Genomic DNA, 113603 nt, shown 5'->3' with positions numbered 1-113603 from the left:
GTCCAGCTGTCGAACCCGCCGACGCTGAAGAAGCAGGAGAAGCACACCATCGAGGTGGTCGTGGACCGCCTCACCGTCAAGGACAGCGCCAAGCGCCGTCTCACGGACTCCGTGGAGACCGCCCTCGGGCTGTCCGGCGGCATGGTCGTGCTCGACTTCGTCGACCTCCCCGAGGACGACCCCGAGCGCGAGCGGATGTACTCCGAGCACCTCTACTGCCCGTACGACGACCTGTCGTTCGAGGAGCTGGAGCCCCGCTCGTTCTCCTTCAACTCGCCCTTCGGCGCCTGCCCCGAGTGCACCGGCATCGGCACGCGCATGGAGGTCGACCCCGAGCTGATCGTCCCCGACCCGGACAAGAGCCTGGACGAGGGCGCCATCCACCCGTGGTCGCACGGCCACACCAAGGACTACTTCGACCGCCTGATCGGAGCCCTCGCCGACGCGCTGGGCTTCCGCACGGACATCCCGTGGGCCGGTCTGCCGCAGCGCGCCAAGAAGGCCCTGCTCCACGGTCACAAGACCCAGGTCGAGGTCCGCTACCGCAACCGCTACGGACGCGAGCGGCGCTACACCACCGCCTTCGAGGGCGCGGTGCCGTTCGTCAAGCGCCGGCACAGCGAGGCCGAGAGCGACGCCAGCCGCGAGCGCTTCGAGGGCTACATGCGCGAGGTGCCCTGCCCCGGCTGTCAGGGCACGCGCCTCAAGCCGATCGTTCTCGCGGTCACGGTCATGGGCAGGTCCATCGCCGAGGTTTCCGCGATGTCCATCAGCGACTGCGCGGACTTCCTGGGCGAACTGAAGCTCACCGCCCGCGACAAGAAGATCGCCGAGCGGGTGCTCAAGGAGGTCAACGAGCGGCTGCGGTTCCTGGTCGACGTCGGCCTCGACTACCTCTCGCTGAACCGCGCGGCCGGCACCCTCTCCGGCGGCGAGGCCCAGCGCATCCGCCTGGCCACCCAGATCGGCAGCGGACTCGTCGGTGTGCTCTACGTGCTCGACGAGCCGTCCATCGGTCTGCACCAGCGCGACAACCACCGGCTCATCGAGACGCTGGTCCGGCTGCGCGACATGGGCAACACGCTCATCGTCGTGGAGCACGACGAGGACACGATCAAGGTCGCCGACTGGATCGTCGACATCGGCCCCGGCGCCGGCGAGCACGGCGGCAAGGTCGTGCACAGCGGCTCCCTCAAGGAACTGCTCGCCAACGAGGAGTCGCAGACCGGCCAGTACCTGTCCGGCAGGAAGGCGATCCCGCTGCCCGACGTCCGGCGCCCGCAGGACCCGTCGCGCCGCATCACGGTGCGCGGCGCCCGGGAGAACAACCTGCAGGACATCGACGTGTCCTTCCCGCTGGGCGTGTTCACCGCGGTCACCGGTGTGTCCGGTTCCGGCAAGTCCACGCTGGTCAACGACATCCTTTACACACACCTGGCCCGCGAGCTGAACGGCGCGCGCAGCGTGCCCGGCCGGCACACGCGCGTGGACGGCGACGACCTCGTCGACAAGGTCGTCCACGTCGACCAGTCGCCCATCGGCCGCACTCCGCGGTCCAACCCTGCGACGTACACGGGCGTCTTCGACCACGTCCGCAAGCTGTTCGCGGAGACGACCGAGGCGAAGGTCCGCGGCTACATGCCGGGCCGGTTCTCCTTCAACGTCAAGGGCGGCCGCTGCGAGAACTGCGCGGGCGACGGCACGATCAAGATCGAGATGAACTTCCTGCCGGACGTCTACGTCCCGTGCGAGGTCTGCCACGGCGCCCGGTACAACCGGGAGACCTTGGAGGTCCACTACAAGGGCAAGTCCATCGCCGACGTGCTGAACATGCCGATCGAAGAGGCCATGCACTTCTTCGAGGCGGTCCCGGCGATCTCCCGCCACCTGAAGACGCTCAACGACGTCGGCCTCGGCTACGTCCGGCTCGGCCAGTCGGCGACCACCCTGTCCGGCGGCGAGGCGCAGCGCGTGAAGCTGGCCAGCGAACTGCAGAAGCGCTCCACCGGCCGTACGGTCTACGTCCTCGACGAGCCCACCACCGGTCTGCACTTCGAGGACATCAGCAAGCTGCTGACGGTCCTGTCCGGCCTGGTCGACAAGGGCAACACCGTGATCGTCATCGAGCACAACCTCGATGTGATCAAGACGGCCGACTGGGTCGTCGACATGGGCCCCGAAGGCGGCTCCGGCGGCGGCCTCGTCGTCGCGGAGGGCACGCCCGAGCAGGTCGCCGGCGAGCCGGCCAGCCACACCGGCAAGTTCCTGCGCGAGATCCTGGGCGCTGAGCGGATCAGCGACGCCCCGCAGGTCCGGGCCCCGCGCAAGTCGGCGGCGAAGAAGACGGTCGCCGCCAGGTCGGCCGCCAAGAAGACGGCGACCAAGTCGGTCACGGCCGGCACGGCCAAGAAGACCGCCACCAAGGCCGCCGCGAAGAAGACGACGCGCGGCGCCAAGGCCTGACCGGCCCGCTCCACCGGACGTGTGTGCCGTGCCGCAGGGGACGTCCCCCGCGGCACGGCACACGTGCGTCAGAGGGCCTGCGGCTCCAGCTCGTGGGCGTACGGCGGTTCCGCACCGGCGCGGGAACAGGTGATCGCCGCCGCGGCTGCCGCGAAGCCCAGCAGGCTCTCCCAGCCCTCGGCGCCGAGTGCGGCCACGCCCTCGTCGCTGAGCGCGTCACGCTCGGCCAGGCCGTGGAGCAGGGCCGCGTTCACCGTGTCGCCCGCGCCGATGGTGTCCACCACCGTCACCCGCTCACCCGGCACCGCGTACTCGGCCCCCTCGCGGGTGAACACCGTCAGTCCGTCCCCGCCCCGGGTGACCACGACCGCCGTGGGACCGGCCGCCAGCCACTCCCGCGGGGACCCGCCGAGCCACTCGGCGTCCTCCGCCGACAGCTTCAGCAACGACACCGACGGCAGCCAGTCGCGGAACCGCGCCCGGTAGGCGTCGGCGTCCGGGATCAGCCCCGCCCGGATGTTGGGGTCCAGCGCCGTGAACACACCCCGTGCGGACGCCTCCCGCATCATCGCCTCGTACGCGCTCGCCCCCGGCTCCAGCACCAGCGAACAGGTCCCGAAGGACACCGCGCGGGTACCGGCGGGGAGCGCCTCGGGCTCGGTGAACAGCCGGTCCGCCGTGCCCTCCACGTAGAAGGAGTAGGCCGCCGAGCCGTCGGCGCCGACCGTGGCCACGGCGAGCGTCGTCGGCTCGTCACCGCGCTGCACCGACGACACGTCCACCCCGGTCGCCCGCAGCCGCTCCAGCAGCGCCTCCCCGAAGGCGTCCCGCGACACCCTCGAGCAGAACGCGGTGGGGGAGCCGAGACGGCCCAGGGCCACCGCCGTGTTGAAGGGGCCGCCGCCGAGCGCGGGCGTCAGCGCGGCGAGCGCGCCCGCCCCCTGCGGTACCAGGTCGATCAGTGCCTCACCGGCTACGACGATCACGACGGGTTCCTTTCCTGGTGGGGCTTGGGGGCGGCTGGGTGCGCGGCAGGGCCGGCGGAGGCGGAGCCGGCCGGGTCGCCAAAGTGTTCCTGACCGTCCGGACAGCCGCAGGAGGTGCGGTGCACGAAGGTGCACGGGAGACGTTCGGTGCGGGTCGGCCGGTCCGGGTTCGCGAGGCGGTCCAGCAGCATCCGTACGGCCCGGGCGCCGATGTCCCGGCTCGGCTGGGCCACGGCCGTGAGGCGGGGGGAGAAGAGGTCCGCCCAGGCGAAGTCGTCGAAACAGCACAGGGCGATGTCCTCGGGCACGGACAGGCCGTGGGCGCGCAGGGCGCGCAGCGCGCCGATCGTCATGGCGTTGTTGGCGGTGACCAGCGCGGTGGGGCGCGAGCCGAGGTCCAGCAGTGCGGCCGTGGCGCGTTCGGCCCCGGCGGCCTCCGAGTGGCCGTGCACCAGGATCCGCTCGTCGAACGGCAGCCCCGCAGCCGCGAGTCCGTGCCGGTAGCCGGTGATCCGCTCGGTGGTCGTACTGAGCCCGGGCAGACCGGCCACCAGACCGATACGGCGGTGTCCGAGACCGGCGAGATGGGTGACCAGGCGGGCCGTCGGCTCCGTGCTCTCGGCGCCGACCTGGTCGTAGAGGGGCGGTGCGCCGTCACCGGGTGGGTCGACCAGCCGGTCCAGGAAGACGGTCGGTACACGGTGCCGGCCCAGGTACGCGAGGAGCTCGCGGGGTTCGGGGGAGGGCGCGACGATCATGCCGTCCACCCGGCGCTCGTGCAGTAGCTGGACGACCTTGCGCTCGTGCACCGGGTCGTCGTGCGGATCGGCGATGAGGAGGCTGTACCCCTGCTCCAGGGCCGCCGCCTCGACGCCCTGCAGGATCTCCGTGAAGTAGGGGTTGCTGATCGCCGAGACCGCCAGACCGATCGACCGGGTCCGGGCCGTGACCAGGGAGCGGGCCAGGGTGTTGGGGGTGTAGCCGAGTTCCTCCACGGCGTCCAGGACGGCCTGGCGGGTGTGGGGGAGCACCGGGCGGGTGCCGTTCAGCACGTGCGAGACGGTCGCGATGGAGACTCCGGCGCTGCGCGCCACATCCGCCATGGTTGCCATCAGCCGCTCTCCTTCGTGCCGACGGGGTCCGCTTCGGGTCGGCGGGGTCCGCTGCCCGTGCGGGTCCTGGGTGGGGACCGTATCGCATGGGAGAGGGTGTCGTAAACGATTGCGTAAGCGTTTACGCGAGCGCTTACGCAAGCTCTTACGTGAACGTTTGTGCAAACGCTTACGCCCCGCGCCCCACCGCCCCGTCCACCCAGCCCCACCCACCCGCAAGCCGCCCCCCGAGCCCCCGGTATCGTCCCGGTGAACACTCGTCCACCGCGTACCACCCGTGGGAGCCCGCATGTCCGCCCGACCCGCCGCGACCCGCCGGACCGTCCTGCGAGGCGCGGCCCTCACCCCCGTCGTCGGACTGGGCCTCACCGCGTGCGGGGGCGGTGACGACAGGTCCGCCCCGCTGGCCGGGCCCGTGGAGCTGGGGCCCGAGAGCGAGGTCGCCGCGGGCGACGCCAAGCTGTACCGGGACCACAACGTGGTCGTCAGCCGGGGCGAGGACGGGGCCTTCAAGGCGTACAACACCGTGTGCACGCACGCGGGTTGTCCCATCAACAAGCTGGACGGGACCAGGCTGGTCTGCCCGTGTCACGGCAGCGAGTTCGACGTCACCACCGGGAAGGTGCTGCGTGAGCCGGCTGTGGCGCCCCTGAAGCCGCTGGCCGTCGAGGTCAAGAACGGCACGCTCGTCGCCAAGCCGCAGGCCTGACCCGGCCCATCCTCACCCGCGACACCCGGGCCCGGCCCGATCCCCGGGCCCGGCCCGCGATCCCCGGGCCCGGCCCGTCCCCGCTCGACCGGGTATCACTCCCAGTCCCAGGCGATCCCCACGTAGCCGGTGCGCAGGCGGGGTTCCACCAGGTGCACCGAGCGGTGCCGCGCGCTGAGCGCCAGTTCCTGGCGTCCTCCGCGCGGGGCCGCAGCGGAGTGCTGGGTGAAGCGGTGGCACCGCACCGGGAGCGCCGCGGAGTCGAAGCAGACCTGGAGGGCGTACTGGCCGCCGGGGGAGTCCGCGCCGCGTACGTACTCGCGCGCCACCCCGGCCGTGCCGTCCTCCACGGCGTACCGGAAGAGGAACGTGTCGCCCGCCCGCAGCCGGATGTCGAAGAGCAGCTCCGCCGCGAGCACACCGGTGTCGTGGTGCCGACGGACGCGTCCGATACGGCAGTTCTCCAGGGCGCGTACGGTCATCCGCTCCGGTACGGAGCCCGGGTCGCCGTGGTGGACGGCCACGAAGCGGTCGACGCCGTCGCGGTAGGCGCGCACGATGTGGTGCGACTCGCGCTCGGCCAGTTCCCGGCGCGTCCCGACGCGCACCCGCTCGTGGTGGCCGAGGGTGTGCAGGCCGCCGTCACGTGGGGTGCCGAACTCGGCGAGCAGGCGGTCCAGGACGCCCGAGGCTTCCACGAGCGAGCGGTAGGAGCGGGCGGAGGAACGGCGGTCCCCGGTGTGTTCGTCCGACTCGGCGAGCAGGCGGATCAGTGACTCCTCCGGCAGTTGAAGGATCTCCTCCAGCGCCCGTACGGCGCGCAGCGACTCCGGGCGCTGCGGGCGGCGGGCGCCCTGCTGCCAGTAGCTCAGGCTGGTGACGCCCACCTTCACGCCGTGGCGCGACAGGTGGTGCTGCACCCGCTGCAGCGGCAGTCCCCGCGCGGCTATCGCGGCGCGCAGGGCGACGTGGAACGGACCGCCGCGCAGGGCGGAGTCCAGTTCTGCGGTGACGACGTCCGCGTGCTGTGTGGCGTGCGGCATGCAGGGGCCTTTCTGTGAATGTCACAACGGCTGGTCAGACCGTTCGCACGGGGCACCTCGGGGGCCCGCCCCCATCGGCACGGCGCGGTCTTCACATGCGTACGCCGTCGTTCAGCGCCCCGAGTTCCCCCGCATTGAAGCGTGTTGACCAAGTCCCGACAACCGCCGGAGGCCAAGAGCGGCACACGCGCGGGGGCCGTACCGGCCGCCTGGCCGGTACGGCCCCCGTGGGGTGCGTACGTGATGTGGTGTTGTCGGTGTCCGGAGCCGCCGGGGGCCACGCCAAGGCCGGCCACTGTCTCCGGGGAGGTTCAGGAACCGTCGGCCGGGCTCTCCTCCCGGAGCCGCGTCCCCGCGGCGCGCAGGCGCTTGGCGCGCACGATGTCGGGATCGCGCGGGTCGAGGGACTCGGGGAAGACGGCCGTCTCGTCCGCGTACCGGCGGTGCCGGGCCGGCCGTCGTGATTTCTCGATCCGCATCTGCCGCATACGACCTCCCGACTCGCGGCCACTTCTGTGACCGCCGTCACGACCGCCTCGGACCACCGGCCGGACAGCCGGCTCGGACCGCCGCCCGGACCATCGCCGTGGTCCGGCCGCCGGCCCCGTTGATCGTCCGAGGCACGGACCCCCCACATTCCCGCTTACCGCCCCCCGTAACCCATCCGGACCGCACCGGTCACCGCCGACAGCCCTCGGAATTCCTCAGAAGACCCCTTAACCCGCAGTAAGCCCACTCCACCGAGCTCCGCGCTCCCCACCCCCGAGCCACCTACTCGCCCCCCGGGCGAATCCGCCCGCCCGCCTCCCGCCTCCCGCTCCCCGCCCCCCGCCCCACGGCCCCGCCGTCCTGTCGGTCCCCGCCAGTAGGGTGTGAGACATGGCCGACCCCTCCAGCTACCGCCCCAGACCGGGTGAGATCCCCGACTCGCCGGGGGTCTACCGGTTCCGCGACGAGCACCGCCGGGTGATCTATGTCGGGAAGGCGAAGAGCCTGCGCCAGCGCCTGGCGAACTACTTCCAGGACCTGGCCGGGCTGCACCCGCGCACCCGCTCGATGGTCACCACGGCCGCGTCCGTGGAGTGGACGGTGGTCTCGACGGAGGTCGAGGCGCTCCAGCTGGAGTACTCCTGGATCAAGGAGTTCGACCCCCGGTTCAACGTCAAGTACCGCGACGACAAGAGCTACCCGTACCTCGCGGTCACGATGAACGAGGACTTCCCGCGCGTGCAGGTGATGCGCGGTCACAAGAAGAAGGGCGTGCGCTACTTCGGTCCGTACGCGCACGCGTGGGCGATCCGCGACACCGTGGACCTCATGCTGCGCGTGTTCCCGGTGCGCACCTGCTCCGCCGGGGTGTTCAAGAACGCCGCCCGCACCGGCCGCCCCTGCCTGCTCGGCTACATCGGCAAGTGCTCGGCGCCCTGCGTGGAGCGGATCACCGCCGAGGACCACCGGGAACTGGCCGAGGAGTTCTGCGACTTCATGGCCGGGCGCACCGGCACCTACCTGCGCCGTCTGGAGAGGCAGATGGCGGAGGCGGCCGAGGACATGGAGTACGAGCGGGCCGCGCGCCTGCGCGACGACATCGGCGCCCTGAAGAAGGCCATGGAGAAGAACGCGGTGGTGCTGGCGGACGCCACCGACGCCGACCTGATCGCGGTCGCGGAGGACGAGCTGGAGGCGGCCGTCCAGATCTTCCACGTGCGCGGCGGGCGGGTGCGCGGCCAGCGCGGCTGGGTCACGGACAAGGTCGAGGACGTCACCACCGGCGCCCTGGTGGAGCACGCCCTGCAGCAGCTGTACGGCGAGGAGACCGGTGACGGGGTCCCGCGCGAGGTGCTGGTCCCCGCCCTCCCGGACCCGGTGGAGCCGGTGCAGGAGTGGCTGACCGGGCGGCGCGGGTCGAACGTCTCCCTGCGCGTCCCGCAGCGCGGGGACAAGAAGGCCCTGATGGAGACCGTCGAGCGCAACGCCCAGCAGGCGCTCGTGCTGCACAAGACCAAACGCGCCTCCGACCTCACCACGCGTTCGCGCGCCCTGGAGGAGATCAGCGACGCCCTGGAGCTGGACAGCGCACCGCTGCGGATCGAGTGCTACGACATCTCGCATCTCCAGGGCGACGACGTGGTGGCCTCCATGGTCGTCTTCGAGGACGGACTGGCCCGCAAGAGCGAGTACCGCCGCTTCCAGATCAAGGGCTTCGCCGGCCAGGACGACGTGCGGTCCATGCACGAGGTGATCACCCGCCGCTTCCGCCGCTACCTGGCGGAGAAGGAGCGGACGGGGGAGTGGGCCGACGGCGACGAACCGGGCGTCGAGCCCGGGGCACAGGCGGACCCGGGGTCGGCCTCCGCGGGCCTCGCCGAGCCGCCCGCCAGCACCCTCACCGAGGACGACGGGCGTCCCAAGCGGTTCGCGTACCCGCCGCAGCTCGTCGTGGTCGACGGCGGCGCGCCGCAGGTCGCGGCGGCCCAGCGGGCGCTGGACGAGCTGGGCATCGACGACATCGCCGTGTGCGGCCTCGCCAAGCGGCTGGAGGAGGTGTGGCTGCCCGGCGACGACGACCCGGTGGTGCTGCCCCGCACCAGCGAGGGCCTCTACCTGCTGCAGCGCATCCGTGACGAGGCGCACCGCTTCGCCATCACCTACCAGCGTGCCAAGCGCGCCAAGCGCTTCCGCTCCAGCCCTCTGGACGACGTCCCCGGCCTCGGCGACACCCGCAAGCAGGCGTTGATCAAGCACTTCGGTTCGTTGAAGAGGCTGCGGTCGGCGACAATCGAGCAGATCTGTGACGTTCCGGGCATAGGCCGCAAGACGGCCGAGACGATCGTCGCGGCTCTCGCCCAGGCGGTGCCCGGCGGACCCGCCGTGAACACGGCGACGGGCGAGATCATGGATGACACGGAAGAACCCGGACAGCAGACGGGTTCTCCGGGGGAGCCCGTGTCCACGGGTGCCCCGGACGAACGACGGGGGCAGGAGCGATGACCGAGCACGAGACAGGGCCCGCCGGGCGGCGGGACGGTGCGGCACAGCAGGCCGGCGGGGCCACGGCCCGCGCCGGCGCCCCGCAGGACAACGGAGCACAGGTGAAGACGGGCAAGGAAAACGGCGGGGTGCCCGAGGTGGGCATCCCCGAGCTGGTGATCATCTCCGGCATGTCCGGAGCCGGGCGGTCGACGGCCGCCAAGTGTCTGGAGGACCTCGGCTGGTTCGTCGTCGACAACCTGCCGCCCGCGCTGATCCCCACCATGGTGGAGCTCGGCGCGCGCTCCCAGGGCAACGTGGCCCGGATCGCGGTCGTCGTCGACGTCCGTGGCCGGCGCTTCTTCGACAACCTGCGCGAGTCCCTCGCCGACCTCGACGCGCGCGGTGTCACCCGGCGCACCGTCTTCCTGGAGTCCTCCGACGACGCCCTGGTGCGCCGCTTCGAATCGGTGCGCCGCCCCCACCCGCTCCAGGGCGACGGCCGGATCGTCGACGGCATCGCCGCGGAGCGGGAGCTGCTGCGCGAGCTGCGCGGCGACGCCGACCTGGTGATCGACACCTCCGGCCTCAACGTGCACGAGCTGCGCGCCAAGATGCACGCGCAGTTCGCCGGTGAGGAGGAGCCCGAGCTGCGGGCCACCGTCATGTCCTTCGGCTTCAAGTACGGCCTCCCGGTCGACGCCGACCTGGTGGTGGACATGCGGTTCCTGCCCAACCCGCACTGGATCCCCGAGCTGCGCCCCTACACCGGCCTCAACGAGGAGGTGGCGTCGTACGTCTTCAACCAGCCCGGCGCCAAGGAGTTCCTCGACCGGTACGCGGAGCTGCTGCGCATGGTCGCCGCGGGCTACCGTCGTGAGGGCAAGCGCTACGTGACCATCGCGGTCGGCTGCACGGGCGGCAAGCACCGCTCGGTCGCCATGTCGGAGAAGCTCGCCGCCCGGCTCGCCGCCGAGGGCGTGGAGACGGTGGTCGTCCACCGGGACATGGGACGGGAATGACACGACGGACTCCGCGGCTGAGCCGGCTGCGCAGAGCGGTCCCCGAGGGCCGCGCCGCCCGGCCGGCCGAGACGCGCGGCGGACGCCCGCGCCGCAGGGGGACCCAGCCCAAGGTCGTCGCCCTCGGCGGCGGCATGGGCCTGTCCGCCTCGCTCGCCGCCCTGCGCCGGATCACCGGCGACCTCACGGCCGTGGTCACCGTCGCCGACGACGGCGGCTCCAGCGGCCGGCTGCGGGACGAGCTGGGCGTGCTGCCCCCGGGTGACCTGCGCAAAGCGCTGGCCGCGCTGTGCGGGGACGACGACTGGGGGCAGACCTGGGCCCGTGTCATCCAGCACCGTTTCCAGTCCAAGGGCGACCTGCACGAGCACGCGGTCGGCAATCTGCTGATCGTCGCCCTGTGGGAGCAGCTCGGCGACCACGTCCAGGCACTGGACCTGGTGGGCCGGCTGCTCGGCGCGCACGGACGGGTGCTGCCCATGTCCGCCGTGCCGCTGGAGCTGCAGGCCCTGGTCAAGGGGCACGACCCCGAGCGCCCCGACGACACCGACACGGTCCGCGGCCAGGCCACCGTGGCCCTCACCCCCGGTGAGGTGCAGTCCGTGCACCTCGTGCCGAACGACCCGCCCGCCGTGCCCGAGGCGGTCGCCGCGGTGCTGGACGCCGACTGGGTGGTGCTCGGACCCGGCTCCTGGTTCTCCTCGGTGATTCCGCATCTGCTGGTCCCCGAGCTGCTGGACGCCCTCGTCGAGACGAAGGCGCGCCGGGTACTCTCGCTGAACCTCGCCCCGCAGCCCGGAGAAACCGAGGGCTTCTCCCCGCAGCGTCATTTGGAGGTTTTGGGGCGACACGCCCCTAAACTCGCCCTGGACGTGGTGCTGGCCGACGAGGCCGCCGTGCCCGACCGCGACTTGCTGACCGATGCCGCCAAGCGGTTCGGTGCCGCGGTCGAGCTGGCCCCCGTGGCCCGGACCGACGGAAGCCCCCGGCACGACCCGGAGCTGTTGGCCGCCGCGTACGACCGTATTTTTCGGATGCATGGAAGGATCGGCCCATGGCGATGACGGCAGCGGTGAAGGACGAGATCAGCCGGCTACCCGTCACCCGTACCTGCTGCAGGAAGGCGGAGGTCTCCGCCATTCTGCGGTTCGCCGGCGGCCTCCACCTGGTCAGCGGGCGCATCGTGATCGAGGCGGAGCTGGACACCGCGATGGCCGCCCGGCGGCTCAAGCGGGACATCCTGGAGATCTTCGGCCACAGCTCCGAACTGATCGTGATGGCGCCGGGCGGACTGCGCCGCGGCTCTCGCTACGTGGTGCGCGTGGTCGCGGGCGGTGACCAGCTGGCCCGTCAGACCGGCCTGGTGGACGGGCGGGGCCGCCCGATCCGCGGCCTGCCCCCGCAGGTGGTCTCGGGGGCCACCTGTGACGCCGAGGCGGCCTGGCGGGGTGCCTTCCTGGCACACGGCTCCCTCACCGAGCCGGGCCGCTCCTCCTCCCTGGAGGTGACCTGCCCCGGTCCCGAGGCCGCGCTCGCCCTGGTGGGCGCCGCCCGCAGGCTGCACATCGCGGCCAAGGCGCGCGAGGTGCGCGGCGTCGACCGGGTGGTCGTCCGGGACGGCGACGCGATCGGCGCGCTGCTCACCCGGCTGGGCGCGCACGAGTCGGTGCTGGCCTGGGAGGAGCGCCGGATGCGCCGCGAGGTGCGGGCGACGGCGAACCGGCTCGCCAACTTCGACGACGCCAACCTGCGCCGCTCCGCCCGTGCGGCGGTCGCGGCGGGTGCCCGGGTCCAGCGGGCCCTGGAGATCCTCGCGGACGACGTCCCCGAGCACCTCGCCGCCGCCGGCCGGCTGCGGATGGAGCACAAGCAGGCCTCCCTGGAGGAGCTGGGCGCGCTCGCCGACCCGCCGCTCACCAAGGACGCGGTCGCGGGCCGTATCCGCCGACTGCTGGCGATGGCCGACAAGCGCGCCTCGGACCTCGGCATTCCCGGCACGGAGGCCAACCTCAGCGAGGAGCTGGACGACAAGATCGGCGTCTGACGCCCGGTCACCAGTCCCGGCGTTTCAGCTGACGCCTGATCAGAGCACCGGCGCCGTCACCCACTTGGGTGACCGGCGCCGGTTCGCGTGTGTCGTGACGGCGCCCTTGACTCGATCATGTTGTGTCATGAGCCTGGCATTCGTTCGCTGCTGTGGCGGACCACTCTCTGGGGGGCTCATGAGACACAGAGCGAGATCGATCCTCGCTGTCGGCACGCTCCTGATCTGCGGAGCGAGCTTCGCACCCATCGCCCAGGCGCAACCCGCACGGCCCGCGGCCGGTGACCCCGACGAGGTCAAGGTCTATCGCGCCGACGTCACCCAGAGGCAGGTACCCCTGCTGCTGGCGGCGGGGCAGGACGGCCACGAACTCGGCGAGCGGGTGCCCGACCGGGGCACGGCCGCCGTCGAGGTGTACCTCACCGAGGGACAGGCCGAGAAGCTCGAGGAACAGGGCGTCGACCTCACCGAGCACACGCTCTCCGCCGGGGCGGAGAAGCGCGTGGCGGCCGCGGCCGAAGGCGTCTTCCGCCCGTGGAGCGGCAAGGGCGGCCTCAAGGAGGAGATGCTGCGCACCGCACAGCGCCACTCCGACCTCACCAAGGTCGTCTCCATCGGCAAGACGGTGCGGGGGCAGGACATCCTCGCCCTGAAGCTCACCAGGCACGCCCGCAAGAGCAAGGACGGCTCGAAGCCGGCCGTCCTCTACATGTCCAACCAGCACGCCCGCGAGTGGATCACGCCGGAGATGACCCGCCGGCTGATGCACCACTACCTGGACGGGTACCGGACGGACAAGCGGATCAAGAAGATCGTCGACTCCACCGAACTGTGGTTCGTCCTGTCCGCCAACCCCGACGGCTACGACCACACCTTCGCCGACGACGCCAACCGGCTGTGGCGCAAGAACCTGCGGGACGTCAACGGCGACGGCGTGATCAGCACCGGCGACGGCGTCGACCTCAACCGGAACTTCCCCTACAAGTGGGGCTACGACGACGAGGGCTCCTCGCCCAACCCCACCAGCCAGACCTACCGGGGCGCCTCCCCGGGGTCCGAGCCCGAGACCAAGGCGATCGACGCCTTCCAGAAGCGCATCGGCTTCACCTACGGCATCAACTACCACTCCGCCGCCGAGCTCCTCCTCTACGGGGTCGGCTGGCAGGTGGCCACGCCGACACCCGACGACGTGCTGTACGAGGCCCTGGCTGGCACGCCGGACAACTCGGCGATCCCCGGGTACCACCCGCAGCTCTCCTCCGAGCTCTACACCACCAACGGCGAGGCCGACGGGCACGCGGCCAACGTCAACGGCATGGCGATGTTCACCCCTGAGATGTCGACCTGCCAGACCGCGTCCGAGGTCGACCCCGACGACGAGTGGAACCCGCGTGACTGCCGCTCCGGCTTCACCTTCCCCGACGACGAGAAGCTGATCCAGCAGGAGTTCGCCAAGAACGTGCCCTTCGCGCTCTCCGTCGCCGAGACCGCCGCCCACCCCGACCGGCCGTCCTCCGCGGTCGGCCTGGAGGCTCCGGACTTCACCCCGGCGGCCTTCACGACCTCGTACGCGCGCGGCGGTGACCAGGAGGTCTCCGTGGTGGCGCGCAAGTCCGTGCGGGACAAGCAGCTCCGGTACCGCGTCAACGGCGGGCGTACCCACACCGTGGACCTCAGGCCCTGGCGGGGCGGCGAGCGGTACGGCGGCGAGGACAACCTCTACTTCGACGAGTACCGCGCGAAGGTGCGGCACGGCGAGCCCGGCGACCGGGTCGAGGTGTGGTTCACCGGCAAGGCCCGCGGCGGCAAGAAGGCCGCCGCCACGTCCTTCACGTACACCGTGGCGCAGCGGCCCCGGGCGGACGTCCTCGTCGTCTCCGAGGAGGGCGCGAAGGCCACGCAGGCGCAGGCGTACGTCGACGCGCTCCGCGCGAACCGGCGGACCGCCGCGGTCTGGGACGTCGCCGAACGGGGCGCCCCGGACGCCCTCGGCGTGCTGAGCCACTTCCGCACGGTGTTGCACCACACCGGCGCGGGCGCTCCGGGCGTCGCCACCCAGCTCCAGCTGCGTGCCTTCCTCAACGAGGGCGGCCGGCTGATCGAGGCGGGCGAGCAGGCCGGCGGCAGCGTCGACCTGGGCGACGGCGTCCTGTCCGACGACTTCAGCCAGTACTACCTGGGCGCCTACACCCGCACCGCCACCGCGGGGGCCACCGCGTTCACCGGCGCCGGACCCCTCGCGGGCACCGGCGGGCCGCTCGGCGACACGCCCGGCAACCCGCTGGACCGGGCCGGCAATTACGGCCTCACCTCCGACGAGCTGTCCCCCGGGACGTACCCGCAGTTCGCGAGCACCGGGGCCGGCTCCTTCCCCGGCACGGTCAACCCGTACGGGCCCTACGCCGGATCCTCCATGGCGGCCGCGGTGCACACCGACGACGGCTACAAGCGCCTCACCCGTACCGTCGACCTCACCGGTGTCACCGCCGCCGAGCGGCCCACGCTGCGCACCCGCCTGCTGTGGGACACCGAGCCGGGTTACGACAACGTGATCGTCGAGGCGCGCACGGCGGGCGGCGACGACTGGACGACCCTGCCCGAGACCGGCGGCGCGACCCGCACCACCGTGCCGTCCGAGTGCGCGGCCGGGTTCTACGTCGACGGGCACCCCTGGCTGGAGCACTATCTCACGCTGAGTGACGACGGCTGCGCCGCGACCGGCTCCTCCGGGGCCTGGAACAGCCTCACCGGTTCCTCCGGAGGCTGGCAGCAGGTCGAGTTCGACCTGAGCGCCTACGCCGGGCGGACCGCCGAGGTGTCACTCGCCTACGTCACCGACCCGGGCAGCGGTGGCCGGGGCGTCCTCGCCGACGAGGCCTCCCTGGTCGTCGGCGGCACCGCCACCGAGACCGAGGGCTTCGAGACGTCCCTGGGCGCCTGGCGGGCCTCCGGGCCGCCCCCGGGCAGCCCGGCCGTCCTGAAGGACTGGACCCGCACCGGGGAGCTCTTCCGGACGTACGCGGCGGTCACCACGGACGACACCGTGCTGCTGGGATTCGGCCTGGAGCACCTCACGTCCGCGGCCGACCGGGCGGCCCTGGTCAAGAAGGCACTGGCCGCTCTGCGCGGGTGACACCCGGGCTCGCGAAACCGGGCACAGGCGGGGAAAAAGGGTGACTGAAGTCCGTCGCCCTGGGGCGGTCCGTACCCTACTGGCGGGTACGGACCGCCCTGCCGGGTATGGGACAGCTCGATGTCACGGCCGGGGCCCCGGAGAGGTAGGGTCGGCAGTGGTCGGGGACATCCCAAATACAGCTCGCCGGCGTCAGAGCCGGCGTACCAACGAGGAGATCGGTTCGTGACGATCCGCGTAGGCATCAACGGGTTTGGCCGCATCGGTCGGAACTACTTCCGCGCACTGCTGGAGCAGGGCGCCGACATCGAGATCGTGGCCGTCAACGACCTGGGCGACACGGCGACCACCGCGCACCTGCTGAAGTACGACACCATCCTGGGCCGTCTCAAGCAGGAGGTCTCGCACACCGAGGACACCATCACCGTCGGTGACAAGACGATCAAGGTGCTCTCCGAGCGCAACCCCGCCGACATCCCCTGGGGCGAGCTGGGTGTCGACATCGTCATCGAGTCGACCGGCATCTTCACCAAGAAGGAAGACGCCGGGAAGCACATCATCGGCGGCGCCAAGAAGGTCATCATCTCCGCCCCGGCGAAGGGCGAGGACATCACCCTCGTCATGGGCGTGAACCACGAGCAGTACGACGCGGCGAACCACCACGTCATCTCCAACGCCTCCTGCACCACCAACTGTGTGGCGCCGATGGCGAAGGTCCTCGACGAGAACTTCGGCATCGTCAAGGGCCTGATGACGACGGTGCACGCGTACACGAACGACCAGCGCATCCTGGACTTCCCGCACAAGGACCTGCGCCGCGCCCGTGCCGCCGCCGAGAACATCATCCCGACCACCACCGGTGCCGCGAAGGCCACCGCACTGGTGCTGCCGCAGCTCAAGGGCAAGCTGGACGGCATCGCGATGCGCGTGCCGGTGCCCACCGGCTCCGTCACCGATCTGGTGGTCGAGCTCTCCCGCGAGGTCACCAAGGAAGAGGTCAACGCCGCCTTCCAGAAGGCCGCGGAGGGCGAGCTGAAGGGCTACCTGGAGTACACGGAGGACGCGATCGTCTCCTCCGACATCGTCAACGCCCCGGCGTCCTGCACCTTCGACTCGTCCCTGACCATGGTCCAGGACGGCAAGAGCGTGAAGGTCATCGGCTGGTACGACAACGAGTGGGGCTACAGCAACCGCCTCGTCGACCTCACGGTCTTCGTGGGCAACCAGCTCTGATCGCGGAGCGGGCGGCCTGATATGAGTGCAGGGCTCGGAAGGCGCGGCGACGCGCCGTCCGGGCCCTGACGCACGTATCGGAACGGTCGCCCTCTTTCGATCACGAGCGATCACGAGCGAACAGGTCGCTGAACACGTTGCTCTACCAGGGAGCCCCCATGAAGACGATCGACGAACTTCTCTCCGAAGGGGTCGCGGGCAGGCGGGTCTTCGTCCGCGCCGACCTCAACGTGCCGCTGGACGGCACCACGATCACCGACGACGGCCGCATCCGCGCCGTGGTGCCCACCGTCAAGGCCCTCGCCGACGCGGGCGCCCGCGTGGTCGTGGCCTCGCACCTGGGCCGCCCCAAGGGCGCCCCGGACCCCGCCTTCTCGCTCGCCCCGGCCGCCGCGCGCCTCGGTGAACTCCTCGGCGCCGACGTCGCGTTCGCCACCGACACGGTCGGCGACTCGGCCACGTCCACCGTCTCCGGGCTCGCCGACGGACAGGTCGCCGTCGTCGAGAACCTCCGGTTCAACGCGGGGGAGACGAGCAAGGACGACGCCGAGCGCGGTGCCTTCGCCGACCGGCTCGCCGCCCTCGCCGACGTCTACGTCGGCGACGGCTTCGGCGCGGTGCACCGCAAGCACGCCTCGGTGTTCGACCTCCCGGCCCGGCTGCCGCACTACGCGGGGTACCTCATCGCCACCGAGGTCGGCGTGCTGAGGAAGCTCACCGACGACGTCAAGCGGCCCTACGTCGTCGCCCTCGGCGGCGCCAAGGTCTCCGACAAGCTGGCCGTCATCGACCAGCTGCTCGGCAAGGCCGACCGCATCCTCATCGGCGGCGGCATGGCGTACACCTTCCTCAAGGCCCAGGGCCACGAGGTCGGCTCGTCGCTGCTTCAGGAGGACCAGATCCCGGCCGTCCAGGAGTACCTGGAGCGGGCCGAGAAGAACGGCGTGGAACTGGTGGTGCCGGTCGACACGCTGGTCGCGCCGGAGTTCCCCGACATGAAGGCCAAGACGCCGGGCAACCCCGCCACCGTCGCCGTGGACGCCATCCCGGCCGGCACCCTGGGCCTGGACATCGGTCCGGAGACCCGCAAGCTCTACGCCTCGAAGCTCGCCGACGCCGCCACCGTCTTCTGGAACGGCCCCATGGGCGTCTTCGAGCACCCCGACTACGCCGAGGGCACCAAGGCGGTCGCCCAGGCCCTCGTCGAGTCCCCGGGCTTCACCGTGGTCGGCGGCGGCGACTCCGCCGCGGCCGTCCGTACCCTGGGCTTCGACGAGCAGGCATTCGGCCACATCTCGACCGGCGGCGGCGCCTCCCTCGAATACCTCGAGGGCAAGACGCTCCCCGGCCTCGCAGCACTGGAGGACTGACCCTCAATGACCACCCGTACGCCGCTGATGGCGGGCAACTGGAAGATGAACCTCAACCACCTCGAGGCCATCGCCCACGTCCAGAAGCTCGCCTTCGCCCTGGCCGACAAGGACTACGACGCCGTCGAGGTCGCCGTCCTGCCGCCGTTCACCGACCTGCGCTCCGTGCAGACCCTGGTCGACGGCGACAAGCTGAAGATCAAGTACGGCGCCCAGGACATCTCGGCGCACGACGGCGGTGCCTACACCGGCGAGATCTCCGGCCCGATGCTGGCCAAGCTGAAGTGCACCTACGTGGCCGTCGGCCACTCCGAGCGCCGCCAGTACCACGCCGAGACCGACGAGATCGTGAACGCCAAGGTGAAGGCCGCCTACAAGCACGGCATCACCCCCATCCTGTGCGTCGGCGAGGAACTGGAGGTCCGCGAGGCGGGCAACCACGTCAGCCACACCCTGGCCCAGGTCGAAGGCGGTCTGAAGGACCTCCCGGCCGAGCAGGCCGAGTCCGTCGTGATCGCCTACGAGCCGGTGTGGGCCATCGGCACCGGCAAGGTCTGCGGTGCCGAGGACGCCCAGGAGGTCTGCGCGGCGATCCGCGGCAAGCTCGCCGAGCTGTACTCCCAGGAGCTGGCCGACAAGGTCCGCATCCAGTACGGCGGCTCCGTGAAGTCCGGCAACGTCGCCGAGATCATGGCGCAGGCCGACATCGACGGCGCCCTGATCGGCGGTGCCTCGCTGGACGCGGACGAATTCGTCAAGATCATCCGGTTCCGCGACCAGTGAGCCGCCGGGTGCGCCCGTCCGCGGGCGCACCCGCGGGACGGGAGTAGGCCGCGGGGCCGATCCGTCGTACTCTTGCGGGGTCCAGTCCTGTGCTGGGCCCCGTGTCGTCCATCCGTTTCCGAGGAAGTTGGTCCAGCCGTGGTTCTGGGGTTCTCCATCGCCCTGATCGTCTTCAGCCTGCTGCTGATGCTGCTGGTGCTGATGCACAAGGGGAAGGGCGGCGGCCTCTCCGACATGTTCGGTGGTGGCATGCAGTCCTCCGTCGGCGGCTCCTCGGTCGCCGAGCGCAACCTCGACCGGATCACCGTCGTGATCGGTCTGCTGTGGTTCACCTGCATCGTGGTGCTCGGCATCACGATGAAGCTCAACAACTGATCCCGGAAGCGCGATCCGCCCGCATTCCCCACGTAACGCCCCATGTTGGGTACGCGCAGCTGAGCGCGGCCTATCATGGGGCTTGCGTCTGGATGGGGAGACAGGTAACTCCTATGACTGGACGCGCGTTGGGCCTTACGTAGACTGAGGCGCTCGCAGCGAAGCGGTACGCCGACTCGCTTCGCGGCACCATTACGCAGGGAGTTACGACCGTGGCAAGTGGCAACGCGATCCGGGGAAGCCGGGTCGGGGCGGGGCCGATGGGCGAGGCCGAGCGGGGCGAGTCCGCGCCCCGGCTGCGCATCTCCTTCTGGTGCTCCAACGGACACGAGACACAGCCCAGCTTCGCCAGCGACGCGCAGGTGCCCGACACCTGGGACTGCCCGCGCTGCGGATTCCCGGCGGGGCAGGACCGCGACAACCCGCCGGACCCGCCGCGCACCGAGCCCTACAAGACGCACCTCGCCTACGTGCGGGAGCGGCGCAGTGACGCGGACGGCGAGGCGATCCTCGCCGAGGCGCTCGCCAAGCTGCGGGGCGAGATCTGACACCTGACGGACGGGCGCGCGCACGCCCGCCGTCCGGCCGGTTCGCACTCCGGACTCCTTCCGTCCTCCTCACGGCTGATCAATTAGGTTGGGACCAGCCGGCACAGCGGGGATACACAAAGGAAGAAGGCTCACGTCCGAGATGAACGCAGACGGCCGTACCAGGCTCAACCAGACGCCCGAGTGGACCGCACTGGCCAAGCACCGCGAGGAGCTCGGCGAGGTGCGGCTGCGCGAGCTGTTCGCCGCCGATCCGGGCCGCGCCACCGGATACACCCTCCGCGTCGGTGACCTGTACGTCGACTACTCCAAGCATCTTGTGACCGACGAGACGCTGCGGCTGCTGCGTGAACTGGCGGTGGCCGCCGATGTGTCCGGGCTGCGGGACGCGATGTTCCGCGGGGAGCGGATCAACACCACCGAGGACCGGGCGGTGCTGCACACGGCGCTGCGGGCGCCGCGGGACGCGGTGATCGAGGTCGACGGGGAGAACGTGGTCCCGGCCGTGCACGCGGTGCTGGACCGGATGGCCGGCTTCGCGGACCGGGTCCGTTCGGGCGAGTGGACCGGCCACACCGGCCGGCGTATCCGCAACGTCGTCAACATCGGCATCGGCGGCTCGGACCTCGGTCCCGCGATGGCGTACGAGGCGCTGCGCGCGTTCACCGCGCGGGAGCTGACGTTCCGGTTCGTCTCCAACGTGGACGGCGCGGACCTGCACGAGGCGGTCCGCGACCTGGACCCGGCGGAGACGCTGTTCGTCGTGGCGTCGAAGACGTTCACCACGATCGAGACGGTCACCAACGCCACCTCCGCCCGTGGCTGGCTGCTGGACGGTCTGGGCGGGGACGAGAAGGCGGTGGCGCGGCACTTCGTCGCCCTGTCGACGAACGCGGAGAAGGTCGCCGGGTTCGGGATCGACACGGCGAACATGTTCGAGTTCTGGGACTGGGTCGGCGGGCGGTACTCCTTCGACTCGGCGATCGGCCTGTCGTTGATGATCGCGATCGGTCCTGACCGGTTCCGGGAGATGCTGGACGGGTTCCGGATCGTCGACGAACACTTCCGCACCGCCCCGCGGAGGCCAACGCACCTTTGATCCTCGGCCTGTTGGGGATCTGGTACAACAACTTCCACGACGCGCAGTCGCACGCGGTGCTGCCGTACTCGCACTACCTGTCGAAGTTCACCGCCTACCTCCAGCAGCTCGACATGGAGTCCAACGGCAAGTACGTCGGCCGGGACGGACACGAGATCGACTGGCAGACCGGCCCCGTGGTCTGGGGTACGCCCGGCACCAACGGGCAGCACGCCTACTACCAGTTGATCCACCAGGGCACCAAGCTGGTCCCCGCCGACTTCATCGGCTTCGCCGAGCCCGTGGACGAGCTGAGCGAAGGGCTCGCCGCCCAGCACGACCTGCTGATGGCCAACTTCTTCGCCCAGACGCAGGCGCTGGCCTTCGGCAAGACCCCGGACGAGGTACGCGGCGAGGGCGTGCCCGAGGAACTGGTCCCGCACAAGACCTTCCGCGGCAACCACCCCACCACCACGATCCTGGCGACCGAGCTGACCCCCTCGGTGCTGGGCCAGCTGATCGCGCTGTACGAGCACAAGGTGTTCGTGCAGGGCGCCGTGTGGAACATCGACTCCTTCGACCAGTGGGGCGTCGAACTCGGCAAGGTGCTCGCCAAGCGCGTCGAGCCCGCCCTCAGCGAGGGCGCCGACGTCCCCGGCCTCGACCCGTCCACCACGGCGCTGGTCGCCGCCTACCGGGAACTGCGCGGCCGGAACTGAGCACCCGGGAGGCGGACGGCGGCGCGCCGTCCGCCTCCCGCGGTCGTCCGGCCCCCTGGCTCAGGCAGCCGCGCTCAGCGTGTCCGCGAGGCGGCGGCGGGCCGCGCGGGCGGCCGGGAGTGCGGCGAGGGCGGCGGCGCCCAGGACGGCGGCCGTACCGAGCAGCACCAGCAGCGCGGGGGAGGGCAGCTGGACGATCCCCGCGCCGATGCCGCTCGACCGGCCCTGGGCGTCGATCAGCCAGTGCGCCAGCGGCAGCCCCAGCGCGGTGGCGAGGACCACCGCCGCCAGGGCCGTACCGGCGGTGGCGGTGACCGTGACGGCGGTGATCTGCCGGGGGGACAGGCCGACCGCCTTCAGCGCCAGCAGGTCGCGCTCTCCCTCGCGGACGGTGCCGCCGATCGCCGTCAGCAGTTCGACCAGTCCGATCAGGGCCAGCACCACGACCAGCCCGAGGACCACCGCGCGCAGCGGGGACAGCCCGTCGGCCGGGTTGGCCACGGTGTGCACGTCCAGATGACCGCGGCCCTCCGACGCGAGCCGCGCCGCCACCTCCGCCGGGTCCGAGCCCGGCTCAAGACGCAGCTGGTAGAGGCTCGGCCGCATGTCCGGGTCGTTGGCGCGCAGGGTGTCGAGCGAGGTGGAGATGACCCGGCCGGCGTTCTCCGGCTCGATGCTCCGGCCCACGATGTGCAGGATCTGCGGCCGGTCCCCGACGGTCATCCGCACCCAGTCGCCCACCCGGACGTGCAGCAGGTCGAGCAGCCCCTGCCCGGCCACCGCCTCGTCCGGGCCGCGCGCCGCCCGGCCCTCGGCCACCGAGAACGGATACGGCTCCTCGTGGGTGCCGAACCCGCGCAGGGCGATCGTGGCGGTCTGGCCGGGCACCAGCGCGGCCACCTCCACACCGGGGTGGGCGGCGGTGACCCCCGGATCGCTCTCCAGCAGGGCCCGCACCTCCCCGTCGTCCAGCGAGGCGTCGGCGCGGACGCTCAGCGCGGCGGGAAGCCCCACCCGCTCGGGGGCGCTGTGGAAGCGGTCGATCGTCGTCCACGCGCTCAGCGCCACCACGATCAGCAGCAGCGGCAGCGCCAGCCTGCCCACCGCGCCCAGCGACCGCGGCCGCCGGGTGAACGCCTTGTGCCAGCCCAGCACCAGCGCCGGAGGCACCCGCGCCCCCAGCGCCCGGCGCGCCACACCGGTCAGCCGGCCGGCCGGCGCCGCCGCCGGGCGCGGCACCGGGACCGGCGGGACCCGGCCCGCCCGCCAGGCGGCCAGCCCGGTGGTCGCGCCGATGAACAGCACCGCCCCCACCGGTACGACGAACAGCGCGACGGTGTGCCCGGGCAGCCCCTGCCACACGTCCACCGCGTCCCCGAGCCGCCCCGGCACCGCGCCGCCGAGGGCCTCGGTGAGCGCGGCGGCGGCCACCGCACCGAGCAGGGCGTAACCCAGGTGCTGGATGAGGAAAACGCGCACCACCTGGCCGGGCGTGAAGCCGATCGCCTTGAGGACGGAGATGTCCCGAAGATGCCCCCGGATGCGCGTGCTGATCGCCCCGTGCACGGCGAGCCCGGCGGCGACCAGCGCGCCCAGCCCGAACAGGCCCAGCACCTGCCCGAGCAGCCGGTTGTCGCCCTGCGCCTCGGCGCGCGCCTGCTGCCAGGTCGCCACCTCGCCGATCGCCCCGGCGCCCAGCGCGGTCACCGCCCGCTGCACGGCGTACCCTGTGTCGCCCGGATCGGCCAGCCGCAGCCCGATCACCTGCCCGTCCGGCTCGGGCACCGTGGACGGCAGCGCCCACACCAGCCCCGCCCGCTCACCCGGCCTGAAACGCGGTTCGGCGCTGTCCGCCACACCCACCACGGTCAGCCGGCGCGCGGTGCCCGGCACGGTGAGGGTGTCGCCGGGGGCGGTCAGCAGTGCGCGGGCGAGGCCGCTCTCCAGCACCACCCCGTCGGGCGTCGCCGGGTCCAGCCAGCGCCCGGAGACGACGAGGGGCCGGCCCACCTCGGGCCGGTCCGCGGTGCCGCGCATCTCGACGGAGGCCCGGCCGCCCTGCGAGGCCAGGGTGAGCGAGGCCGTGGGGTAGGGGCCCGCGACGGACCGCACCCCGTCCAGGCCGGCCAGCCTGGACGCGTCGGCTGAGTCGGTGGTGTGCAGGGTGACGTGGGCGCCGTGCGCCTGGGTGAAGACTCGCTGCCAGGGGTTGACGGCGTACCCGAACAGGGCCGTGGCCAGCAGCAGGGAGACCACGACGCCGGCGGTGGCGAGCACCAGGAACAGGGCCTCGCCGCGGTGCGTGCGCAGATCGGAGTGCGCCCAGCGCAGAGTCGCTCGCACCGGTCTCAGCCCCTCGCGGGTCGGTCGTGGACGCGCGGGGCAGTGCCTCGCGGTCCGGTGGTGACGCGCGGAGCAGATCCTCGCGGGCCGGTCGTGACGCCCATGTCAGTCCCTGAGCTCCAGCACGCCCGACGTACCGGCCCGGCGCGGCGGGGGACCGGCGTCGAGTTCGGCGTCGTCGGCTATCCGGCCGTCGAAGAAGGAGATCACCCGGTCCGCGGCGCTCGCCAGCCGGGCGTCGTGCGTGACCAGCAGGATCGTCTGCCCGCGCTGGTGGAAGCGGGACAGCAGCCGCATCACCTCGCGGGTTCCCTTGCTGTCCAGGCTGCCCGCGGGCTCGTCGGCCAGCAGCAGCGGCGGGTGGTTGACCAGCGCCCGGGCCAGGGCGACCCGCTGCTGCTCACCCCCGGACAGCTCGCCCGGCATGCTCCGCTCCTTGCCCGTGAGGCCCAGCTCGGCGAGCAGCTCCGCGCGTGCGGTGCGGGCCTTCCTCGGCGGCATCCCGGCGAGCAGCGCGGGCAGTTCCACGTTGTCCGCCACGGACAGGTCGGAGACAAGGTTGAAGAACTGGAAGACGATGCCGATCCGCCGGCGCCGCTCGACCGCCCAGCGGGCCTCGCTCCAGCCGTCGGTGCACTCGCCGTCCAGCCGGATGCCGCCCGCGTCGGGCCGCTGCAGCCCGCCCAGCAGATGCAGCAGCGTCGACTTGCCCGCCCCCGAGGGACCGGTGATCGCCACGAACTCGCCCCGGGTGACCCGCAGGTCGACGCCACGCACGGCGTGCGCCGGGGCGCCCTCGCCGTGGTGCGTCTTGACCAGGCCTTCGGCGCGCAGCACGGGAGCGTCGCTCTCGCTCACTGAAGCTCCTCCAGCTCTTCCTGACACCGCTCCAGCCAGTCGAGATCGGCCTGCAGGTGCAGCATCGCGCCCTCGATCAGCAGATGGGAGATGCGGTTGTCCCGGTCCTCGGCGGCCGCCAGCTTCGACAACTGCCGCATGGTGTTCAGATACTGGCGCCGCTGCCTGTTGATGAGGGCGATCTGGTCGGCGAGACCGGTCTGCGGGGCCAGGGCCAGCTTCATGAAGAACTCGTCCCGCACCCGGGGTTCGTCCGCCGTCTCCTCGTACCAGGCGCGCAGCGCCTCGTGCCCGGCCTCGGTGAGGTGGTAGACCTTCTTGTTCGGCCGGCTCGACTGCTCGATGGCCTCGCCCTCGATCAGCCCCGTCTTCTCGAGGCGGCCGAGAGTGACGTAGATCTGGCCGACGTTCGGCTGAGGGTACGCGGAGCCCAGCAGTTGCTCAAGGTCCTGCTTGAGCTCGTAACCGTGCGCCGGGCCGCGGGCGAGCAGCGCCAGGAGGGGCAGCCGCACTCGTGCTCTCCTCCTCGCGCTCCTGGGTAATGTGCCGCAGGACCTAGTATCGCCCATACCTAACGGGTATACATGGCCTCTGACCCCGGCAAGGGTGCCCGGGTGCCGGTGTACAGGGAGGAACCTATGCGGTGGATCCATGCCGCGGGTAGGGGCCTTCTCGTCCTGATCGTCGTTCTGACCGGTTACGTCGCCTCCGGGGCGCGTGCCGACGAGGGTCCGGGCGACGGGCGCGGACCGCTCACCCTCGCAACGGCGGGGGACCTCACCGGCTATCTCGGCTCGGTCCTCGACGGCTGGAACCGCACCCATCCCGGCGAGGAGGTCACCCTCGTCGAACTGCCCGACTCCGCCGACGAGACCCGGGCGCAGATGATCACCGATCTGCGCGGCGGTGAGCGGGGCCGCTTCGACGTGCTGAACATCGACGTCAGCTGGACCTCGGAGTTCGCCGCCGCCGGCTGGATCCGCCCGCTGCCCCGCGGCCGCTTCCCGCTGGACACCTTCCTGCCCCGGGTCGTCGACACGGCCACCTACGACGACCGGCTGTACGCCGTCCCGTACGTCACCAACGCCGGGCTGCTGCTGTACCGCAAGGACGTCCTCGCCGACGCGGGCGTCCCGCCGCCGCGCAGCTGGGCCGAACTGGAGCGGGCCGCGAAGACCCTCGCCCCCGCACACGGCCTCGACGGCTACGCCGGCCAGTTCCTGCCGTACGAGGGTCTCACCGTGAACGCGGCCGAGGCCGTCTACTCGGCGGGCGGCACCATCCTCGGCGACGAGGGCGAACGCGTCACCGTGGACTCCCGTGCGGCCCGCAAGGGCATCGGCTTCCTCGCCCGGGGCGTCCGCGAGGGCTGGATCCCCCGGGAGGCGCTGGCGTACAAGGAGGAGGAGTCCAAGCAGGCCTTCCAGGACGGCCGGCTGCTCTTCCTGCGCAACTGGCCCTACGCCTACGTCGCCGCCTCCGCGCCGGGCTCGAAGGTCGCGGGGAAGGTCGGCGCCGTGCCCCTGCCGGGACCGGACGGCCCCGGGACCAGTGTGCTTGGCGGGTCCAACCTGGCCATGAGCAGCCACGCCCGGCACCCCGACTCCGCCGCCCGGCTGATCGCCTACCTCACCAGCGAGCGGGTGCAGCGCCAGGTGCTCACCCGCGGCGCGCTGCCGCCCGTGCGGGCCGCCCTGTACGACGACCAGGAAGTGGTGCGCAGGTTCCCGTACCTGCCGAGTCTGCGGGAGAGCGTGCTGGCCGCCGCCCCGCGGCCCAAGAGCCCGCACTACGACCAGGTGAGCCTGGTGGTGCAGGCGGTGGTGCACGACGCGATGACCGGGCGGCAGACGCCCGGGGCCGCGGTGCGCCGGCTGGCGGCCGAGCTCGCCGCCGTCTCCTCCCGCTGACGGCTTTCTAGTTACTTGTTAGGTAACGCCAGCATCTCAGTCGCGCCCGAGATGCCCCAGCTTGCCCCGGCCTGCACCTCGTAATCTCCCGGTAGCTTGCACGAGTTCATTGACACCCGCTGTTCACCGCTACCTAACATGCATGCATAACAAGCAGCAGCGCTCCTCACAGACAGGTCCATGGGGTGAACAGGCATCACTGGTGGCGTGACGCGGTGATCTATCAGGTGTACGTCCGCAGCTTCCTGGACAGCACCGGTGACGGCATCGGCGATCTCGCGGGGGTCAGGGCGGGACTGCCGTACCTGAGGAAGCTCGGCGTGGACGGGATCTGGCTCAGCCCGTTCTACCCCTCGCCGCAGCACGACCACGGCTACGACGTGGCCGACTACCGCGACGTCGACCCGGTCTTCGGCGACCTCGCCGAGTTCGACCGGCTGGTGGCCGCCGCCCACCGCCTCGGCATCCGGGTCCTGCTGGACATCGTCCCCAACCACTGCTCCAGCGAGCACCCGTGGTTCCGTGAGGCCCTCGCCGCCGCACCCGGCTGCCCCGAGCGCGCCCGCTTCCACTTCGCCGACGGCCGGGGCCCCGACGGCGGCGAGCCGCCCAACAACTGGCACGCCATGTTCGGCGGCCCCGCCTGGACCCGCGTCACCGAGCCCGACGGCCGCCCCGGCCAGTGGTACCTGCACATGTTCACGCCCGAACAGCCGGACTGGAACTGGCGCGAGCCCGCCGTCGCCGCCGAGTTCGACCGCACCCTGCGCTTCTGGCTCGACCGGGGCGTCGACGGCTTCCGTATCGACGTCGCCGCCGGCCTGTTCAAGCACCCGGACCTGCCCGACTCCCCGGACCCGGAGGCCGACGCCCGCACCCGCGACTCGGTCAACCCGCTCGCCTGGAACCAGCCCGAGGTGCACGGCGTGTGGCGGCACTGGCGCGCGGTCTGCGAGGAGTACACCGCCCGCGACGGCCGCGAACGCCTCCTGGTCGGCGAGGTCTCCGTGCCCTCCGCCCGCGAACACGCCAAGTACGTCCGCCCGGACGAGCTGCACCAGGCCTTCTTCTTCGACCTGCTCGGCGCGCCCTGGGACGCCGACGCCTTCCGCAAGGTCGTCTCCGAGGCCATGCAGGACATCGCCGGGACCGGCTCCACCGTCACCTGGGTCCTCAACAACCACGACCAGGTGCGCACCGTCACCCGCTACGGGGAGCCCGCCGAGGGCAGCGGACTCGGCGCCGCCCGCGCCCGTGCCGCCGCGCTGCTGATGCTGGCGCTGCCCGGCGCCGCCTACATCTACCAGGGCGAGGAGCTGGGGCTGCCGGAGGTCGTCGACCTGCCCGACGACGTGCTCACCGACCCGATCTTCCGCCGCACCGGCAGCCGCGCCCGCATACGGGACGGCTGCCGGGTGCCGCTGCCCTGGTCCGGCCAGGCCTCGCCGTTCGGCTTCACCTCCGGCACCGAGAGCGCCAAGCCGTGGCTGCCGCAGCCCGAGTACTTCGCCGAGTACGCCACCCACCGCGCCCTCGCCGACACCCGCTCCTCCTGGCACCTGTACCGCGACGGCCTGCAACTGCGCTCCGCCCTGCACCAGTTGGGCGAGGGCTCATTGCGCTGGCTGGAGACCCAGCCCGGCGTCCTCGCCTTCACCCGCGGCGACGACCTCGTCTGCGCCGTCAACTTCGGCACCGCCCCCGTACCCGCTCCGGTCCCCGGCACCCCGCTGCTCGCCAGCGGACCCTGCCCGCCCGGAGAACTGCCCGGCTCCACCGCCGCCTGGTGGATCGACGGCTCCTGAGAAGCACGCCCGGTCACCTCCCGTACCTCCGAAGGGACATCGATGATGATGCGACGACGTACCACCCTGCTCACCGGATGCACCGCCCTCGTCCTCGCGCTCGGCGCGACCGCCTGCGGAAGCGGCGACCCCGTCACCGCCGGCGGCGGCGACAAGTCGCTCGACGGCCAGACCGTCACCGTGGCCGGCGTCTGGTCCGGCAGCGAGCAGAAAAACTTCCAGAAGGTGCTGGACGCCTTCACCGAGAAGACCGGCGCCAAGACCCAGTTCGTCTCCACCGGCGACAACGTCTCCACCGTCGTCGGCAGCAAGATCGAAGGCGGCAACGCCCCCGACGTCGTGATGGTCCCGCAGGTCGGCGTGCTCAAGCAGTTCGCCGAGAAGGGCTGGCTGAAGCCGCTGGACAAGAAGGTGCAGTCCGCCGTCGGCGCCAACTTCGCCGAGGTGTGGCAGAACTACGGCACCGTCGACAGCACCCTGTACGGTCTCTACTTCAAGGCCGCCCACAAGTCGACCGTCTGGTACAGCCCCGAGGCGCTCGAACAGGCCGGCGTCGCGGAGCCCAAGACCTACGACGAGATGTTGAAGAACGGCCGGACGATCTCCGACTCCGGACTCGCCGCCTTCTCCGTCGCCGGCCAGGACGGCTGGACCCTGACCGACTGGTTCGAGAACGTCTACCTCTCCCAGGCAGGACCCGAGAAGTACGACGCCCTCGCCGCGCACGAGATCAAGTGGACCGACCCGACAGTGGTCGACGCGCTCACCACCCTCGGCACGCTGTTCAAGGACAAGCAGCTCGTCGCGGGCGGCCAGAAGGCGGCCCTCAACACCGACTTCCCCGGCTCGGTGGAGAAGGTCTTCGGCCCGAAGGCCGAGGCCGCCATGGTCTACGAGGGCGACTTCGTCGCCGGGGTCGCCAAGGACCAGTTCGGCAGGACCATCGGCACCGACGCGAACTTCTTCCCGTTCCCGCCGGTCGGCGCCGGCGAGGCCCCCGTCGTCAGCGGCGGCGACGCGGCCGTCGTCCTCAAGGACGGCAAGAACAGCGAGGCCGGCATGGCACTCGTGGAGTACCTGGCGAGCCCCGAGGCCGCCGCGGTGTGGGCCGGGACCGGCGGCTTCCTCTCCCCGAACAAGAAGCTCGACCTGTCCTCCTACGGCGACGACGTCACCCGCGCCACCGCCGAGTCCCTGATCGCCGCCGGCGACTCCGTCCGCTTCGACATGTCCGACCAGGCCCCCGCGGCCTTCGGCGGCACCAAGGGCGCCGGCGAGTGGAAGATCCTCCAGGACTTCCTGCGCGACCCCTCCGACCCGGCGAAGACCGCGGCCGAGCTGGAGAAGGCCGCCGCCAAGGCCTACGGGAACTGACGGCCATGACCGCCACACTCCTGAAAGAGGCGACCCCGCCCGCCCCCGCGCGCCCCGACGGCGCGCGCGGGCGGCGCCTGCGCCGGCGAGGGCGGATCGTCGCCCTGCTGTTCGCGCTCCCCGCGCTGCTCCTGCTGGGCGCGCTGGTGGTCTACCCGGTGCTGTTCTCCGTCGGCCGCAGTTTCTTCGACGCCTCCGGCACCGAGTTCGTGGGCGGCGAGAACTACGCCGAGATGTTCCGCGACCCGACCACCCTCAAGGCCGTCCGCAACACCGCCATCTGGGTCGTCGTGGCCCCGACCCTGCTCACCGGACTCGGCCTGATCCTGGCCGTCCTGGTCGAGAAGGTGCGCTGGGCCACCGCCTTCAAACTCCTGCTGTTCATGCCGATGGCGGTCTCCTTCCTCGCCGCCGGCATCATCTTCCGCCTCGCCTACGACGAGGACCCCGACAAGGGCGTCCTCGACGCGGCCGTCGTCTCCGTCCACGACGCCTTCAAGGGCAGCTCCTCCTACCCGACCGCCCGCGCGCGCGACGACCAGGGACTCACCAGGGAACCGGACGGTTCGTACGTCACCGCCGCGGACGTCTCACCCGGGGGCACGGCGGCGCTCGGCCTTGTCGGCGTCGCCCCCAAGGACCTGCCGGGCGGGGCGGAACCCGCGTCGCGCGCCGCGTCGGACACGGCCGGCCCCGACGAGGTGCGCGGAGTGGTCTACCTCGACTTCACGCCCGGCGGAGGAGGGCGGCAGGGAGCGGTCGACCCGGACGAGAGCGGACTGCCCGGGGTGACCGTCGAAGCGGTGCGCGACGGGAAGACGGTCGCGAGCACCACCACCGCGGCCGACGGCTCCTTCCGCTTCACCGGACTCGACGACGGCTCCTACGCGCTGAGGCTGCCCTCGGCCAACTTCGCGCCGCCCTACGACGGCATCTCCTGGCTCGGCCCGGCGCTGGTCACCCCGGCGATCATCGGGGCGTACCTGTGGATCTGGACCGGGTTCGCGATGGTGCTGATCGGGGCCGGCCTCTCCACCCTGCCCCGGGACGCGCTGGAGGCGGCGCGGATGGACGGCGCAGGCGAGTGGCAGATCTTCCGGCGGATCACCGTCCCGCTGCTCGCACCGGTGCTGACCGTCGTCTTCGTGACGCTGGTGATCAACGTGATGAAGGTCTTCGACCTCGTCTACATCATCGCGCCCGGCCCGGTGCAGGAGGACGCGACCGTACTGGCGACGCAGATGTGGCTGGTGTCCTTCGGCGGCGGCAACAACCAGGGCCTGGGCAGCGCGCTCGGCGTCCTGCTGCTGCTCCTGGTGGTCCCGGCCATGGTGTTCAACGTCCGCCGCTTCAAGAGGAGTCAGCGATGAACGCGATCCGTCGCGGCCTGAGCAGCGCGGTGGTGCAGGCCTTCCTTGTGGTGATCGGGCTGGTGTGGATCACCCCGCTGGCCGGGCTGTTCCTGTCCTCGCTGCGATCGGCGGAGGACACCGCGAAGGGAGGCTGGTGGACCGTCCTCACCAGCCCCGGGCAGCTGTCCTTCGACAACTACTCGGCGCTGCTGGAGAACTCCGGCATGACCCAGGCGTTCTGGAACACCGTGCTGATCTCGGTGCCGACCACCGTGCTCGTCGTGGTCGTCGCCGCGCTCGCCGGGTACGCCTTCGCCTGGCTGGAGTTCCCGGGCCGGGACGCGGTGTTCCTGGGCGTGGTGGCGCTGCTGGTGGTCCCCGTGCAGATCGGACTGCTGCCGGTCGCCAAACTCTTCGGCCAGCTGGGCCTGTTCGGGACCATCCCGGGTGTGGTGCTGTTCCACGTGGCGTACGGGCTGCCGTTCGCGGTGTTCCTGCTGCGGAACTACTTCGCCGAGATGCCGAAGGAGATGCTGGAGGCCGCCCGGATGGACGGCGGCAGCGAGTGGCGGATCTTCACCCGGCTGGTGCTGCCGGTGGGGCGGCCGGCCATCGCCAGCCTCGCCATCTTCCAGTTCCTGTGGGTGTGGAACGACATGCTGGTCGCGCTGCTGTTCGCGGACAGCTCGTCGCAGCCCTTGACGGTGGAACTGCAGTCGCAGATCCGGCAGTTCGGCAGCAATGTGGATGTGCTGGCGCCGGGGGCGTTCCTGTCGCTGGTGGTGCCGGTGGTCGTGTTCTTCGCGTTCCAGCGGCACTTCGTGCAGGGGGTCATGGCGGGGTCCGTGAAGTAGGGGGTGGGGCGGGGAGGGCTTTCGCCCCCTCCGCCCCCTTCCCGTCCCTGGGACCGCGCCCCCGGCCCCCTACGGCCCTTCGGGCCTCGTCCTCGAACGCCGGACGGGCCGGTCACGCCGTCGCCGGCGGGTACAGCGTCCTCGGGAGCTGGGATGCCGCCGGTGCGTCCAGGAGCCACAGGGTGCGGGCGCGGCCGTGGGCGCCTGCTGCCGGGGCCTGGATCTCGCCCGCGCCCGAGAGAGCGATGGCCGCCGCCTCCGCCTTGTCCTCGCCCGCCGCCAGGAGCCACACCTCACGGGCCGCGCGGATCGCCGGCAGGGTGAGCGTGACCCGCGTCGGCGGGGGCTTGGGGGCGCCGTGGACGCCGACCACCGTGCGCTCCGTCTCGCGGACCGCGGGCAGTTCGGGGAACAGGGACGCCACGTGCGTGTCCGGACCCACGCCCAGCATCAGCACGTCGAAGGCCGGCACCGCGCCGTGGTCCTCCGGGCCCGCCGCCGCGGCCAGCTCCCGCGCGTAGGCGTCGGCCGCCGCCTCCACGTCCGAGCCGTGCGGACCGTCCGACGCGGGCATGGCGTGCACGCGCTTCGGGTCCAGCGGCACCGCGTCCAGCAGTGCCTCACGGGCCTGCGTGACGTTGCGGTCCGGGTCGCCCTCGGGCAGGAACCGCTCGTCGCCCCACCACAGGTCCAGGCGCGGCCAGTCGATCGCGTCCCGGGCCGGGGCGGCGGCCAGCGCCGCCAGCAGGCCGTTGCCGTTGCGCCCGCCGGTCAGCACCACCGACGCCTCGCCCCGGGAGGCCTGCGCGTCCACGATCCGGGTGATCAGCCGGGCCGCCGCGGCCTGCGCCATCAGCTCCTTGTCCCGGTGGACGACCAGCTGGGGTGCCGTACTCACTTGACCGCCGCCCTCTTCACCGGTGCCTCCGCGGTCGCCTCGGCCGCGGGACCTTTCGCAACCGACTCGACGGGAGCCGGGACGGCCTGCCGTTCTCCTTTGGCCGGCGCGTCACCGCCGTTGCCCTGCTTCAGCCGCTCCACGCCGTAGCGCAGGGCGGACGCGTAGGTGTCGTCCGGGTCCAGCCGGCGCAGCTCCTCCGCGATCAGCTCCGCGGTGTCCCGGCGCTTGAGCGCCACCGCCCGCCGGGGCTGGCCCTGGATGGCCAGCGTGGCCAGCGAACCGTCGGCGCGGTCCAGCACGATCGGGCCGCAGTCGGTGTCCATGCGGACCGCCGTGAGACCCGGGCCTGCCGAACGGGTGCGCCGGACGGGGACGTCCAGCCGGTCCGCGAGCCACATCGCCAGCAGCTCGCAGCTCGGGTTGAACTCCTCGCCCTCCACCTCGACGCCCTGCACCTCGCAGGCGACCTGGTCCAGCGCGGCGGCCAGCATGGAACGCCACGGCGTGATGCGGGTCCACGACAGGTCCGTGTCGCCCGGGGTGTAGGCGTCGGCGCGGGCGGCGAGCTCCTTCACCGGCTGCTCGCAGGCGTAGGTGTCGGTCACCCGGCGCTGGGCCAGCGCGCCCAACGGGTCGTTCGCCGGGTCCAGCGGCGCGTTCACCGGCCACCACACCACCACCGGGGCGTCCGGCAGCAGCAGCGGCAGCACCACCGACTGGGCGTGGTCGACGACCTCGCCGTGCAGGCGGAGCACCACCGTCTCGCCGGTGCCGGCGTCCGCGCCGACCCGCACCTCGGCGTCCAGCCGCGACTGCGTCCGGTCCCGGGGCGAGCGGGAGACCCGCTTGATGACGACCAGCGTGCGCGAGGGGTGCTCGCGCGAGGCGTCGCCGGCCGCCTTCAGCGCGTCGTAGGCGTTCTCCTCGTCCGTCACGATGACCAGCGTCAGCACCATGCCGACGGCCGGCGTGCCGATGGCCCGCCGGGCCTTCACCAGCGCCTTGTTGATCTTGCTGGCCGTGGTGTCCGTGAGGTCTGTCTTCATGGCCGGCGCCAGCTCCGTCCGTCTCGCTCGAGCATGTGGTCCGCCTCGACGGGGCCCCAGGTGCCGGCCGGGTACTGCGCCGGCGTGCCGTTGGTGTCCCAGTACTCCTCGATCGGGTCGAGGATCTTCCAGGACAGCTCGACCTCCTCCGTGCGCGGGAAGAGGTTGGAGTCGCCGAGCAGCACGTCGAGGATCAGCCGTTCGTACGCCTCCGGGCTGGACTCGGTGAAGGACTCGCCGTACGCGAAGTCCATCGACACGTCCCGGATCTCCATCGACGTGCCGGGCACCTTGGAGCCGAACCGCACCGTGACGCCCTCGTCCGGCTGGACGCGGATCACGATGGCGTTCTGGCCGAGCTCCTCGGTGGCCGAGGTGTCGAAGGGGAGTGCGGCGCCCGCTGGAAGACGACAGCGATCTCGGTGACCCGGCGGCCCAGGCGCTTGCCGGTGCGCAGGTAGAAGGGCACGCCCGCCCAGCGGCGGTTGTCGATGCCCACCTTGATCGCTGCGTAGGTGTCGGTCTTGGAGGACCGGTCGATGCCTTCCTCCTCCAGGTACCCGATGACCTTCGCGCCGCCCTGCCAGCCGGCCGCGTACTGGCCGCGCACGGTGTCGCGGCCCAGGTCCTTCGGCAGCCGCACGGCGCCGAGCACCTTGGTCTTCTCCGCGGCCAGCGCGTCCGCGTCGAAGGAGGCGGGCTCCTCCATGGCGGTGAGGGCCAGCAGCTGGAGCAGGTGGTTCTGGATGACGTCGCGGGCGGCGCCGATGCCGTCGTAGTAGCCGGCCCGGCCGCCGATGCCGATGTCCTCGGCCATGGTGATCTGCACGTGGTCCACGAAGGACCGGTTCCAGATCGGCTCGAACATCTGGTTGGCGAAGCGCAGCGCCAGGATGTTCTGGACGGTCTCCTTGCCCAGGTAGTGGTCGATCCGGAACACCTGGTCCGGGGCGAACACCTCGTGGACGATCGCGTTCAGCTCCTCGGCCGACCTCAGGTCGTGTCCGAACGGCTTCTCGATGACCGCGCGCCGCCAGGAACCGTCCGTCTGGTCGGCCAGCCCGTGCTTCTTCAGCTGCTGGATGACCACCGGGAAGGACCGCGGCGGCACGGACAGGTAGAAGGCGAAGTTGCCGCCCGTGCCCTGCGCCTTGTCCAGTTCCTCGATCGTGCCCCGCAGCCGCTCGAAGGACTCGTCGTCGTCGAAGGTGCCCTGCACGAAACGCATGCCCTGGATGAGCTGCTGCCAGACCTCCTCACGGAAGGGGGTGCGGGCGTGCTCCTTGACCGCGTCGTGGACCTCCTGCGCGAAGTCCTCGTTCGCCCATTCGCGGCGGGCGAAGCCCACCAGCGAGAAGCCCGGCGGCAGCAGCCCCCGGTTGGCGAGGTCGTACACGGCCGGCATCAGCTTCTTGCGTGACAGGTCACCCGTGACGCCGAAGATGACCAGGCCCGACGGCCCCGCGATACGCGGGAGCCGTCGGTCCGCCGGGTCACGCAGCGGATTGCTGCTCGACAAGGTCTCAGCCCTCCGAGGGGGCGAGGCGCTGGAGCTCCGCCTCGGTCGACTTCAGCAGGTCGTTCCAGGACGCCTCGAACTTGTCGACGCCCTCGTCCTCGAGAAGCCGCACCACCTCGTCGTACGCGATGCCGAGCGCCTCGACCGCGTCGAGGTCGGCGCGCGCCTGCTCGTACGTGCCCGCGACGGCGTTGCCCCGGATCTCGCCCTTCTCCTCGGTGGCGAACAGCGTCGCCTCCGGCATGGTGTTCACCGTGTTCGGCGCCACCAGTTCGTCGACGTACATGGTGGCCTTGTACGCCTTGTCCTTCACACCGGTCGAGGCCCACAGCGGACGCTGCTTGTTGGCGCCCTCGCGCTCCAGCGCCGCCCAGCGGTCGGTGGAGAAGACCTCCTCGTACGCCTGGTAGGCCAGGCGCGCGTTGGCGATGGCGGCCTTGCCGCGCAGCGCCTTGGCCTCGTCGGTGCCGAGCGCGTCGATCCGCTTGTCGATCTCGGTGTCCACGCGGGACACGAAGAAGGACGCCACGGAGTGGATCTTCGACAGGTCCAGGCCGCGGGCCTTGGCCTTCTCCAGGCCGGTCAGGAACGCGTCCATGACCTTGCGGTAGCGCTCCAGGGAGAAGATCAGCGTGACGTTGACGCTGATGCCCAGGCCGATGACCTCGGCGATGGCCGGGATGCCCGCCTCGGTCGCCGGGATCTTGATCAGCGTGTTCGGCCGGTCCACCAGCCAGGCGAGCTGCTTGGCCTCGGCGACCGTCGCGCGGGTGTCGTGGGCCAGCCGCGGGTCGACCTCGATCGAGACCCGGCCGTCCTGGCCGTCGGTGGCGTCGAAGACCGGGCGCAGGATGTCGGCGGCGTCGCGGACGTCCGCCGTGGTGATCATCCGGACGGCTTCCTCGACGGTGACCTTCCGGGCCGCGAGGTCGGTGAGCTGCGTGTCGTACCCGTCGCCCTCCGAGATCGCCTTCTGGAAGATCGTCGGGTTGGTGGTGACGCCCACGACGTGCTGCTGGTCGATCAGCTCGGCGAGGTTGCCGGAGGTGATCCGCTTGCGCGACAGGTCGTCCAGCCAGATCGCGACGCCTTCGTCGGAAAGGCGCTTCAGTGCGTCTGTCATGGAAATTCCATCTCCTACGTGTCGTATATGAGCGTCAGCGCCGGGCGGCGGCGATCGATTCCCGCGCGACGGCGGCCACGTTCTCGGCGGTGAAGCCGTACTCCTGGAACAGCACCTTGCCGTCGGCGGAGGCACCGAAGTGCTCCAGCGAGACGATGCGGCCGGCGTCGCCCACGAACCTGTGCCAGGTGAGGCCGATCCCCGCCTCGACGGCCACGCGCGCCTTCACGGACGGCGGCAGGACCCTGTCCCGGTACCCCTGGTCCTGCTCCTCGAACCACTCCACGGACGGCATGGACACGACGCGCGTCGGCACGCCGTCCGCCTGGAGCCGCTCCCGCGCCTCGACCGCGACGTGCACCTCGGAACCGGTGGCGATCAGGACGACCTCGGGCTCGCCGCCCTCGGCCTCGAACAGCACGTAGCCGCCGCGGGCCGCGTCCTCGTTGGGCTCGTACGTCGGCACGCCCTGGCGGGTCAGCGCCAGACCGTGCGGGGCGCCCTTGCCGAACTCCTTGGTCCAGCGCCTGAGGATCTCGCGCCAGGCGATCGCGGTTTCGTTAGCGTCGGCCGGGCGGACCACGTTCAGGCCCGGGATGGCGCGCAGCGCGGCCAGGTGCTCGACCGGCTGGTGGGTCGGGCCGTCCTCGCCGAGACCGATGGAGTCGTGCGTCCACACGTAGGTCACCGGCAGGTGCATCAGCGCGGACAGCCGCACCGCGTTGCGCATGTAGTCCGAGAACACCAGGAAGGTGCCGGCGTAGATGCGTGTGTTGCCGTGCAGCGCGATGCCGTTCATCTCCGCGGCCATGGCGTGCTCGCGGATGCCGAAGTGGATCGTGCGGCCGTACGGGTCGGCCTCCGGCAGCGGGTTGCCCGCCGGGAGGAACGACGACGTCTTGTCGATCGTGGTGTTGTTGGAGCCCGCGAGGTCGGCCGAGCCGCCCCACAGCTCCGGGATCACCGCGCCGAGCGCCTGCAGCACCTTGCCGGAGGCGGCGCGGGTGGCGACACCCTTGCCCGGCTCGAACACCGGCAGCGCGTCCTGCCAGCCCTTGGGGAGCTCACCGGCGGCGATGCGGTCGTACTCGGCGGCCCGCTCGGGGTTGTTGTCCCGCCACTGCTGGAAGGACTTCTCCCACACCGCGCGGGCGGCCTGGCCGCGCTCCAGCGCCTTGCGGGTGTGCCCGATGACCTCGTCGGAGACCTCGAAGGACTTCTCCGGGTCGAAGCCGAGGACCCGCTTGGTGGCCGCGACCTCGTCATCGCCGAGCGCCGAGCCGTGCGCGGCCTCGGTGTTCTGCGCGTTCGGGGCGGGCCAGGCGATGATCGAGCGCATCGCGATGAAGGACGGGCGGTCGGTGACCTTCTTCGCCTCCTGGATCGCGTCGTAGATCGCGTTCGGGTCCAGGTCGCCGTCCGGCTTGGGCGCCACGCGCTGCACGTGCCAGCCGTAGGCCTCGTACCGCTTGACCGTGTCCTCCGAGACGGCCGTCTCGGTGTCGCCCTCGATCGAGATGTGGTTGTCGTCCCACAGCAGGACCAGGTTGCCCAGCTTCTGGTGGCCGGCCAGCGAGGACGCCTCCGCGGAGATGCCCTCCTGGAGGCAGCCGTCACCGGCGATGCAGTAGACGAAGTGGTCGAAGGGGGACTCGCCCGCGGGTGCCTCCGGGTCGAACAGACCGCGCTCGTAGCGGGCGGCCATCGCCATGCCCACCGCGTTGGCGACACCCTGGCCGAGCGGACCGGTCGTGGTCTCCACGCCCGTGGTGTGGCCGTACTCCGGGTGGCCCGGGGTCCTGGAGCCCCAGGTGCGGAAGGACTTCAGGTCGTCCAGCTCCAGGCCGAAGCCGGCCAGGTACAGCTGGGTGTAGAGGGTCAGGGACGAGTGGCCCGCGGACAGCACGAAGCGGTCGCGGCCGACCCAGTCGGCGTCCGCCGGGTCGTGCCGCATCACCTTCTGGAAGAGGGTGTACGCGGCTGGTGCCAGGCTCATCGCCGTACCCGGATGGCCGTTGCCGACCTTCTGTACGGCATCGGCGGCCAGGACGCGGGCGGTGTCGACGGCCCGCTGGTCCAGCTCGGTCCACTCGAGGTCTGTGGTGGTCGGCTTTGTGCTCACCCTGAGTCAGGGCTCCTCTCCACATGTCGGATGCCGGTGACTACCCACCGACGAGGTCGAGCCTACCCCCGTAGGACGTGCCTTTTTCCGGGTCATTCCAGAGTGCGGGCACTCCCCGCGATCCGCCTCCTGACTGGGAAGTTTCCGCATTCGGCAGATGAATACGGAGCCGCTCATCCGCGTGCTCAATCGAGCTGGGGAACGCACCTCGGAGAGCACCCCGGAGGGCATTCGCCAACACGACCGGACCCCCGCGAATGCCCGGGTCTGGGCAACGTCTAGAGTGGCGTGGTACGCGCGAGCCTTTACCGCCACTTCACATGGGGAGGCTTGCTGGGATGTCTCTGTAGGGGTGTGCGTGACGGCCGTTGAATCCCGCCCGGCGGGGGTCCTGGGGACGAGTCAGAGCCCTGCGCATCGGCCGTTCGGGGCCCGTGTGATGGCTTTCGTGGCTCTCACCAAGCCGCGGATCATCGAACTGCTGCTCATCACCACCGTCCCGGTGATGTTCCTGGCGCAGCAGGGCGTGCCCGACCTGACGCTCGTGCTGCTGACCTGTGTCGGCGGCTACCTGTCGGCGGGCGGCGCCAACGCGCTGAACATGTACATCGATCGCGACATCGACGCGCTGATGGACCGCACCTCGCAGCGGCCGCTGGTGACCGGCATGGTCAGCCCCCGTGAGGCGCTGGTCTTCGGCATCACCCTGGCCGTCGCCTCGACACTGATGTTCGGCCTCACCGTCAACTGGCTGTCCGCCTGGCTCTCCCTCGGCGCGCTCCTCTTCTACGTGGTCGTCTACACGATGATCCTCAAGCGGCGCACCGCGCAGAACATCGTGTGGGGCGGCATCGCCGGCTGCATGCCGGTGCTGATCGGCTGGTCCGCGGTCACCAACTCGATGTCCTGGGCCCCGGTCGTCCTCTTCCTCGTCATCTTCTTCTGGACGCCGCCGCACTACTGGCCGCTGTCGATGAAGGTGAAGGAGGACTACGCCCGCGTGGGCGTGCCGATGCTGCCGGTCGTCGCCGGCAACAAGGCGGTCGCCCGGCAGATCGTCCTCTACAGCTGGGTGATGGTCGGCGTGTCGCTGCTGCTCACCCCGATGGGCTACACCGGCTGGTTCTACACCGCGGTCGCCCTGGCGGCCGGCGGCTGGTGGCTGTGGGAGGCGCACGCGCTGCTGAACCGCGCCAAGGCCGAGGTGACCGGCGCCAAGCTCAAGGAGATGCGGCTGTTCCACTGGTCCATCACCTACGTCTCGCTGGTCTTCGTCGCCATCGCTGTGGATCCGTTCCTGCGCTGAGACACCCCTGGCACGCCGACGGGCGGGGCACGTGGCCAAGGCCACGGACCCCGCCCGTCGCCGTTCGATCTACTCGTCGGTAGCATCCTGGTCATGGCAGACACGCAGCAGGTGGACCCGAAGGACGGGCAGAAGGCGGCCCGGCTCGCCAAGCGGATCGGCGGCTTCGCCAAGGAGCACGGCGGCGCCGAGGGCCAGGTGGCATACCTCGGACAGCGCGGCGCCCGGATCGTCCTCGTCGGCGAGGACGGCGCCTGGGGTGACGTCTTCGCCCCGTCCATGGAGATCGCGCGGCAGGCCGTCGAGAAGGCCGGCATCACCGTGCACGAGGAGTTCGACGGCGAGTTCGCCGCCAAGGTGAGGACCGGCCCGTACGAGTGGAGCCGCATGGCGGGCATCCAGGTCGGCGGCCCCTCCAACGACTGACCGCCCCCAGGGCAACACCTCTTCACCGGTTCACCCGTTAGGACGTGTAGGCAGCGACAGCGTCCACACGGGGAGAGCCCGGAGATGATCGACCCGCCGTCCCTCGTGGACCAGTACTGCCACGGCGTACTGCGCACGGAGCTGGGCCTCGGCACGTTCGAGGCCCAGCTGGCCCGCACCGAGGGCCCGCCCGCGCCCGGCACCACCCTCTTCGACACGCAGACCGGGTTCGCCGTGCGCCGCTGGTGCCCGCCGCTGCTGGGCCTGGAGCCGCACTGCCCGCCCTCCCGCTACCTCGCCCGGCGCCGTGAGCTGGGCAGCGTCGAGGCGGGCCGCCGGCTGCTGCGGGGCAGCGGCATCACCGCCTACCTCGTCGACACCGGCCTGTCCGACGACCTCACCGACCCCGCCGAGCTGGGCCGGGCCGGGGAGGCCGAGGCGCACGAGATCGTCCGCCTGGAGCAGCTCGCCGAACAGGTCGCCGACACCTCCGGCACCGTCGAGTCCTTCCTGGCCAATCTCGCCGAGTCCGTCCACGCCGCCGCCGCGCACGCGGTCGCCTTCACCTCCGTCGCCGGACTGCGGCACGGGCTGGCGCTCAGCCCCGAGCCTCCGCAGGCGGGCGAGGTGCGCGGCGCCGCCGGACGCTGGCTGGCCGCGCGCGGCGCGGGGGGCCGGCTGAGCGACCCGGTGCTGCTGCGCCATCTGCTGTGGATCGCGGTGGCCTCCGGTCTGCCCCTCCAGCTGCACGCCGGACTCGGCGCCCCGGGCGCGCGCGTCGACCGCACCGACCCCGTCCTGCTGACCGACTTCGTCCGGGCCACCGCGGGGCTCGGCACCGACCTCGTGCTGCTGCACGGCTACCCGTACCACCGGCACGCCGCCCACCTCGCCGGGGTCTTCCCGCACGTCTACGCCGACTGCGGCGCCGCCCTCGTGCGCACCGGCGCCCGCGCCGCGACCGTCCTCGCGGAGGTGCTGGAGCTCGCCCCCTTCGGCAAGATCCTCTTCTCCAGCGGTGCCCGCGGTCTGCCCGAGCTGCACGTGGTCGGCGCCCACCTGTTCCGCGAGGCCCTCGGGCGGATCCTCGGCACCTGGGTGGCCGAGGGCGCCTGGTCCCTGGACGACGCCCGGCGCGTCGCCGCGATGATCGCCTCGGGCAACGCGAGCCGGGTGTACGGCCTCGACTGACCGGAAGACGCGGGCCGGGTGCACGGCGTGAACCGGCCGGAACGCACCACCCGGGGGAGCACCGGGGTGGAGACTGGGCGGATGCAGCAGACCGACGCCCTGCTCGACCGCTTCCTCACCGGGCTCGCGCCCCTGTCCCCGGTCGCCGTGTGGGCACACGGCTCACTGGCCGGGGGCGACTACGTGGAGGGCCGCAGCGACCTGGACCTGATCGCGGTCCTGCCCCCGCCGATCGGCCCGCGCACAGTGTGGCGGCTCGCCGTCCTGCACGCCCGGCTGCGCGCCGAACCGCTCGCGGCCGGCCTCCACTGCACGTACCTGACCCCCGACACCACGGAGGGCGCGGAGCGCCGCCACCTCACCTGGGCGCACGAACGGCTGTTCCGGCGCACCGTCACCCCGGTCACCCGGACGGAGCTGCACACCTTCGGCCGGGTGCTGTACGGGGCGCCGCCCGTGGACGTACTGCCTCCGGTGCCGGACGGCGAACTCGCCGCGTACGTGCTGCGCGACCAGCGTGACTACTGGCGGCCGCACGTGGACCGGAGCGACCTGTGGACCCGGGACATCTGGGTCGACCTGGGCATGGTGACCTTCGCACGCGTCACCGTCACCGTCCGGGAGGGCCGCCTGATCTCCAAGCGGGAGGCACTGGAGGTGCTGCCGGCGCTGGGCGCGCCCGAGGAGGTCGTCGCGGACATCAGGGCGCGCCGCTACGGCGGCACGGTGGCCACCGACGAGAAGTGGATCCAGCGGCGCGCCGAACTGGTCCGGGGCTACCTGGGGCCGGCGATCGACGGGCTGGTGGCCGGTTCCTGAGCGGGCACGGGCGTGGCCGCCGGGGCCGTCTCCTCCGGGCGCTCGCGCAGCGACAGCAGGACGCGCAGCACCCAGATCCACATCACGCAGGAGCCGAACATGTGCAGGCCCACCAGAACCTCGGGCAGGTCCGTGAAGTACTGCACGTAGCCGATGAGGCCCTGCGCGAGCAGGACGAGGAACAGTTCGCGGGTGCGGGCCAGCGGGCCCCTGGGGGCGTCGACCGCCTTGAGCACGAACCACAGGGCGAACGTCAGCGTCACCACGATCCACGCCAGCACGGCGTGCAGCTTGCTGACCGTCTCCCAGTCCAGCGGCATCCGCGGGACCTCGCTGGAGTCACCCGCGTGCGGGCCCGCGCCGGTGACCACCGTGCCGGCCGCGATCAGCAGCACGGACGCGCCCACCAGGAACCACACCAGCTGCTGCACGGCCTTGCCGACCAGCGGCCGGGGCTCCGTGTCGCCCTCGCGGGTGCGCTGCCACATCACCGTGGCGACCGCGATCAGCGCCGAGGACAGCAGGAAGTGCGCCGCGACCGTGTACGGGTTCAGGCCGACCAGCACCACGATGCCGCCGAGGACCGCGTTGCCCATGACGACCCAGAACTGCGTCCAGCCCAGCCGGGTGAGGCTGCGCCGGTACGGCTTCTGCGAACGCGCGGCGATGATCGCCCAGCCGACGGCGGCGCAGAGCACGTAGGTCAGCAGGCGGTTGCCGAACTCGATGACGCCGTGCAGGCCCATCTCGCTGGTCGTGGTGAGCGAGTCGTCGGTGCACTTGGGCCAGGTCGGGCAGCCCAGTCCGGAGCCGGTCAGCCGCACCGCGCCGCCGGTGACCACGATGACCACCGACATGACGAGCGCGGTGAGGGCCGCGCGGCGGACGGTCCGGGGATCCGGGGTCCAGCGGGCGGCGATGAAGGCGAGCGGGTTGCGCAGGGCCGCCTGGGCGTCGGCGCGGGTCACGTTTGGCACGCGTCCCATCGTAGGCCGCCGCTTGTGCACACTTTCACGAGGGTCGGTTCCGGGCATCCCGCACTACTCCCAGCGGAAGAACGCGCCGGCCGCCGCGAGCCCCGCGACCGCCCACGCGGTGAGGACGCCGAGGTCGGCCCAGGGCATCCCGGCCCCGTGCTGGAGCACGTCCCGCAGGCCCTCCGACAGCGCGGTGATGGGCAGCAGGCCCAGTACGTGCTGCGCCGCGTCGGGGAACTTGTCCAGCGGCACGACCACCCCGCCGCCGACGAGCAGCAGCAGGAAGACCAGGTTGGCGGCGGCGAGGGTCGCCTCCGCCTTGAGCGTGCCGGCCATCAGCAGCCCGAGCCCGGAGAAGGCCGCCGTGCCGAGGATCAACAGGGCGACCACCGCGAGGGCGCTGCCCTGCGGGTCCCAGCCGAGCAGCAGCGCGATCACCGTCACCAGGACCACCTGGAGCACCTCGGTGACCAGCACCGACAGCGTCTTGGCGGTCATCAGGCCCCAGCGCGGCAGCGGCGACGCGGCGAGCCGCTTCAGCACGCCGTAGCGGCGCTCGAAGCCGGTCGCGATGGCCTGCCCGGTGAACGCCGTCGACATCACGGCGAGCGCCAGGATGCCGGGCGCCAGGAAGTCGACCGCCGCGCCGTCACCGGTGTCCACCACGTCCACGGTGCTGAACAGCACCAGCAGCAGGGTGGGGATGACCACGGTGAGCAGCAGCTGCTCACCGTTGCGCAGCAGCATCTTCGTCTCGAGCACCGCCTGGGCGCCGATCATGCGGGCCAGCGGCGCCGCGCCCGGCTGCGGTGAGTAGGTCCCGGTGGCCGTCACGAGCGCAGCTCCTTGCCGGTCAGCTCCAGGCTGTGCCTTCCCGGGGGACAACCCCCGGACCCCCGGCCGGTCCCGGTGTGATGCGTGATCACGAACGCAGCTCCTTGCCGGTCAGCTCCAGAAAGACGTCTTCCAAGGTGTGGCGCTCCACCGAGATCCGGTCCGGCAGCACGCCGTGCTGCGCGCACCAGGAGGTCACCGTGGCGAGCAGCTGCGGGTCGACCTTGCCGGTGACCCGGTAGGAGCCCGGGGTCACCTCGGCGGCCGAGGCGTCGGACGGCAGCGCCTTGAGCAGGGAGGCCACGTCCAGCCCGGGCCGTCCGGAGAAGCGCAGGGTGTTCTCGGCGCCGCCGCGGCACAGCTCCTCGGGGGAGCCCTGGGCGACGACCCGGCCGGCGTCGATGATCGCCACGTCGTCGGCGAGCTGCTCGGCCTCGTCCATGTAGTGCGTGGTCAGGACGACGGAGACGCCGTCGGTGCGCAGGTCGCGGACCAGGTCCCAGGTGGCGTGGCGGGCCTGCGGGTCGAGGCCGGCGGTCGGCTCGTCCAGGAACACCAGTTCCGGGCGGCCCACCACGGCCATCGCCAGCGCGAGCCGCTGCTGCTGCCCGCCGGACAGCCTCCGGTACGTGGTCCGGCCGCAGGAGCCGAGGCCGAGCCGCTCGATCAGCGCGTCGACGTCCAGCGGGCGCGCGTGCAGTTTGGCCACGTGCCGCAGCATCTCCTCCGCCCGGGCCCCCGCGTACACGCCGCCGGACTGGAGCATCACGCCGATGCGGGGCCGCAGCGCCGCCGTCTGGCGGACCGGGTCGAGGCCCAGGACGCGTACCGTGCCGGAGTCCGGCCTCCGGTACCCCTCGCAGGTCTCTACCGTGGTCGTCTTGCCGGCGCCGTTGGGGCCGAGCACGGCGGTCACGCCCTGCCGGGCCACCAGGTCGAGGCCGTCCACCGCGGTCTTCGCGCCGTACCGCTTCACCAGGGCCTGCACCTGGACCACGGGCTCACTTCGCATGGGTCACGAGTCTAGGGAGATGCCGGGCGGCTCCGACCGGGGGGTGCGGGAAGTCGCCCGGACGGGAAAAGCGCCCTTGCCTGGACCCGCGCCGAGTGGTCCCCGACGGACAACCTGGCCGGTCGGAGGGGGTGCGGGTGGTGTCCACGGGGTGTCCGGGAGCGTCCCCGGTTTGATCGATCAAAGATCGTTTGCGCAGGTCAGATTAGGTTCACCTAAGTGACGCAGCGCACGGGGGGCGGTCAGGACGCGGCTTGCCGGGCTCCGATGAATTACGCAACAATGGCGTTGTGAAAAACGTTGGCGAGGCGTCCCACGAGGAGCTGGCAACCGGTGAGCGGTCCACCCGCAACCGCGTCGCCCGCTCCATCCTGGATCACGGCCCGTCGACCGTCGCCGAACTGGCCGAGCGGCTGAAGCTCACCCAGGCGGCCGTACGCCGGCATCTGGACGCCCTGGCCGCGGACAACGTGGTGGAGGCCCGTGACCGCCGCGTCTACGGCGCCCGCTCGCGTGGGCGCCCGGCCAAGGCGTTCGCCCTGACCGACTGCGGCCGGGACGCCTTCGACCAGTCCTACGACAAACTGGCGGTGGACGCGCTGCGCTGGATCGCGGAGCGGGAGGGCGGCGGCGAGGCGATCGCCGCGTTCGCCCGCGCCCGCATCGCCGGTCAGGCCGGCGCGTACCGCAAGGCGGTCGAGGGTGTGCCGCCCGAGAAGCGGACGGAGGCGCTGGCCAAGGCGCTCAGCGCGGACGGGTACGCTGCCACCGCGCGCAGCGCACCGGTCGGCGAGCAGCTCTGCCAGCACCACTGCCCGGTCGCCCACGTCGCCGAACAGTTCCCACAGCTCTGCGAGGCCGAGACGGAATTTTTCGCCGAGCTTCTCGGTACGCACGTACAGCGGCTGGCGACGATCGCGCACGGCGACGGCGTCTGCACGACGTTCATCCCCAAGATTTCCCACAACGCATCTGCAAGCACGTCCGGGAGGAACCCCGCATGACTCTCCCCACGGAGACTGCCCACCCCGAGCTGGAGGGTCTGGGCAACTACGAATACGGCTGGGCCGACCGTGACGAGGCCGGTGCGTCGGCGCGACGCGGCCTGAACGAGGAAGTCGTCCGGGACATCTCCGGGAAGAAGAACGAGCCGGAGTGGATGACCAAGCTCCGTCTCAAGGGCCTGCGCCTGTTCGAGAAGAAGCCCATGCCGAACTGGGGCTCCGACCTCTCCGGCATCGACTTCGACAACATCAAGTACTTCGTGCGCTCCACGGAGAAGCAGGCGGAGTCCTGGGAGGACCTCCCCGAGGACATCAAGAACACCTACGACAAGCTGGGCATCCCCGAGGCCGAGAAGAAGCGCCTCGTCGCCGGTGTCGCCGCCCAGTACGAGTCCGAGGTCGTCTACCACCAGATCCGCGAGGACCTGGAGGAGCAGGGCGTCATCTTCCTCGACACCGACACCGCCCTGAAGGAGCACCCGGAGCTCTTCAAGGAGTACTTCGGCACGGTCATCCCGGTCGGCGACAACAAGTTCGCGTCACTGAACTCCGCGGTGTGGTCCGGCGGCTCCTTCATCTACGTCCCCCCGGGCGTGCACGTGGAGATCCCGCTCCAGGCCTACTTCCGGATCAACACCGAGAACATGGGTCAGTTCGAGCGGACCCTGATCATCGTCGACGAGGGTGCCTACGTGCACTACGTCGAGGGCTGCACCGCGCCGATCTACAAGTCGGACTCGCTGCACTCCGCGGTCGTCGAGATCATCGTCAAGAAGAACGCCCGCTGCCGTTACACGACCATCCAGAACTGGTCGAACAACGTCTACAACCTGGTCACCAAGCGCGCCGTGGCCTACGAGGGCGCGACCATGGAGTGGGTCGACGGCAACATCGGCTCCAAGGTCACCATGAAGTACCCGGCCGTCTACCTGATGGGCGAGCACGCCAAGGGCGAGACCCTGTCCATCGCCTTCGCGGGCGAGGGCCAGCACCAGGACGCGGGCGCCAAGATGGTCCACATGGCCCCGAACACCTCGTCCAACATCGTCTCCAAGTCGGTGGCGCGCGGTGGCGGCCGTACCTCCTACCGCGGTCTGATCGAGATCGGCGAGGGCGCCCCCGGCGCCAAGTCCAACGTGCTGTGCGACGCGCTGCTCGTGGACACCATCTCCCGCTCGGACACCTACCCCTACGTGGACGTCCGCGAGGACGACGTGTCCATGGGCCACGAGGCGACCGTCTCCAAGGTCTCCGAGGACCAGCTCTTCTACCTGATGAGCCGCGGTCTGAGCGAGTTCGAGGCGATGGCGATGATCGTGCGCGGCTTCGTCGAGCCGATCGCCAAGGAACTGCCGATGGAGTACGCGCTCGAGCTCAACCGGCTGATCGAGCTCCAGATGGAAGGCGCGGTCGGCTGACACCGGCCAGGGGCGGCCATCGGCCGCCCCGCCGTTCCGTCAAGCCCCTTACGTAAGGAAAGCGAGCACTACGACAGCCATGGCTGAGGCTCAGAACATCCCGGTCGGATCGACGACCGCCGGTTCGATCGCGGTCGCCGCCGAGTCGACCGTCGCCACGCGCATGAGCGCGCCCCCGTCCTTCGACGTGGCGGACTTCCCCGTCCCCCACGGCCGTGAGGAGGAGTGGCGGTTCACCCCGCTGGAGCGGCTGCGCGGCCTGCACGACGGCACCGCCACCGCCACCGACGAGGGCGTCAAGATCGCCGTCGAGGCGCCCGAGGGCGTCACCGTCGAGACCGTCGGCCGCGACGACGCCCGGCTCGGCCGCACCGGCGCCCCGGCGGACCGCGTCGCCGCCCAGGCGTACTCGGCCTTCACCCGGGCCTCGGTCGTGACCGTGCCCAAGGAGACCGTCCTCACGGAGCCGATCCGCATCGCGGTGCACGGCGACGGCGGCACCGCCTACGGCCACCAGGTGATCGAGCTCGGCGCCTTCGCCGAGGCCCTCGTGGTCATCGACCACACCGGTGACGCGGTGCTCGCCGCCAACGTCGAGTACGTCCTCGGGGACGGCGCCAAGCTGACCGTGGTCTCGGTCCAGGACTGGGACGACAAGGCCGTGCACGTCGCCCAGCACAACGCGCTCGTCGGACGCGACGCCTCCTTCAAGTCGGTCGTCGTCACCTTCGGCGGCGACGTCGTCCGCCTCCACCCGCGCGTCATCTACGCGGGCCCCGGCGGCGAGGCCGAGCTGTTCGGCCTGTACTTCACCGACGCCGGCCAGCACCAGGAGCACCGCCTCCTGGTCGACCACAACGTCCCGCACTGCAAGTCCAACGTCGTCTACAAGGGCGCGCTGCAGGGCGAGGAGGCGCACGCCGTGTGGATCGGCGACGTGCTCATCGAGGCCAAGGCCGAGGGCACCGACACCTACGAGATGAACCGGAACCTTGTCCTCACCGACGGCGCGCGGGTCGACTCCGTGCCTAACCTGGAGATCGAGACCGGCGAGATCGTCGGCGCCGGCCACGCCTCCGCGACCGGCCGCTTCGACGACGAGCAGCTCTTCTACCTGATGGCCCGCGGCATCCCCGAGAAGGACGCCCGCCGCCTGGTGGTCCGGGGCTTCTTCGCCGAGCTCGTCCAGCAGATCGGCGTCCCCGACATCGAGGAGCGCCTGATCGCCAAGATCGAGGAGGAGCTGGAGGCCGCGGTCGCATGACCTTCGTACGCGTCTGTGGACTGGGCGAGCTGGAGGAGGACACCCCGAAGCGGGTGGAACTCGACGGCACGCCGGTCTCCGTCGTGCGCACCGAGGGCGAGGTGTTCGCGATCAACGACATCTGCTCGCACGCGAACGTGTCCCTCTCGGAAGGCGAAGTCGACGACTGCCACATCGAGTGCTGGCTGCACGGCTCGCGCTTCGACCTCCGTTCCGGAAAGCCCGACGCCCTCCCGGCGACGCGCCCCGTCCCCGTTTACCCCGTCAAGATCGAAGGGGACGACGTGCTCGTCTCCCTCACCCAGGAGTCCTGAGGCACCCATGGCAACGCTTGAAATCCGAGACCTGCACGTCACCGTCGAGGCCGACAACGCCACGAAGGAGATCCTCAAGGGCGTCGACCTGACCGTGAAGCAGGGCGAGACGCACGCCATCATGGGCCCCAACGGCTCGGGCAAGTCGACCCTCGCCTACTCCCTCGCGGGTCACCCCAAGTACACGATCACCGGCGGCACCGTCACCCTCGACGGCGAGGACGTCCTGGAGATGTCCGTCGACGAGCGCGCCCGCGCCGGCCTGTTCCTCGCCATGCAGTACCCGGTCGAGGTTCCCGGCGTCTCCGTCTCCAACTTCCTGCGCACCTCCGCCACCGCCATCCGCGGCGAGGCCCCGAAGCTGCGCACCTGGGTGAAGGAGGTCCGGGAGGCCATGGAGCGCCTCAACATGGACCCCGCCTTCGCCGAGCGCAACGTCAACGAGGGCTTCTCCGGCGGTGAGAAGAAGCGCCACGAGATCCTTCAGCTGGAGCTGCTCAAGCCGAAGGTCGCGATCCTTGACGAGACCGACTCCGGTCTGGACGTCGACGCCCTGCGCGTCGTCTCCGAGGGCGTCAACCGGGTCCGCGAGTCCGGTCAGGTCGGCACCCTGCTGATCACGCACTACACGCGCATCCTGCGCTACATCAAGCCCGACCACGTCCACGTCTTCGCGGCCGGACGGATCGCCGAGTCCGGCGGCCCCGAGCTCGCCGACAAGCTGGAGGCCGAGGGCTACGAGGCATATGCGAAGCACGACGGAGTCGACACGAAGGGTGGCGCATCCGAGTGACACAGCTGCCGGGCCTCCTCGACACCGAGGCGATCCGCAAGGACTTCCCCATCCTGGACCGGCAGGTCCACGACGGGCGCAAGCTCGTGTACCTGGACAACGCGGCGACCAGCCAGAAGCCGCGGCAGGTGCTGGACGCCCTCGGCGAGTACTACGAGCGCTACAACGCCAACGTCCACCGCGGTGTGCATGTGCTCGCCGAGGAGGCCACGGCGCTGTACGAGGGTGCGCGCGACAAGGTCGCGGAGTTCGTCAACGCGCCCTCGCGCGACGAGGTGATCTTCACCAAGAACGCCTCCGAGTCGCTCAACCTCGTGGCCAACATGCTCGGCTGGGCCGACGAGCCCTACCGGGTGGACCACGAGACCGAGATCGTCATCACGGAGATGGAGCACCACTCCAACATCGTGCCGTGGCAGCTGCTCGCGCAGCGCACGGGCGCGAAGCTGAAGTGGTTCGGCCTTACCGACGACGGCCGGCTCGACCTGTCGAACATCGACGAGATCATCACCGAGAAGACGAAGATCGTCTCCTTCGTGCTGGTGTCCAACATCCTCGGCACGGTCAACCCGGTCGAGGCGATAGTGCGCCGTGCCCAGGAGGTCGGCGCGCTCGTGTGCATCGACGCCTCCCAGGCCGCCCCGCACATGCCGCTGGACGTGCAGGCCCTCCAGGCCGACTTCGTGGCCTTCACCGGCCACAAGATGTGCGGCCCGACCGGCATCGGCGTCCTGTGGGGCCGCCAGGAGCTGCTGGAGGACCTGCCTCCGTTCCTCGGCGGCGGCGAGATGATCGAGACCGTGTCGATGAGTTCGTCGACGTACGCCCCGGCCCCGCACAAGTTCGAGGCGGGTACCCCGCCGATCGCCCAGGCGGTCGGTCTCGGCGCGGCGATCGACTACCTGTCGGCCATCGGCATGGACAAGATCCTCGCGCACGAGCACGCCATCACCGAGTACGCCGTCAAGCGGCTGCTCGAGGTGCCGGACCTGCGCATCATCGGCCCCTCCACGGCCGAGGACCGCGGCGCGGCGATCTCGTTCACCCTCGGGGACATCCACCCGCACGACGTGGGCCAGGTCCTCGACGAGCAGGGCATCGCGGTCCGGGTCGGCCACCACTGCGCCCGTCCCGTCTGCCTGCGGTACGGAATTCCCGCGACCACGCGAGCGTCGTTCTATCTGTACTCCACGCCGGCGGACATCGACGCACTGGTCGACGGTCTGGAGCACGTACGGAACTTCTTCGGATGAGGGGCTGAGGCGTGAAGCTGGACTCCATGTACCAGGACGTCATCCTGGACCATTACAAGAACCCGCACGGGCGGGGTCTCCGGGACGGCGACGCCGAGGTGCACCACGTCAACCCGACGTGCGGCGACGAGATCACCCTGCGCGTGAAGTACGACGGCACGACCATCAGCGACGTCAGCTACGAGGGGCAGGGCTGTTCCATCAGCCAGGCGTCCGCGTCCGTGCTGAACGACCTGCTGGTCGGCAAGGACCTCGCCGAGGCGCAGAAGATCCAGGGGACTTTCCTGGAGCTGATGCAGTCCAAGGGGAAGATCGAGCCCGACGACGCGATGGAGGAGGTGCTGGAGGACGCGGTCGCGTTCGCCGGCGTCTCCAAGTACCCCGCGCGGGTCAAGTGCGCCCTCCTCAGCTGGATGGCGTGGAAGGACGCGACGGCCCAGGCGCTGGGCGCCGACGCCGAAAGGACTACGGCATGAGCGAGACCGTGGAGATGAAGCCGGCCTCGGAGGAGGAGCTCCGCGAGGCCCTGATGGACGTCGTCGACCCCGAGCTGGGCATCGACGTCGTCAACCTGGGCCTGATCTACGGCATCCACGTGGACGACTCCAACGTGGCGACCGTCGACATGACCCTGACGTCGGCGGCGTGCCCGCTGACCGACGTCATCGAGGACCAGGCCAAGTCCGCCACGGACGGCCTGGTCAGCGAGCTGCGTATCAACTGGGTCTGGATGCCGCCGTGGGGCCCGGACAAGATCACGGACGACGGCCGTGAGCAGCTGCGGGCGCTGGGCTTCAACGTCTGAGCCTGCTTCCGCCCGCCGCACGGACTGACGGCGACGCCTCCTTCGGGGGGCGTCGCCTTTTTGTGTTCGCATGTCCGGAGTACGACGTCGTTGTGTACGCTCGTACACATGGGTTACCTGCTGCTCGCCGGGGCCATCGCCGCCGAGGTGTGCGCCACCACCGCCATGAAGTACAGCGACGGCTTCAGCAGGCTCTGGCCCTCCCTGCTGACCGTGCTCGGCTACGTCGTCTCCTTCGCCCTCCTCGCGCAGACCCTGCGCACGGTGGCCGTCGGCACCGCCTACGCCATCTGGGCGGGCGTGGGCACCGCCGCGATCGCCACGATCGGGATGGTCTTCCTGGGCGAGGGGATGACCGTCGCCAAGGCCGCCGGGATCGCGCTGATCATCATCGGGGTCGTGGTGCTGAACCTGGGCGGTGCGCACTGATGGCCCGGCGGCACGACCCCGAACGGCGGCAGCGGATCATCGACGCGGCGATCCGGGTGGTGGGCCGCAGCGGCATCGCGGGACTCACCCACCGCACCGTCGCGCGGGAGGCCGACGTGCCGCTCGGCTCCACCACGTACCACTTCCATACCCTCGACGAGCTGATGGTCGCCGCCCTGCGCCAGGCCAACGAGGGCTTCGCCAAGGTGATCGCCTCACGGGGCGGCCTGGAGGACCCGCGCACCGACCTGGCGGACGAGCTGGCGGGGCTGATGGGGGAGTGGCTGGGCGGCGAGCGGACGGGCGTGGAGCTGGAGTACGAGCTGTACCTGGCAGCGCTGCGGCGCCCGGCCCTGCGTCCGGTCGCCGCCGAGTGGTGCGAGGACGTCGCCGCACTGCTGTCCCGCCGCACGGACCCGGTCACGGCGCGGGCCCTGGTCGCGCTGATGGACGGCATCTGCCTCCAGGTCCTGCTGACCGGCACGCCCTACGACGAGGCGTACGCCCGCGAGGTGCTGGGGCGGCTGCTGCCGCCGAGCTGAACGCGGTCCCGGGACCGCCTGCGGCTCGGGACAGGGCGTGACCCCGCGGGGTGCCGGCGCGGCCGCTGACGCGGCGTGGGCAGCGGTCCTGTGACCGGCTCGCCCTGGGACGAGGCGTGCGCCCGCGGGGTCCTGCCCCGGGCTGCCGCGGTGGGGCCGCACGCGGTCCCGGGACCGGCACCTGAGATGCCGGAGGCACCGGTTCGCGTCCGTGGCCACCGGCCGGTTAGGTTGCCCTCATGACCGACACGACTGCTCAGAGCACCACCGGCGCAGTGGCCGCCGGCCTCGCCACCGTCGCCGCCGACGGCACCGTCCTCGACACCTGGTTCCCCGCCCCCGAGCTCGCCGCCGAGCCGGGCCCGTCCGGCACCGAGCGCCTCTCCGCCGAGCAGGCCGCGGAACTGCTGGGCGGCGGCGCCACCGCCGCGGTCGGCCCGGACCGGCGCCGCGGTGTCGAGGTCGTCGCGGTCCGCACGGTCATCTCCTCGCTGGACGCCAAGCCGATCGACGCACACGACGTCTACCTGCGCCTGCATCTGCTCTCCCACCGCCTGGTGCAGCCGCACGGCCAGAACCTGGACGGCATCTTCGCCCACCTCGCCAACGTCGCCTGGACCTCCCTCGGTCCGGTCGCCGTGGACGAGCTGGAGAAGGTGCGGCTCAACGCCCGCGCGGAGGGCCTGCACCTCCAGGTGACCTCCGTCGACAAGTTCCCGCGTATGACGGACTACGTGGCCCCCAAGGGCGTGCGCATCGCCGACGCCGACCGTGTCCGCCTCGGCGCGCACCTCGCCGAGGGCACCACCGTGATGCACGAGGGCTTCGTCAACTTCAACGCCGGCACGCTCGGCACGTCGATGGTCGAGGGCCGCATCTCCGCCGGTGTCGTCATCGGTGACGGCTCGGACATCGGCGGCGGCGCGTCCACCATGGGCACCCTGTCCGGCGGCGGCAACGTCCGCATCTCCGTCGGCAAGCGGTGCCTGATCGGCGCCGAGGCGGGCGTGGGTATCGCCCTCGGCGACGAGTGCGTGGTCGAGGCCGGCCTCTACGTCACCGCCGGCACCCGGGTCACCCTGCCCGACGGCCAGGTCGTCAAGGCCCGCGAGCTGTCCGGCGCGTCCAACATCCTCTTCCGCCGCAACTCGGTCACCGGCACGGTGGAGGCCCGCCCGAACAACGCGGTGTGGGGCGGCCTGAACGAGGTTCTGCACAGCCACAACTGAGCCGGTCCCAGCGACCGGGCGCCCTCCCACGGCCCGAGGACGGCCTGGGGAGGACATGGACGAAGCCCACGGCTCTGACCCGTTCGGCCGCCGTGGGCTTCTGTCGGCCTTGTGCGGCGGAGGGAGCCAGCGGGTGTGGGACGGGGCGTTCTACCGTGTGCGGCGGGACGGTTATGAGATCTGCTTCGTGCCGGACGCCGGCGTACCCCTCGACGAGATCGACGACGTCGACATGTGGGTCCTCTTCGACAGCGGGGAACGCTGGTCGGGGACGATCTGCACCTTGGACGTCGTCCGCCGCGACATGGACCGCTGCCGGGAGACCGGTGAGTGCCTGGGCGGCAGGTACTTCTACGTCTGGGACGGGCTGATCGTCCGTGACCGAGGCATCCCCGCCATGGTCGACGCCGTGGACGACCTCGTCCGCACCGGTGACTACACGTGCGTCTTCCGTGACGTCGGACCGGAGGATGCACAGGACTCCGGTGTCCCGGAGATCTAGGGCGCGGTGTAAGTGGAGATCGCCCTGGCGTTGGCCGCCGGGGTCGGTTGTGATGATCACATCCTGGTTCCCGTACGGGTTACTCCCCGTGACCTCGGAGTCGTTTTGGCCGATGAACGGGTGGACAGAGTGTCCGATCAGACGCGTGGCGGCTGACGTGCGGGGCGAACGGGACGGGTCATGACCGACAAGTGGGTCCGGGGCGTACTGCGGTGCGCGGTCGGAGTGATGGGGGTGGCCGCGGTGCTGATGCTGTGCGGGGCGCTGGCGGGCGCCGCGCACGGGATCGGCAACCCCGCCGCACCGCCGCAGGGAGACGGCCGGGTCTAGGGTCCTTCGTTCGGATCAGGCCGGAACAGGGAGCGGCGCCAGGGTCCGCGAGCCCGGCATGATCCGGACGAGAGACCCTAGGGGGCCGTCGCGCGGGCGTACGTCTCGACGAGGGCGGAGGTCGTCGGAAGGTCGGCCGGGAGCAGAGGGGGCCGGACCGGGCCTGCGGGAAGGTCCAGCGTCGGGAGCAGGGCCTTCGCCGTCACCGTGCCGGGGAGGCCGCTCGCCGTCATCGCCTCGATGAGCGGGGTCAGCCGGTGCTGGAGGCGGGTGGCCCCCGCCGTGTCGCCCTGGTCGAAGGCGTCCAGGACCGAGCGGACCGCGGCCGGGGCCACATTGGCCACCGTACTCACGCAGCCGGCGCCGCCCACCGCGTACAGCGCCAGGTTGTGTTCGTCGCAGCCCGCGTAGTACGCGAGGCCGGTGCGGGAGATCACCTTCTGCGCCGCCAGGAAGTCGTTGCCGCAGTCCTTCACCGCCACGACGCGCGGATGCCCCGCCAAGTGCAACAGGGTCTCCGGCTCGATGCGCACACCGGTGCGTGCCGGGATGTCGTACAGGACCACGGGGAGGCCCGACGCGTCCGCGACCGCGCGGACGTGCGCCTCGATCGCGTCCTGCGGGGGCCTGCTGTAGTACGGGGCCGTCAGGAGCAGGGCGTCGGCGCCCGCCCGCTCCGCCTCGCGGGCGAGCGTGAGGGTGTGGGCGGTGTCGGGCGTGCCGACACCGGCGATCAGCGTGGCGCGCCCGCCGACGGCCTCCCGTACGGCCGCGATCAGGGACCGCTTCTCGGCGTCCGTCGTGGTGGGGGACTCGCCCGTGGTGCCGGACAGCACCAGGCCGTCGCAGCCCTGCGTGACCAGGTGGTCGGCTAGGCGCCGGGCACCGTCCAGGTCGAGCGCGCCGGCGGGGGTGAAGGGGGTGATCATCGCGCACAGGGTGCGGCCGAGAGGGCTCATGCCCGTAGTGTCGGCCGTCTGACGATGAAGGTCCACTTACAGGTCTTGACGGGTACGGTTAAGCATTGCTTGAGGGATAGCCGGATGCGGGCGGGGGTACTCGGGTGGCCCCACCGAGAGGAGGCGCACCGTGGCCGGAACCATCCAACAACGGCCCGTCCGTGACGAGCACAGCGTCGGCGAGCTCGTCGGACAGGCCACCGAACAGATCTCGCGACTCGCACGGCAGGAAGTGGCGCTCGCCAAGGAGGAACTGGCGGAGAAGGGGCGCCGGGCCGGCGTCGGCGGCGGGATGCTGGGAGCGGCGGGGGCGTTCGGTTACGCGGGACTCCTCGCGCTGGCCGCCACGGGGATCGCCGCGCTGGACCTGGTGCTGCCGCTCTGGGCGGCTGCGCTGATCATCACCGGGGTGCTGTTCGCGATCGCCGGCGTGCTGGCGCTGACCGGGCGCGGACAACTGCGCCGGGCCACGCCTCCCAAGCCGGAGCGGACGCTGGGCAGCGTGAAGGCCGACGTCGAGGAGATCAAGGGAAGGGCGCACCGATGACGCACGACGTGAGGGGCACGACGTCCGCGTCGGGAGCCCACATGGACGCCGCGAGCGAGGCGGCGGCGCACGGGGCCAAGGGCCCGGACGAGCTGCGCCGCGAGATCGAGCGGACCCGGCACGAACTCGGCGACACCGTCGAGGAGCTGGCCGGGAAGATGGACGTCAAGGCACGGGCGCGGGCACGCGCCGACGAGCTGCGGGACCGGGCCGGCGCGATGACCGTGCAGATGCGCAGCAGCGCCGCCCACGCGGGTGAGGTCGGCAAGCAGCACCGCACGCAGCTGATGGCCGCCGCGGGCGCGCTGGTGATGCTCGCGGTGGGTGCGGTGATGGTGCAGCGCCGACACCACTGACCGGTCCGTCCGGGTGCGAGTGACGGCGGGGGCACGGAAGCGGTGAACCGCCGCTCCGTGCCCCCGCCGTCCGCTGTCACGACGCCAAGCACTCCAGCCGTGGTACCGAGCGCCCCCGCGTCACGGCTTGAAGCGCAGGACCTGCGGGTCGTGGTCGCTGATCTGGTCGTGGAACTCCGCGTTGATGTGCACGCTGTCGTAGTCGAAGGAGCACGTGCGGCGGATGGACGGGCTGATCAGGATCTGGTCGAGCGCCTGGCTGTTGCCCTGGTACACGTAGGAGTAACGCTCCGACGCGGGCAGCGACTTGATCGCGGACCAGAGCGTGCCGCCGCCCTCCATGAGCGCGGTGGTGCGGGAGAACTCGAAGTCGTTGATGTCGCCGAGCGCCACGACCGCCGCGTTCTTCTGGACCTTGAGGATCTTCGCCGCGAAGTCGTGGACCTCCTGCGCCTGCAGGTGGCGCTGCGTCTCCGAACCGCGCACCGGCGGCTGGTACTGCGAGGTCAGACCCTGGTCGCCGCCCTTGGACGAGAAGTGGTTGGCGATGACGACGACCGTACGGCCGCGGAAGACGAACTCGCCGGCCAGCGGCTTGCGGCTGTCCTCGAAGGCCGCGGAGTCCGGGGCGACGCGGCCGGGGGAGAGGGTCAGGGCGGCCTTGCCGCGGACCTTGACGACGTCGGTCGGCGTGGTGGCGTCGCCGCCGGGCCGGTCGGTGAAGGAGACCCGGGCCGGGTTGAACAGGAACGCCTGACGGATGTTGCCGCCCGGTTCGCCGCCGTCCTCCTTGTCGGCCGGGTCGACGGCGCGCCAGTCGTACCGCGGGCCGCCGGCCGCCTCGACGGCGTCGATCAGCTTCTCCAGCGTCTCGTCGGCGGCGACCGTGCCGTCGTCCTTGGCGCCGTTGTTGTCCTGGATCTCCTCCAGCGACACGATGTCGGGCGAGGAGAGGTGGTGCACGATCGCGTCGGCGTGCGCGGCGAAGGTGTCGTCGGACGGGTCGAGGTTCTCGACGTTGTAGGTGGCTATCGCCAGTTCGGAGCGGTGCTGCCTGCGGGTCGTCTCGCGCTCGGTGCCACCGGACTCCAGGGCGCCGAGCTCGCTCGCCACCAGGGTGTAGCCGCCGTACTGGTTGTAGTCCAGGGGGCCGGTGGTCGCGCCGGCGAGGACGTCGCCGACGTTCGCGTCGGGGAAGGCGGACGCGCTGCCCAGGGACTGGATCTGCAGCCGGCCGGTGTTCTGGGCGTCGTACGAGCCGTAGACCGTGCCCCCGCGCCGGTTGCGGTTCTCCTGGGGCTTCACCGTGACCCACAGCTCGGTGTACGGGTCGGTGGCGCCCACCACCCGGGCGTCGGCCACCCGGACGTTCATGCCCTCCAGGGTCTCGTACAGGTCGAGGGCGTAGGCGGACGGGCGCAGGCGCAGCGCGTTGACCGAGCCGCCGGCCGCCGGGTCACCCTTCGGCGCGTACGCGGCCGGGACCGAGCGCGCGTCGAGGGTCGCCGGGGCCGGGACCGGGTTGCCCCGGGAGACGACCGTGACGGTGGGCTTGGTGATCTCGGTCACCGACTGGTTCCCGGACGACGCGCCGCCGGGGACGAACTCCGTGACCGTGCCGGAGACGGAGACCTCGTCGCCCACCGCGACGCCCTGCGGCGTGGAACTGGTGAAGACGAACACGCCCTCACTGGTGGCCGGGTCGGCGTCCGGGGCGGCGTCCTGCATCCAGAAGCCGCGGGACGAACCGTAGGTACGGACGCCGGTGACGATTCCGGTCACGTCCGTGACCTGCTTGCCGGCGTACGGCGACACGCGGGTGTCGCCCTGGATGTCGTGGATGCGCACGGACTCGGCGTGCGCGGGCGTCGTGAGGACGACGGTGGACGCCGCGGAACACACGGCGGCGACGGTGAGCGCGGCGAGACGCGCGGTCGGCTTGCTCGGCAACGGGATTCCCTCCGGGGACCGGAACGAGGGTGGGCGGGTGCGGGACACACCCTGTCTACGCGCGTCAATGTCCAGCCTGGCCAAGCCACTTGTCAAGGTTTCGGCCATGTACGGTCACCGACGCGGAGAGGAAGTGGGCGGCATAGGTGGAAATCCGTCTAGGCTGAGCGGCTGAGTCGTAAGAGGCACGAGGAGAACCATCCGATGTCAGACAGCTCCACCCTGCCCCCGGCGCGGCTGCGCCCCGAAGCGGAGCTGGCGCGCGACGCCCTGTCCACCCCTGTGCTGTCCCGGGCCGCGAAGCTCGCCCGCTGGGCCGGCCCCGGGACCCGGGTGGACGCCGGCGGCGGACTGGTGGAGGAGCAACTCCCCGACGCCGCCGGGGAACTGGGGCTGACCGGGGAGGACGCCGCGGCCGAGGCCAGTGAGGCCTGGCGGGTCGCCGTCGACACCGGGCTCGTCGAGGTGGTCGACGAGGAGGAGGGCACCGTCCGCACCGGCCCGGAACTGGCGCTGCTCACCGAGGGGTCCCCGCAGGACGTGCTGGGCGTGTGGCTCGGCGCGCTGGAGACCGTGCTGGGCGACGCGAGCGTGCCGGACCTCGGCGGGCTGGTCGACGCCATCGCCGGGGGCGAGGGGTCGGGCGAGCTGGACCTCGACGCGCTGGACTGGAACCCGGAGGCGGAGGCGGAGTTCCTCGACGGGGTGCTCGGCAACCTGTACCTGCTGACCGTCGGCGAGGACAAGGCCGGCGACGCGCCGGTGCCGCTGCCCGCGCTGGCCGCCTCCGTCATCGTGCCCGACGACATGCCGGAGCCCACCAACGACGTCCTGGAGCAGGTGTCCGACGCGATGATGCGGCTGGACGACCAGTTCCGGATGCTGGAGCCCATCGGGCTCGTGGAGTACCAGCCCGTCGACGAGGACCTGATGGCCGACGCCGACGAGGAGCCCGCCGCCCCGGTGGACGACACGGACGTCGCCCGCTACGGCCTGGTGCGGCTGACCCCGCTCGGCCTGTACGGGCTGCGCGCCCGGCTGCTGGAGGCGGGCTTCGAGGCGCCCGCCGTCGGCGACCTCACCGACAAGGGCGCCGACGCGCTGCTCGACGGCACGGCCGGGTTCCCGCCGGTCGCCGCCCACGCCGAGACCGAGCGCTGGCTGGAGCGGCGCCGGCCGTTGGAGGCCGCACGGGAGCTGCTGGCCGCGGCGCGCGGCGCGGACGAGGGCGCGCCCCTGCGCCGGCTGCGCTGCCAGCAGGCGCTGTCGCTGGTGGGCGCCGCGGCCGAGCCCGCGCTGCGGGAGGTGCTGGACGACGCCGAACTGGGCGGTCTGGCGCGGGTGTGGCTCGCCGAGCACGGGGCCGGGGACGTGCCGCCGCCGTCCGAGGCGATGATCTTCTGGCTGACCATCGACACGGTGGCCGCGCAGCTCGCCGCCGAGGGCAACTCGGAGGAACTGCGGTCCCTGGTGGAGGGGCTGGCCCGGCAGCACAGCGGCTTCTTCGACACGGCCTGGCGGGTGGAGCATCCCGCCACGGCGGACGTCCTGGAGGCGATGGGGCGCCTGCACTCCGACAAAAAGATCGCGAAGGAAGCGCGGAAGGCCGCGTTCAAGGCGCGGTCGCAGCAGGGGGGTTAGCCCGCGGGCGGGCGCCGCGCGAGCGGCGATCCGCCCGCGCGAGCGGCCGACGGAAGCGGCCGGTCCCGTGACCGCCTCCGTCCGGCCGGTGTTCCGAAGCGGGCGGGACCGGGACGAGCGCCGGTCCCGCCCGTCCGCCCGCGGCGCATTCGGCACCGGCGCCGAGGAGGAGCCGGAACGGAGCGCATTCACCGGCGCCGGGATGGAGCAGGAACGGAGCGCAGTCACCGGCGGGACCTTCTCACCCGACGGCCCGAGCCGTACGCCGGAAACAAGGAAGCGGACATCCGGCCCGTCGCCGCCGGTCCGTGGAGCGGCGAAAAGACCGGTGAATAATTCGCTCGCCCCGCCGACGGCCGTCCTCCTACAGTGATGCACGTCCAGGTGCGAAGGCAGGACCTACTTCCACTGATAATGGGGCGGTCGCGGGTTCGAGTCCCGTCACCGGCACCACGCGCCGGTGTAGCTCAGGGGTCAGAGCACCTTCGTCGGTTCCGCCGGCCTCGATCTCTGGACACCACAACTTCATGCACCTCCCGGTGCGCGGGCCGCGGCTACTTCTTCTCGTAAAAGAATCCCATGCCGCCGCCGACTTGATCTCGGGAGGCGCAGCATTTGGTGGGTGCCCGGTGCGCAGGCAGCGGATACTTCGGGATCAGGTTCACTGCGGGTTCGAATCCCGTCATCGGCTTCGGGCCGGTGTGGCGGAAATGGAAGACGCGCCTGAACTGTTCCGCGGCCGACTCGTTTCTCGGGCACCCTCCTTTGTCGCGCCTCCCTTTCGGATACGACAGGAATGCGGGGGAATTCACCATGGCGCGATTCAACACGCGGGCCGCGGGGCCGCAGCCGACGTCGCGGGTGACGTCCACCGGCCGTGTGCTGCGTACGTACCAGGGCGGCCGTGGACGCGAGCGCGACGCACGCTCGGAACTCTTCCTGCTCGCGGTGTCCAACTTCGTGACGCAGCAGACCTTCTACGAGAGCGGCGACGCCCGCGACGACCGGTTCGCGAAGCTCGTGCGTGAACTCGCCGTGAGCGACCCGGACTGGACGGCCGGACTGCTCGGCTGGCTGCGCGGCGAGGGCAACCTGCGCACCGCCTCGCTCGTCGGCGCGGCCGAGTACGTCAAGGCCCGGCTGGACGCCGGCGCGACCGGTGGTCCGTCGAACCGGCGGGTCGTGGACTCCGTGCTGCGCCGTCCCGACGAGCCCGGTGAACTGCTCGCCTACTGGACGGCCCGCCACGGCCGGAACATCCCGAAGCCGGTCAAGCGCGGTGTCGCCGACGCCGTGCGCCGGCTCTACGGGGGCAAGGCCCTGCTGAAGTACGACACCGCGTCCAAGGGCTACCGCTTCGGCGACATCCTGAACCTGGTGCACGCCGCCCCGGACCCGGACAAGCCGTGGCAGGGCGAGCTGTTCCGGTACGCCCTCGACCGCCGGCACCACCCGGACACCGCGGAGCCGCCCGCCTCGAACCGCGTCCTCACCGCCCACCGCGAGCTGATGGCGCTGCCCGTCGAGGACCGGCGCGCGGTCGTCACGGCACCCGGTGGTGCCGAGCGGCTCGCCGCCGCGGGCCTCACCTGGGAGGCGCTGGCGGGCTGGCTGCAGGGGTCGATGGACAAGGCGGCCTGGGAGGCCGTCATCCCCTCCATGGGCCCGATGGCACTGGTGCGCAACCTGCGGAACTTCGACGAGGCCGGCGTCTGCGACGAGGTCGCCGCGCGGGTCGCCGCGCGCATCGCCGACCCCGCCGAGGTCGCACGGTCGCGGCAGTTCCCCTTCCGGTACCTCGCCGCGTACCGGCACGCGCCGTCACTGCGGTGGTCGTACGCGCTGGAGCGGGCGCTCGGCCACTCGCTGGCCAACGTGCCCGCGCTGCCCGGCCGGACGCTGGTCCTCGTGGACCGCTCGGGCTCGATGTTCTACGCGCGGATGTCGGACCGCTCCGAGCTCACCCGCGCGGACGCGGCGGCCGTCTTCGGCACGGCGGTCGCGCTGCGGGCCGCGAAGGCCGACCTCGTCGAGTTCGGCTCGACGAGCGCGCCGGTGCGGTTCCGCCGGGGCGAGTCGGTGCTGAGGATCCTCGACCGGTTCGGGAACCTCGGCGGCACCGACACGACCGAGGCGGTGCGCCGGCACTACCAGGGGCACGACCGGGTGCTGATCGTCACCGACGAGCAGTACGCCCCCAGCCGGCACGGCGATCCCACCGAGCAGGTCCCGGCCGAGGTCCCGGTCTACACCTGGAACCTCGCCGGTCACCGCGCGGGCCACGGCCCGTCGGGCACGGCGGGCCGGCACACCTTCGGCGGGCTGTCCGACGCGGCCTTCCGGACGGTGCCGCTGCTGGAGGCCGGGCGCAGCGCCGACTGGCCGTGGGCCGCCGCCTGAGACGAGCGCCGGGTCCCCCCGAGGGGGAACCCGGCGCTCCCCGTGCCTGCCGCGCGTGACTACAGCGCCTGGGCGGACGGCTTGACCATGCCGCGGACGGTGCGGGACTTCACGAAGTCGCCCATCGCGGTCATCTCCCACTCGCCGGAGAACTGCCGGATCAGCTTCGCCATCATCACGCCGGTCTGCGGCTCGGCGCTGGTGAGGTCGAAACGGACCAGCTCCTCGCCGGTAGTGGCGTCGATCAGGCGGCAGTACGCCTTGGCGACCTCGGTGAACTTCTGGCCGGAGAAGGAGTTGACCGTGAAGACCAGCCCCGAGACCTCCATGGGCAGGCGGCCGAGGTCGACGGTGATCACCTCGTCGTCCCCGCCGCCCTCGCCGGTGAGGTTGTCGCCGGAGTGCTGGATCGCGCCGCCCAGGATCTGGAGCTTGCCGAAGTAGCAGCTGTCGATGTGGTTGCGCTGCGGGCCGTAGGCGATGACCGACGCGTCCAGGTCGATGTCCTTGCCGCGGTAGGCGGGCTCCCAGCCCAGGCCCATCTGCACCCGGGACAGCAGCGGACGGCCGCCCTTCATCAGGGAGACGGTCTGGTTCTTCTGGAGACTGACGCGGCCCTTGTCGAGGTTGATCTTCCCGCTGCCGGGCACCGGGGCGGGCGGGGCCGGGGGCGTGGCGGGGGCGGGCGGGGCCTGCGGGGCGGCCGTCGGGGCGCGGGCGGGCGGCAGGGGCGACCGGCGCGGCGGCGGGGTCACCGGCTGGGCCGGGGCGGCCGGCTCCTCGACCGAGACGCCGAAGTCGGTGGCGATGCCGGCCAGGCCGTTGGCGTAACCCTGGCCGACGGCGCGCACCTTCCAGGCGCCGTTGCGCAGGTAGATCTCCACGATCACCAGGGCCGTCTCGCCGCCGAGCTGCGGGGGGGTGAACGTCGCCAGCACGGCACCGCCGTCGGCGTCGCGGACGGTCGCGGTGGGCTCGATGCCCTGGAAGGTCTGGCCCGCCGCGTCGGGGCTCGCGGTCACGACGATCTTCTCGATGCCGGTGGGCACGGCTGTGGTGTCGACCGTGATGGCGTCGGGGGCCGAACCGCCGCCGGAGCGGTAGGTCACGCCCGGGCCCGAGGGCTGGTTGTAGAAGATGAAGTCGTCGTCGGAGCGCACCTTGCCGTCGGCGGTGAGCAGCAGGCCCGATACGTCGAGCCGCACGGGCGCGGCGACGTCCACCGTCACGCGGGCGGTGGGGAGGGGGATGTTCGAGCCGGGGGTCATAGCTGTCATGCCGGGTGAACGAGCGAGGGCGTTTTACCGTTCCCTTACCTGTGCTCCGTTCGGCGCAGCCGCCGGTTCCGGCCTGCTCAGCCCCGGTTGCGGGGGTGGTTACGGGCGATGCGTTCGTTGCCGCGCTTGTAGTTGCCGGTCCAGCGGGCCATGACGAGCTGCGGGTCGGCGGCGCCCGTGACCTCGCCGAGGAAACGGGCGGCCCGGTCGCCCTGCAGGGTGGTGGCGTGGCGGCCGTGGTGGGTGATGTGGACGGTGGTGCCGGCCTGGGACTCGTACGCGAAACCGCTGGGTCTGCCCATGCCGGGGATCGTACGGGCGAGGGGGCGGGCACGCCCACGGGTTTTCACCGCGCGCCCGCCCCCCGGGACCGCTCCCTACGGCACCACCACGATCTTCCGGCCCACGCCCGCCGCGAACTGCTCCAGCGCCTGCGGGTACTGGTCCAGCGGCAGCCGGTCGCTGATGAAGACGTCCGGGTCCAGGACGCCGTTGGCGAACAGCTCCGCCGCGCGCTCGTAGCTGTGCAGGACGGCCATCGAGCCGGTGATGGTGATCTCCTGGTTGTAGATCCGGTACGGGTCGATCTCCACCCGGGTCGCGTAGTCGGCGACGCCGAACTGGAGGAACGTGCCCGCCTTGGCGACCCGCCCGAGCCCGTCCTGGATCGCCGCCGCGTTGCCGGTCGCGTCGATCACCAGGTCCCAGCCCTGCGGGCGGTCCAGCTCGTCCGGGGTGGCCGCCGACGCGGAGACGCCGAGCTTGCGGGCGGTCTCCAGACGCGCCGGGTTCAGGTCCACCATGTCGACGCTCGCCGCGCCGGTCCGCTTGGCCAGCTCCAGCATCATCAGGCCCATGGTCCCGGAGCCGTAGATCAGCACGTGCGCGCCGAGCCTCGACCGGAGCACGTCGTAGCCGCGCACCGCGCAGGACAGCGGCTCGACGAGGGCCGCGTCCTGGGTGCGGACGTGCTCGGGGAGCTTCACGCAGTTCGCCACCGGTGCCACCGCGTACTGCGCGGCCCCGCCCGCCGTGGTGACGCCGATCGCCGCCCAGCGCTCGCACAGGTTGTTGTGTCCGGTACGGCAGTAGCGGCACTCGTAGCAGTACAGGGACGGGTCGACGGCGACCCGGTCGCCGAGCGCCACCTCCGTGACCTGGGAGCCGACGCCGACCACCTCGCCGGCGAACTCGTGGCCCGGCACGATCGGCAGCTTGGGCGCGAACTCGCCCTGGAGGATGTGCAGGTCGGTGCCGCACAGCCCGCACGCGGCGACCTCGACGACGACGTCCCTCGGGCCCGGCGTCGGGTCCGGGACCTCGGTGACGACGGCCCTGCCCACGGACTCGATGACGGCGGCCTTCATTTCACGGCTCCCAACGACAGGCCCTGGACGAGTTTGTCCTGGGCGGCGAACCCCGCGGCGAGCACCGGCAGGGAGATGACGAGCGACGCGGCGCACACCTTGGCCAGGAACAGGCCCTGGCTGGTGATGAAGCCGGTCAGGAAGACGGGGGCGGTCTCGGCGACCACGCCCGTCAGGACCCGGGCGAACAGCAGCTCGTTCCAGCTGAAGATGAAGCAGATCAGTGCCGTCGCCGCGATCCCCGGCAGGGCGATCGGGGCGACCACCCGGGCCAGCACCGTCGGCAGCCGGGCGCCGTCGATCTGCGCGGCCTCGATGATCGCGACCGGGACCTCGGCGAGGAAGGACTGCATCATCCACACCGCGATCGGCAGGTTCATCGAGGTGTAGAGGATGACCAGCAGCCAGATGTTGTCGAGCATCCCGGTGTTCTTGGCGAACAGGTAGATCGGCAGCAGGCCGGCCACCACGGGCAGCATCTTGGTGGAGAGGAAGAAGAACAGGACGTCCGTCCACTTCTTCACCGGGCGGATGGACAGGGCGTAGGCCGCGGGCAGCGCCAGCAGCAGCACCAGGAGCGTCGAGACGACGGACGCCACCGTGGAGTTGATCAGGGCGGGCCAGGGGCTGGCGCCGCCGCCCGCGCCGAAGAACTCGCGGTAGCCGTCCAGGGTGAGGGCGGCGCCCCAGGCGGGCGGGTTGGCGGCCGCGTCCGTCTCGGAGTGGAAGGACGTCAGCACCATCCAGGCGATGGGCAGGAAGAACACGATGCCGGCCAGCCAGGCGACCAGGCCGAGACCCGCTCCGCCGCGGAACCGGCCGCGGGTGCGTACGGCGATGCTGCTCATGCGCGGGACACCTCCTCGCGGAACAGGGACGACACCACGCGCAGGGCGAAGGTCGCGATGACGATGGAGCCGATGACGACCAGGACGCCGGCCGCCGAGGCGAGGCCGTTCTCGTGCGCCTGGTAGAAGGTCTGGTAGACGGTGTAGGGCAGGTAGCAGGCGGCCACCTGCACGGCGTCCTGCTCGGGCAGCCGGCGCGGCAGGAGACTGCGCTGGAGGACGAGGGCGGCGTCCCGCTCGCGGGTGTAGCGCCGGGCGTTGTCCACGCAGACGGCGGCGCGGGAGACGAGGTCCTCGGCCAGGTGCAGGTCGTCCGTGTCGAAGGGGTTCTGGCGGCGGCGGAAGAACGTGGTGATGCCCAGTGTGATGCCACGGGCCCGGATCGGGACGATCATCACGCTCTGCAGGCCCAGTTCCAGGAAGGTGGACTCCCTGCCCCCCGGCGCACCCACGGCCCATTCCACGGCCAGCGGGTCGAGCTGCTCCTGCCGCCAGGACCGGCCCGTGGTCAGACACCGGACCGGCGGCGAGTCGGCCAGGTAGGTGACGACCGCGCCGCTGTCGACGACGGTCCGCGGCAGGTCCTCGAACAGCGACCGGTGCCCCGCCCGGCGCAACGGCACCCGCGCGGACCCGGCGAGCGGCTCCGGAGCCGGCTCGGCGCCCCGCAGCACCGTCTCCAGCAGGTCCACGGTGACGAAGTCGGCGACCCCGGGCACGGCGACGTCCGCCAGTTCCTGCGCGGTGTGCATGATGTCGAGGGTGCGCCCGATGTACTCGCCGGCCCGGTCGAGCAGGGCGAGGCGCTGCCGGGCGCGGTGCCGCTCGGTGATGTCGACGACGGTGTAGTACACGCCCATCGGGCGGCCCCGTTCGTCCTCGAGCCGGGTGAACGACAACATGTGCGCGGTCTCCCGCAGCGGCGCCGAGCGCACGCGGCCGACGTGCTCGTAGTCGACGAATTGCTCACCGGTCTCCAGCACGTGCCGCATCCGCTCCTCGACGGCGTCGGCGTTCATGCCCGGCTGCACGTCCGCGAACCGCAGCCCGAGACGCTGCGCGGCGGAACCCCCGCCGAACTGTTCCAGGGCGGCGTTGGACCACACGTAACGCAGGTCGGTGTCCACGATCGCGATGCCGATGGGGTTCCCGGCGACGATCTGCTCCAGCACGGCACGGCTCATGTCCCAGCCGGGGGCGTCGGCCAGTTCCGACAGCAGCACGAGCAGCGAGCCGGGGCCGCGCGGCGCCGCGGTCGGGGCGACCCGCACCATCAGCTCGACCGGCTGCCCGTCCCGGTGCCGGGCGGTCATCAGCCCCGCCCATTCGCTCGCGCTCAGGCACCGCTCGACGAGGTCCGGCACCCGTTCGGCGTCGTCGGGTTCGAGCAGGTCGGCGAACTTGCGGCCCACGGCCTCCGTCGCGGTGTGGCCCAGCAGGCGTTCCGCCCGGGTGGTCCAGCCCGCCACCAGGCCGTGCGGGTCCAACAGCAGGGGCGCGGCGTCGGCCACGTCGAACCCCTGCCGGGTTACTCCCTGCTCCTTGTGTCCGTCCACGGACGGCCTCTCTGTCGCTGAGAGTGGTCTGTCACCTTTGTCCCCATTCTTGCCCCCATCTTCACCCCGGGGACGGGCCAAGGGCTTCCCGGGCGTGGGCCACCGGTGCGCGCGATCCGGTGCGGGGCACGCCGACGCCCCCGCCGGGACACCCGGCGGGGGCGCTGACGAAAGGGCTCAGGACCCGTTGCCGAGGACCTTCTCCAGGGTGCGCAGGGCCTCCTGCAGCTCCTCCGCGGTGATCGTCAGCGGAGGCGCCAGACGCACGGTCGAACCGTGGGTGTCCTTCACCAGGACGCCCTCGCGCATGAGGCGCTCACTGATCTCGCGGCCGGTGCCGAGCGCCGGGTCGACGTCCACGCCCGCCCACAGGCCCCGGCTGCGGAACCCGGTGACGCCCTTGCCGACGAGCGCCTCCAGGCCCTCCCGCAGGACCACGCCCAGTTCCGCCGCCCGCCGCTGGAACTCACCCGTCTCCAGCAGCTCCACCACGGCCGTGCCCACCGCGGCGGCCAGCGGGTTCCCGCCGAAGGTCGACCCGTGTTCACCCGGACGGAGTACCTGGAGCACCTCACGCCGGGCCACCACCGCCGACACCGGCACGATGCCGCCGCCGAGCGCCTTGCCGAGCAGCACCACGTCCGGGACGACCGACTCGTGCTCCACGGCGAGCGTGCGGCCGGTGCGGCCCAGGCCCGACTGGATCTCGTCGGCGACGAACAGGCAGCCCGCGCGCCGCGTCAGCTCCCGCACCCCGGCCAGATAGCCGTCGTCCGGCACCACCACGCCCGCCTCGCCCTGGACGGGCTCGATCAGCACCGCCGCCGTCGTCTCGTCGACGGCCGCCTCCATGGCCTCGAGGTCGTTGTACGGCACCACCCGGAACCCCGGGGTGAACGGGCCGAACCCGGACCGCGCGACCTCGTCCGTGGAGAAGCTCACGATCGTCGTCGTGCGGCCGTGGAAGTTGTCCGCCGCCACCACGATAGTCGCCCGGTCGGCCGGGACGCCCTTGACGTCGTAGGCCCACTTGCGGGCCACCTTGATGCCGCTCTCCACCGCCTCGGCGCCGGTGTTCATCGGCAGCACCATGTCCAGGCCGGTCAGCGCGGCCAGCCGCTCCGCGAACCCCGCGAGGCGGTCGTTGTGGAAGGCGCGCGAGGTCAGCGTGAGCCGGTCCAGCTGGCGGTGCGCCGCCTCGATCAGCGCCGGGTGCCGGTGGCCGAAGTTCAGCGCCGAGTAGCCGGCCAGCATGTCCAGGTACCTGCGGCCCTCTACGTCCTCCACCCAGGCGCCCTCCGCGCGGGCGACGACCACGGGGAGGGGGTGGTAGTTGTGCGCGAGGACCGGCTCCTCCGCGCCGATCAGCTCGGCGGACGAACGCGTACGGGCGACAGAGGTCATGAGCGGATCTCCTGAGTGCAGCACTTGATGCCCCCGCCCGCCTTGTGGAACTCGGACAGGTCGACGGGGACGGGAACGTAACCGCGGTCGGCGAGCCGGGCGGCGAGCGAGGCCGCGCCCGGCGGGACGAACACATGGCGGCCGTCCGAGACGGAGTTCAGGCCGAACGCCATGGCGTCCTCCCGGGTGGCGAGCACGGCGTCCGGGTACAGCCGCTCCAGCACCTCACGGCTGCCCGGCGAGAACGCCTCCGGGTAGTACGCGACGTTCTCCTCGTCCAGCACGAACAGCGCCGTGTCGAGGTGGTAGAAGTACGGGTCCACCAGGGTCAGGCCGATCACCGGCACCCCGAAGAACTCCTGCACCTCGCGGTGCGCCTCGGGGGTGGTGCGGAAACCGGTCCCGGCGAGGATCCAGCGCCCGGCGGGCGCCAGGTCGCCCTCGCCCTCGCACACCGACTCCGGATGCTGGACGTCGAACCCCTGGGCCTTGAACCAGGCCTCGTACGGCACCGACTCCGGGCGCCGCTCCGGCGCGTGGAAGCGGGAGCCGAAGACGCGGCCCCCCACGACGACCGCCGCGTTCGCGGCGAACACCATGTCGGGCAGTCCGGGCAGCGGTTCCACGGTGTCCACGGTATGGCCGTGGCGGCGGTAGGCGTCGACCAGCGACAGCCACTGCCGCCGGGCGAGTGAGACGTCGACGGGACGGTCGGGACGCATCCAGGGATTGATCGCGTACCGCACGGCGAAGAACCTGGGTTCACAGACGAGATAGCGCCGTGGGCGCGCCACACGTGATTCGGGCACGAAGGGGTTCCTCCGCTTCACACGGTGTCAACAAGGGGTGACTCCACGGTAGGGACGGAGCATCACGACCGACAAGCGACGGATCCTGCGCGTCCACGCAGGATCACTGCGTCTTTCCGCCCCTCAACGCACGTCCGGTGCGTCGTCCGGGGCGGGCTGCGTCACTCCCGCCTCAGGACTGTCGGGCAGCAGGTGCGACAGCACCATCACGCTGATCGTCTTCCGGATGAACGGCTCCTGGCGGATGCGCTCCAGCACCTCCTCGAAGTGCTCCACGTCCCGCGCCCGCACGTGCAGCAGCGCGTCCGCGCCCCCGGTCACCGTCATCGCCGCCGCGATCTCCGGATGGTTGCGCACCACCTCCGCCAGCCGCCGGGGAGGTGCCGCGCCCTCGCAGTACACCTCCACGTACGCCTCCGTGCGCCAGCCGAGCGCGGAGGGCCGCACGGTCGCCGTGAACCCGGTGATGACCCCGGTCTCCCGCAGCCTGTCCACCCGGCGCTTGACCGCCGTCGCCGACAGGCCGACGGACGCCCCGATCTCCGCGAAGGACGTCCTGGCGTTCGCCATCAGAGCGGTGACGATCTTCCGGTCGAGTTCGTCGAACGGCGTGGGCCTGCTGTTCATGCGGGCACTGTATCCACGCCGGCCCCACGGCCACCCCGCGTCCGCCCCGAGACGACCGGGCGCCGGATCGGCCGCACACGCCCTTGTCCCGCACGTAGTCCCGACCCGGAGATCCCCCCTACACTCCACCTTCATGCTGCGCGCCCTCGCCGTCGACGACGAACGCCCCTCGCTGGAGGAGTTGCTGTACCTGCTGAACGCGGATCCGCGCATCGGCAGCGTGGAAGGCGCGGGCGACGCCACGGAGGCCCTGCGCCGCATCAACCGCGCGCTGGAGAGCGGCCCCGACGGGCCCGAGGCCATCGACGTCGTCTTCCTCGACATCCAGATGCCGGGCCTGGACGGACTGGACCTCGCCCGGCTGCTCACCGGCTTCGCCCGGCCGCCGCTCGTCGTGTTCGTCACCGCCCACGAGGACTTCGCCGTCCAGGCCTTCGACCTCAAGGCCGTCGACTACGTGCTCAAACCCGTCCGCAAGGAGCGGCTGGCCGAAGCGGTCAGGCGGGCCGACGCCCAGCGCGGCACCACCCCGCCCGGCCCCGCCCAGCGCATCCCCGTGCACGAGCCCGACCCCGACCACATAGCCGTGGAACTCGGCGGCGTCACCCGCTTCGTCGCCGTCGACGACATCACCCACGTCGAGGCGCAGGGCGACTACGCCCGCCTGCACACCGACCGCGGCAGCCACCTCGTACGCATCCCGCTGTCCACCCTGGAGGAGCGCTGGCGCTCACGCGGCTTCGTCCGCATCCACCGCCGCCATCTGGTCGCCCTGCGCCACATCGGCGAACTGCGGCTCGACGCCGGCACGGTGAGCGTCCTGATCGGGTCCGAGGAACTCCAGGTCAGCCGGCGCCACGCCCGCGAGCTGCGGGACCTTCTGATGCGCCGGACCACGGGCTGACGGGGGGAGAGGTCCGCATGCCCCAGGAACCCGCCGAGCGCCGGGTGGTCGTCACCGGCCCGCCCCGCCGCGCCCGGCGCACCTCCGGCTACTACCGCCCGCGCACCGAGATCGACGAGCAGACCACCCTCGGTCACACCTACGTCCGCACCCTGATGCGTATCCAGCTGCGCGCCGGACTCACCGTGTTCGCCGTCCTCGCCCTGCTCATCGGCCCGCTGCCGCTGGTCTTCGCCGCCGCCCCCGACGCCCGCCGCCTGGAGTGGGCGGTCCTCGGCTTCGGGCTCTACCCCCCGCTGGTCCTGCTCGCCCGCTGGTACGTGCGCCGCGCCGAACGCAACGAACGCGACTTCGTGCGGCTCGTCGAGGACCGCTGAGACCAGGGGACCGGCACCACCGTGAACACCGCCTACGCCGTCACCGCCGTCGCGCTCGTCGCCGTCGCGACCGTTCTCGTCGGCGCCTTCGGCCTGCGCATATCGCGCACCACCTCCGACTTCTACGTCGCCTCCCGTACCGTCGGCCCCCGGCTCAACGCGGCGGCCATCAGCGGGGAGTACCTCTCCGCCGCCTCCTTCCTCGGCATCGCCGGACTCGTCCTGATCCAGGGCCCGGACATGCTCTGGTACCCGGTCGGCTACACCGCCGGGTACCTGGTGCTGCTGCTGTTCGTGGCCGCGCCGCTGCGCCGCTCCGGCGCCTACACGCTGCCCGACTTCGCCGAGGCCCGGCTCTCCTCGCACACGGTGCGACGGCTCGCGGGCACCCTCGTCGTCGGCGTCGGCTGGCTGTACCTGCTGCCCCAGCTCCAGGGCGCGGGACTCACCCTCACCGTGCTCACCGACGCCCCCGACTGGCTCGGCGCGGTGATCGTCGCCGTGGTGGTGACGGTGATAGTGGCCGCCGGCGGCATGCGCAGCATCACCTTCGTCCAGGCCTTCCAGTACTGGCTGAAACTGACCGCCCTGCTGATACCCGCCCTGTTCCTGGTGCTCGCCTGGCAGCGCGACGGGGCACCCAGCCACGCCTTCGACGAGCCCGCCGAGTTCCGCGAGCAGCGCGTGGTGCGCGTCGACGGCACCGTCGACCTGCGCATCACCTCCCCGCTCACGGTGACCGTGGACGGCACCGTCGACGGCCGCGACCACACGGGCACCGAGGTTCACCTCCCCGCCGGCACCCACCGCGTCGACGGCGGCACCCGGCTCACCTTCGCCGCCGGCGCGGAGGTCCCCACCACCGGCAACGGCGCCGACGACGCCCTGTCGCCCTCCCGCGCCGAGAGCCGCACCGAACGCCCGCTGTACGCCACGTACGGGCTGATTCTCGCCACCTTCTTCGGCACCATGGGCCTGCCGCACGTGGTGGTCCGCTTCTACACCAGCCCGCACGGGGTCGCCGCCCGCCGCACCACCGTCGCCGTCCTCGGCCTGATCGGCGCCTTCTACCTGCTGCCCCCCGTCTACGGCGCTCTCGGCCGGCTGTACGCCCCCGAGCTGACCCTCACCGGGGACGCGGACGCCGCCGTCCTGCTGCTGCCCGGCCGGATGATCGGCGGGACCGGCGGCGACCTGCTGGGCGCGCTGGTCGCCGGGGGAGCGTTCGCCGCGTTCCTGTCCACCGCCTCCGGGCTCACCATGGCCGTGGCCGGGGTGCTCACCCAGGACGTGCTGCCCTCGCGCGGCGTACGCCACTTCCGCCTCGGCACCGTGCTCGCCATGGCCGTGCCCCTGGCCGCGAGCATCCTGGTCGGCGGGCTGCCGGTGGCCGACGCCGTGGGCCTCGCCTTCGCCGTGTCCGCCTCGTCGTTCTGCCCGCTGCTCGTCCTCGGCATCTGGTGGCGCCGGCTGACCCCGCCGGGCGCGGCGGCCGGGATGCTGGTCGGCGGCGGCTCCGCGTTCCTCGCCGTCGCCGCCACCATGGCCGGCTACCCGGGCGCCGGGCCCTGGCACGCGCTGCTCGCCTGGCCCGCCCTCTGGTCGGTGCCGCTGGGCTTCCTCACGATGGTGCTGGTCTCGCTGGCCACCCCCGGCCGGGTCCCGCCCGGCACGGCCGCGGTCCTGGCCCGCTTCCACCTGCCGGAAGAGCTGCGTACGGAGGTGTCCGCGTGATCGGTTTCCTCGCCGGGCTGCTCGTCGCCGTGCTGCCCCTGCTGGCCGCCGGGTTCTGGCTGGGCCGGCGCACGGCACGGCCCGCGGGACTCGCCGGACTCGGCACCCCCGTCGAGCACGCCACCTTCGAGACCCTGCACACCGCCTCGCTGGCCACGCCCCCGCTGCGGGCGGGCCTCACCGAGGAGACCGCCCGCAAGTCGGCCCGCAAGCTGCGCTCCCTGCTCGGCACCGACGCCCTGTGCCTCACCGACCGCGCGGAGGTCCTCGTCTGGGACGGCGTGGGCGCCCACCACCGGGCCGAGATCATGGAGCGCCTCGCCGGGCCCCTGGACACCGGCCGGGGCGAGGCCTTCCCGCTCACCTGCGACACCCCGGACTGCACCGTCCGCTGGGCCGTGGTCGCCCCGCTCACCGTGGACGACCGGGTGCACGGCGCCCTCGTCGCCTGCGCGCCCCGCGAGTCGGCGGTGCTGGTGCGGGCCGCCGGGGAGGTCGCCCGCTGGGTCTCCGTCCAGCTGGAGCTCGCCGACCTGGACCAGTCCCGCACCCGGCTGATCGAGGCCGAGATCCGGGCCCTGCGCGCACAGATCTCCCCGCACTTCATCTTCAACTCGCTCGCGGTGATCGCGTCCTTCGTGCGCACCGACCCCGAGCGCGCCCGCGAGCTGCTGCTGGAGTTCGCCGACTTCACCCGCTACTCGTTCCGCCGGCACGGCGACTTCACCACCCTCGCCGACGAACTGCACGCCATCGACCACTACCTGGCGCTGGTGCGGGCACGCTTCGGCGACCGCCTCTCCGTCACCCTGCAGATCGCCCCCGAGGTGCTGCCGGTCGCCCTGCCCTTCCTGTGCCTTCAACCGCTGGTGGAGAACGCCGTCAAGCACGGCCTGGAGGGCAAGGCCGACAAGTGTCACATCCAGATCACGGCGCAGGACGCGGGCGCCGAGGCGCTCGTGGTCATCGAGGACGACGGCGCGGGCATGGACCCCGACCTGCTGCGCCGCATCCTCGCCCGCGAGGTCAGCCCCACCGGCGGCATCGGCCTGTCCAACGTCGACGACCGGCTCCGCCAGGTCTACGGCGACGACCACGGGCTGGTCATCGAGACGGCCGCGGGCGCGGGCATGAAGATCACCGTCCGGCTGCCCAAGTACCAGCCGGGCGTGCACCTGGCGGGGCGGCTCACCCCGCGGTGAGGCGAGCCGCCTCCGGGCGGGGTGCTCAGGCGCTGCGGGTGGCGACCATCCCGAGCGTGATCAGGCCCAGGACGACCCAGCCGAACCACAGCCAGCCGTTGCTGCCGAGCGCCACCGTGTAGGCCGTCACGGCGACCAGGGCGCCGACGGTGATCACTCCCATGGTCTTGATCGAGGTGGAACCGTTCGTGGTACCGGGCATCGCGACACCCTCCTCCTGGTTCGGTCCCTCCATGGTGCCCCGGTTTCCCGGATCGAGGCGGGTGCGGGAGCCAGGGCCTTCCGTTCGGATCAGGCCGGGCTCGCGGGCCTGATCCAGACGGAAGACCCTAACCGCGCGCGTTGAGGGAGGCCAGGTAGGCGTTGTACGCCTCCAGCTCCTTGTCGCCGTCCCGGTCGGCGGCACGGTCCTTGCGGCGGGCCTGCCGCTGGTCCGAGGCGTACCACTGGAACAGCAGCGCGATCAGCACCAGGACCGACGGGACCTCGCTGAACGCCCAGGCGATGCCGCCGGCCGCGTTCTGGTCGGACAGGGTGTCGATGCCCAGCGACGCGGGCGGGTCCTGGAAGGTGGTGACCATCGGGGTGGACGCCATCATCAGCGCGATGCCGAAGAACGCGTGGAACGGCATGCCCGCGAACAGCTCCAGCATCCGCATCAGGTGCCCCGGCCGGTGCGGACCCGGGTCCACGCCCATGATCGGCCAGAAGAACACCAGGCCGACGGCGAGGAAGTGCACCATCATCACCGCGTGGCCGACCGCCGACCCCATCAGGAAGTCGAACAGCGGGGTGAAGTAGAGGGCGTACAGGCTCGCGATGAACATCGGGATGGTGAACAGCGGGTGCGTGACGACCCGCATGTAGCGGCTGTGCAGCAGCATCAGCAGCAGCTCGCGCGGCCCCTTGCTGCCGCGCACGGCCGCCGGGGGCAGGGCCCGCAGCGCCAGGGTGATCGGGGCGCCGAGCAGGAGCAGGATCGGCGACACCATGCTGATGACCATGTGCTGCACCATGTGCACACTGAACATCACCATGCCGTAGTCGTTCAGCGCCGTGCACATCACCAGCATGATGCTCAGCACGCCGGCGGCGAACGAGACGGTCCGCCCCACCGGCCACTTGTCACCGCGCCGCACCAGCCGGACCACGCCCCAGCCGTACAGCGCGAGCCCCAGCAGGCAGGCGACGAGAAAGAACGGGTCCGCCGACCAGGCGAGCCCTCGCCCCAGCGTGAACGGCGGCAGATCCATGGTCATGCCGTGCCCGCTGTGATCCATCGGCCGGCTCCCTTTTGATCCAGGTTGTACGCAATCGGTCCGCACCAGACTAGAACCGCCCCCGGCGACGTCCGTCACCGGGGGCGGTCTGTGAAGCCCGTCTCACGCGCCGGGCGACGGCCGGGGGATCAGAGCACGCACTCCGCCTCGGCGTACCGCGCCTCGGGCACGGTCTTCAGCGTCTCCACGGCCTCCGCGAGCGACACCATGACGATGTCGGTGCCGCGCAGGGCGGTCATCTGCCCGAAGTCGCCGCGGTGCACGGCCTCCACCGCGTGCCAGCCGAACCGGGTGGCCAGCACCCTGTCGTACGCGGTGGGCGTCCCGCCGCGCTGGACGTGCCCGAGGATGACCGGGCGGGCCTCCTTGCCGAGCCGCTCCTCCAGCTCCAGGGAGAGCTGCCGGGCGATGCCGGCGAACCGCTCGTGGCCGTAGACGTCCTTGCCGCCCTCGTCGAAGTCCATGGTCCCGGCCTTCGGCTTGGCGCCCTCCGCAGCGACCACGATCGCGAACCGCTTGCCGGCCGAGAAGCGCTCGCCGACCTTGGCGGTCAGCTCGTCGATGTCGAAGGGCCGCTCGGGCACCACGATCGCGTGGGCGCCGGCCGCCATGCCGGAGTGCAGCGCGATCCAGCCCGTGTGCCGGCCCATGACCTCCACGATCAGCACGCGCTGGTGCGACTCGGCGGTGGTCTTCAGCCGGTCCAGGGCCTCGGTGGCCACCCCGACGGCCGTGTCGAACCCGAAGGTCACGTCGGTGACCGCGATGTCGTTGTCGATGGTCTTCGGCACACCGACTATCGGCAGACCGTTGTCGGACAGCAGCCGGGCCGCCTTGAGGGTGCCCTCACCGCCGATGGGGATGATCGCGTCCAGGCCGAGCTCCTCGACATGGCCACGGGCCCGCTCCACACCGTCCCGCAGATGCTCGGGACGCACCCGGGAGGAGCCGAGGATGGTGCCGCCGCGGGCGAGGATGCCGCCCACCGCGTCGAGGTCGAGCTTGAGGTAGTCGCACTCCAGGAGGCCCTTCCACCCGTCGCGGAAGCCGATGACCTCGTCGCCGTGGTCGACGACGGCACGGTGCACGACGGACCGGATGACGGCGTTCAGGCCGGGGCAGTCGCCGCCGGACGTGAGGACACCAATGCGCATAGCCCGAAACAACCTTCTCGAAGTGGGCCGGACCGGACCGCGCTGTCCGGCTCGATCCCCGCCACCCTAGCCGCTCCCGGGGGCGGTGCCGCATCTCGCGTCCGCCTGCTGGACCACCCCGCTCACCTGTGCGGAGGAGGCGTCAGACGGGCCGGTCCCGGCCTGTCCGACGCCTCCTGCACCGTGCTCGGTCAGCCCCTCACGCGGGCTGCTGGGCGGCCGCGATGCGCTCGTTGCGCAGGGCCTCGTACCACCGGTCGTCGGTCGGCGGCAGCGCGTTCACGTCCAGCGCGAGCTTCAGCAGCAGGTCCGCGATCTGCGGGTTGCGGGCCAGCACGGGGCCGTGCATGTACGTGCCGAAGACGGTGTCGTTGAACGCGCCCTCGGTGCCGTCCCCGGTGCCGTTGCCGTTGCCGAAACGCACCTGGGCGAACGGGCGGGCGGAGGGGCCCAGATGGGTGATGCCCTGGTGGTTCTCGAACCCGGTCAGCGGGGGCAGCCCCAGCTGCGGGTTGATGTCCCCGAGCACGTCACCCACGCACCGGTCGCCCTCGCCGCGCACCGACACCACGTCGAGCAGGCCGAGGCCGGGCTCGCGCTGGCCGAGGTCGTTGATGAACTCGTGGCCGAGGATCTGGTAGCCGGCGCACACCGAGAAGACGATCGCGCCGTTCCCCACGGCCCGGTGCAGGCCCCCGTCGCGGCGCAGCCGCTCGGCGGCCAGCCGCTGCGGACGGTCCTCACCGCCGCCGATCAGGTAGATGTCGCCGGAGGTCGGGATGGGCTGGTCGCTGCGCACGTCGAGCCGCGCCACGTCCAGGCCGCGCTGCCGCGCCCGGCGCTCGACGACCAGGGCGTTGCCCTGGTCGCCGTAGGTGCTGAGCAGGTCCGGGTAGATCCAGACGACCCGCAGCTGGTTGTCGCTCACTTCAAGTCCCCTGAGGTGTCGTGGGTCAGTTGCCGACGCGGCGGCGCAGGTCCTGGAACGCGGTGTAGTTGGCGATGACCTCGATCCGGCCCGGCGGAGACATCTGGATCGCCTGGTCGAGGTTCTCGCACACCTGGAACTGCTGGTTGGCGACCTCCAGACGCACCGCGAGGTCCAGCTTGCGGTCACCGATGACGCAGATCGGGTGGCCGGTCAGCCGGGTGTAGTCGACGTCCCACAGCCAGGAGGTGTCGGTGCCGTCGGCCGAGCGCGCGTTCACCGACAGGATCACCGGGGTCGGCGGCGGGTCGATCAGGGAGAACGTCTCCAGCCAGCCCGCGGGGTTCTTCGCGAGCAGCAGGCGCAGGTCACGGCCCTGGAACTGGACGACGTCGTAGCGGCCGGCCACGGCCTGCACCTGGTACATGCGCTCCAGGGCGACCTGCGGCGGCACCCCGAAGACGGCGGCGACGGCGGCGGAGGACGCGGCGTTGGCCTTGTTGGCCCGGCCCGGCAGCTGGAGGTGGATCGGCCAGGCGGAGCCGTGCGGGTCGAGCACGTGGTCGCCGGAGAGCGCCCAGCTCGGAGTGGGGCGGCGGAAGCCGCACTCGCCGCAGAACCAGTCGTCGCCCGGACGCTGCATCACGCCGCCGCAGGACGGGCAGGACCAGGCATCGTCCTTCCACATCTGGCCGGCGGCCACCCAGATCACGTTGGGGGCCGACGACGCGGCCCACACCACCAGCGGGTCGTCGGCGTTGGCCACGACGACGGCCTTGGTGCCGGCCAGGCCCTCGCGCCAGTTCTCCGCGAGCATGCGGGTCTCCGCGGCGCGGTCGAGCTGGTCGCGGGAGAGGTTGAGCAGCGCGATGCACTTCGGCTCGGTGGCCTGGGCGACGCCGACGAGGTACTTCTCGTCGACCTCGATCACGCCGAAGCGGGACTCCGATCCGGCCGCGAGGGCCGAGGTGATGCCGGCCGGCATGTTGGCCCCGAGCGCGTTGGAGACGACCGGGCCGGCCGCCTTGAGCGCCTCGGCGATGAGCCGGGTGGTGGTGGTCTTGCCGTTGGTCGCCGAGACGAGGGTCACGTCCAGGTGCTGGGCGAGCCGGGCGAGGAGATCGGGGTCGAGCTTGAGTGCCACCCGGCCGCCGATCACCGAACCGCTGCCGCGCCCCGCGGCGCGGGATGCCGCTGCGACCGCCTTCCCGGCGGTCACGGCCAGCTTGGCCCGCGGCGTGAGCGGGTCCGAGTTGCCTGCCATCAGTTCTCGATCCTCCTTGCGTACGCGCCGCGTCTGTGCCTGACGGCCACGTGGTGTGGGCTCAGCCTATCGAGATCCATTCGCCCTCCTGAACCGTGGCCTCCATCGTGAGACGGGGCGGGGTCGCTAGGACCGTACCCTTGCCGCCATGCGACACGGCTCCATCCCCGGCGTCCACGGACGCGTCCGGCCCCTCACCCTGCTCGGCGACCCGGTGCTGCACGCGCCCTGCGCGGAGGTCACCGAGTTCGGTCCGGAACTCGCCCGGCTGGTGGAGGACTTGTTCGCGACGATGTACGCGGCGCAGGGCGTGGGCCTGGCCGCGAACCAGATCGGGGTGCCGCTGCGGGTGTTCGTCTTCGACTGCCCGGACGACGAGGACGTGCGCCATCTGGGGCACGTGGTGAACCCGCGGCCGGTGGTGACGGACGGGGTGGTGGTGCGCGGTCCCGAGGGCTGTCTGTCGCTGCCCGGCCTGGAGGCGGGGACGGAGCGGTACGACCACGCGGTGGTCGAGGGCGTCACCGTGACCGGGGAGCCGGTCACCGTGCACGGCACGGGTTTCTTCGCCCGGTGCCTGCAGCACGAGAGCGACCATCTGGAGGGCACGGTCTACGCCGACCGGCTCACCGGCCGCCGCCACCGCAAGCTGATGCGCCAGGTCTCCCGGGCCTCCTGGCACCGCCCCGCCTGAGCCGGGTCCGGGGCTCAGAAGCCCGGCCCCCCGACCTTGTCGCCCGCGGCCGCCAGGCGACCCCACAGCAGGTCGGCCAGGCTGCGCACCAACTCGGCCCGGGAGCACGGGCGTTCGCCCAGCCACCAGTCGCCGGCCGCGTGCATCATGCCGACGATGCCGTGGCCCCAGACCCGGGCCAGCTGGTGGCTGCCCGGTCCGAGGTCCAGGCGCTCCTCGATCACCTGCGCCAGTTCCTCGCCCATCCGGCGCAGCAGCGGCGCCGAGTGCTTGCCGACGTCGAAGGTCTGGTCGCTCGGCGTGCCCTCCGCCGGATGCATCAGGAAGCGGTACACCTGGGGCCGGGCCTCGATCGCCGAGAGGTAGGTGTCGAGGGTGGCCTCGACCCGCTCCCGCCGCTCCGCGGGGGCGTCCAGCGCGGCCCGCAGCGAGGACAGCAGGGCGTCGGTGTGCCGTTTGGCCAGGGCGGCGTAGAGTCCCCCCTTGTCGCCGAAGTGCCGGTAGAGGATCGGCTTGGTGATGCCGGCCTCGGCGGCGATCGCGTTCATCGAGGCCCCCGGGCCGTCGCGCAGCACCACTCGGTCGGCGGCCTCCAGCAGCTCGCGCCGGCGTCGGTCGGCGGACCGCTGCTGCTCGGTCCGCTGTGTGGTGTCCATGTGCTCTCCCCACCCGTGCTGAATCGGTGACGCCTGCGCAAACTAACACTGACCACGGCCCGGACATCGAACGGGATACCGACGCCTTCTGGGGAGTTGACTTTTCCTACTTGCCGGTAACAGACTGGGGTTACCGCAAGTAACACGCACGTGCGCCGCCGCTGGAGGAGTCATGGCCGAGTTCACCATGGAGCTCAACGACGAACAGAAGGAGGTGCGGGACTGGCTGCACGGCTTCGCCGCCGACGTCATCCGCCCCGCCGCCGCCGAATGGGACGAGCGTGAGGAGACTCCCTGGCCGGTCATCCAGGAGGCGGCCAAGGTCGGCATCTACTCCCTGGACTTCTACGCCCAGCAGTACTTCGACGCAAGCGGCCTCGGCATCCCCATGGCGATGGAGGAGCTGTTCTGGGGCGACGCGGGCATCGCGCTGTCGATCGTGGGCACCGGCCTCGCGGCCGTCGGCGTCCTCGCCAACGGCACCGAGGAGCAGATCGGCACCTGGATCCCCCAGATGTACGGCGACGCGAACGACGTCAAGGTGGCGGCCTTCTGCTCCTCCGAGCCCGACGCCGGCTCCGACGTGGCGTCGATGCGCACCCGCGCGGTGTACGACGAGGCCAAGGACGAGTGGGTGATCAACGGCACCAAGACGTGGGCGACCAACGGCGGCATCGCCAACGTCCACGTCGTGGTCGCGGTCGTCGACCCGGACCTCGGCTCCAAGGGGCACGCCTCCTTCATCATTCCGCCGAACACCCCCGGCTGCTCCCAGGGCCAGAAGTTCAAGAAGCACGGCATCCGCGCCTCGCACACCGCCGAGGTCATCCTGGACAACGTGCGCGTCCCCGGCTCCTGCCTGCTCGGCGGCAAGGAGAAGCTGGACGAGCGTCTGGCCCGTGCCCGGGAGAGGGCGAAGAAGGGCGGTGAGCGCGTCAAGAACGCCGCCATGGCCACCTTCGAGGCGTCCCGCCCGGCCGTCGGCGCGATGGCGGTGGGCACCGCCCGCGCCGCCTACGAGGTCGCCCTGGAGTACGCCCAGACGCGTGAACAGTTCGGCCGCCCGATCATCGACAACCAGGGCGTCGCCTTCCAGCTCGCCGACATGCGCACCCAGATCGACGCCGCCCGCCTGCTGGTGTGGCGTGCCTCCTGGATGGCCGTCAACGGCAAGCCGTTCACCGCGGCCGAGGGTTCGATGTCGAAGCTGTTCGCCAGCGAGACGGCCAAGAAGGTCACCGCCCAGGCGATCCAGATCCTCGGCGGCAACGGCTACACCCGCGAGTACCCGGTCGAGCGGATGCACCGGGACGCCGCCATCTACACCATCTTCGAAGGGACGAGCGAGATCCAGCGCCTGGTGATTGCCCGCACCCTCTCGGGCATGCCGATCCGCTGACGGCCGCCCCCACGGAACGACCCGGCGGTGCGGGCGGCACCGCCGGGTCTCACGTTTCGAGTGAGGTCCGCTACGGCGTGGTGCCGCTGCTGTGCGCGATGCACGCGACGTCGATCCGGTCCGCGAGCTTCGCGAGTTCGATCGTCAGCGCGGCGACCGTGTCCTCGTCGAGTCCGCCCTCGCCGGCCTCGACCAGCCGGACCCACCGGCCGCCCACCGTGCGCAGCAGCTTGCTGACGTCGGCGGCGGCCACCTGGAGGGTGCCGCGATCGTCGACGATCAGAGGCAGTGTCACTTCGCGGTTCACAGTCGGGATCGTAGCCGTGCGGGCGTCACGCGCCGTGCCAAACCGTGGTGATGTTGCAGAACTCGCGGATTCCGTGCCCGGACAGCTCACGTCCGTACCCGGAGCGCTTCACCCCGCCGAACGGGAACGCCGGGTGGGACGCCGTCATGCCGTTCACGTACACGCTGCCCGCCTCCAGATCCCGCACGAACCGGTCGATCTCCGCCTCGTCACGGGTCCAGACGTTGGAACTCAGCCCGAACAGCGTGTCGTTGGCGATGAGTACCGCTTCGTCCAGGTCGTCCACGCGGTAGAGCGTGGCGACCGGCCCGAAGGTCTCCTCCCGGTGGATGCGCATCTCCCGGTCGATGCCGGCCAGCACGGTCGGCGGGTAGAACCAGCCGGGCCCGTCCGGGCGTTCGCCACCGCACAGCACCGTGGCGCCGGCCCGCACGGCGTCGTCGACCAGCTCCTCCAGGTCCTCGCGGCCCCGTTCGCTGGAGAGCGGGCCGACGTCGGTGTCCTCCTGCGTCGGGTCGCCGACCTTCAGCGCCTTCATCCCGGCGACGAACCGCTCGGTGAAGGCGTCGTAGACGTCCGTGTGCACGATGAACCGCTTGGCGGCGATGCAGGACTGCCCGGCGTTCTGCGCCCGGGCGGTCACCGCGACCTCGGCGGCCCGGTCCAGGTCGGCGGAGGGCATGACCACGAACGGGTCGCTGCCGCCCAGCTCCAGCACCGTCTTCTTGATCATCTCCCCGGCGGTGGAGGCGACGGCCCGGCCCGCGGGCTCGCTGCCCGTGAGGGTGGCCGCCTTGATCCGCTCGTCCCGCAGCAGGTCGTCGATCGCGGCGGAGCCGATCAGCAGGGTCTGGAAGCAGCCCTCGGTGAAGCCCGCGCGGTGGAAGAGGTCCTCCAGGTACAGGGCGGTCTGCGGCACGTTCGACGCGTGCTTGAGCAGCCCGACGTTCCCCGCCATCAGGGCGGGGGCGGCGAACCGCACCACCTGCCACAGCGGGAAGTTCCACGGCATCACGGCGAGCACCGGACCCAGCGGCCGGTAGCGCACCAGGACCCGGGAAGCGCCGGAGTCCTTCACGTCGGAGGCGCCGGGCTCCTCGTCGGCGAGCAGCTCGGCCGCGTGGTCGGCGTACCAGTGCATCGCCTTGGCGCACTTCGCGGCCTCCGCGCGCGCCTGCGTGATCGGCTTGCCCATCTCCGTGGTGATCACCCGGCCGATGGCGTCCTGGTCCTCGTCGAGGATCTCGGCGGCCCGGTGCATCAGACGGGAGCGCTCCTCGAAGGTCGTCGTCCGGTACGTGCGGAACGTGGCCTCCGCGAGCTGGAGCCTGCGTTCCAGCTCGTCCTCGTCCATGGGGTGGTACGTCTTGACGGTCTCGCCGTTCGCCGGATTCACCGTGGCGATGTGCATCACTGGCCTCCATGGGACGGGCTGTGCTCTGACGACCTTCCCGCGCGCCGGTGGGCGCCGCAACGTGGGAGGGCCTCTCAGAGCGAGTGCTCCGCCAGGCGGTCCAGAAACGCGGTCTGTGCGGAGACGACCACCTCACGGGCGCGGTCCAGGGAGAACCAGGCCACCCGGTCCAGCTCCGGGAACTCCTGCGTCCGTCCCGACCTGGGCGGCCACTCCATGGTGAACGTGCCGGGCACCACGGCCGCCGGGTCCAGGTCGGCCTCCACCGCCCACGCGGTCACGGTCTTGCCGCCCGACTGACGGACCTCCCCGAGCGGCACCGCCTCCCCGTCCGGCGGGGGCAGCCCCAGCTCCTCCTCGAACTCGCGGCGCGCCGCTTCCCAGGCTGCCTCGTCGGGCCCGTACTCGCCCTTCGGCACCGTCCAGGCCCTGGCGTCCCGGCACGCGTGGAACGGCCCACCCATGTGGCCGAGCAGCACCTCGACGCCCTCACCGGTGCGCCGGAACAGCAGCAGTCCCGCGCTGCGGGCCTTCGTCACGGCCGTACCTCCGGGTGGGCGGCGAGCAGGGTCTCGACCGTGTCGGCCTCCTCCGGGCGCTTGTCCTCGCGGTAGCGGATCACCCGGGCGAAGCGCAGGGTGACACCGGCCGGGTAGCGGGTGGAGCGCTGCAGGCCGTCGTAGGCGATCTCCACGACGAGTTCGGGGCGCACGGTCACGGTGTAGCCGTTCTCGCCGACCGCGATCTCCCGCAGCCGGTCGGTCTGCCACCGGAGCATCGCGTCGGTCATGCCTTTGAACGTCTTGCCGAGCATCACGAAGCCGCCGTCGGCGGCGCGGGCGCCCAGATGCAGGTTGGACAGCTTCCCGGTGCGGCGCCCGTGACCCCACTCGGCGGCCAGCACCACCAGGTCCAGCGTGTGCACCGGCTTGACCTTCAGCCAGGACGCGCCGCGCCGCCCCGCGCTGTAGGGAGCATCCAGGCCCTTGACGACGACGCCCTCGTGGCCGCGCTCCAGCGTCTCGGAGAGGAACCGCTCCGCCGCCTCCAGGTCCTCGGGCCCCGACACCACCGTGCGCCGCACCCGCATCGGTTCCGGCACCAGCCGGGCCAGTTCGGCGTGCCGCTCGGTGAACGGCAGGTCCAGCAGGTCGCGGCCGTCGACCGAGAGCGCGTCGAAGAACACCGGGGCCACGGGCGTCCCCCGGGCCGCCGTCGCCACGTCCACCCGGGACCCGACCCGCCCGGCGGTCTCCTGGAAGGACCGCGGCCGTCCGGTGCCGTCGAAGGAGATGACCTCCCCGTCCAGGATGAACCGCCCTACCGCCAGCTCCCGCGCCGCGGCGGTCACCTCGGGCAACCGGTCCGTGATGTCGTCCAGGGTGCGGGTGTGCACCCGCACGGTGTCCCCGTCGCGGTGCACCTGCACGCGGATGCCGTCGAGCTTCTCCTCGACCGCGCAGGCGCCCAGCTTCCCGACCGCCTCGGCGACCGAGGAGGCGCTGTGCGCCAGCATCGGCTGCACCGGACGCCCGACGGTGAGCCGGAACCGCTCCAGCGCCCCTGGCCCGTCCGCCAGCAGCGCCCCGGCGACCGGCTGCAGGGACCCCGCGAGCATCACCGCCCGCCGTACGTCCGCCGGGGCCGCGCCCGTCGCCTGGGCCAGCCCTTCCACCGCCACCGCGTCCAGCGCGCCCTGCCGGACCTCGCCGGTGAGCAGCCCCACCAGGAACCGCTGCTCCGCCTCGGTGGACGCGCCCAGCAGCTCGCCCACCAACCGGCCGCGTTCCGCCTGCGATCCGGGCCCGGACACCTCGGCGAGCCGGGTGAGCAGCGCGTCCACCTCGCGCACCGTCAGGGACGGCTCGGCGGCGGGCGCGACCGGACGGCCCAGCACCTTCCAGCCGACACCGATCCGCCCCTGCGGCAGCCGGCCCGCCAGATAGGGGATGACCACCGGGACGTCGTCCGGCTCTGCCTCCCGGAACAGTTCGGCGAGCAGGGCGGTCTTCCGGGACCGCGCCGAGGTGGCGGCCACCTCCTGGGACACCTGGGCCAGCCGGGACAGCAACATGCAGCCATGGTGCTACGGAGGCGGGCCCTCCACACCCGCGCCGCGCAGGGTCAGCCGGCGATCGCCGCGTCCAGGTCCGTCATCCGCAGGTCCCCGACGACCGCGGTCGCCGCCCGGTAGCCGCCGCTCGCCGCGTGCACCACCTGCTCGGTGAACCCGATCGCGTTGCCCGCCGCCCACACGCCCGGCACGCTGGTCAGCCCGTTCCCGTCGACCACCGGGTACGTCCCGAACGGCGTCTCGTCCATCTCCGCGCCCAGCCGCTCCAGCAGCCCCGTCTGCGGCACCGGACGCGGCCCCACGAACAGCACGGACCGGGGGTGCACGGTGCCGTCGGACATCCGCACCCCGGTGAGCCGGTCGTCCTCGGCCACCAGCCCGGCCACCTCGCCGGGCACCACGTCCACCCCGGCCGCGGCCAGCCGCCGCAGGTCGACGTCGGTCAGCTCCTCCTCGGCGACCCGGTGCAGGAACAGCATCGTGTCCTTCGACCACCGGGACACCATCAGCGCCTGGTGCACGCTCATCGCGCTCGACGCGAGCACCCCGAAGGGCTCGTCGCGCACCTCCCAGCCGTGGCAGAACGGGCAGTGCAGCACGTCCCGTCCGAACCGCTCGGCGACTCCGGGGACGTCCGGCATCTCGTCCTTGAGCCCGGTGGCCACGATCAGCCGCCGCGCGCGCACGCTTGCGCCCTTCTCCAGCGCGACCGTGAAGTCCTCGCCGGGGGTGACGTCCACGACCCGGTCCCGGACCAGCTCCACGTCGTAGCGCGCGATCTCCTCCCGGCCGAGCGCCAGGAACTCGGCGGGCGCCATCCCGTCCCGGGTCAGATAGCCCTGCATGTGCGCCGAGGGCGCGTTGCGCGGCTCGCCGGCGTCGACCACCAGCGTGCGGTGCCGGGCCCGCCCCAGCACCAGCGCGGCGGACAGTCCCGCCGCTCCTCCTCCCACCACGACCACGTCGTAGCGGCTTTCCGTGCGGTCCGTCTCGTTCGTCGTCTGCATGGCGACCACCTCCACGACGACGGTCGCCCCGGACGGCGCGGATTGACAAACAACTTTGCCGAAACTGCAATGTGCACATGGTGACGGACGACGTTCTCGCGGAAGTGGGCCCCCGGCTGCGCCGGATCAGGAAGGAACGGGAGGTGACGCTCGCGGCGCTGGCGGAGGCGACCGGCATCTCGGTCAGCACCCTGTCCCGGCTGGAGTCCGGGCAGCGCAGACCGGGCCTGGACCTGCTGCTTCCGATCGCCCAGGCCCATCAGGTGTCGCTGGACGAACTGGTCGGCGCGCCCCCGGTCGGTGATCCGCGGGTGCGCGCCCGGCCGATCGAGCGGGGCGGGCGCACCCACTGGCCGCTCACCCGGCAGCCCGGCGGCCTCCAGGCGTACAAGGTGCTCGAACCCAAGCGGAAGCTGGAGCCCGACCCGCGCACCCACGAGGGCTACGAGTGGCTGTACATCCTCTCCGGCAGGCTGCGGCTGGTGCTGGGTGACCACGACGTGGTGCTGACACCGGGGGAGGCCGCCGAGTTCGACACACGGGTGCCGCACTGGTTCGGCTCGACGGGGGAGGGGCCGGTGGAGTTCCTCAGCCTGTTCGGACCGCAAGGGGAGCGGATGCACGTGCGGGCGCGGCCGAAGACCGGCTGAGCGGGGACGGTTCCCTTGAGGCAAGCGACCGCTTAGTATGCGGGGACCCGGTCAGCGAAGACGACGTTCACCGTTCCGTGGAGGCCCCGCATGCAGGCATGGCAAGTGCACGAACTCGGCGAGCCGGGCGAGGTGATGCGCCTCGCCGACGTCGAACGGCCGACTCCCGGGGAGGGGCAGGTGCTGCTCCGGGTGCGCGCCGCCAACATCAACTTCCCGGACGCGCTGATGTGCCGGGGCCAGTACCAGGTCCGGCCGCCGCTGCCCTTCACCCCGGGTGTGGAGATCTGCGGCGAGACCGAGGACGGGCGCCGGGTGATCGCCAACCCGGCCCTGCCGCACGGCGGTTTCGCCGAGTACGCCCTCGCGGACTCCGCCGCCCTGCTGCCCGCGCCGGACACCCTGGACGACGCCGAGGCCGCGGCCCTGCACATCGGCTACCAGACGGGCTGGTTCGCCCTGCACCGGCGGGCCCGCCTCGAGGCCGGCGAGACCCTGCTGGTGCACGCCGCCGCGGGCGGGGTCGGCAGCGCCGCCGTGCAGCTCGGCAAGGCGGCCGGTGCCACCGTCATCGGCGTGGCCGGCGGCGCCGCGAAGGCGGCCGTGGCCCGCGAGCTGGGCTGCGACGTGGTGATCGACCGGCGCGAGCAGGACGTCGTCGCCGCGGTCAAGGAGGCCACCGGCGGCCGCGGCGCGGACGTGGTCTTCGACCCTGTCGGCGGCGAGGCCTACACCCAGTCCGCGAAGACCGTCGCCTTCGAGGGCCGCATCGTGGTCCTCGGCTTCGCCAGCGGCTCCGTCCCGAGCCCAGCCCTCAACCACGCCCTGATCAAGAACTACGCGATCCTCGGCCTGCACTGGGGCCTGTACAACACCAGGAACCCCAAGCTGGTCCAGCACTGCCACGAGCAGCTCACCGACCTCGCCGCCCGGGGCGCGATCAAGCCGCTGGTGAGCGAGCGCGTGCTGCTCCCCGGGGCCGCCGACGCCGTGCAGCGCGTCGCCGACGGCGTCACCACCGGACGTGTCGCCGTGCTGCCCACCGGGGAGAACGGAGCCGCCGCATGACCGACGCCGACGAACTGCGCCGCCGCACCGCCGCGTTGCTGGCCGCGCACCCGCCCGCCGAGACCGAGCGCCTGGACTTCCTGCGCGCCCGGTTCGACGCCGGACTCGCCTGGGTGCACTTCCCGGAAGGACTCGGCGGACTCGGCCTCCCGCGGTCGCTCCAGGCCCTCGTCGACGCCGAACTGGCGGCCGCCGGAGCCCCCGACAACGACCCGCGCCGGATCGGCATCGGCCTGGGCATGGCCGCCCCGACGATCCTCCAGTACGGCACCGACGAGCAGAAGGCGCGCTTCCTGCGGCCCCTGTGGACCGGCGAGGAGGTCTGGTGCCAGCTCTTCAGCGAGCCCGGCGCCGGCTCGGACCTGGCCGCGCTCGGCACCCGCGCCGTCCGCGAGGGCGACACCTGGGTGGTCGACGGGCAGAAGGTGTGGACGTCCAGCGCCCACGTCGCCCGCTGGGCCATCCTCATCGCGCGCACCGACCCGGACGTGCCCAAGCACCGGGGCATCACCTACTTCGTGTGCGACATGACCGACCCCGGCGTCGAGGTGCGGCCGCTGCGCCAGATCACCGGTGAGGCAGAGTTCAACGAGGTCTTCCTCACCGGCGTCCGCATCCCCGACGCCCACCGGCTCGGCGGGACCGGCGACGGGTGGCGGGTCGCGCAGACCACCCTGAACAACGAGCGCGTCGCCATCGGCGGCATGCGGCTGCCCCGCGAGGGCGGCATGATCGGCCCGGTCGCGAAGACCTGGCGCGAACGCCCCGAGCTGCGCACCCACGATCTGCACCAGCGGCTGCTCAGGCTGTGGGTCGAGGCGGAGGTCGCCCGGCTCACCGGCGAACGCCTGCGCCAGCAGCTCGTCGCCGGACAGCCCGGCCCCGAGGGCGCCGGCATGAAGCTCGCCTTCGCCCGCCTCAACCAGGAGATCAGCGGCCTGGAGGTCGAACTGCGCGGCGAGGAAGGGCTGCTGTACGACGACTGGACCATGCGCCGCCCGGAACTGGTCGACTTCACCGGCCGGGACGCCGGCTACCGCTACCTGCGCTCCAAGGGCAACAGCATCGAGGGCGGGACCAGCGAGGTCCTGCTGAACATCGTCGCCGAGCGCGTCCTGGGCCTGCCCGCCGAGCCGCGCACCGACAAGGACGTCGCCTGGAAGGACCTCGCCCGATGAGCGATCTTCTGTACTCGGAGGAGGAAGAGGCGCTGCGCGCCGCCGTCCGGGACCTGCTCACCGACCACTGCGACGCCGCGTCCGTGCTCGCCCGGATCGAGACGGACGCCCCGCACGACCTGTCCCTGTGGAAGGCGCTCGCCGACGGCATGGGACTCGCCGGCCTGCTGGTGCCCGAGGACAGGGGAGGTCAGGGCGCCACCCACCGTGAAGCCGCCGTGGTCCTGGAGGAGCTGGGACGCGCGGTCGCACCGGTGCCGTACCTGACGAGCGCCGTGGTGGCCACCGAGGCGCTGCTGGCCTGCGCCGACGGCGACGACCTGCTCGCGGACCTGGCGTCCGGGCGGCGGATCGGCGCCCTCGCCGTCGGGCTGCACAAGGCCCCCGGCGCCGCGTTCGCCACCGTCCGCGCGGACGGTGGCGCCCTGCACGGGGAACTGGCCGGCATCGCCGACGCCGCCGTCGCCGACGTTTTGCTGGTGCCGGCGGACGACAGCGGGCTGTACGCGGTGACGGCCGACGCGGTCACCGTCGTTCCGCAGACGTCCCTCGACCTCACCCGGCCCCTCGCCCGCGTCACCCTCGACGGCGCCCCGGGCCGCCGCCTGGGCGACGCCGGACCGGCCGTACGCCGGGCCCTGCGGGCCGGTGCCGGACTGCTCGCCTCGGAACAACTCGGCGTCGCCGAGTGGGCGTTGACCGAAACGGTCCGGTACCTCAAGGACCGCAAGCAGTTCAACCGCCCCGTCGGCGGGTTCCAGGCGCTCAAGCACCGGCTCGCCCAGGTGTGGCTGGAGACCGTCAGCCTCCGCGCCGCCGCACGGGCCGCCGCCGACGCCCTCGCGACCGGTGAGGACACGGACGTGACGGTCGCCGTGGCGCAGGCCTACGCCGCCCCTGTCGCCGTCCGCGCCACCGAGGAGGCGGTGCAACTGCACGGCGGCATCGGCATGACCTGGGAACACCCGGCGCACCTGCACCTCAAGCGCGCCAAGGCCGACTCGATCGCCCTCGGCACGGCGGGCGCCCACCGCGAGGCGCTGGCCGGGCCGGCAGAGCTGCCCGCGCCCTGACCGCCCACACCACGGACACCGGCGGCCCGCCCCCGAGGGGCGGGCCGCCGACGTACGCGCCCCGAGGTGAACGGGCGACGGCGAACCGGCCAACTCCTCGCACGCCCCTGCTTCTTGCGCGCCGCGGGACCCCATACTCACTGGGATCCCGTACGGCACTTCAGGGAGGCAGAGCATGGCCCTCACCACCCGTCGCAGAGCCCTCACCGCCCTCGGCGTCGCCCTCGCGAGCCCGGCCGTCCTCCCCGCGGCCCACGCGTCGGCCGGCCAACCCCCGCACCGGCCCCGCCCGTTGTGGCGCGCCCACGCGCACAACGACTACGAGCACCCCCGCCCCCTGTTCGACGCCCTCGACCACCGCTTCGGCAGCGTCGAGGCGGACGTCCACCTCGTCGGCGGCCGGCTCCTCGTCGCCCACGACCCCGAGGACCTCGACCCCGCGCGCACCCTGATCTGGACCCGCTCGCCGCCCGCGTCCGCGCCAACCGCGGCACGGTGTACCGCGGCGACCGCGGGTCGCTCCAGCTCCTGATCGACCTCAAGACCGAGGGCGCGTCCGCCTACGCCGAACTCGACCGCCGACTGCGCCGCTACAACGGCCTGTTCACCACCTACGCGCACGGCAGGGTGCGGACCGGGCCGGTCACCGCCGTCGTTTCCGGTGACCGCGCCGCCCGCGCGCCCATGGAGGCCCAGCGGGTCCGCCACGCCTTCTACGACGGCAGGCTCACCGACCTCGGCGGCCCCGCGCCGGCCTCCTTCGCGCCGCTGATCAGCGACAACTGGACGCTCCATTTCACCTGGCAGGGCGTCGGCGCCTTCCCCGACGCCGAGCGCCGGAAACTGCGCGCCCTGGTGCGCACCGCCCACACCCGCGGCCAACGGGTGCGCTTCTGGGCCACCCCGGACCTGCCCGGCCCGGCCCGCGACGCGCTCTGGGGCGAACTGGTCGCGGCGGACGTCGACCACCTCAACACCGACGACCTGGCGGGACTCGAAGCATTCCTCGACGCCCACAGGAAGGCGTGACACCACACGTTCGGAGGACAGGTCAGCCGCCCGGACGAACCCTCCGCTACGCCACACTTGCGGCCGAACGCCGCGAAACAGGTGTGGCGGAGGAGGTTGACGATGGCCATTTCCATCTCTGTGGTGCTGCTGCTCTCGGTCCTGGCGGTGATCTTCCTGCGTAACGGTGGGCTGAAGATCTCCCACGCCCTGGTGTGCCTGCTGTTGGGGTTCTACCTGGCCAGCACGAGTATCGCGCCCACGATCCACAGCGGCCTCACGGCGACCGCCGACATCGTCGGCAGCCTGAGCCCGTGAGACCGGCCGAAGGGCCGTTTCATGGCCAGGAGTTGGCCGCGTAACGGCGCCTGCGCCGGGCGGATGCGGTGAGGAGGGCGGCGGGTGGTGTGGTGGTGCGGTCCGACCGCCGCCCTCCAGGGGCGCGGGGAACTGCGCGACCGGCCCCCGCCGGGCCGCGGTGGTGCTCGCTCCTGGAGCGGCCGGCCCGGCCGGAGGTCAGTCGTGACCGCCCCGCACGCCTACGATCAGACCCGTTCCGCCACCGCCGCCGGGTCGTCCAGGACGCCCCGTACGACCGAGTGCGCGGCCCCCAGCAGGGGGCCCTGGGGGCCGAGCGCGGACACCGACACCGGGCAGGCCGGCCCCGCGGTGCGCCGGGCCAGCTCGGAGCGCAGGGACGGCAGCAGCCAGGGCGACAGCCCGGACAGCGCGCCGCCCAGCACCACGCTCTCGGGGTCCAGCAGATTGGCCGCCCCGGTCAGGGCGATGCCGAGCGCCGTGCCCGCGTCGTGCAGGGCCCGCCGTACGGCGGCGTCGCCCTGTTCGGCGCGGCCCGCGAGCAGACCCACCCGGTCCTCGCTGGGCTCGAGTCCGGCCGCGCGCAGCACCGCCTCCTCGCCGGCGTACTGCTCCAGGCAGCCCCGGCCGCCGCACGCGCAGGCGGGACCCTCGGGCCACACCGGCACATGGCCGAGCTCGCCCGCGAAACCCCGGTTGCCGTGCAGCACGCGCCCGTCCACGACGACCGCAGCACCGATACCGATCTCGGCCGAGACGTGCAGGAAGTCACGCGGGGTGTCCTCGCCCAGCCACAGCTCGGCCAGCGCGCCGAAGTTGGCCTCGTTGGCCACGGTGAGCGGAAGCGTCGCCGGGAGCAGCGCGCCGAGGTCCGTGTCGAGCCACCCGAGGTTGGGCGCGCGGACGACGGTCCGGGCGTCGCGTGCCACCAGGCCGGGGACGGCGACCGCGAGTCCGGCCGGCCACAGGCCCTCGCCCTCCGCCTCCGCCACCACCCGGTGGATCAGCTCGGTGAGTTCCGCTAGCACGGGCTCGGGGGAGCGGTCCCGGTTCGGCACGTGCCGGACCGCCCGGGCGCGGACCTCCCCGCGCAGATCGACCGCGCACACCGCGAGGTGGTCGACGCCGACCTCGGCGCCGATGCCTGCGGGGCCCCGCCCGCTCACCGCCAGGGCCGACCCGGGACGGCCGACGCGTCCGGGCCGCTCGGGGCCCAGTTCCTCCAGCAGGCCTGTGCGGATGAGCTCGTCGACCAGCGTGGACACCGCCGCGCGGGTCAGGCCGATGCGGGAGGCGACGGCGGCCCGTGACAGCGGCCCCTCGGCCCGGACGGTGTGCATCACCCGCGAGAGGTTGCGGCGGCGCATGCCCTGCTGGGTGTCGGGCAGGGCACGCCCCTGACCTGCGGGACGGGTCTTGTGCAGCGGTGCGCTCATTCCTCCGTCATTCCTCGGTTCTGGGGCGCCCGCGCCCGGCGGACGTCCACGGCGGCCGGCGCGGGGCCGCCGTGGGGCGGTCGCCGGTGGAGCGGAACCGGCCGCCCGCGGCGGCCGGCGGCGCGTCAGCCGTTGTCCGTGCCGCGCTCCAGCAGCGGGGCCGCGTCGGAGAGTACCCCGGCCAGCCGGGACAGGGTCTCCTCGTCCCGCTCCACCGCGTCCAGCACCGGACCGGCCGCCGTGTTCCAGCGGCGGGCGACCGCGGCCGGGTCCTCCCCGGTGAGCAGGCCGGCCGCCTGGGCCGCCGCGCCGAGCGCGACCAGCTCCTTGGCCTCCGGCACCTGCACGGGACGCCCGGACAGCCGCCGTACGGTCTGCTGCCAGGCCGTGCCGCGGGCGCCGCCGCCGATCAGCAGCAGCGGGGCCGAGGGGTCGGCGTCCTGGTCGAGGACGAGGTCGAGGGCGGCCAGCAGGGAGTACACGGCGCCGTCGTAGGCGGCCTGGAGCAGCTGGCCGCCGGTGGTGTCGTGCCGCAGGCCGTGCAACAGGCCCGACGAGTGGGGGAGGTTGGGGGTGCGTTCGCCGTCCAGGAAGGGCAGCAGCGTGACGTCGCGGCCCGGCTCGACGGCCTCGCGGTCCAGGCCGAGCAGGGCGGCGACCCGGTCCACGGCGAGCGTGCAGTTGAGGGTGCAGGCCAGCGGCAGCCAGTCGCCGCGCGCGTCGGCGAAGCCCGCCACCGTGCCGGTCGGATCGGTGGGCCGGTGTTCCGACACCGCGTACACGGTGCCCGAGGTGCCGAGACTCATCACGGGCGTACCGGGACGCACCCCGAGGCCCAGCGCGGCTGCGGCGTTGTCGCCCGTGCCGCACGCCACCAGCGTGCCCTTGGAGAACGGCAGGTCGTGCCCGTCGCGCACGGTGCCGGCCACCTCGCCCGGACGCACCACCCGCGGCAGCAGCGCCGGGTCGAGCCCCACGTGCGCCAGGATCTCCTCGTCGTACGCCTCCGAGGCGGACGCCCACCAGCCGGTGCCCGAGACGTCACCGCGGTCGGTGGTGCCCTGCCCGGTGAGCCGCTCGGTCAGATAGTCGTGGGGGAGCCGCACCGCCTTGGTGGCGCGCACCGCGTCCGGCTCGTGCTCCGCCAGCCAGGCCCACTTGGTGACCGTGAAGGACGCGGTGGGCAGGCTGCCGGTGCGCTCGGCCCAGGCCTTGGCGCCGCCCAGCTCCTCCACCAGCCGGCTCGCCTGGGGGGCGGACCGCACGTCGTTCCACAGCAGCGCCGGGCGGACCGGCTCGCCGTGCTCGTCCAGGGTGACCAGGCCGTGCTGCTGACCGCCGATCGACACGGCCGCGGCCTCGTGCGCGGCCTCGCCGCACTGCCGCAATGCCTCGGTCAGTGCGTCCCACCACTGGCGCGGATCGCTCTCCCGTCCCGCGCCGGAGGTCACCGTGTGCGGCGCCTGGCCGCTCGCGACGACCCTGCCGGTCGTCACATCGACGACCAGGGCCTTGGTGGACTGGGTGGATGTGTCCACGCCGACGACGAGCGGACCCTCGGCTGCTGACATCGGTCTCTCCCTCTTCCGCGCCCCGGCGGGGTGTGTCTCTTCCCAGAAATGCTCCTGCATACTAATTTGTAAACCGCCATGACGAAATAGTCTCAGCGAGCAAGGAGCCGCGGCATGAGCTACCAGCCCACCCCCGAGGACAAGTTCACCTTCGGCCTGTGGACCGTCGGCTGGCAGGGACGGGACCCCTTCGGCGACGCCACGCGCGCCGCCCTCGACCCGGCCGAGTCCGTCCGCCGCCTCGCCGAGCTCGGCGCCCACGGCGTGACCTTCCACGACGACGACCTCATCCCCTTCGGCGCGAGCGACAGCGAGCGCGCCGAGCACATCAAGCGCTTCCGCCAGGCGCTGGACGAGACCGGCATGAAGGTCCCGATGGCGACCACCAACCTGTTCACCCACCCGGTGTTCAAGGACGGCGGCTTCACCGCCAACGACCGTGACGTGCGCCGTTACGCGCTGCGCAAGACCATCCGCAACATCGACCTCGCGGCCGAGCTCGGCGCGCAGACCTACGTCGCGTGGGGCGGCCGTGAGGGCGCCGAGTCCGGCGCCGCCAAGGACGTCCGGGTCGCCCTCGACCGGATGAAGGAGGCCTTCGACCTCCTCGGCGAGTACGTCACCTCCCAGGGCTACGACCTCCGCTTCGCCATCGAGCCCAAGCCGAACGAGCCGCGCGGCGACATTCTCCTCCCGACCATCGGCCACGCCCTGGCGTTCATCGAGCGCCTCGAGCGCCCGGAGCTGTACGGCGTGAACCCGGAGGTCGGCCACGAGCAGATGGCCGGCCTGAACTTCCCGCACGGCATCGCGCAGGCCCTGTGGGCGGGCAAGCTGTTCCACATCGACCTCAACGGCCAGTCCGGCATCAAGTACGACCAGGACCTCCGCTTCGGCGCGGGCGACCTGCGTGCCGCGTTCTGGCTGGTGGACCTGCTGGAGACGGCCGGGTACGAGGGCCCGCGTCACTTCGACTTCAAGCCGCCGCGGACCGAGGACTTCGACGGCGTGTGGGCCTCGGCGGCCGGCTGCATGCGCAACTACCTGATCCTCAAGGAGCGCGCGGCCGCCTTCCGCGCCGACCCGGAGGTCCAGGAGGCGCTGCGCGCGGCCCGTCTGGACGAGCTCGCCCAGCCGACCGCCGGCGACGGCCTCCAGGCGCTGCTCGACGACCGGTCCGCCTTCGAGGAGTTCGACCCCGAGGCAGCCGCCGCCCGCGGCATGGCCTTCGAGCGCCTCGACCAGCTGGCGATGGACCACCTGCTGGGCGCGCGGGGCTGAAGCCCCGGCGGCCGGGATTCACCCCATCGGGGCGGCCCCGGGTGACTGTCACCGCAGCGCCGCGCTCCCGTGCTCTCAGGCACCGGGGGCGCGGCGCTGCGGTGTCTGGGAGGAAGGTTGAGGGCGGGGGCGGGTGTACGGCCAGTTGCACGGCCCGGCCGTGGCGGACACGGGCGCACCCGCACGTGCGCTCACTCGTCTCCCGCGTCCGGTTCGCGCGGGGCGCGCCCTCGGCGCGGGGAGTGTGGCGTTCCGGGTACGCGTGCCACGACTGGCGGGCGGTTTCCCCGCCGTCTCCTCGCGCGGGACCGGGGCCACGGCGACCATGGTGTGCATGGCCACGCCCCCCGTACCGCCCCAGAAGCCGCCCGGCCCGCCGGACGACGCACCGCCGCCTCCCGGTGGCGGCTTCGGCCCGCCCTCCCACGGCGAAGGACCGACGTCCGGCCCGCCCGACGGCCACGACGGCGGCCCGGGACGCGGCCCTGGCCGGCGCAAGCTGCTGATCGTGCTGCTCGCCGTGATCGTGGCGGCCCTGATCGTCTCCATCGTCGTGCTCACGACGTCGGACGACGACGGGCCGGACCGGGAGCCCTCCGAGACTGCCACGGACACCGGTCTCCCCTCGCTGGACCTTCCGTCGGAGTTCCCGACCGGTCTGCTGCCCTCGGGGTTCCCCACGGAGCTGCCCTCCGACTTCCCTTCGGGATTCCCCTCGGGATTCCCCACCGAGCTGCCCTCCGGGCTCCCGAGCGACCTGCCCTTCGACCTGCCGAGCGGCCTCGCGTCACTGCTGCCGGCCCTGGGCGCGGAACCGTCCTGAGGTTCCGCCGTGTCCGGTGGGTACCCCCGTGGTGTGAGGTGGGTCACCATGGAGGTGGTCGCGGTGGTCGCCGTGCACCTGTGCCGGGACCCGCTTCAGGCGGAGACGGTGCGGAGACCTTAAGGGGCGCATCTCAGGGACGTCTCAGGGTGGCGGTCCGGAACCGCCGCCGACGCGGGCCCGTTTTCAGATCAGAGAGCGGCAGTGGCCGCGAAGGAGGCGACGCACATGTCGAAGAACGCCAAGATCGCCGCGGGAGGTGTGGCGGCCGGGCTCATCCTGCTGATCTGGCTGCCCTGGTGGGCCGCGCTTCTGATCATCCTGGGAGTCCCTGCGGCCGCCTACCTCGCCCTGGACCCCTCGCAGCGGCAGCGGCTGCGGAGGACCACACGAAAGGAGCTGGGCCGCTGAGACGCGGCCCCGCGTACTGACGCACGCCCGTCGGCGCGAGGGCGGTGGCGGCGGGGGACGCGTGCGCTCGGGCCCGGACGGCCGACGGCCCCCGGCCCGCGAGGTCAGTGCGCGTCCGGCGCCCAGGCGGCGCCTTGAGGACCTGGGCGCCGCTCGTCCCCTCGTTCGCCCGGGCGACATGCCGCCCGGGCGAACGAATCGGTCACAGCGGCCGTACGGCCATCTGGTCCAGTGCCTCCAGGAGACCCGGCAGTTCCGGACCCCTGCCCACCGGCAGGACCTCGCCGGGCTCGTCGTCGAGCAGGACGAAGGCGATGTCGTCCGTCCTCGCGACCAGCGACCAGCCGGGTCCGTCGGCGCGCAGGGTGCGCGCACCGCCCGGTGCGAAGGAGGAGCGGACCCGGCCCAGCGGCGGCGGTGAGTCGACGTAGGCGCGGGCCTCGGCCAGCACCCGGCGGACACCGCTGTGCCCGCCCGCTGTCCCCGAAGCCTCGCCGTCCTGACCGTCCGCGGCGCCGTCGCCGGCCTCGGAGGCGGTACCGGGCGTCGGGAACGCCGAGTCGTCGACCTGCTCCCGCCACGTCGCCCACTGCAGCGCGATCTCGTCCGCGCCCAGCCGCCGCTGGGCCGGACCCCAGACCTCTCCGTCGGGCGGCGTCAGCGGGGGCATGTGCGCCATGTCCGGGCCGGGGTCGTGCGGCGCGGGCACGTTCGGGGCGGCCACGGCCACCGCGAGGGGCCAGCCGGGCAGCGCGGCGACGACGCTGCGCTCGTCCGGCGACAGGTCGTGCTCCATGCCGCAGTCCCAGGAGGCGATCGCCACGGCGACCAGCGAGACGTCGTCGACGACCACGGTCCACCGGGCGCCTTCCCCGTCCTGGCCGAGTACCAGCCCGTAACCGTCGGCCGACGGAGCGAGGCCGAGCGCCGCGCACGCCTCCGGGTAGTCGTCGCCCAGCACGCTCGGGAACTTCGCGGGCGTCAGCAGCGCCGCCGTCAGCACGTAAAGCGCGTCGTCGGCGGCGGCGACGGCTTCCTCGTCCGTCCGGGCCATCCCAGCCTCCCCATCGGTTCGTCCGTCGGCGCGCACCCTATGCCGACCCTCAGGTCCTTGTCACGACCCCGCAGCCGTGCCCGGAGCTGCAGGTTTCCGGCCGGAGGGGGCGAATCGACCACGTCCGGCATGCCGTTGCCGCGCCTCACCGCACCCTCACGGACTGAAGCATCGCCGCCACCAGACGGCGCAAGACGCCGCCACCACCAGCGCGCGCAAGACGCCACCGCCACCAGGCGCGCACAAGAGACGCCACTCGGCGGGACCGGCGCGCTCAGTCCGCGAGCACCGCCAGTGCCAGGAACCGGGTGTCCTCGTCGACGTACGAGGTCATGCGCCAGCCTGCCTCCGACAGCAGCGCGCGCAGGTTCGGTTCGGCGCGCAGGTCGTCCGGTGTGAGCTCGCGGCCCTGACGCGCGGCGAGCGCGGCCCGGCCGATCGGATGGAACAGGGCGAGCACCCCGCCGGGGCGCACCACACGCGCGATCTCCCGCAGGTTCTCGGCCGGGCGCGGCAGATGCGCGATCAGCCCCGCCGCGAACACGGCGTCCAGCGAGGACGAGCGCAACGGGAGCGCCGCGACGTCCGTCAGCAGCAGCGCGCCGTCCACGTCCCGCCCCGCCCGCGCCGCCTCCCGCAGCATCGCCGGGGTGAGATCGGCGCCCAGCACCACCCCGGACGGACCGACGGCCGCGCGCAGGGCGGGCAGCGCCCGTCCCGTGCCGCAGCCCGCGTCCAGGACCCGGCCGCCCTCGCGCAGCCCGAGCTCGGCGACCGCGGCGGCGTAGGCCGGGCCGTCGTCGGGAAATCTGCGGTCCCAGCCGGCGGCGCGGGGGGTGAAGAACTCCTGCACGTGTGTGTGGTCGTCGCTCATGCACCGCATGATTCCTCACCGGAACCGGCGACACCTTGTGCACACGTTCGACCGTGATGCGGTCGTACCCCGGCACCGGTGCGTCATCTTTGCGCCGCTTTCGAAACGCGCCCCCTCCGCGCTCCCGCGCCCCCTAGCGTCCCCGGGTCATGGGACACCTGGACCACGCCACCCTGGGGTGGCTCACCCCCGTGCTGTCGTACGCGATGGCCTGTGTCGGCGCCGCCCTCGGACTGCGCTGCACCGTCCGCGCGCTCGCCGCCACCGGCCGCGCGCGGCGCAACTGGCTCCTCACCGCCGCCTCGGCGATCGGCACCGGCATCTGGACCATGCACTTCACGGCCATGCTCGGCTTCGGCGTGAGCGGCACCGACATCCGCTACGACGTGCCGCTCACCCTCGTGAGCCTGGTCGTCGCCATGCTGTTCGTCTGCGCCGGTGTGTTCGCCGTCGGCCACCACCCCGGTCGGGTCCGGGCCCTGCTCCTCGGCGGGCTCACCACCGGACTCGGCGTCGCCGGCATGCACTACCTGGGCATGGCCGCCGTGCGGCTGCACGGCGAGGTCGGCTACGACCCCGCGCGGGTCGCCCTGTCCGTCCTCATCGCCGTCGTCGCCGCCACGGCAGCGCTCTGGGCAGCGCTCGCCATCCGCTCCCCGGCGGCGGTCACCGTCGCCTCCCTGATCATGGGCGCCGCCGTCAGCAGCATGCACTACACGGGGATGTTCGCCGTGAGTGTGCGCGTCACGCCCTCCGGCGACCCCCTGTCCGGCGCCGGAGCGATGTCGTTCGTGTTCCCGCTCGCGGTCGGCCTCGGCGCCTACCTCTTCATCACCTCCGCCTTCGTGGCGCTGTCCCCTGCGGCCGGGGAACGCCATCCCCCCGCCTCCGCCCCGCGACCGGTCGAGCACACCACCCCCTGACCGTGCCCCCGCGGCGCCCGCCACCCGTCCGGCCCGCCGTTCCGAGCGAGGAGTCCATGCGCACACCCCGGAGGACCCCGACCGCCCGTACCGAGGCGCCGCCCCCGCCTCCCGTGCGCGGCCGGCGCGCGCACGCCGGACCACCGGCCGACGAGGGCCCGCCGTCCGCGACGGACCCGGGCCCGGCGGGCGTGGCGTCCGGGCGCGGACCGAGCGGCCCCCGGACCGTCCGTGCCAAGATCATCTGCCTGCTCATGGTGCCGGTCGTCTCGCTGCTCGCCCTGTGGGGGTACGCCACCGTGACCACCGCCCAGGACGTCTCCCGGCTGCGCCAGGTGCAGCGCGCCGACGACGCCGTCCGCACCCCGGTCGCCGCCGCGGTCGTCGCCCTCCAGGCGGAGCGGGCCGCCGCCGTCCGCCGCGCCTCCGACACCGCGGCCGTCGGGGACACGGAGCTCACCCGCCTCGCCCGGAGCACCGACCGGGCCGTGGCCGCCCTGCGGCTCGGCGAGGACCGCACCGTCGCCGACGGCCAGGCACTGCCCGGCGACGTGGCCGACCGGCTCGACGCCTTCGTCACCGCCGCCGAGCGCCTGCGTCCCCTGCGCGCGGCGGTCCGTGAAGGACGCGCGGGATGGGCGCAGACGTACGACCGCTACACCGGCACCATCGCTGCGGCCTTCGGTGTGGGTGGTGCCCTCACCGGCATCCAGGACGCCGAACTCGGCTCCGACGCGCGCGTACTGCTCGAGTTCTCCCGGGCGGAGGAGGCCCTTGCGCAGGAGGACGCGATCCTGGCCGCCGCCCGGCTGCACGGCAGCCTCGCCGGGGAGCGGCTGCGGCTGTTCACCGGGGCCGTTGAACTGCGCCGTACGCTCACCACCTCCGCCGCGCCCGACCTGCCCCGGGCGGCCGGCGCCACGTGGAGCGCGCTCGCCGACGGCCGTTCCTACGCCGTCCTCTACACGGCGGAGGACAAGATCCTCGCGGCCGTCCCGGGAGCGCGGGCGGCCGAGGCCGTACCGGAGAGCACCTGGGACGGCGCGCACGCCCGGGTGCGGGAGGACATGCGGACGGTCGGGCGTCAGGCGGGGACGTCGGTCGCCGACCGCGCCGACCCGGTCGAGCGCGGGCTGATCGGACCGGCCGGCGCCGCCGTGCTCTTCGGCCTCCTCGCCGCCGCGGCCTCCCTGGTCATCTCGGTCCGCATCGGACGCGGCCTGGTGGTCGAACTGGTCGGCCTGCGCGACGACGCCCTGGACATCGCCCACCGCAAACTCCCCGAGGCGATGCGCACCCTGCGCTCCGGCGGCGAGGTCGACATCCACGCCGAGGCACCGCCCGGACCGCCCGCGCAGGACGAGACCGGACAGGTCGCCGAGGCCCTCGGCACCGTGCACCGCGCCGCCCTGCGGGCCGCCGTGGAGCGCGCCGAACTGGCCGGCGGCATCAGCGGCGTCTTCGTCAACCTCGCCCGCCGCAGCCAGGTCCTGGTGCACCGTCAGCTGAGCCTCCTGGACGGCATGGAACGCCGCTCCGAGGACCCGGGCGAGCTGAGCGACCTGTTCCGCCTCGACCACCTCACCACGCGCATGCGGCGCCATGCGGAGAGCCTGATCATCCTGTCGGGCGCAGCCCCCGGCCGCGCCTGGCGCAAGCCCGTGCCGCTGACCGACGTGGTGCGCGCGGCCGTCTCCGAGGTCGAGGACTACGCGCGCGTGGAGGTGCGGCAGCTCGCCGAGACGTCCGTCGCCGGCGCGGCCGTCGCCGACCTCACCCACCTCCTCGCCGAGATCATCGAGAACGCGGCCCAGTTCTCGCCGCCCCACACCCGGGTGCGCGTCTCCGGCGAACCCGTCGGCAACGGCTACGCCGTCGAGGTCGAGGACCGGGGCCTCGGCATGGGCAAGGACGCCCTCGCCGAGGCCAACCGCCGCATCGCCGAGTCCGAGGCGCTCGACCTGTTCGACAGCGACCGGCTCGGCCTCTTCGTGGTCAGCAGACTCGCCGCGCGGCACGACATCAAGGTGCATCTGAAGACGTCGCCCTACGGCGGCACGACAGCGGTCGTCCTGCTCCCCACCGCACTGCTCGACGACCGGGCCGCGCAGGAACGCCCCGGCACACCGGCCGCGGAACCCCTCGCGGGGCACCCGGACCCGCGCGTGCCCGACGGCGTCCGGCAGCGCCGGACCGTTCCCGCCCCGGCCGTCTCCGCCCGGGACGGCAGGCGCGCCTTGGTGGCCCCCGTCGCGGACCCGCCCGACCACGCCGCCCTCCGCCGGCCCGGTACCCACCCCGGGCCCGCGGACGACGGCACCGTCACCCACCGCCCCCCGGGAGCCGCCACCTTGCGCCTGCACCGCCCCGAGGAGCCGGCCGGCTCCGGCGACCTGCCCCGCCGCGTGCGCCAGGCCAGCCTGGCCCCCCAGCTCCGGGACGGCCGCCCCGAACCGCCGCCGCCCGTACGGCACGACGGCCCGGACGACCGCACCCCCGAACGCGTACGGGACCGCATGACCGCCTACCGCGACGGCTGGACCCGCGGAGGAGGCCGGCCGGCCGGCACCGCCCGCGGCACGGCGCGGCCCAGCACAGAAGGAGACCCCGCATGATCCAGGAACCCCGCACCGGCGCCGGTCGGCGCTCCGGCGAACTCGACTGGCTGCTCGACGACCTGGTGCTCCGCGTCGGCGACGTGCGCCATGCCGTGGTGCTGTCCGGCGACGGACTCGCCATGGGTGCCTCCCACGGTCTCGGACGTGAGGACGCCGAGCACCTCGCCGCGGTCGCCTCCGGCTTCCACAGCCTCGCCAAGGGCGCGGGCCGGCACTTCGGCGCGGGTGGCGTGCGACAGACCATGGTCGAGATGGACGACGGCTTCCTGTTCGTGGCCGCCGCGGGGGAAGGGTCCTGCCTCGCGGTGCTGACGTCCGTGACCGCCGACATCGGCCTGGTGGCCTACGAGATGGCACGGCTGGTCCGGCGCGTGGGCGAGCACCTGGACACCGCCCCGCGCGTCGGCGTCCGGCCGCCGGCCGCGGGATGAGACGAGGAAGCGGTCCGAGCAGGTGACCGAGGACACGACGGGCACCCCGCACGAGCCGGGGCCCCATGCGGGCACTCCTCGCGAACCGGGGCCCCATGCGGGCTTCCCTCGCGAACCGGGCAGTTGGACGGGCATCCGGCGCGAGCCGGGCGGTCCTGCGGGTGCCCCGTACGAGCCGGGCAGCCCGACGCGGATCGCGTGGGCGCCGGGCGGCCGTGCGGGCGTCCCGCACGAGCCGGACTGGACGGGCGCTCCATACGAGCCGGACTGGGCGGGGACCCCGCGCGAGCCGGGCAGCTATGCGGGGACCCCGCACGAGCCGGGCAGCTATGCGGGGACCCCGCGCGAGCCGGGCAACCATGCGGGCGCCCCGCACGAGCCGGAATCCCATGCGGGCGCCCCGCGCGAGCCGGGCAGTCAGTGGTACGACCACGAGGCCGGTCCGCTGGTCCGGCCCTATGCCGTGACCGGAGGGCGCACCGCACCCGGCCCCTCCGGCGCGCGCTTCGATCTGATCGCCCTCGTCGCTCTGGATCCGGCCGCGCCGGCCGCCGGTGACCCCACGCTCGGCCCGGAGCACCGCGCCCTGATCGACCTGTGCCGCCCCGAGACGCAGTCCGTCGCCGAACTCGCGGCCGGCGCCGACCTGCCCGTCGGCGTGGTCCGGGTCCTCCTCGGCGATCTGCTGGAACGCGGACGGGTCACCGTCAGCCGGCCCGTACCGCCCGCGCACCTGCCCGACGAGCGGGTGCTCCGCGAGGTGATCGCGGGCCTGCGGGCGCTGTAGCCGAGCACCCCTCCTCACCACCGGATGCCGTGCCCCGGCCCGCCCGGGCCCGCGGCCACTCCCCGTCCCCGGCGCCCTGTGGCCGGCCCTCACGAGAGAAGCGAACGATGGTCCCTGAACACCCCGACGCCCCCGCCGGCGAGACGACCGCGCTGGCGCTGAAGATCCTGGTCGCCGGCGGATTCGGCGTGGGGAAGACCACGCTGGTGGGCGCGGTCAGCGAGATCCGTCCGCTGCGCACCGAGGAACTGCTCAGCGAGGCCGGGCGGACGGTGGACGACACCGAGGGCGTCGACCGCAAGGTCACCACGACCGTCGCCATGGACTTCGGCCGCATCACCATCCGCTCCGGGCTCTCCCTGTACCTCTTCGGCACTCCCGGCCAGGACCGGTTCTGGTTCCTGTGGGACGAATTGGCGCAGGGTGCCCTGGGCGCCGTGGTCCTCGCCGACACCCGCCGCCTGGAGGACTGCTTCCCCGCGGTGGACTACTTCGAGCACCGGAAGATCCCGTTCGTGGTCGCCGTCAACTGCTTCGCGGGCGCCCGGCAGCACGACGCGGACGACGTGTGCCGCGCGCTCGACCTCGACCGGGGGACCCCGGTGGTGCTGTGCGACGCCCGCGAACGCGACTCGGGCAAGGAGGTGCTGATCCGGCTCGTCGAGTACGCGGGGCGCATGCACACCGCCCGGCTGCTCGACTCGGTGGGGTGACGGCTCGGTCGGTCCGGCGGGTCGACGGCGGGACCCGCCGGACGCTGTCAGTCCGCCACGCCTTTCTCCGCCAGGACCTTGTCGACCGACACCCGGACCAGAAGCTCACCCGGCACGCCGTTGCGCGCCCCGAACTCCTCGGCGCGCTCCTCGCCCATGTACCGCGCGCCGATCCGGGCGGCCCAGTGCCGCAGCTCGCCGGGATCCTCCGACAGCCGCGCGCGGCCCTCCAGCACCACGTAGGCGAAGGGCGGCCGATCGTCGTCGACACAGAGGGCGATCCGCCCGTCCCGGGCCAGGTTGCGGCCCTTCACAGTCCGCGCGCCGGTGTTGAACACCACGTCGTTCCCGTCGAGCACGAACCAGATCGGCGCCAGGTGCGGGCGGCCGTCGGCCCGGACGGTGGCCAGTTTGGCGGTACGGGTCCCGTACGAGACGAACTCCCGCCACTCTTCCTCGGTCATCTTGTGTCCCATGGCTCTCATCTTCCTTGCCCGGGGCGCGGTCGTGGGGAAGGCTGGCGCAGGGACCCTCCCGTCGGAGGGACGCCATACGGGGTACACACGGGGACAACAGGGGGAGACACACGACATGGGGCAGAACCAGGGACTCGACTGGCTGCTGGACGACCTGACCCAACGCGTCGAACACGTGCGGCACGCGCTGATTCTGTCCAACGACGGGCTGGTGACGGGGGCGAGCACCGGGCTGCGCCGCGAGGACGCCGAGCACCTGGCCGCGGTGTCGTCCGGACTCCACAGCCTCGCCAAGGGGTCGGGGCGGCACTTCGGGGCGGGCGGGGTGCGCCAGACGATGATCGAGTTCGACGACGCGGTGCTGTTCGTCACCGCAGCCGGAAGCGGCAGTTGCCTGTGCGTGCTCAGCGGCGCCGAGGCGGACATCGGGCACATCGCCTACGAGATGACGCTGCTCGTCAACCGGGTCGGCGAGAACCTGGACGTCGACACCCGACGGCCGGGGACGGGCGTCTGACCTGCGCCTTCGTCGTCGCGACGGGAGTTGTCCACAGGCTCGCCACGGTGAGTGACGAAACGGCTACCGTCTTTTCGGGCAGGCGGGCGCAACCGGCGCCGGCCGCCCGCACTCACGGGGGAGACGCACATGTCCCGACAGCAGACGACTGCCACGCCGCGACAGGTCACGGCACTCGACGCGGTACGTGGCACGGCCGCCGAGCCCGTTCCGGCGGAGGGCACCTGGGTCCCGACAAGCCGCGCGGCCCGCGAACTCGGCCTGAGACGCACCGAGTTCGACCTCGCCGTCCGGCTCGGCCGCATCCGCACGGCGCCCGGACGGGACGCCGGGGAGCGGAGGGTCGCCGACGCGGAGATCGAACGGCTCCGTGCCGGACCGGGCTTTCCCGAGACCCTCCGCCGCAGCGTGCACGCCGTGGGGACGGCGGAGGGCGCGGACCTCCTCGACGTACCCAAGTCCCGGTTCACCCGTCTGGCGCGGCTCGGCCTGCTGGTGCCCGTGACGTTCTACCTGAACCGCTACCGGGCCGTCGCCTGGCTCTATCTCGCCGACGAGCTGCGGCTGTTCGGCGACGACGAAAAGAACACGCCACTGCGCACCGGGCGTACGCCCGAGGGCCTGCGGGGTCTGCTGGACTCCGGGATCGACCTGCGTCCGCGCAACTGGCGCAGCCGGCACCTGGGTTTCCTGCTCCGCGAGTCCGACGACCCCTGGGCCCGCGCGGGGGCCGTGGCCTCCTTCCTCGACCCGCTGCGGGTGACGGAGGTGGTGCAGGACCCCTACGACCGCTCCTACCTCAACGGGTTCCGCCGACGGCCGCCCGGGGGCGGAAGCCCCGACTCACCGGCCGCGCTGCTGAGAGCGGACCTCATGACGGCCCAGGACGCGGACGAGATCGACTGGCTGCGCGCCGACCTGGCCCGGCTGACGGACGAGGCGCGTGCGCATCGCCCGGCCCCCCGGCCGGCCCCTCACCGGCCCGCGGCCCGACGCCCCGCAGCCGCCCACCGCCCCGTACGCGCCCACCGCACGGCACGGGTCACCGTCCCCGCCACTGCCCCGGTACGGCGCGGAACAGCGGCGGTGCAGGAGGCCCCGGCCCGTCTGGAGGCCCCGACCGGCGCCGGGTGGGGGAGGTGCCGCGGCCTGCTCGGCCGTTGGCGCCGACGAACCGGGGTGACCCGCGGCGCGCGATGAGCCACGGCCCAGGGCGTCCCGTGACTCAGAGCGCCCGGAACAGCCCCTCCTGGACGACGGACACCAGCATCCGGCCCTCCCGGTCGTAGATCCGGCCGCGGGCCAGACCGCGGCCACCCGTGGCGATCGGTGACTCCTGGTCGTACAGGAACCACTCGTCCGCCCGGAACGGCCGGTGGAACCACATCGCGTGGTCCAGCGACGCCATGTCGAACCCGCGCGGACCCCACAGCGGCTCCACCGGAATCCGCACCGCGTCCAGCAGCGTCATGTCGCTGGCGTAGGTCAGCGCGCAGGTGTGCACCAGCGGGTCGTCCCCGAGCGGACCGACCGCGCGCATCCACACCGCGCTGCGCGGCTCCACGCCCTCGACCTCGTCGGGCTTCCAGCGCAGCCGGTCGACGTAGCGGATGTCGAAGGGCTGGCGGCGCGCCATCCGCTCCAACTGCTCCGGCAGCGCGCCCAGGTGCTCACGGATCTCGTCCGCGACCGTCGGCAGCGACTCGGGGTCCGGCACCTCACGGGCCGGCGGCAACTGGTGCTCGAAGCTCCCCTGTTCAGGCTTGTGGAAGGAGGCGGTCAAATTGAAGATGGTGCGGCCCTGCTGCACGGCGGTGACCCGGCGGGTGGTGAACGACCTGCCGTCCCGCACGCGCTCCACCTGGTACACGATCGGCACCCCGGGCCGGCCCGGGCGCAGGAAGTACGCGTGCAGCGAGTGCACCGGACGGTCGCCGTCGGTGGTGCGGCCGGCGGCGACCAGCGCCTGGCCGGCCACCTGCCCGCCGAAGACCCGCTGGAGGGACTCCTGCGGGCTGCGGCCGCGGAAGATGTCGACCTCGATCTGTTCCAGGTCCAGCAGGGCGACGAGGCTCTCGGCGGGATTCGTCATGGGCGCGCTTCTCCTCTGCTCACAACTGGCCGACGGCGGTGACCCGGACGACGGCCCGGCCCTCGGCGTCGGAGGCGGTCAGGTCGACCTCGGCGCTGATGCCCCAGTCGTGGTCGCCGTTGGGATCGTCGAAGATCTGACGCACCCGCCACAGCCCGTTCTCCGGCTGCTCCTCGATGATCAGCAGCTTCGGACCGCGGGCGTCGGGGCCGGTGCCGAGCTCCTCGTACTCGTCCCAGTACGCGTCCATCGCCTCGCCCCACGCGTCGGCGTCCCAGCCCGCCTCTGCGTCCATGGAGCCCAGCTCGTCCACCTGGTCGAGCGCGGCGAGCTCCACGCGGCGGAACATGGCGTTGCGGACCAGCACCCGGAAGGCGCGCGCGTTGGCCGTCACCGGCTTGACCTGGTCGGCCTTCTCCTGCGCCTCCTCGGCGGTCATCACCTCCGGGTTGGCCAGCTGCTCCCACTCGTCCAGCAGGCTGGAGTCGACCTGACGCACCGTCTCGCCGAGCCAGGCGATCAGATCCTCCAGGTCCTCCGACTTCAGGTCGTCCGGGATGGTGTGCTCCAGTGCCTTGTAGGCACTGGCGAGGTAGCGCAGCACGATGCCCTCGGTCCGGGCCAGCTCGTAGTGCGACACCAGTTCCGTGAAGGACAAGGCCCGTTCGTACATGTCCCGGACGACGGACTTCGGCGACAGCGGGTGGTCGCCCACCCAGGGGTGGCTCTTGCGGTACGTGTTGTACGCGTGGAAGAGCAGTTCCTCCAGTGGCTTGGGGTAGGTGATGTCCTGGAGCCGCTCCATGCGCTCCTCGTACTCCACCCCGTCGGCCTTCATCGCGGCGACCGCCTCGCCGCGCGCCTTGTTCTGCTGGGCGGCGAGGATCTGGCGTGGGTCGTCCAGCGTGGACTCCACCACGGACACCATGTCCAGCGCGTACGACGGCGACTCGGGGTCCAGCAGCTCGAACGCGGCGAGCGCGAACGTGGACAGCGGCTGGTTCAGCGCGAAGTCCTGCTGCAGATCGACGGTGAGGCGGACGATGCGGCCCTCCGCGTCCGGCCGGTCCAGCTTCTCGACGATGCCGCCGTCCAGCAGCGAGCGGTAGATGGCGATCGCCCGCCGGATGTGGCGGAGCTGCTGCTTGCGCGGCTCGTGGTTGTCCTCCAGCAGCCGGCGCATCGCCTCGAAGGCGTTGCCGGGCCGGGCGATCACCGACAGCAGCATCGTGTGGGTGACGCGGAAGCGGGAGGTCAGCGGCTCCGGTTCGGACCCGATGAGCTTGTCGAAGGTCTGCTCGCTCCAGGCGACGAACCCCTCGGGAGCCTTCTTGCGCACGACCTTGCGGCGCTTCTTCGGGTCGTCGCCCGCCTTCGCCAGCGCCTTCTCGTTCTCGACGACGTGCTCGGGCGCCTGGGCCACCACGAAGCCCTCGGTGTCGAAGCCGGCCCGTCCGGCGCGTCCCGCGATCTGGTGGAACTCCCGCGCCCGCAGGGTGCGCACGCGGTTGCCGTCGTACTTGGTGAGCGCGGTGAACAGCACCGTGCGGATGGGCACGTTGACGCCCACGCCGAGGGTGTCGGTGCCGCAGATGACCTTCAGCAGACCCGCCTGCGCCAACTTCTCCACCAGGCGCCGGTACTTGGGCAGCATGCCGGCGTGGTGCACCCCGATGCCGTGCCGCACGTACCGGGAGAGGTTCCGGCCGAACTTGGTGGTGAAGCGGAAGTTGCCGATCAGGTCGGCGATCCGGTCCTTCTCCTCCCGCGTGCACATGTTGATGCTCATCAGCGCCTGCGCCCGCTCCACCGCCTGCGCCTGCGTGAAGTGCACGATGTACACCGGTGCCTGCCGGGCCTCCAGCAGATCGGTCAGCGTCTCGGTGAGCGGCGTGTAGCGGTACTCGTAGGACAGCGGCACGGGCCGGGTCGCCGAGCGCACCACGGCGGTGGGACGGCCGGTGCGCCGGGTGAGGTCCTTCTCGAAGAAGGAGACGTCGCCGAGCGTCGCCGACATCAGCACGAACTGCGCCTGCGGCAGCTCAAGCAGCGGGATCTGCCAGGCCCAGCCGCGGTCCCCTTCCGCGTAGAAGTGGAACTCGTCCATCACGACCTGGCCGACGTCGGCGTCCTTGCCGTCGCGCAGCGCGATCGAGGCGAGTACCTCGGCGGTGCAGCAGATCACCGGGGCGTCGGCGTTGACGGACGCGTCACCGGTCAGCATGCCGACGTTCTCGGTGCCGAAGATCTTGCAGAGCTCGAAGAACTTCTCCGACACCAGCGCCTTGATGGGGGCCGTGTAGAAGGTGACCTCGTCCCGCGCCAGCGCGGCGAAGTGGGCGGCCGCGGCGATCATGCTCTTGCCGGATCCGGTAGGCGTCGAGACGATGACGTTCGCCCCCGACACCACCTCGATCAGCGCCTCCTCCTGATGCGGATAGAGGGTGAGACCGCGTTCCTGCGCCCACGACTCGAAGGCTTCGTACAGGGCGTCGGGGTCGGCGGTCGGCGGCAGCTGATCGATGAGGGTCACCACCCCATCTTGCCTGCCCGCGCATCCGATGCGGGAATCGGCTGTCGGCTCGAAGATCACTACCGCTACGCTGTGTCGCCGGCGCAGCGTCGACGCCCCCGGTCAACCGGGCGGCGGCACAAGAGGGATGGGGCGGGCACAGGCGATGATGGGACCAGCACACTCACTGTCGGGCGCCGCCGCCTGGCTCGGGGTCGGCGCGGCGACGGCCGCGGCCGGGCACCCCATGCCCTGGCCGGTCCTGCTGGCCGGTGCGCTGATCTGTGCCGGTGCGGCGCTCGCCCCGGACCTGGACCACAAGGCGGCCACCATCTCGCGGTCCTTCGGACCCGTGTCCCGCTGGCTGTGCGAGATCGTCGACAAGCTCTCCTACGCCGTCTACAAGGCGACGAAGAAGAAGGGCGACCCCCGTCGCTCGGGCGGTCACCGCACGCTGACCCACACCTGGCTGTGGGCGGTCCTCATCGGCGCCGGCACCTCGGCCCTGGCGATCACCGGCGGCCGCTGGGCCGTGCTGGCCATCCTCTTCGTCCACATGGTGCTGGCGATCGAGGGCCTGCTGTGGCGGGCGACGCGCGGCTCCAGCAGCGACGTCCTGGTGTGGCTGCTGGCGGCGGCCAGCGCGTGGATCATCGCCGGCATCCTCGACCAGCCGGGTCAGGGCGCGAGCTGGCTGTTCACCGAGCCGGGGCAGGAGTACCTGTGGCTCGGCCTGCCGATCGTCCTCGGCGCGCTGGTGCACGACATCGGGGACGCGCTGACCGTCTCCGGCTGCCCGATCCTGTGGCCCATACCGGTGGGCCGCAAGCGCTGGTACCCGATCGGCCCGCCGAGGGTGATGCGGTTCCGGGCGGGCAGCTGGGTGGAGCTGAGGGTCCTGATGCCGGTCTTCATGGTGCTCGGCGGAGTGGGCTGCGCGGCGGCGCTCAACGTGATCTGAACGGGCCGGCGCGGGCGCGCTCAGCCGGAGCCTTCACCGCCGTACCGGCGCTCGAAGCGGGCGACGCGGCCCTCGGTGTCCACGGTCCTGGCCTTGCCCGTGTAGAACGGGTGGCTCTCCGAGGAGATCTCCACGTCCACCACCGGGTAGGTCTCGCCGTCGTCCCACTCGATGGTCTGCTCGCTGGTCGCGGTGGACCGGGTCAGGAAGGCGTATCCGGCGGCCCGGTCGCGGAAGACGACCGGACGGTAGTCGGGGTGCTTGTCCTTCTGCATGGGTGCTCCTCGGGCGGCTGGGACCCTCGTTCCTGGCGGGGCGCGGCGGGGTCAGCCGGGCAGGGTGTCCTCGTCGACGACGTGCATGGCGGCCTCCTCGGCGGAGGCGGCGGCCCCGTCGATGCCGACGTCGCTGGCGACCAGCGCCTCCTCCTCGTCCTCGTGCACCCCTTCGTCGGGGGCGACGAGCCGGCCGGAGCGTGCCGCACCGACCTCGTTGTCCAGGAGTTCCCCGTCGGTGCCGGAGGAATCACCGAGGTCGTCGCCGTCCGCCGTCCGCAGGTCCGGCAGCTCCTCGGCCAGCCGCTGGTCCAGCGTCTCGCCGTCGTGCCGCTCGGCCGCGGTCACGCCGTAGTGCTCCACGGCCCAGGGCCGCTCCGGAGGGGACCAGCCCCGGTCGAGGGGATCGTCGACACCGTCGGTCTCCAGCGTGTCCTCGGCGTCCAGCAGTCCGGCGTCGTCCTGGATCTCGGACGCGTCGGGCTGGTAGACGTCGTCTCCCCAACCGTCACCGCTGTTCACGGACACCTCCAGGGGCTGGGGCGGGCCCTCGCCCGCCGCGGCCCGTACCGGGCCGGGTCCACGGGCACCGCGACCGCCCGTGTCCGGTACGCCGGGCGTTGGGCGCTCCCCGAGCCGATGCCTGCTTCCAGCCTTCCACCGGATCTCCCCACCCCGCAACGCCACGCACCACCTCGCGCCGCGCGCACCGCGCTGCGGACGGCACCGGACCGGCACCGCCCGCGTGGCGGCGCCGTCCGAAGGGGTGCGTGCCGAAGGTCGGGCGTGCCGAAGGTCGGGCGTGCGCGCACAGGGGCCGGAACGCCCGGGGGGCCGCCGGTCCCGGGGACGACTCGGAACCGGCGGCCCCCCGACGGAGCCCACCGGGGTGCCGGCCGGGGCCGCCTTCCTCGCACCCGGGCCCGGGCCGAACCGTCAGCCGTGCCAGGAGCGCCACAGGGCCGCGTACGCCCCGTCCGCGGCGACCAGTTCGTCGTGGCTGCCCAGTTCACTGATGCGGCCGTCCTCCACGACGGCGATCACGTCCGCGTCGTGGGCGGTGTGCAGCCGGTGGGCGATGGCGACGACGGTCCGCCCGTCCAGGACCCGGGCCAGGGACCGCTCCAGGTGACGGGCCGCGCGGGGGTCGAGCAGCGAGGTCGCCTCGTCCAGGA

The 113603-nt window shown here is 72.3% G+C and carries 104 protein-coding genes and 4 pseudogenes (2 of these 108 only partly in view); 62 read left to right on the top strand and 46 right to left on the bottom strand.

From position 1 onward, the window contains the following. Nucleotides 1–2463 carry the 3' portion of an excinuclease ABC subunit UvrA gene (gene uvrA / locus F3L20_RS23345; RefSeq protein ID WP_150156020.1) on the top strand. The gene continues 552 nt to the left of window position 1, outside the view, so 2463 of the gene's 3015 nt are visible here — the last part of the coding sequence; its start codon lies beyond the left edge, outside the window; it ends in the stop codon at nt 2461–2463. A gap of 68 nt (nt 2464–2531) precedes the next feature. On the opposite strand, the gene F3L20_RS23340 is transcribed toward uvrA, so the two are convergent. Both F3L20_RS23340 and F3L20_RS23335 read right to left on the bottom strand, forming a co-directional pair. Next, a complete protein-coding gene (locus tag F3L20_RS23340; RefSeq protein WP_150156019.1) occupies nt 2532–3449 on the bottom strand; it encodes a carbohydrate kinase family protein in 918 nt (305 codons plus the stop codon). Further along, complete coding sequence (locus F3L20_RS23335) at nt 3446–4561, bottom strand: LacI family DNA-binding transcriptional regulator (protein WP_150156018.1); 1116 nt, start codon at nt 4559–4561, stop codon at nt 3446–3448. The genes F3L20_RS23340 and F3L20_RS23335 overlap by 4 nt, the downstream gene beginning before the upstream one ends. 289 nt (nt 4562–4850) lie before the next feature. On the opposite strand from F3L20_RS23335, the gene F3L20_RS23330 reads away from it, so the two are divergent. Then, a complete protein-coding gene (locus F3L20_RS23330) occupies nt 4851–5270 on the top strand; it encodes a Rieske (2Fe-2S) protein (RefSeq protein WP_150156017.1) in 420 nt (139 codons plus the stop codon). A gap of 95 nt (nt 5271–5365) precedes the next feature. Here F3L20_RS23330 and F3L20_RS23325 read toward each other — a convergent pair whose 3' ends face one another. Together F3L20_RS23325 and F3L20_RS34085 are read right to left on the bottom strand one after the other, a co-directional pair. Next, nucleotides 5366–6313 carry a hypothetical protein gene (locus tag F3L20_RS23325; protein WP_150156016.1) on the bottom strand — a complete coding sequence of 316 codons (948 nt, stop codon included), beginning with the start codon at nt 6311–6313 and terminating at the stop codon, nt 5366–5368. A gap of 311 nt (nt 6314–6624) precedes the next feature. Then, nucleotides 6625–6801, bottom strand: a complete 177-nt coding sequence (locus tag F3L20_RS34085) for a hypothetical protein (RefSeq protein ID WP_167534589.1) — start codon at nt 6799–6801, stop codon at nt 6625–6627. Between the two features lie 391 nt (nt 6802–7192). Here F3L20_RS34085 and uvrC point away from each other — a divergent pair, with 391 nt between their 5' ends. The 11 genes and pseudogenes from uvrC (at nt 7193) to pgi (ending at nt 21588) form a co-directional block, all read left to right on the top strand. Further along, nucleotides 7193–9304 (top strand): excinuclease ABC subunit UvrC, encoded by a 2112-nt coding sequence (gene uvrC, locus F3L20_RS23320; RefSeq protein ID WP_150156015.1) that lies wholly within the window; start codon nt 7193–7195, stop codon nt 9302–9304. Beyond that, a complete protein-coding gene (gene rapZ / locus F3L20_RS23315) occupies nt 9301–10305 on the top strand; it encodes an RNase adapter RapZ (RefSeq protein WP_150156014.1) in 1005 nt (334 codons plus the stop codon). Before uvrC ends, rapZ begins: the two co-directional genes overlap by 4 nt. Next, nucleotides 10302–11369 carry a gluconeogenesis factor YvcK family protein gene (locus F3L20_RS23310; RefSeq protein ID WP_145825181.1) on the top strand — a complete coding sequence of 356 codons (1068 nt, stop codon included), beginning with the start codon at nt 10302–10304 and terminating at the stop codon, nt 11367–11369. The genes rapZ and F3L20_RS23310 overlap by 4 nt, the downstream gene beginning before the upstream one ends. Beyond that, nucleotides 11360–12349, top strand: a complete 990-nt coding sequence (whiA, locus tag F3L20_RS23305; RefSeq protein WP_145825180.1) for a DNA-binding protein WhiA — start codon at nt 11360–11362, stop codon at nt 12347–12349. Before F3L20_RS23310 ends, whiA begins: the two co-directional genes overlap by 10 nt. Before the next feature lie 178 nt (nt 12350–12527). Further along, nucleotides 12528–15482, top strand: a complete 2955-nt coding sequence (locus F3L20_RS23300) for a M14 family metallopeptidase (RefSeq protein WP_150156013.1) — start codon at nt 12528–12530, stop codon at nt 15480–15482. Between the two features lie 225 nt (nt 15483–15707). Beyond that, nucleotides 15708–16715, top strand: coding sequence for a type I glyceraldehyde-3-phosphate dehydrogenase (gene gap, locus F3L20_RS23295; protein ID WP_150156012.1), 1008 nt, complete (start codon nt 15708–15710; stop codon nt 16713–16715). 158 nt (nt 16716–16873) lie between these two features. Then, on the top strand, nt 16874–18085 hold the full coding sequence (locus F3L20_RS23290; protein WP_150156011.1) for a phosphoglycerate kinase: 1212 nt from the start codon (nt 16874–16876) through the stop codon (nt 18083–18085). Nucleotides 18086–18091: 6 nt separating this feature from the next. Further along, nucleotides 18092–18868 carry a triose-phosphate isomerase gene (gene tpiA / locus F3L20_RS23285; RefSeq protein ID WP_150156010.1) on the top strand — a complete coding sequence of 259 codons (777 nt, stop codon included), beginning with the start codon at nt 18092–18094 and terminating at the stop codon, nt 18866–18868. Between the two features lie 138 nt (nt 18869–19006). After that, nucleotides 19007–19243 (top strand): preprotein translocase subunit SecG, encoded by a 237-nt coding sequence (secG, locus tag F3L20_RS23280; protein ID WP_024882419.1) that lies wholly within the window; start codon nt 19007–19009, stop codon nt 19241–19243. Between the two features lie 212 nt (nt 19244–19455). After that, nucleotides 19456–19791, top strand: a complete 336-nt coding sequence (locus F3L20_RS23275; protein WP_003957010.1) for an RNA polymerase-binding protein RbpA — start codon at nt 19456–19458, stop codon at nt 19789–19791. A gap of 142 nt (nt 19792–19933) precedes the next feature. Further along, nucleotides 19934–21588, top strand: a pseudogene (gene pgi, locus F3L20_RS23270) (glucose-6-phosphate isomerase). Between the two features lie 60 nt (nt 21589–21648). Here the strand turns inward: pgi and F3L20_RS23265 are convergent. The 3 genes from F3L20_RS23265 to F3L20_RS23255 all read right to left on the bottom strand — a co-directional run bounded on the left by F3L20_RS23265 (nt 21649) and on the right by F3L20_RS23255 (nt 25301). After that, nucleotides 21649–23931, bottom strand: coding sequence for an FtsX-like permease family protein (locus F3L20_RS23265; protein WP_150156009.1), 2283 nt, complete (start codon nt 23929–23931; stop codon nt 21649–21651). Nucleotides 23932–24036: 105 nt separating this feature from the next. Further along, nucleotides 24037–24789: an ABC transporter ATP-binding protein gene (locus tag F3L20_RS23260; protein WP_150156008.1), complete on the bottom strand. Its 753-nt coding sequence runs from the start codon at nt 24787–24789 to the stop codon at nt 24037–24039. Continuing rightward, nucleotides 24786–25301 (bottom strand): PadR family transcriptional regulator, encoded by a 516-nt coding sequence (locus tag F3L20_RS23255; protein ID WP_024887280.1) that lies wholly within the window; start codon nt 25299–25301, stop codon nt 24786–24788. The genes F3L20_RS23260 and F3L20_RS23255 overlap by 4 nt, the downstream gene beginning before the upstream one ends. Before the next feature lie 126 nt (nt 25302–25427). Here F3L20_RS23255 and F3L20_RS23250 point away from each other — a divergent pair, with 126 nt between their 5' ends. The 5 genes from F3L20_RS23250 (at nt 25428) to F3L20_RS23230 (ending at nt 32084) form a co-directional block, all read left to right on the top strand. Then, a complete protein-coding gene (locus F3L20_RS23250) occupies nt 25428–26699 on the top strand; it encodes an ABC transporter substrate-binding protein (RefSeq protein WP_150156007.1) in 1272 nt (423 codons plus the stop codon). Nucleotides 26700–26884: 185 nt separating this feature from the next. Beyond that, nucleotides 26885–28504, top strand: coding sequence for a glycoside hydrolase family 13 protein (locus F3L20_RS23245; protein ID WP_150156006.1), 1620 nt, complete (start codon nt 26885–26887; stop codon nt 28502–28504). 45 nt (nt 28505–28549) lie between these two features. After that, entirely contained in the window at nt 28550–29878 is a 1329-nt protein-coding gene (locus F3L20_RS23240) for an ABC transporter substrate-binding protein (RefSeq protein ID WP_150156005.1), read from the top strand. A gap of 5 nt (nt 29879–29883) precedes the next feature. After that, complete coding sequence (locus F3L20_RS23235) at nt 29884–31248, top strand: ABC transporter permease subunit (protein WP_150156004.1); 1365 nt, start codon at nt 29884–29886, stop codon at nt 31246–31248. Further along, on the top strand, nt 31245–32084 hold the full coding sequence (locus F3L20_RS23230) for a carbohydrate ABC transporter permease (RefSeq protein WP_145825168.1): 840 nt from the start codon (nt 31245–31247) through the stop codon (nt 32082–32084). Before F3L20_RS23235 ends, F3L20_RS23230 begins: the two co-directional genes overlap by 4 nt. A gap of 112 nt (nt 32085–32196) precedes the next feature. Here F3L20_RS23230 and pgl read toward each other — a convergent pair whose 3' ends face one another. The 5 genes and pseudogenes from pgl to tkt form a co-directional block, all read right to left on the bottom strand. Beyond that, nucleotides 32197–32982, bottom strand: a complete 786-nt coding sequence (pgl, locus tag F3L20_RS23225; protein WP_150156003.1) for a 6-phosphogluconolactonase — start codon at nt 32980–32982, stop codon at nt 32197–32199. Then, entirely contained in the window at nt 32979–34031 is a 1053-nt protein-coding gene (gene opcA, locus F3L20_RS23220) for a glucose-6-phosphate dehydrogenase assembly protein OpcA (protein WP_150156002.1), read from the bottom strand. The genes pgl and opcA overlap by 4 nt, the downstream gene beginning before the upstream one ends. After that, a pseudogene (gene zwf, locus F3L20_RS23215) lies at nt 34028–35550 on the bottom strand (glucose-6-phosphate dehydrogenase). The gene opcA and the pseudogene zwf overlap by 4 nt, the downstream one beginning before the upstream one ends. 4 nt (nt 35551–35554) lie before the next feature. Then, nucleotides 35555–36673 (bottom strand): transaldolase, encoded by a 1119-nt coding sequence (gene tal, locus F3L20_RS23210; RefSeq protein ID WP_150156001.1) that lies wholly within the window; start codon nt 36671–36673, stop codon nt 35555–35557. Between the two features lie 34 nt (nt 36674–36707). Continuing rightward, on the bottom strand, nt 36708–38795 hold the full coding sequence (gene tkt / locus F3L20_RS23205) for a transketolase (protein WP_150156000.1): 2088 nt from the start codon (nt 38793–38795) through the stop codon (nt 36708–36710). A 352-nt stretch (nt 38796–39147) separates the two neighbouring features. Here tkt and F3L20_RS23195 point away from each other — a divergent pair, with 352 nt between their 5' ends. The 4 genes from F3L20_RS23195 (at nt 39148) to F3L20_RS23180 (ending at nt 42537) form a co-directional block, all read left to right on the top strand. Beyond that, nucleotides 39148–40101, top strand: coding sequence for a heme o synthase (locus F3L20_RS23195; RefSeq protein WP_167534588.1), 954 nt, complete (start codon nt 39148–39150; stop codon nt 40099–40101). Nucleotides 40102–40194: 93 nt separating this feature from the next. Continuing rightward, entirely contained in the window at nt 40195–40527 is a 333-nt protein-coding gene (locus F3L20_RS23190) for a hypothetical protein (RefSeq protein ID WP_167534587.1), read from the top strand. A gap of 84 nt (nt 40528–40611) precedes the next feature. Then, entirely contained in the window at nt 40612–41718 is a 1107-nt protein-coding gene (locus F3L20_RS23185) for an amidohydrolase family protein (protein ID WP_150155998.1), read from the top strand. Nucleotides 41719–41799: 81 nt separating this feature from the next. Further along, nucleotides 41800–42537: a nucleotidyltransferase domain-containing protein gene (locus F3L20_RS23180; protein WP_150155997.1), complete on the top strand. Its 738-nt coding sequence runs from the start codon at nt 41800–41802 to the stop codon at nt 42535–42537. Here the strand turns inward: F3L20_RS23180 and F3L20_RS23175 are convergent. The 3 genes from F3L20_RS23175 to F3L20_RS23165 form a co-directional block, all read right to left on the bottom strand. Beyond that, nucleotides 42495–43523: a COX15/CtaA family protein gene (locus F3L20_RS23175; RefSeq protein WP_186567878.1), complete on the bottom strand. Its 1029-nt coding sequence runs from the start codon at nt 43521–43523 to the stop codon at nt 42495–42497. The genes F3L20_RS23180 and F3L20_RS23175 overlap by 43 nt on opposite strands. A gap of 54 nt (nt 43524–43577) precedes the next feature. After that, on the bottom strand, nt 43578–44348 hold the full coding sequence (locus F3L20_RS23170) for an ABC transporter permease (protein ID WP_150155996.1): 771 nt from the start codon (nt 44346–44348) through the stop codon (nt 43578–43580). 88 nt (nt 44349–44436) lie between these two features. Next, nucleotides 44437–45360 carry an ABC transporter ATP-binding protein gene (locus F3L20_RS23165; protein ID WP_150155995.1) on the bottom strand — a complete coding sequence of 308 codons (924 nt, stop codon included), beginning with the start codon at nt 45358–45360 and terminating at the stop codon, nt 44437–44439. A 290-nt stretch (nt 45361–45650) separates the two neighbouring features. Between F3L20_RS23165 and F3L20_RS23160 the strand changes: the two genes are divergently transcribed. The 13 genes from F3L20_RS23160 to F3L20_RS34080 all read left to right on the top strand — a co-directional run bounded on the left by F3L20_RS23160 (nt 45651) and on the right by F3L20_RS34080 (nt 55243). Continuing rightward, nucleotides 45651–46364 (top strand): helix-turn-helix transcriptional regulator, encoded by a 714-nt coding sequence (locus F3L20_RS23160; RefSeq protein WP_150155994.1) that lies wholly within the window; start codon nt 45651–45653, stop codon nt 46362–46364. Further along, nucleotides 46361–47782: a Fe-S cluster assembly protein SufB gene (gene sufB / locus F3L20_RS23155; protein WP_145825154.1), complete on the top strand. Its 1422-nt coding sequence runs from the start codon at nt 46361–46363 to the stop codon at nt 47780–47782. Before F3L20_RS23160 ends, sufB begins: the two co-directional genes overlap by 4 nt. 79 nt (nt 47783–47861) lie before the next feature. Next, entirely contained in the window at nt 47862–49046 is a 1185-nt protein-coding gene (gene sufD, locus F3L20_RS23150; protein WP_150155993.1) for a Fe-S cluster assembly protein SufD, read from the top strand. Beyond that, a complete protein-coding gene (locus tag F3L20_RS23145; RefSeq protein ID WP_024887259.1) occupies nt 49043–49360 on the top strand; it encodes a non-heme iron oxygenase ferredoxin subunit in 318 nt (105 codons plus the stop codon). The genes sufD and F3L20_RS23145 overlap by 4 nt, the downstream gene beginning before the upstream one ends. A gap of 7 nt (nt 49361–49367) precedes the next feature. After that, nucleotides 49368–50153 (top strand): Fe-S cluster assembly ATPase SufC, encoded by a 786-nt coding sequence (sufC, locus tag F3L20_RS23140; RefSeq protein WP_150155992.1) that lies wholly within the window; start codon nt 49368–49370, stop codon nt 50151–50153. Continuing rightward, the gene (locus F3L20_RS23135; RefSeq protein WP_145825150.1) at nt 50150–51406 is read left to right on the top strand and encodes a cysteine desulfurase; all 1257 of its coding nucleotides are present in this window, start codon (nt 50150–50152) and stop codon (nt 51404–51406) included. Before sufC ends, F3L20_RS23135 begins: the two co-directional genes overlap by 4 nt. A gap of 11 nt (nt 51407–51417) precedes the next feature. Next, entirely contained in the window at nt 51418–51882 is a 465-nt protein-coding gene (sufU, locus tag F3L20_RS23130) for a Fe-S cluster assembly sulfur transfer protein SufU (RefSeq protein WP_093546387.1), read from the top strand. Continuing rightward, nucleotides 51879–52211, top strand: coding sequence for a metal-sulfur cluster assembly factor (locus F3L20_RS23125; RefSeq protein WP_004989638.1), 333 nt, complete (start codon nt 51879–51881; stop codon nt 52209–52211). The genes sufU and F3L20_RS23125 overlap by 4 nt, the downstream gene beginning before the upstream one ends. A gap of 108 nt (nt 52212–52319) precedes the next feature. Next, entirely contained in the window at nt 52320–52640 is a 321-nt protein-coding gene (locus tag F3L20_RS23120) for a DMT family transporter (protein WP_150155991.1), read from the top strand. Next, entirely contained in the window at nt 52640–53182 is a 543-nt protein-coding gene (locus F3L20_RS23115) for a TetR/AcrR family transcriptional regulator (RefSeq protein ID WP_150155990.1), read from the top strand. Before F3L20_RS23120 ends, F3L20_RS23115 begins: the two co-directional genes overlap by 1 nt. Before the next feature lie 239 nt (nt 53183–53421). Next, a complete protein-coding gene (dapD, locus tag F3L20_RS23110) occupies nt 53422–54411 on the top strand; it encodes a 2,3,4,5-tetrahydropyridine-2,6-dicarboxylate N-succinyltransferase (protein ID WP_150155989.1) in 990 nt (329 codons plus the stop codon). A gap of 133 nt (nt 54412–54544) precedes the next feature. Next, complete coding sequence (locus tag F3L20_RS23105; protein ID WP_150155988.1) at nt 54545–54913, top strand: hypothetical protein; 369 nt, start codon at nt 54545–54547, stop codon at nt 54911–54913. A 180-nt stretch (nt 54914–55093) separates the two neighbouring features. Then, complete coding sequence (locus F3L20_RS34080) at nt 55094–55243, top strand: hypothetical protein (RefSeq protein ID WP_167534423.1); 150 nt, start codon at nt 55094–55096, stop codon at nt 55241–55243. A 77-nt stretch (nt 55244–55320) separates the two neighbouring features. Here F3L20_RS34080 and dapA read toward each other — a convergent pair whose 3' ends face one another. Beyond that, on the bottom strand, nt 55321–56202 hold the full coding sequence (gene dapA / locus F3L20_RS23100; RefSeq protein WP_150155987.1) for a 4-hydroxy-tetrahydrodipicolinate synthase: 882 nt from the start codon (nt 56200–56202) through the stop codon (nt 55321–55323). A 130-nt stretch (nt 56203–56332) separates the two neighbouring features. Here dapA and F3L20_RS23095 point away from each other — a divergent pair, with 130 nt between their 5' ends. After that, entirely contained in the window at nt 56333–56749 is a 417-nt protein-coding gene (locus F3L20_RS23095; protein ID WP_150155986.1) for a phage holin family protein, read from the top strand. A gap of 41 nt (nt 56750–56790) precedes the next feature. After that, the gene (locus F3L20_RS23090) at nt 56791–57105 is read left to right on the top strand and encodes a DUF3618 domain-containing protein (RefSeq protein ID WP_150155985.1); all 315 of its coding nucleotides are present in this window, start codon (nt 56791–56793) and stop codon (nt 57103–57105) included. A 120-nt stretch (nt 57106–57225) separates the two neighbouring features. Here F3L20_RS23090 and F3L20_RS23085 read toward each other — a convergent pair whose 3' ends face one another. Beyond that, a complete protein-coding gene (locus F3L20_RS23085; RefSeq protein WP_150155984.1) occupies nt 57226–59055 on the bottom strand; it encodes an endonuclease/exonuclease/phosphatase family protein in 1830 nt (609 codons plus the stop codon). A gap of 204 nt (nt 59056–59259) precedes the next feature. On the opposite strand from F3L20_RS23085, the gene F3L20_RS23080 reads away from it, so the two are divergent. Both F3L20_RS23080 and F3L20_RS23075 read left to right on the top strand, forming a co-directional pair. Next, complete coding sequence (locus F3L20_RS23080) at nt 59260–60696, top strand: hypothetical protein (RefSeq protein ID WP_150155983.1); 1437 nt, start codon at nt 59260–59262, stop codon at nt 60694–60696. A gap of 813 nt (nt 60697–61509) precedes the next feature. Further along, entirely contained in the window at nt 61510–63096 is a 1587-nt protein-coding gene (locus tag F3L20_RS23075) for a TROVE domain-containing protein (RefSeq protein WP_150155982.1), read from the top strand. A gap of 59 nt (nt 63097–63155) precedes the next feature. Here F3L20_RS23075 and F3L20_RS23070 read toward each other — a convergent pair whose 3' ends face one another. From F3L20_RS23070 to F3L20_RS23035, 8 genes and pseudogenes are all read right to left on the bottom strand, one after another. Beyond that, nucleotides 63156–64364 (bottom strand): TerD family protein, encoded by a 1209-nt coding sequence (locus F3L20_RS23070; protein WP_150157473.1) that lies wholly within the window; start codon nt 64362–64364, stop codon nt 63156–63158. 86 nt (nt 64365–64450) lie between these two features. Beyond that, on the bottom strand, nt 64451–64675 hold the full coding sequence (locus F3L20_RS23065) for a hypothetical protein (protein ID WP_150155981.1): 225 nt from the start codon (nt 64673–64675) through the stop codon (nt 64451–64453). A gap of 75 nt (nt 64676–64750) precedes the next feature. Then, nucleotides 64751–65740 (bottom strand): zinc-dependent alcohol dehydrogenase family protein, encoded by a 990-nt coding sequence (locus F3L20_RS23060; RefSeq protein ID WP_145825139.1) that lies wholly within the window; start codon nt 65738–65740, stop codon nt 64751–64753. After that, nucleotides 65737–66588: a carbohydrate ABC transporter permease gene (locus F3L20_RS23055; protein WP_024887240.1), complete on the bottom strand. Its 852-nt coding sequence runs from the start codon at nt 66586–66588 to the stop codon at nt 65737–65739. The genes F3L20_RS23060 and F3L20_RS23055 overlap by 4 nt, the downstream gene beginning before the upstream one ends. Before the next feature lie 146 nt (nt 66589–66734). Then, nucleotides 66735–68144, bottom strand: a pseudogene (locus F3L20_RS23050) (PAS domain-containing protein); the annotation flags it as partial. A gap of 177 nt (nt 68145–68321) precedes the next feature. After that, a complete protein-coding gene (gene rocD, locus F3L20_RS23045) occupies nt 68322–69548 on the bottom strand; it encodes an ornithine--oxo-acid transaminase (protein ID WP_150155980.1) in 1227 nt (408 codons plus the stop codon). After that, nucleotides 69545–70357 carry a dimethylargininase gene (ddaH, locus tag F3L20_RS23040; RefSeq protein WP_150155979.1) on the bottom strand — a complete coding sequence of 271 codons (813 nt, stop codon included), beginning with the start codon at nt 70355–70357 and terminating at the stop codon, nt 69545–69547. Before ddaH ends, rocD begins: the two co-directional genes overlap by 4 nt. Before the next feature lie 123 nt (nt 70358–70480). Next, the gene (locus F3L20_RS23035) at nt 70481–70984 is read right to left on the bottom strand and encodes an Lrp/AsnC family transcriptional regulator (protein ID WP_024884926.1); all 504 of its coding nucleotides are present in this window, start codon (nt 70982–70984) and stop codon (nt 70481–70483) included. Nucleotides 70985–71117: 133 nt separating this feature from the next. Between F3L20_RS23035 and F3L20_RS23030 the strand changes: the two genes are divergently transcribed. From F3L20_RS23030 to F3L20_RS23015, 4 genes are read left to right on the top strand one after another with little or no spacing between them, the layout of a single operon-like run. After that, complete coding sequence (locus F3L20_RS23030; RefSeq protein WP_150155978.1) at nt 71118–71888, top strand: LytR/AlgR family response regulator transcription factor; 771 nt, start codon at nt 71118–71120, stop codon at nt 71886–71888. A gap of 17 nt (nt 71889–71905) precedes the next feature. Beyond that, on the top strand, nt 71906–72265 hold the full coding sequence (locus F3L20_RS23025; protein WP_024884928.1) for a hypothetical protein: 360 nt from the start codon (nt 71906–71908) through the stop codon (nt 72263–72265). A gap of 21 nt (nt 72266–72286) precedes the next feature. Then, nucleotides 72287–73999: a cation acetate symporter gene (locus F3L20_RS23020; protein WP_150155977.1), complete on the top strand. Its 1713-nt coding sequence runs from the start codon at nt 72287–72289 to the stop codon at nt 73997–73999. Further along, nucleotides 73996–75201 (top strand): sensor histidine kinase, encoded by a 1206-nt coding sequence (locus F3L20_RS23015; RefSeq protein ID WP_145826039.1) that lies wholly within the window; start codon nt 73996–73998, stop codon nt 75199–75201. Before F3L20_RS23020 ends, F3L20_RS23015 begins: the two co-directional genes overlap by 4 nt. Nucleotides 75202–75226: 25 nt before the next feature. Here F3L20_RS23015 and F3L20_RS23010 read toward each other — a convergent pair whose 3' ends face one another. The 5 genes from F3L20_RS23010 to F3L20_RS22990 all read right to left on the bottom strand — a co-directional run bounded on the left by F3L20_RS23010 (nt 75227) and on the right by F3L20_RS22990 (nt 79827). After that, complete coding sequence (locus tag F3L20_RS23010) at nt 75227–75403, bottom strand: hypothetical protein (RefSeq protein WP_167534585.1); 177 nt, start codon at nt 75401–75403, stop codon at nt 75227–75229. A gap of 127 nt (nt 75404–75530) precedes the next feature. Beyond that, nucleotides 75531–76481: a cytochrome c oxidase assembly protein gene (locus F3L20_RS23005; RefSeq protein ID WP_150155976.1), complete on the bottom strand. Its 951-nt coding sequence runs from the start codon at nt 76479–76481 to the stop codon at nt 75531–75533. 128 nt (nt 76482–76609) lie between these two features. Next, a complete protein-coding gene (locus F3L20_RS23000) occupies nt 76610–77635 on the bottom strand; it encodes a 6-phosphofructokinase (protein WP_093552004.1) in 1026 nt (341 codons plus the stop codon). Between the two features lie 199 nt (nt 77636–77834). Next, nucleotides 77835–78563, bottom strand: coding sequence for a type 1 glutamine amidotransferase (locus F3L20_RS22995; protein WP_145826036.1), 729 nt, complete (start codon nt 78561–78563; stop codon nt 77835–77837). Between the two features lie 25 nt (nt 78564–78588). Next, a complete protein-coding gene (locus F3L20_RS22990; protein WP_150155975.1) occupies nt 78589–79827 on the bottom strand; it encodes a Mur ligase family protein in 1239 nt (412 codons plus the stop codon). Between the two features lie 148 nt (nt 79828–79975). Here F3L20_RS22990 and def point away from each other — a divergent pair, with 148 nt between their 5' ends. Beyond that, nucleotides 79976–80521 (top strand): peptide deformylase, encoded by a 546-nt coding sequence (def, locus tag F3L20_RS22985; RefSeq protein WP_150155974.1) that lies wholly within the window; start codon nt 79976–79978, stop codon nt 80519–80521. A 14-nt stretch (nt 80522–80535) separates the two neighbouring features. Here the strand turns inward: def and F3L20_RS22980 are convergent, their stop codons facing one another. Beyond that, nucleotides 80536–81177 (bottom strand): TetR family transcriptional regulator, encoded by a 642-nt coding sequence (locus F3L20_RS22980; protein ID WP_024884937.1) that lies wholly within the window; start codon nt 81175–81177, stop codon nt 80536–80538. Nucleotides 81178–81349: 172 nt separating this feature from the next. Between F3L20_RS22980 and F3L20_RS22975 the strand changes: the two genes are divergently transcribed. Beyond that, the gene (locus F3L20_RS22975; protein WP_145826033.1) at nt 81350–82576 is read left to right on the top strand and encodes an acyl-CoA dehydrogenase family protein; all 1227 of its coding nucleotides are present in this window, start codon (nt 81350–81352) and stop codon (nt 82574–82576) included. Between the two features lie 70 nt (nt 82577–82646). Here F3L20_RS22975 and F3L20_RS22970 read toward each other — a convergent pair whose 3' ends face one another. From F3L20_RS22970 to F3L20_RS22950, 5 genes are all read right to left on the bottom strand, one after another. Next, on the bottom strand, nt 82647–82883 hold the full coding sequence (locus F3L20_RS22970) for a DUF6213 family protein (RefSeq protein ID WP_006135192.1): 237 nt from the start codon (nt 82881–82883) through the stop codon (nt 82647–82649). A gap of 25 nt (nt 82884–82908) precedes the next feature. Beyond that, the gene (locus tag F3L20_RS22965; RefSeq protein ID WP_150155973.1) at nt 82909–84294 is read right to left on the bottom strand and encodes an NADP-dependent succinic semialdehyde dehydrogenase; all 1386 of its coding nucleotides are present in this window, start codon (nt 84292–84294) and stop codon (nt 82909–82911) included. Nucleotides 84295–84371: 77 nt separating this feature from the next. Continuing rightward, nucleotides 84372–84836, bottom strand: coding sequence for an NUDIX domain-containing protein (locus tag F3L20_RS22960; protein WP_150155972.1), 465 nt, complete (start codon nt 84834–84836; stop codon nt 84372–84374). Beyond that, entirely contained in the window at nt 84833–86371 is a 1539-nt protein-coding gene (locus tag F3L20_RS22955; RefSeq protein ID WP_150155971.1) for an ATP-dependent DNA ligase, read from the bottom strand. The genes F3L20_RS22960 and F3L20_RS22955 overlap by 4 nt, the downstream gene beginning before the upstream one ends. Nucleotides 86372–86421: 50 nt before the next feature. Then, nucleotides 86422–87378: an NAD(P)/FAD-dependent oxidoreductase gene (locus F3L20_RS22950; protein ID WP_150155970.1), complete on the bottom strand. Its 957-nt coding sequence runs from the start codon at nt 87376–87378 to the stop codon at nt 86422–86424. Nucleotides 87379–87455: 77 nt separating this feature from the next. On the opposite strand from F3L20_RS22950, the gene F3L20_RS22945 reads away from it, so the two are divergent. The 6 genes and pseudogenes from F3L20_RS22945 (at nt 87456) to F3L20_RS22920 (ending at nt 92673) form a co-directional block, all read left to right on the top strand. Further along, nucleotides 87456–88028 carry a helix-turn-helix domain-containing protein gene (locus tag F3L20_RS22945; RefSeq protein WP_145826029.1) on the top strand — a complete coding sequence of 191 codons (573 nt, stop codon included), beginning with the start codon at nt 87456–87458 and terminating at the stop codon, nt 88026–88028. A 90-nt stretch (nt 88029–88118) separates the two neighbouring features. Then, nucleotides 88119–89096, top strand: coding sequence for an NADPH:quinone oxidoreductase family protein (locus F3L20_RS22940; RefSeq protein ID WP_150155969.1), 978 nt, complete (start codon nt 88119–88121; stop codon nt 89094–89096). After that, entirely contained in the window at nt 89093–90274 is a 1182-nt protein-coding gene (locus tag F3L20_RS22935; RefSeq protein ID WP_150155968.1) for an acyl-CoA dehydrogenase family protein, read from the top strand. The genes F3L20_RS22940 and F3L20_RS22935 overlap by 4 nt, the downstream gene beginning before the upstream one ends. Continuing rightward, nucleotides 90271–91347 carry an acyl-CoA dehydrogenase family protein gene (locus F3L20_RS22930; RefSeq protein WP_150155967.1) on the top strand — a complete coding sequence of 359 codons (1077 nt, stop codon included), beginning with the start codon at nt 90271–90273 and terminating at the stop codon, nt 91345–91347. The genes F3L20_RS22935 and F3L20_RS22930 overlap by 4 nt, the downstream gene beginning before the upstream one ends. 175 nt (nt 91348–91522) lie before the next feature. Further along, nucleotides 91523–92376 (top strand): annotated as a pseudogene (locus tag F3L20_RS22925) (phosphatidylinositol-specific phospholipase C/glycerophosphodiester phosphodiesterase family protein). Between the two features lie 102 nt (nt 92377–92478). Next, the gene (locus tag F3L20_RS22920) at nt 92479–92673 is read left to right on the top strand and encodes a hypothetical protein (protein WP_024884948.1); all 195 of its coding nucleotides are present in this window, start codon (nt 92479–92481) and stop codon (nt 92671–92673) included. A gap of 227 nt (nt 92674–92900) precedes the next feature. Here the strand turns inward: F3L20_RS22920 and F3L20_RS22915 are convergent, their stop codons facing one another. Next, nucleotides 92901–94109, bottom strand: a complete 1209-nt coding sequence (locus F3L20_RS22915; protein WP_150155966.1) for an ROK family transcriptional regulator — start codon at nt 94107–94109, stop codon at nt 92901–92903. Between the two features lie 125 nt (nt 94110–94234). Further along, nucleotides 94235–95680 (bottom strand): xylulokinase, encoded by a 1446-nt coding sequence (xylB, locus tag F3L20_RS22910; protein ID WP_150155965.1) that lies wholly within the window; start codon nt 95678–95680, stop codon nt 94235–94237. A 114-nt stretch (nt 95681–95794) separates the two neighbouring features. On the opposite strand from xylB, the gene xylA reads away from it, so the two are divergent. The 3 genes from xylA to F3L20_RS22895 all read left to right on the top strand — a co-directional run bounded on the left by xylA (nt 95795) and on the right by F3L20_RS22895 (nt 98195). Further along, nucleotides 95795–96961, top strand: a complete 1167-nt coding sequence (xylA, locus tag F3L20_RS22905; RefSeq protein WP_145826022.1) for a xylose isomerase — start codon at nt 95795–95797, stop codon at nt 96959–96961. A gap of 334 nt (nt 96962–97295) precedes the next feature. Next, nucleotides 97296–97784: a hypothetical protein gene (locus F3L20_RS22900; RefSeq protein ID WP_240810740.1), complete on the top strand. Its 489-nt coding sequence runs from the start codon at nt 97296–97298 to the stop codon at nt 97782–97784. A 228-nt stretch (nt 97785–98012) separates the two neighbouring features. After that, nucleotides 98013–98195, top strand: coding sequence for a hypothetical protein (locus F3L20_RS22895; RefSeq protein WP_093552045.1), 183 nt, complete (start codon nt 98013–98015; stop codon nt 98193–98195). A gap of 202 nt (nt 98196–98397) precedes the next feature. On the opposite strand, the gene F3L20_RS22890 is transcribed toward F3L20_RS22895, so the two are convergent. Continuing rightward, nucleotides 98398–99249: a hypothetical protein gene (locus F3L20_RS22890; RefSeq protein ID WP_150155964.1), complete on the bottom strand. Its 852-nt coding sequence runs from the start codon at nt 99247–99249 to the stop codon at nt 98398–98400. A 274-nt stretch (nt 99250–99523) separates the two neighbouring features. Continuing rightward, nucleotides 99524–100123, bottom strand: coding sequence for a class I SAM-dependent methyltransferase (locus F3L20_RS22885; protein ID WP_150155963.1), 600 nt, complete (start codon nt 100121–100123; stop codon nt 99524–99526). Between the two features lie 149 nt (nt 100124–100272). Between F3L20_RS22885 and F3L20_RS22880 the strand changes: the two genes are divergently transcribed. The 5 genes from F3L20_RS22880 to F3L20_RS22860 all read left to right on the top strand — a co-directional run bounded on the left by F3L20_RS22880 (nt 100273) and on the right by F3L20_RS22860 (nt 105595). Then, nucleotides 100273–101046, top strand: a complete 774-nt coding sequence (locus F3L20_RS22880) for an MHYT domain-containing protein (RefSeq protein WP_150155962.1) — start codon at nt 100273–100275, stop codon at nt 101044–101046. Between the two features lie 56 nt (nt 101047–101102). Beyond that, the gene (locus F3L20_RS22875; protein WP_150155961.1) at nt 101103–103661 is read left to right on the top strand and encodes a sensor histidine kinase; all 2559 of its coding nucleotides are present in this window, start codon (nt 101103–101105) and stop codon (nt 103659–103661) included. Then, entirely contained in the window at nt 103658–104095 is a 438-nt protein-coding gene (locus F3L20_RS22870) for a roadblock/LC7 domain-containing protein (protein ID WP_145826017.1), read from the top strand. Before F3L20_RS22875 ends, F3L20_RS22870 begins: the two co-directional genes overlap by 4 nt. A 445-nt stretch (nt 104096–104540) precedes the next feature. Continuing rightward, nucleotides 104541–104882 (top strand): DUF742 domain-containing protein, encoded by a 342-nt coding sequence (locus tag F3L20_RS22865; RefSeq protein ID WP_150157471.1) that lies wholly within the window; start codon nt 104541–104543, stop codon nt 104880–104882. Between the two features lie 107 nt (nt 104883–104989). Continuing rightward, nucleotides 104990–105595: a GTP-binding protein gene (locus F3L20_RS22860; protein WP_150155960.1), complete on the top strand. Its 606-nt coding sequence runs from the start codon at nt 104990–104992 to the stop codon at nt 105593–105595. 47 nt (nt 105596–105642) lie between these two features. Here F3L20_RS22860 and F3L20_RS22855 read toward each other — a convergent pair whose 3' ends face one another. Continuing rightward, the gene (locus tag F3L20_RS22855; RefSeq protein WP_145826015.1) at nt 105643–106071 is read right to left on the bottom strand and encodes a PPOX class F420-dependent oxidoreductase; all 429 of its coding nucleotides are present in this window, start codon (nt 106069–106071) and stop codon (nt 105643–105645) included. A 115-nt stretch (nt 106072–106186) separates the two neighbouring features. On the opposite strand from F3L20_RS22855, the gene F3L20_RS22850 reads away from it, so the two are divergent. After that, nucleotides 106187–106588, top strand: a complete 402-nt coding sequence (locus F3L20_RS22850) for a roadblock/LC7 domain-containing protein (protein WP_145826014.1) — start codon at nt 106187–106189, stop codon at nt 106586–106588. A 129-nt stretch (nt 106589–106717) separates the two neighbouring features. Next, complete coding sequence (locus F3L20_RS22845) at nt 106718–107788, top strand: DUF6397 family protein (protein WP_150155959.1); 1071 nt, start codon at nt 106718–106720, stop codon at nt 107786–107788. A gap of 25 nt (nt 107789–107813) precedes the next feature. On the opposite strand, the gene F3L20_RS22840 is transcribed toward F3L20_RS22845, so the two are convergent. Both F3L20_RS22840 and F3L20_RS22835 read right to left on the bottom strand, forming a co-directional pair. Beyond that, nucleotides 107814–108680, bottom strand: coding sequence for an acyl-CoA thioesterase (locus F3L20_RS22840; RefSeq protein WP_150155958.1), 867 nt, complete (start codon nt 108678–108680; stop codon nt 107814–107816). 19 nt (nt 108681–108699) lie between these two features. Next, on the bottom strand, nt 108700–111213 hold the full coding sequence (locus F3L20_RS22835; RefSeq protein WP_167534584.1) for a DEAD/DEAH box helicase: 2514 nt from the start codon (nt 111211–111213) through the stop codon (nt 108700–108702). Between the two features lie 145 nt (nt 111214–111358). On the opposite strand from F3L20_RS22835, the gene F3L20_RS22830 reads away from it, so the two are divergent. Next, on the top strand, nt 111359–112153 hold the full coding sequence (locus F3L20_RS22830) for a metal-dependent hydrolase (RefSeq protein ID WP_150155957.1): 795 nt from the start codon (nt 111359–111361) through the stop codon (nt 112151–112153). 20 nt (nt 112154–112173) lie between these two features. Here F3L20_RS22830 and F3L20_RS22825 read toward each other — a convergent pair whose 3' ends face one another. The 3 genes from F3L20_RS22825 to F3L20_RS22815 form a co-directional block, all read right to left on the bottom strand. Beyond that, nucleotides 112174–112428, bottom strand: coding sequence for a type B 50S ribosomal protein L31 (locus tag F3L20_RS22825; protein ID WP_145826010.1), 255 nt, complete (start codon nt 112426–112428; stop codon nt 112174–112176). 51 nt (nt 112429–112479) lie between these two features. Then, complete coding sequence (locus tag F3L20_RS22820; protein WP_150155956.1) at nt 112480–112950, bottom strand: DUF5709 domain-containing protein; 471 nt, start codon at nt 112948–112950, stop codon at nt 112480–112482. 414 nt (nt 112951–113364) lie between these two features. Continuing rightward, nucleotides 113365–113603: the final stretch of an ABC transporter ATP-binding protein gene (locus tag F3L20_RS22815; protein WP_150155955.1), read on the bottom strand. It continues 1543 nt past the right edge of the window; 239 of the gene's 1782 nt are visible here — the last part of the coding sequence; the start codon falls outside the window, past its right edge; the stop codon is at nt 113365–113367.

The sequence above is a fragment of the Streptomyces tendae genome (assembly GCF_008632955.1).
In the GTDB taxonomy this organism is placed as follows: domain Bacteria; phylum Actinomycetota; class Actinomycetes; order Streptomycetales; family Streptomycetaceae; genus Streptomyces.
This window is presented reverse-complemented; position numbering and strand designations above follow the sequence as displayed.

Bases quoted from the DNA above. Each gene is read 5' to 3' on its own strand.
- F3L20_RS22940 (WP_150155969.1), top strand. From the start codon at position 88,119: ATGCAGGCATGGCAAGTGCACGAACTCGGCGAGCCGGGCGAGGTGATG.
- F3L20_RS34080 (WP_167534423.1), top strand. From the start codon at position 55,094: ATGACCGACAAGTGGGTCCGGGGCGTACTGCGGTGCGCGGTCGGAGTG.
- F3L20_RS22875 (WP_150155961.1), top strand. From the start codon at position 101,103: ATGCGCACACCCCGGAGGACCCCGACCGCCCGTACCGAGGCGCCGCCC.
- F3L20_RS23120 (WP_150155991.1), top strand. From the start codon at position 52,320: ATGGGTTACCTGCTGCTCGCCGGGGCCATCGCCGCCGAGGTGTGCGCC.
- F3L20_RS23000 (WP_093552004.1), bottom strand. From the start codon at position 77,635: ATGCGCATTGGTGTCCTCACGTCCGGCGGCGACTGCCCCGGCCTGAAC.
- F3L20_RS23325 (WP_150156016.1), bottom strand. From the start codon at position 6,313: ATGCCGCACGCCACACAGCACGCGGACGTCGTCACCGCAGAACTGGAC.
- F3L20_RS23165 (WP_150155995.1), bottom strand. From the start codon at position 45,360: ATGCGAAGTGAGCCCGTGGTCCAGGTGCAGGCCCTGGTGAAGCGGTAC.
- sufC (WP_150155992.1), top strand. From the start codon at position 49,368: ATGGCAACGCTTGAAATCCGAGACCTGCACGTCACCGTCGAGGCCGAC.
- F3L20_RS22920 (WP_024884948.1), top strand. From the start codon at position 92,479: ATGGCCATTTCCATCTCTGTGGTGCTGCTGCTCTCGGTCCTGGCGGTG.
- F3L20_RS23080 (WP_150155983.1), top strand. From the start codon at position 59,260: ATGTCAGACAGCTCCACCCTGCCCCCGGCGCGGCTGCGCCCCGAAGCG.
- F3L20_RS22850 (WP_145826014.1), top strand. From the start codon at position 106,187: ATGGGGCAGAACCAGGGACTCGACTGGCTGCTGGACGACCTGACCCAA.
- F3L20_RS22890 (WP_150155964.1), bottom strand. From the start codon at position 99,249: ATGGCCCGGACGGACGAGGAAGCCGTCGCCGCCGCCGACGACGCGCTT.
- F3L20_RS22845 (WP_150155959.1), top strand. From the start codon at position 106,718: ATGTCCCGACAGCAGACGACTGCCACGCCGCGACAGGTCACGGCACTC.
- xylB (WP_150155965.1), bottom strand. From the start codon at position 95,680: ATGTCAGCAGCCGAGGGTCCGCTCGTCGTCGGCGTGGACACATCCACC.
- F3L20_RS22935 (WP_150155968.1), top strand. From the start codon at position 89,093: ATGACCGACGCCGACGAACTGCGCCGCCGCACCGCCGCGTTGCTGGCC.
- F3L20_RS23075 (WP_150155982.1), top strand. From the start codon at position 61,510: ATGGCGCGATTCAACACGCGGGCCGCGGGGCCGCAGCCGACGTCGCGG.
- tal (WP_150156001.1), bottom strand. From the start codon at position 36,673: ATGACAGACGCACTGAAGCGCCTTTCCGACGAAGGCGTCGCGATCTGG.
- F3L20_RS23290 (WP_150156011.1), top strand. From the start codon at position 16,874: ATGAAGACGATCGACGAACTTCTCTCCGAAGGGGTCGCGGGCAGGCGG.
- F3L20_RS23060 (WP_145825139.1), bottom strand. From the start codon at position 65,740: ATGAAGGCCGCCGTCATCGAGTCCGTGGGCAGGGCCGTCGTCACCGAG.
- F3L20_RS22980 (WP_024884937.1), bottom strand. From the start codon at position 81,177: ATGGACACCACACAGCGGACCGAGCAGCAGCGGTCCGCCGACCGACGC.
- F3L20_RS23145 (WP_024887259.1), top strand. From the start codon at position 49,043: ATGACCTTCGTACGCGTCTGTGGACTGGGCGAGCTGGAGGAGGACACC.
- rocD (WP_150155980.1), bottom strand. From the start codon at position 69,548: ATGACCTCTGTCGCCCGTACGCGTTCGTCCGCCGAGCTGATCGGCGCG.
- F3L20_RS22955 (WP_150155971.1), bottom strand. From the start codon at position 86,371: ATGTTGCTGTCCCGGCTGGCCCAGGTGTCCCAGGAGGTGGCCGCCACC.
- F3L20_RS23035 (WP_024884926.1), bottom strand. From the start codon at position 70,984: ATGAACAGCAGGCCCACGCCGTTCGACGAACTCGACCGGAAGATCGTC.
- F3L20_RS22950 (WP_150155970.1), bottom strand. From the start codon at position 87,378: ATGCAGACGACGAACGAGACGGACCGCACGGAAAGCCGCTACGACGTG.
- F3L20_RS23240 (WP_150156005.1), top strand. From the start codon at position 28,550: ATGATGCGACGACGTACCACCCTGCTCACCGGATGCACCGCCCTCGTC.
- F3L20_RS22895 (WP_093552045.1), top strand. From the start codon at position 98,013: ATGTCGAAGAACGCCAAGATCGCCGCGGGAGGTGTGGCGGCCGGGCTC.
- F3L20_RS23090 (WP_150155985.1), top strand. From the start codon at position 56,791: ATGGACGCCGCGAGCGAGGCGGCGGCGCACGGGGCCAAGGGCCCGGAC.
- F3L20_RS22830 (WP_150155957.1), top strand. From the start codon at position 111,359: ATGATGGGACCAGCACACTCACTGTCGGGCGCCGCCGCCTGGCTCGGG.
- F3L20_RS22975 (WP_145826033.1), top strand. From the start codon at position 81,350: ATGGCCGAGTTCACCATGGAGCTCAACGACGAACAGAAGGAGGTGCGG.
- F3L20_RS22880 (WP_150155962.1), top strand. From the start codon at position 100,273: ATGGGACACCTGGACCACGCCACCCTGGGGTGGCTCACCCCCGTGCTG.
- F3L20_RS23030 (WP_150155978.1), top strand. From the start codon at position 71,118: ATGCTGCGCGCCCTCGCCGTCGACGACGAACGCCCCTCGCTGGAGGAG.
- sufB (WP_145825154.1), top strand. From the start codon at position 46,361: ATGACTCTCCCCACGGAGACTGCCCACCCCGAGCTGGAGGGTCTGGGC.
- F3L20_RS23125 (WP_004989638.1), top strand. From the start codon at position 51,879: ATGAGCGAGACCGTGGAGATGAAGCCGGCCTCGGAGGAGGAGCTCCGC.
- rapZ (WP_150156014.1), top strand. From the start codon at position 9,301: ATGACCGAGCACGAGACAGGGCCCGCCGGGCGGCGGGACGGTGCGGCA.
- F3L20_RS22900 (WP_240810740.1), top strand. From the start codon at position 97,296: ATGGCCACGCCCCCCGTACCGCCCCAGAAGCCGCCCGGCCCGCCGGAC.
- F3L20_RS23235 (WP_150156004.1), top strand. From the start codon at position 29,884: ATGACCGCCACACTCCTGAAAGAGGCGACCCCGCCCGCCCCCGCGCGC.
- F3L20_RS23175 (WP_186567878.1), bottom strand. From the start codon at position 43,523: ATGGGACGCGTGCCAAACGTGACCCGCGCCGACGCCCAGGCGGCCCTG.
- F3L20_RS22860 (WP_150155960.1), top strand. From the start codon at position 104,990: ATGGTCCCTGAACACCCCGACGCCCCCGCCGGCGAGACGACCGCGCTG.
- F3L20_RS23055 (WP_024887240.1), bottom strand. From the start codon at position 66,588: ATGAGCAGCATCGCCGTACGCACCCGCGGCCGGTTCCGCGGCGGAGCG.
- F3L20_RS23185 (WP_150155998.1), top strand. From the start codon at position 40,612: ATGATCGACCCGCCGTCCCTCGTGGACCAGTACTGCCACGGCGTACTG.
- tpiA (WP_150156010.1), top strand. From the start codon at position 18,092: ATGACCACCCGTACGCCGCTGATGGCGGGCAACTGGAAGATGAACCTC.
- sufD (WP_150155993.1), top strand. From the start codon at position 47,862: ATGGCTGAGGCTCAGAACATCCCGGTCGGATCGACGACCGCCGGTTCG.
- F3L20_RS23025 (WP_024884928.1), top strand. From the start codon at position 71,906: ATGCCCCAGGAACCCGCCGAGCGCCGGGTGGTCGTCACCGGCCCGCCC.
- def (WP_150155974.1), top strand. From the start codon at position 79,976: ATGCGACACGGCTCCATCCCCGGCGTCCACGGACGCGTCCGGCCCCTC.
- F3L20_RS22855 (WP_145826015.1), bottom strand. From the start codon at position 106,071: ATGGGACACAAGATGACCGAGGAAGAGTGGCGGGAGTTCGTCTCGTAC.
- xylA (WP_145826022.1), top strand. From the start codon at position 95,795: ATGAGCTACCAGCCCACCCCCGAGGACAAGTTCACCTTCGGCCTGTGG.
- F3L20_RS23070 (WP_150157473.1), bottom strand. From the start codon at position 64,364: ATGACCCCCGGCTCGAACATCCCCCTCCCCACCGCCCGCGTGACGGTG.
- F3L20_RS23335 (WP_150156018.1), bottom strand. From the start codon at position 4,561: ATGGCAACCATGGCGGATGTGGCGCGCAGCGCCGGAGTCTCCATCGCG.
- F3L20_RS23180 (WP_150155997.1), top strand. From the start codon at position 41,800: ATGCAGCAGACCGACGCCCTGCTCGACCGCTTCCTCACCGGGCTCGCG.
- F3L20_RS23300 (WP_150156013.1), top strand. From the start codon at position 12,528: ATGAGACACAGAGCGAGATCGATCCTCGCTGTCGGCACGCTCCTGATC.
- F3L20_RS23230 (WP_145825168.1), top strand. From the start codon at position 31,245: ATGAACGCGATCCGTCGCGGCCTGAGCAGCGCGGTGGTGCAGGCCTTC.
- F3L20_RS23250 (WP_150156007.1), top strand. From the start codon at position 25,428: ATGCGGTGGATCCATGCCGCGGGTAGGGGCCTTCTCGTCCTGATCGTC.
- F3L20_RS22825 (WP_145826010.1), bottom strand. From the start codon at position 112,428: ATGCAGAAGGACAAGCACCCCGACTACCGTCCGGTCGTCTTCCGCGAC.
- F3L20_RS22870 (WP_145826017.1), top strand. From the start codon at position 103,658: ATGATCCAGGAACCCCGCACCGGCGCCGGTCGGCGCTCCGGCGAACTC.
- F3L20_RS23330 (WP_150156017.1), top strand. From the start codon at position 4,851: ATGTCCGCCCGACCCGCCGCGACCCGCCGGACCGTCCTGCGAGGCGCG.
- F3L20_RS34085 (WP_167534589.1), bottom strand. From the start codon at position 6,801: ATGCGGCAGATGCGGATCGAGAAATCACGACGGCCGGCCCGGCACCGC.
- F3L20_RS23010 (WP_167534585.1), bottom strand. From the start codon at position 75,403: ATGCCCGGTACCACGAACGGTTCCACCTCGATCAAGACCATGGGAGTG.
- F3L20_RS23115 (WP_150155990.1), top strand. From the start codon at position 52,640: ATGGCCCGGCGGCACGACCCCGAACGGCGGCAGCGGATCATCGACGCG.
- F3L20_RS22990 (WP_150155975.1), bottom strand. From the start codon at position 79,827: ATGGCAGGCAACTCGGACCCGCTCACGCCGCGGGCCAAGCTGGCCGTG.
- F3L20_RS22885 (WP_150155963.1), bottom strand. From the start codon at position 100,123: ATGAGCGACGACCACACACACGTGCAGGAGTTCTTCACCCCCCGCGCC.
- dapA (WP_150155987.1), bottom strand. From the start codon at position 56,202: ATGAGCCCTCTCGGCCGCACCCTGTGCGCGATGATCACCCCCTTCACC.
- F3L20_RS22965 (WP_150155973.1), bottom strand. From the start codon at position 84,294: ATGCACATCGCCACGGTGAATCCGGCGAACGGCGAGACCGTCAAGACG.
- opcA (WP_150156002.1), bottom strand. From the start codon at position 34,031: ATGAAGACAGACCTCACGGACACCACGGCCAGCAAGATCAACAAGGCG.
- uvrC (WP_150156015.1), top strand. From the start codon at position 7,193: ATGGCCGACCCCTCCAGCTACCGCCCCAGACCGGGTGAGATCCCCGAC.
- F3L20_RS22840 (WP_150155958.1), bottom strand. From the start codon at position 108,680: ATGACGAATCCCGCCGAGAGCCTCGTCGCCCTGCTGGACCTGGAACAG.
- F3L20_RS23005 (WP_150155976.1), bottom strand. From the start codon at position 76,481: ATGGATCACAGCGGGCACGGCATGACCATGGATCTGCCGCCGTTCACG.
- F3L20_RS23065 (WP_150155981.1), bottom strand. From the start codon at position 64,675: ATGGGCAGACCCAGCGGTTTCGCGTACGAGTCCCAGGCCGGCACCACC.
- F3L20_RS22945 (WP_145826029.1), top strand. From the start codon at position 87,456: ATGGTGACGGACGACGTTCTCGCGGAAGTGGGCCCCCGGCTGCGCCGG.
- F3L20_RS22930 (WP_150155967.1), top strand. From the start codon at position 90,271: ATGAGCGATCTTCTGTACTCGGAGGAGGAAGAGGCGCTGCGCGCCGCC.
- F3L20_RS22915 (WP_150155966.1), bottom strand. From the start codon at position 94,109: ATGAGCGCACCGCTGCACAAGACCCGTCCCGCAGGTCAGGGGCGTGCC.
- F3L20_RS23190 (WP_167534587.1), top strand. From the start codon at position 40,195: ATGGCAGACACGCAGCAGGTGGACCCGAAGGACGGGCAGAAGGCGGCC.
- dapD (WP_150155989.1), top strand. From the start codon at position 53,422: ATGACCGACACGACTGCTCAGAGCACCACCGGCGCAGTGGCCGCCGGC.
- whiA (WP_145825180.1), top strand. From the start codon at position 11,360: ATGGCGATGACGGCAGCGGTGAAGGACGAGATCAGCCGGCTACCCGTC.
- F3L20_RS23310 (WP_145825181.1), top strand. From the start codon at position 10,302: ATGACACGACGGACTCCGCGGCTGAGCCGGCTGCGCAGAGCGGTCCCC.